This is a genomic window from Polymorphum gilvum SL003B-26A1, from assembly GCF_000192745.1.
In the GTDB taxonomy this organism is placed as follows: domain Bacteria; phylum Pseudomonadota; class Alphaproteobacteria; order Rhizobiales; family Stappiaceae; genus Polymorphum; species Polymorphum gilvum.
In genome coordinates this window covers 3,458,065-3,571,406 of record NC_015259.1, presented here as the reverse complement: position 1 = coordinate 3,571,406, position 113,342 = coordinate 3,458,065, and the positions used below count along the sequence as shown (strand labels likewise).

Genomic DNA, 113,342 nt, shown 5'->3' with positions numbered 1-113,342 from the left:
CAGCAGCCGTCCGCCCGGCTTCAGCACCCGCGCGATCTCGGTCGCCGCCGTCTTGCGGATCTTCGGCGGCAGTTCGTGGAACAGGTAGATGCAGCTGACCACGTCGAGACTGGCATCGGCGAACGGCAGCGACTCGGCGAGGCCGGCGGCGAAGCGCGCCCGCGCGCTTGCCATGCGCTCGCGCGCGACCCGCAGATACGGCTCCGAAAGGTCGAGCCCGACGCCGGTCAGCCGAGGGAAGGCGGCGAGCGCGGGCCGGAGCAGGCCGCCGGTGCCGCAGGCGAGGTCCAGATAGGCGAGCCGGCGCTGGTCCTTCCGGCGCACGATCTCGGCGAAGGGCACCAGCGCGCGCCGGCGCATGGCCGCCGTCGCCCCGGAAAACAGCACCTCGACCTGGAAGTCGTAGAGCCGGGCGCTGTCCTCCGACAGCCAGCCGTCGGTCTGGAAATGGAAGTTCTGGCGATAGTAGCGCGGCAGCGCGGCGGCGAAGCCGCCTTCCTGCGCCACCTCCTGGTGCGTGCCTTGCGCTCGTCGCCGGGCGACCGCCGGCACGTCGGAAAAGAAGCGGCGGCTCAGGCCGATGAGCTCCAGCGGCGACAGGTAGCCGTCGCGCGGCATCGGATAGACCCCGGCCTCGATCGCGGCAAGGTCCCTGGCGAACAGTTGCGCGATGTCGGCCAGCATGCGCCGCTGGCCCGGCACCGGCCCGTCCGCCTTCGGCGGCGCCGGCGGCGCGGGCAGATCCTTCTGCAGGCGCCGGTTGATCCGCCGCAGCGCCTCGGCATGGGCGGTGTAGAGCGCCACCCGGCTGCCCTGGCGCAGGACATAGTCGACCCGGCGGGCGAGGGTGCCGATACCGCCTATGCCGCCGCTGGATGCCATCTCCGCCCTGGCCATGCGCGCGTCTCCTTGGGTTCGCTGGGGATCTTTCCACTTTAACATGGCGCGGCCCCGGTCGTCCGCAAGCCCCGGTCGTCCGCAAGCCCCGCTCGTCCGCAAGCCCCGCTCGGCCCCAGACCGGCCGGTCTTCCCTTCGGGCCTCATCACGAGGAGGCGCGCAGCGCCGCTTCGGACCGGGGCGGCAGGCTCCCGCGACGGAGGCCGGCCGCGACGGCAAGGCTGCCTGTGGAGCGGCTGCTGCGCCGCCTCCCCACCGCGGTCATCCCCGCCTCCGCGCGGGGGGATCCATCCGGCCATGCGGCTTGCGCAGGCGCCTGCGCGCCCAGCCTCGCCGAAGTCTTGCCCGAAACGCTGACAAAGATTCATGGTTGCTCTTCTTGGTGCTTCCGCCAATTATGGGAGGGATCAGGATGACAAAATGGAGGGATAGGCATGTCCGCAGAAGCAATCGCGGGTATCGTTTCAATACTTGGAAGATATGGACCTCCTCTTATGGATGGTTATAGGGTGCTTAAAGAGCTAGGTCTATTTTCAGGAGGTAGAAGAAATACGGAAGCGGCAATCGAAAATCTGAATCAGCAGGTGGAGGAAATCCGGAGTGAACTCAAAATTCTTGGAGAGAGGATCAAAGAGGTCAGGGACGAACTCGAGCGCGAAATACGGCAGTCGGAATATCGCCTGATCGCAAATTCGGTGATCGCCGGCAACGAGACGTTCCTGCAGTTTATCCGGACCGGCAACCGGACGCTGGTGGCTTCGCTTGCGCTCAATTCGAACACCAACGAGCGGAACCTGGATGCGATGTTGTCCAGCGAGGAGGTTAGGCTCAGCAGCCAGTTCTACGTCGCCTATTTCAATCTCTATCTCATTCACATGCGGTCGCGCTTCGTCATCCAGAGCTGCCTTGACGGGGTCGGCACCGATGAAAAGGTTGCCTTTGTCGCGCGCAACGCGGACAGGATCGCGGCCTATGGGGCCGCCTGTCTGAACCACCTGAGACGGGCGATCCGCGACCAGTACGAGATCCGCTATCTCGGTTTCGATCAGGACAGGATCCTCTTGGACGACAACGGGCGGCGGATGCCGGGTGCTAGGGCTTACGAACTCTGGGGCTTCAGCAAGGGTGGCGGTCCCGAGGTCGTGGTGTCGCGCGCCGAATTCCGCTCGGGCCTGCTCGATCACGTCGGTCCGGGCAATCAGTCGCGGCGTCGGGCGGCGAAGGCTGCCGTCCATGCGCATATCGAGGGACTGGTCGAGGACGAGTTCGAGATCGAGAGTCGCCCCTACGGCGGCATCCTGACGATGCTGCCCGACAGCCTGGCGGAGACGGTCGGCCGGTGAGACCCGGCGCTAACTAAGGCGCAGGCTGGACGCGGCGATCCTCTTCCTTGTGGGGAGGGTCAGGGGTTGGGTGTGGCCGACGAGCGCCTCGGCTCTCGCCGGCAGCGCCAGGCCTACCGCTCCAGCGCCGCCACCGCCTCGACATGGGTCGAGAACAGGAACTGGTCGACCGGCGTCACCGATAGGAGCCGGTAGCCGCCGTCGATCAGGATCCTCAGGTCGCGGGCGAGCGTCGCCGGGTTGCAGGACACGGCGGCGATCCGCGCCACCCGCGACTGCGCCAGCTGCTCGGCCTGCGCCTGCGCGCCGGCGCGCGGCGGATCGAAGACGACCGCGTCGAAGGGCGCGAGTTCTGCGGCCATCAGCGGCCGGCGGAACAGGTCGCGCCGCTCCAGCGTCACCTGCTTCAGCCCGCGCGGCACGCGGATCGCCCGGTCGAGCGCGGCGAGGGCGGCCGCCTCGGCCTCGACTGCGTGCACCGAGGCCGTTTCGGCCATCCGGAGCGTGAAGGTGCCGATGCCGGCGAACAGGTCGGCGGCCCGTTTGGCCGGGCCGAGCGCCTGCGCGACCAGCCCGGCAAGGGCGGTCTCCGCCTCGGCGGTGGCCTGGGTGAAGGCGCCGGGCGGCGGCACCACGCTCGCCCGCCCCATGGTCAGCACCGGCGCGCGCCGCTCGACGATCGTCTCGCCGTCGACGGACAGCCGGGCGAGGTCGAGGTCGGCGGCGAGTGCGGTCAGCGCCACCAGCTTCTTCTCGGTTCCCGGCGCGGCGTTGCCGACCGCGACGTCGAGCCCGGCCTCGCTTGCCAGCACGGCGATCCGCACCTCGCCCCGGCGCGGCATCAGCGCCGCGGCCAGCGTCTTCAGACCTGGCAGCGCGGCGGTGATCGCCGGCACCAGCACCGGGCATTCCGTGACGTCGACCAGCCGGTGGCTGGCCTTCTCGTGGTAGCCGAGCAGGATCTTGTGCCCGGCGCGCACTGCCGTCAGCGCCGCTCGCCGGCGCGTCGCCGGCCGCGCGGCGACGGTGGCGCCGACCTCGGCGGCAATGCCCCGGTCGGCCAGCGCTTCGATCACCAGGTCGCGCTTCCAGGCGAGATAAGGGTCGGGCGCCAGGTGCTGCACGTTGCAGCCGCCGCAGCGCTCGACATGCCGGCAGACGGGAGTGATCCGCTCCGGGCTCGGCTGCAGGAGGTCGACCATCGTCGCCCGCTGGCCGGCGACCCGCGCCCGCACCCGTTCGCCGGGCAGGGCACCGGCCACGAACAGAGGGCCGTCCGGCCCGTCGGCGAGGCCGTCGCCGCGGTGGCCGAGGCCGGTGATGGTCAGTTCGAGGGTCGCGTCCGTCATCGCGCAGCGATAGCCTCCGCAACGCCGTCCCGCAAGCGGCGTTCGGACGCGCCTGTCGGTGCGACGGGCGTCGGCGGGTCTCCGGCAGGTCTCCGGAACCCCGCCGCAACATGCCCCAGAAAACAAAATAAAGCCTTGAAGCTAAATGCTTTTGCGGCCGTGAAGCAGCCATTCGCGATTGCCGTCGCCACCCGTCACCGGAGACGGCGTCAGGCCGAGCGCGGTCCAGCCTGGCTGGGCGTTCAGCCAGTCGGCGAGGTTTTTCGCACAGGCTTCGGCTGTGTCCGGGTCGACCAGCCCGCCCTTGCCGATGCCGTCGCGGCCGACCTCGAACTGAGGCTTGACGAGGACAACCGCCTCCGCGCCCGGCGCGGCCAGCGCCAGCGCGGGCGGCAGCGCCAGCCGCAGCGAGATGAAACTGACATCCGAAACAATGAGTTGCGGCGCGTCGCCGTCGAGGTCTGCGGCGCTCAGCGCGCGCGCGTTGAGCCCGTCGCGCCGCCGGACCCGGGGATTGCCGGCGACCGCCTCGTCCATCTGGCCGTGGCCGACGTCGATCGCATGCACGCGCTCGGCGCCGCGCTCCAGCAGCACCTGGGTGAAGCCGCCGGTCGAGGCGCCGATGTCGAGGCAGACCCTGTCCGCCGGGTCGACCCCGAATTGGTCAAGTCCAGCAAGCAGTTTCAGCGCCGCCCGCGAGACATATCCCCGGGCCGGGTCGTCGATGGCGATCGCAGCACTGGGGCCGACGGCAAGGCCGGGCTTGTCGGCGATCCGACCGTCGACGGTTACCGTGCCGCGCAGAATGGCGTCGCGCGCGCGCGCCCGGCTCGGCGCCAGGCCGAGCTCGACAAGGCGTTGGTCGAGGCGCTTCTTGTCGGACATTCCTGATTTATATCAAAAGTTTAGAAGCATCCGGCGATGGCCGAGGCCATCCTGTCGAAATAGACTCGCTCGCCGAAGCGCAGCCACAGCACGACGGCGGCGAGCAGCACGGCGCCGCCTGCGATCCCCGCTCCCGCCGTCCAGCCGATGCGCATGCCGTCCGCTCCTCCCGCGCCTCAGGATCCTGTTTCCGCCGTCTCGATCAGCCGGCGCAGCTTGGCCAGGGCGGTCTCCTCGGCCTCGCCGTAAGCGATTGTTCCGACAAAGCGATTGTCCTTGTTCATGAGGAACACCGCCGCCGAATGGTCCATCGTGTAGCCGCCGTCGTCGAGCGGCACCTTCTTGGCGTAGACCCGATAGGTGCGGATCATATCGGCAATCTGCGCCTCTGTCCCGCTCAGCGGCACGATGCGCGGATCGAAGGCGGCGACATAGTCGCGGATGACCTCCGGCGTATCGCGCTCCGGATCGACGGTGACGAAGGCGTAGTTCAGCTTGTCTGCATCCGCACCGAGCGCCGTGATCCAGCCCTGCATGTCCGACAGCGTCGTCGGGCAGACGTCGGGACAGAAGGTGAAGCCGAAATAATACAGCGTCGGCTTGCCCTTGAACTCCGCGTCGGTGACGGTCCGGCCGTCGCCGGCGACCAGCGTGAACGGCCCGCCGATTGCCGACACCGGTTCGATCAGCGCCTGGCCGCCCTTGCCGCCGGTGATCTGCTGGTAGCTGACCACCCCGGCGGCGACGGCCAGGGCGACAACTGCCGCCCAGGCCCCGTAGCGTATGGCTTTCAAACCAGACATGACGTCCTCAGTTCGGGCTCTTCATCGGCATGTGGCCATGGCCGTGGCCGCCCTGGTCCATGCCCTTGGCGCCGATCTTGGCGATCGGCATCTCGATGTCGACGCTGCCGGCCTTCTCGAAGGTCAGCGTGACCGCAGCCATGCCGCCCTCCGTGAGGGGCTCCTTCAGGTCCATGAACATGACATGGAGCCCGCCCGGCTCCAGGGCAACCGTCTGGCCGGCCGGAACCGGGATGCCGCCCTGCATCTCGCGCATCTTCATCACGCCGTCGACGACCGCCATCTCGTGCAGCTCGACGCGGCCGGCGACCGGGGAGGCGGCGGACACCAGCGTGTCGTCGGCGCCGCCGGTGTTGGTGATGGTCAGGAAGCCGCCGCCGGCCATGGCGTTGGGCGGCGTCGCGCGGGTCCAGGGATCCTTGATCACCAGGTCGCCGAGCGTGGTCTCGCCGGCAAGGGCGAGGGCGGAGGTCAGGCTGAGGATGGCGGCAGCCATCAGGGACTTGAAGTTGGTCATTGTCTCTTGATCCGATCTGAATATGCGAAAACCGAGCTCCGCAGGCGGATCCACGATCCGCAGGAGCGCGCTGGCGACGGAAAGGATCAGGAGAGCGGGGGCGCCCGGATCGGACCGGGACCGTGGGGGAAACGGCCGTAGGAGGGCTCATCGCCCGGCATCGGATCGGCACGGCCGGCCGCATCGGCCAGCGCGCGGCCGCCGACGGGCCGGTCGTCTGCAACCGCGACTAGGCCGTGATGCAGGCAGGCGGGGCCGCAGGGGCAGTCGTCGGGGTCGTGCCCGCCGAGGGGGCGCGGCGTTCCGTCGACGCCCTGCGTCTGGCATAGCACGCCGAAGCCGGCATCGGCGGCCTGCGGCACGACGGCGGCGCTGATTACCAGCAGCGCCAGCCGCACGGCGATCGCCAGCGCCGCCAGCACGGCGACGGGATGGCGCTCGGAGCGCAGGCACTGCAGCAGGGAGCGTGACCGGTTCATGGCGGCACTATGGGCAAACCGTCCCGGCCGGTCGAGTGTTTTCTTGCCGCAGCCGCTCACAGGGTGCTGTCGGTCCGCGTGTCTCCCGGGCCGGCGGATCCTTCCCCGTCCGCCGCCTCGCCGCCGACCGGCAGCGTCTCTTCGGTGACCTCCGGGCTGTAGCCGGCGTCCTCGTAGGCGGGGAACTCTTCCGGGGGGATGACGTCCGGATCGGCGACGTCCAGCGGCTCCGGACTGATGACGGTGCCGACCTGGGCAGTGGCGGCATATTCGAAGTCGAGCTTCTCCTCCGGCGTCATGGCCTGGCGCGCGAACAGGCGGGTCGCGATATAGGCGACCGTCACCACCTGTACGGCGGCGACCTGGTAGTAGAGGCCGCTCGGACCCAGGTCCTGCATCAGCAGCGAGGCGCTGATCGGCCCGATGATCGATCCGAGACCGAAGGACAGCAGCAGGCCCGAGGAGGTTTCGACATAGGCATCCGCGTCGGCGTGGTCGAACGCATGGGCCACCGCGATGGCATAGGCGGGCTGCGAGAACACGCCGATCACCAGAGCAAATAGGGTCGCGGCGACGGGAGACGCGGGCTCGATCGTCACGATGGCGAGTGAGATGACGAAGGTCGCCACCGCAAGGCCAACCAGCACGAGACGCCGGTCGATCCGGTCCGATAGGCGGCCGAACGGCCACTGGGCGACCACGCCGCCGCCGATGATGGCGGCCGTGTAGAATGCCGCCTGGTTGGTGCTCAGGCCGATCTGGGCGCCGTAGAGCGGCGCCAGCGTCCACAGCGCGCCGCTGGCCACGCCGATCAGCAGGCAGCTTACGAAGGCCGCCGGCGAGGTCCGGTACAGCCGCACCGGGCGAAAGCGGACGAGGGTGATCGGTGCCGGCTGGTTGGCGGTCGTCAGCGACACCGGGATGACGGCCAGGCTGACCATCACCGAGGCGGCGACGAAGGGCACGAACCCGGAGATGCCGAGGCCGGAGATCGACACCTGTCCGAGCATCATCGCCGCGTAGAGCACGACGATGTAGACAGACATGATTGTGCCGCGGTTCTCGTTGCTGGCCGCCTCGTTCAGCCAGCTTTCGACGATCATGTAGAAGCCGGCCAGGCAGAAGCCGGAGATGACGCGGACCAGGAACCAGGCGAGCGGGTCGACGAACACCGGATGCAGGATCGCTGCCGCCGACATCAGCGACACGAGGGCTGCGAAAGCCCGGATATGGCCGGCGCGCATGATGACATAGGGCGAGGCGAGGCAGCCGAGCACCATGCCGACGAAATAGGCCGAGGAGACCAGGCCGATCTCGAAATCGGTGAAGGACGCCTGCCGGGCGGCGAGCGGCAGCAGGGTGGTCTGCAGGCCGTGCCCGACGAGCAGCAGGCCGACCGACGCCAGCAGCGCGGAAATCGAAGCCAGGGCCTTGATCATGGATGCCACCTTGTCGTGCGGTCAGGACGACGGCGCTGTCGCCGGATGGGCGTGCGCTGCGCGATCAGCAGGTTCGGCCCCGCGCCATTCGGCTGCGAGGCATTTCAGCACTTCGCCCGCAAGTCAATTCGCGACGTCTGCCGGAGTCGGTTTTCAGCCTTAATCGTGTCGCTCAGGCCCGTCGGGCAATTGCCGCCGCGTCTCGTCCTAACGCTTCGAACACGCGCGTCAGGATCGCTGTCGCGTTCAGGCCCGCCTGGGCATAGAGCGCGTCGGGCTTGTCCTGGTCCTGGAAGCTGTCCGGCAGCGTCATGGTACGCACCCTAAGCCCCCGGTCGAGGGCGCCGGCTTCCGCCAGGGCGGCGAGGACGTGGCTGCCGAAGCCGCCGACCGAGCCCTCCTCGATGGTCACCAGAACCTCGTGCTCGCGGGCGAGCCGCAGGACGAGATCCGTGTCGAGAGGCTTGGCGAAGCGTGCGTCGGCGACCGTGGTCGACAGGCCCGCGGCGTCGAGTTCGTCGGCGGCCTTGAAGCATTCGCCGAGCCGCGCGCCGAACGACAGCAGCGCCACCTTGGTGCCCTCGCGCCGGATGATGCCCTTGCCGATGTCGAGCACGCGGCCGCGCTCGGGCAGTTCCACGCCCATGCCCTCGCCACGCGGATAGCGGAATGAGATCGGGCCGTCGTCATAGGCTGCCGCGGTCGCCACCATGTGCCGCAGTTCCGCCTCGTCGGAGGCCGCCATCACCACGAAGCCGGGCAGGCAGGCGAGGAAGGCGGTGTCGAATGCGCCCGCATGGGTCGGTCCGTCGGCACCGACGAGGCCGGCGCGGTCGATCGGAAAGCGCACCGGCAGACCCTGGATGGCGACGTCGTGCACCACCTGGTCGTAGGCGCGCTGCAGGAACGTCGAATAGATTGCCGCGAACGGCTTGTAGCCCTCGGTCGCGAGGCCGGCAGCGAAGGTCACCGCATGCTGCTCGGCGATGCCGACGTCGAAGGTGCGCTTGGGGAAGGCTTCCTGGAACAGGTCGAGCCCGGTCCCTTCCGGCATCGCTGCCGTGATGGCGACGATCTTGTCGTCCTGCTCCGCCTCCTGCACCAGCGAGCGTGCGAACACGCTCGTGTAGCTCGGTGCGTTCGCCTTGGGCTTGGCCTGCTTGCCGGTAATGACGTCGAACCTGGCAACGCCGTGGTACTTGTCCTTGGCGCCCTCGGCCGGCGCGTAGCCCTTGCCCTTCTGGGTCACCACATGGATCAGCACCGGGCCGCTGTGGGTGTCGCGCACGTTCCTCAGCACCGGCAGCAGGTGCTCCAGGTTGTGGCCGTCGACCGGTCCGACGTAATAGAAGCCGAGTTCCTCGAAAAGCGTTCCGCCGGTCCAGAAGCCGCGGGCGAATTCTTCTGCCTTTGCGGCCTTTTCCTGCAGCGGGCGGGGCAGGGCGCGGGCGATGCTCTTTGCCGCGTCGCGCAGCGACTGGTAGGTTGGTCCGGATACCAGCTTGGCCAGGTAGGCCGACATGGCGCCGACCGGCGGGGCGATCGACATGTCGTTGTCGTTCAGCACCACGATCAGGCGCGAGTGCATCGAGCCGGCATTGTTCATCGCCTCGTAGGCCATGCCGGCGGACATGGCGCCGTCGCCGATCACCGCGATCACGTTGTTGGCGCGCCCGTCGAGGTCGCGCCCGACTGCCATGCCGAGGCCCGCCGAGATCGAGGTGGAGGAATGCGCCGCGCCGAACGGGTCGTAGGGACTTTCGGCGCGCTTGGTGAAGCCGGACAGGCCGCCGCCCTGACGCAGGGTGCGAATGCGGTCGCGACGTCCGGTCAGGATCTTGTGCGGGTAGCACTGGTGGCCGACATCCCAGATCAGCCTGTCGTCGGGGGTGTTGAACACGTAGTGCAGAGCGACGGTCAGTTCGACCACGCCAAGTCCCGCGCCGAGATGGCCGCCGGTCTCCGAGACGGCATCGATCGTCTCCTTGCGCAACTCGTCGGCAAGCTGGGCGAGGTCCGCTTCGGCGAGAGCACGCAGGTTCGCGGGACTGGTGACCTTGTCGAGCAGCGGGGTATGCGGCTTGGAAGACACGCGCGTGGTCACTCCGTGGTGGGGCATCGGTAAGCCCGCAGGCTTACACCAAGCACCTGGAGGGTGCAAATCGATTGGCAAGGTCGCAAATGACCGATTCTTGAGCAGGTACGGCCAGCCTCCCGCAGGAATTGAAAAGATCGCCGATCATATCGGCAATTGTCACCCGTTTGGGTGATGCGGTTGGCAAAGAAATAATTTACACGGAGGGCGTGGTCGATGGGGCCACGTGCACAGTGATCAACTGGGACCGTGTTCTACGCGGTCCCTTTTTTCGTATGCGGCTGGGCCATGCGGCCTGGACCGGCGTGGAACGTCCTTCGCGCCGGTTCAATAGAGGCCGGACAGGCCGGCGATCATCTGGCACAGTTCGACCTGGGACCGCGTCCCGGTCTTCTCGTAGATCCGGCGCAGGTGCGTCTTGCCCGTGTTGCGCGTCACCGACAGCGTCTCCAGCGTCTCCGCCAGCGATCCGGTCGCCGCAAGGTAGTACGCCAGGCGCGCCTCGCTTCTTGACAGGCCGTAGAGGGCTCTGAGTGCGTCGCGTACGTCGCGGTGGATCGGCCGCGCGTCGCGGACCTGGATGTGCACCAGCGGTTCGCCGGCCGTCTCGACGGTGCGGAAGACCATCCGGCAGCGCCGCCGGTCTGCACCCTCGAAAACCGCTTCGCCGCGCCGCTCCGGTGGCGGGCTCTTTCGCGGTCCGGCAAGGCCGCTGTCCGGGGCCGCGATCGCCGCCAGCACTTCGGCCAGCACGTCGTCGACCTCCTTGGGCTGCGCGACCAGCCGTCCGCTCTTGGTGTCGAACAGGTCGCTCGCCGCCATCGCCTGGTGGCCCGCGGGCGTGGCGGCGACGACCCGCCGCTGCCGGTCGATCAGGATCGCCCGTTCCTCCAGGTTGCGCACCAGCAGGTGCAGCGCCTCGCTCGCTGCCCTGGCCTGCTCGGCGTGGTCGCTCAGCCGCAGGCCGTTGGCGATGTGCCGGATGATCCGGCGCGCGAAGGCGGTCTCGGCGAGGCCGAACGGACCGCCCTCGGGGCGCAGGATCGCCAGCAGCGCCTTGCGCCGCTCACTGCGCAGCACCGATGCCAGCAGCCCGTCCGCGCGGCGGGCAGGCTCGCCGTCGCTGTCCTGGCCGTCCGGAAAGGCCAGCTCTCGCAGTGTCAGCGTGCGCTCCAGCGGTGCGTCGCGCAGCAGGTGCGCGAGCACCGACTTGCCCGACGGCGCCAGCGCCCGCGACAGGCAGACCAGCAGCGGCTCGGCCTGCGCGCGCGGACAGTAGCGGGCGCTGTGCCGTCCGTCGGGGCCGAAATCGAGCAGCAGCACCTCGGCGGCGAGCGCCGCTTCGAGCGCTTCGGCCGCCGCGCTCCAGTCCGCCTGGGCACCGAGCGCCGCGTAGAGCGAATCGATCAGCCTGTCCTGAGTCTGGGCGGAAATGCGCAGCGTCATTCGGCGTCGTGCTCCCAGCCTGCCGTCGCAGGAAGACCGCGGCGCGTCGGTCTCAGCTTTCCGGATCGAGCGCGGTCGTGCCGCGCGCGCCGCCGTCGGCGCCGAGCTGGATCTTCTCCACCTTCTCCTCGGCTGCCTTCAGCAGCCGGTCGCAGTGGCTGCGCAGCGCCGCGCCGCGCTCGTACATCTCGATGCTCTTCTCCAGCGGCACGTTGCCCTGCTCCAGGGCTTGGACGATTCGCTCCAACTGGCCGAGGGCCTCTTCGAAGGACAGGGCGGAAAGCTCGGGCGCGGGCGTGTCGGTGGTCATGGCGGTCTCGATCGGCTGGAACCTCGTTTCGATGGAGACCCTTGCCGGATCCGCGCCGAGCGTCAAGGGAGGCCGCCCGCCGGTCAACCGGTCATCAGCGTCATGACATGCGCCGCGACCGACCGCGCCAGACCCTCCAGGTCGTAGCCGCCTTCCAGAATCGACACCACGCGGCCGTCGCTGTGGCGGTCGGCGACGTCCATCAGCGCCTTGGTCGCCCAGCCGAAATCGGCCTCGACCAGGTTCAGCCCGCCGAGCGGGTCGCGGACATGGGCGTCGAAGCCGGCGGAGATCACGACGAGGTCCGGTGCGAAGGCGTCGAGCCGCGGCAGGATGACGGTCTGGAACGCCTCGCGGAACACCGCGCCGTCGTCGCCGGCCGCCAGCGGGACGTTGACGATGGTGTTGGCCTCGCCGGTCTCGTCGGCGGCCCCCGAGCCCGGATAGAGCGGCATCTGGTGGGTCGAGCAGTACATCACGCTCGGATCCGCCCAGAAGATATCCTGGGTGCCGTTGCCGTGATGGACGTCGAAGTCGACGATCGCGACCCGTTCAAGGCCATGCGCCGACTGGGCGTGGCGGGCCGCGATGGCGGCGTTGTTGAACAGGCAGAAGCCCATGGCGCGGGCTTTTTCGGCATGGTGTCCCGGCGGCCGGGAGGCGGAGAAGGCGTTGGAGACCTTTTTCGCCACGACCTCGTCGACCGCCTGGCAGGCGGCGCCGACTCCCCTCAGCGCGGCTTCCCAGCTGCCCGGCGACATGGTCGTGTCGGCGTCGATGCGCACCAGGCCTTCGGTCGGCGCGGCCTTGTAGAGGCTGTCGACATAGGCCATCGGATGCACGCGCGCGATCGCCTCGACCGTTCCCATCGGGGCGTTCTCCCGTTCCAGGCTGTGGAAGCGTTCGTGCTCCAGAATCCGGTCGATAGCCCGCAGGCGATCGGGTCGTTCGGGGTGGCCGATGGGCGTCAGGTGGTCGAGGAAGCAGGGATGCGACAGGAGGAGGGTGGACAAGACGGGTCTCGGAAGCGGTGGTGGCGAATGCGCCAAGTGAGCGCCATCGCTTCGCCGGCTGTCAATGCGCAAGGTCAAATTGAGCCGGGAGGCGTCCGCAAAAAGAGAGGACCCGACCGTGCCGGCCAGGTCCTTGCTAGGTGCGAGCATCGCAATGCTCGAGGGGAGGTCCGCTGCATCACCAGAATTTATGATTAACAGATTAATAGATTTCTGGACAGCATTGTGAGCTGCTTGCCGCAGCGTCTGGGCAGAAAAACTGTGAATAAGGTCGTCGGGGATCTAGGTAGTTCCTGCAGGCAACTACGACCTTGGTGGCAAGGTCTTACGGGGCGGTCAGATCCGCTCGATCCCGTGCGACGGGTCGCAGCCGGTCCGCTCAGCAGCCGTGGCGCGGGGCGGCGGCGCGGCGCAGCCGGTCGTTGATCGCCTCGCCGAGCCCGCCGTCGGGGATCGGCTGCACGCAGATCGTCGCCGCGCCGCTGGCGTCGAGCCGGCGCAGGGCGGAGAACAGGGTGGCGGCCGCTTCCGCGAGGTCGCCGGTCGGGCTTAGGTTGACCGTCGCGACCGCCCGCTCGACGCCGGCCGGTGGCGTCGGTCCGAAGGCCAGCAGCGCCTCGCCGGACGCGACCTCGGTGGCGGCAAGACGGACGGTCGCGTTGGGCGCGTAGTGCGAGGTCAGCATCCCCGGCGCCTGTGGCGCGTCCGCCTGCTCCGTCTGGGCGGCGGCGAGCGGCCGTCCGAGCACCCGTTCGATCGCCTCGCGCGCGATCCCGCCCGGCCGCAGCAGCACCGGCTCCGCGCCGGCGAGGCCGACGATGGTGGACTCGATGCCGATCGGGCAGGGACCGGCATCGATCACGAAGGCCACCGCGTCGCCGAGATCGCGGATGACGTCGTCCGCCGTCGTCGCGCTGATCCTGCCCGACAGATTGGCGCTCGGCGCGGCCAGCGGCCGCCCGGTGCGTTCCGCCAGGAAGCGCATCACCGGGGCGGCCGGAACGCGCAGCGCGACCGTGTCGAGGCCTGCGGTGACCAGGTCGCAGATCGGCGAGCCGGCCGCCTTCGGCACCACCAGCGTCAGCGGTCCGGGCCAGAACGCCTGCGCCAGCGCGTGCGCGCGTGCGTCGAAGACGCCATGCCGCCGCGCCGCGTCTAGGCTTTCCAGGTGCGAGATGAGCGGGTTGAACCGCGGCCGGCCCTTGGCGGCGTAGATCGCGGCGCAGGCGCGGCCGTTGGTCGCGTCGGCGGCCAGGCCGTAGACGGTTTCCGTCGGCACGCCGACGAGGTTCCCGGCAAGCAGCGCCTCGCAGACCGCCGCCGCGACCGGCGACTGCCGCCAGTTCGGATCGTTCGGATCGATGCTCCAGCGCTGCATGCGTCGGGTCTTTCCAGCAGGGGGTGGCGTTTCGCGGCGGCCCGAAGCCGGACCTGCCGCAGGGTAACGTATTGACGTTTACGTAAACGACGATAGGGTCGCCGCACAAGCGGGTCTTCGCGCGGCGTTTTGGAGGGACGGTCCGGTTCCGTCAAGCCGCAAGAACCGAACTCGTCACGGAGGAAACCATGTATCGTGCGCCGCTGGCCGAAATCGCCTTCACCCTGAAACACGTCGCCGGGCTCGGCGATCTGCAGGCCATGCCGGGCCACGAGGACCTGACCGACGATCTGGTAGACGCGATCCTTGCCGAGGCGGCCCGCTTCGCGGCCGAGGAGATCGCGCCGCTCAACGCCGTGTCCGACCGCGCCGGCGCCACCTTCAGCGACGGCTCGGTGACGACGACTCCAGGCTGGCGCGACTGCTATCACCGCTGGATCGAGGGCGGCTGGAACGCCCTGCCGTCGAGCCCGGACCACGGTGGCCAGGGCCTGCCGCTGATGCTCTATGCGGCGACGCTGGAGATGTGGAACTCCGCCTCGATGGCCTTCGCCCTTGGTCCGACCCTGACCGTCGGCGCGGTGGAGGCGCTCGACAAGCACGCCTCCGCCGAGCTCAAGTCGAGGTATCTCGACAAGCTCGTCTCCGGCGAATGGATGGGGACGATGAATCTCACCGAGCCGCAGGCCGGTTCCGACCTCAACGCCCTCAAGGCGCGCGCCGAACGGCGGCCGGACGGCACTTACCGCATCTTCGGCCAGAAGATCTTCATCACCTACGGCGAGCACGACATCACCGACAACATTGTGCATCTCGTGCTCGCGCGCCTGCCCGACGCTCCGGCCGGCACGCGCGGCATCTCGCTCTTTCTCGTGCCGAAATTCCTGGTCAACGAAGACGGCTCGCTGGGCGCGCGCAACGACGTGCGCTGCGCCGGTGTCGAGCACAAGCTCGGCATCCACGGCTCGCCCACCTGCACCATGATCTACGGCGACGGCGAGGGCGCCATCGGCTGGCTGGTCGGCGAGGAGAATCGCGGTCTCGCCTGCATGTTCACGATGATGAACAACGCCCGCCTCGCCGTCGGCATCCAGGGTCTCGGCATTGCCGAAAGGGCCTTCCAGCAGGCGCTTGCCTATGCCCTCGACCGCCGGCAGGGGCGGGCTCCCGGCGACGCCGGCGAGGGCATGAGCGCGATCGCAGGCCATCCGGACATCAAGCGCTCGCTGCTGTTCATGCAGGCGCGCACGCAGGTCGCGCGCGCCATCTGCTTTGCCTGCGCCCATGCCATCGACATGGCAAGCCTGGCCACCGACCCGGAGGCGAAGGCGCACTGGTCCGACCGCGCCGGCCTGCTCACGCCGATCGCCAAGGCCCTGTCCACCGACATCGGCGTCGAGGTCGCCTCCACCGGCGTCCAGATCCACGGCGGCATGGGCTACATCGAGGAGACCGGCGCCGCCCAGCACCTGCGCGACGCGCGCATCGCGCCGATCTACGAGGGCACCAACGGTATCCAGGCGATCGACCTCGTCCAACGCAAGCTGCCGCTGGCCGGCGGCGCGCATGTGCGCGGCTTCATCGCGAACCTGGCGGCGCTTGCGAAAGAGGCTGCCGGCTCCAACCAGCCCGATCTCGGCGCCGTTGCCCCGGTGCTCGAGGAGGCGGTCGCCGATCTTGCGGTCGCCACCGAATGGCTGCTGCAGGCGCAGGCGGACGGCCGGACGGCGGAAGCCCTGTCCGGCGCGACGCCCTATCTGCGGCTCGCCGGCCTCACGCTCGGCGCCGCGCTGCTGGTCAAGGGCGCGCTGCGCAGCGACCCGGCCGACGCCGTGGCTGCGGCCCGGCGCCGCCTACTGGCCCGCTTCTTCGCCGATACGGCGCTGCGCGAAACGGCTGCGCTCAAGGCCGACGTCGTCGGCTCGGCGCAGGCGATCCTGGCATTCGACCCGCAGGCGCTGGCGTCCTGAGCGGGGCCGGCAGGAAAGGAAGGTCGCGATGATCCGCAGGCAGATCGCAGACGGCGTCAACCTCCTCCGGTTCGACCGTCCGGACAAGAAGAACGCCATCACCGGCGAGATGTATCTCGCCCTGGCACAGGCTCTCACAGAGGGCGATGCCGATGCCCAGGTGCGCTGCCATCTGCTGTGCGGCACGCCCGGCGCCTTCACGGCCGGCAATGACATCGCCGACTTCCTGCACTACGCGGGCACCGGCGCGCTCTCCGAACAGCCGGTGTCGCGGTTCCTCGAGGCTCTGTCGACCGTGGCAAAGCCCATGGTCGCGGCCGTCGACGGCCTGGCCATCGGCGTCGGCACAACCCTGCTGCTCCATTGCGACATGGTTTTCGCCAGCCCGCGCTCGCTGTTCCGGTCGCCCTTCGTCGATCTCGGTCTCGTGCCGGAGGCCGGCTCCAGCCTGCTTGCGCCGCGCGTGATGGGCTATCAGCGCGCCTTCGAACTGCTCTGCCTCGGGGACGGCTTCGATGCCGAGGCGGCGCGCGCGGCCGGCTTCGTCAATCACGTGGTGGCGGAAGCCGAGGTGGAGGCGCGGGCCCTCGACTGCGCGCGCCGGATCGCCGCCAAGCCGGTCGAGGCGATGCGTCTCGCGCGCGGGCTGCTGCGCGCCGACTGGGATCAGGTGCTGCGCCGGCTCGCCGAGGAATCGGCCCTGTTCTCCGAACGCCTCGGTTCGCCGGAAGCCAGGGCCGCCTTCACGGCCTTCATGACCAAGGGCAAGGCATAGCGCCGACCTGTCCGACGACGAGGCAGGAGACGCAAACCGGCCGCCGCGCCCGTCACTCCAGGCGCGCAGCCCCCGCCCTTGCTTGTCATCCCAGCGCAGGCTGGGATCCAGTAGACGAGCCGGCCGCCGCCGGCAACGAGGTTCCCGCAGCGGGACAACAACGGCGCGGAAACCGACGCCAGACCTTCGGGTCAGGGTTGGCGACGCCAGCCGTCGCGTCTGTCCTGTCGGTCAGTCGAACTCTGGGCCCCGGGCCGGATAGGGCGTGATCTCCTTCCACGCCTTCATCAGGGTTTCCAGTTCCTCGTCGCGGTTCGGCGGCAGCACGATCTGCAGCCGGACCAGCAGGTCGCCGTGGCCGCCGCTCTTGGTCGGCAGGCCCTTGCCCTTCAGGCGCATCACCTTGCCGCCGCTCGATCCCGGCGGCACCGTCAGGTGCACCGCGCCGTCCAGCGTCGGCGTGCGGATCTTGGCGCCGAGCACGGCCTCGTAGAGGGTGATCGGCAGGTCGAGATGGAGGTCCGCTCCGCGCGGTTCGAACAGCTTGTGCGGACGCAGCCGGATCTCGACCACCGCGTCTCCCGGCGCGCCGCCGGCCTCGCCCGGATAGCCCTGGCCGCGCAGGCGGATCTTATCGCCCTCGACCGTTCCGACCGGGATCTTCATGTCGACGGTTTTACCGCTCGGCAGCGTCACGCGCGTCTTGCCGTCGCGCGCCAGTTCCTCGAGGCTGACCTGCGCCAGCAGCTCGGCGTTCCGGCCGCGCGTCGGGGTGGCCGTGCGGCCGGCCTTCGCCCTCCGGCCGCCGCCGAAGCCGCCGAGAATGTCGCTCAGGATGTCGTCGAAGGCGCCGCCGCCCGGCTGCTGCGCACGGAAGCCGCGCGCCGCGCCTGCCTCGCGGAAGGCGTCGAAATCGGAAAAGCCCTCGAAGCCGTGCGCCTGGAAGCGCGGCTTGCCCTCGGCGTCGATCTCGCCACGGTCGAACTTCTGGCGCTTGTCCTTGTCCCCGACGATCTCGTAGGCCTGGTTGATCTCGGCAAAGCGCTGCTGCGCCTTCGGATCGTTGGCGTTCTGGTCCGGGTGGTACTGCTTGGCGAGCTTGCGGAAGGCCCGCTTGATGTCGGTTTCGCTCGCCGTCTTGTCGACACCGAGCACGGAATAGGGGTCGCGCATGGTTGAACCGTCTTGTTTCGAGGCGGTCGGCGGGGCCGGCCGCGTTGAACCATAACTCGCTCCCTATATGGGAGGCGATAGGAAAAAATGCCAGCGGTTGTGCGAGGCACTCCGGCCGGCGCGCTTCCCGGCGAGGCGGTTGCCGGTCCGCCTTCCGCAATCGCGGTACATCGAGACGCGAGAGCCGTTGGGCGCGTCAGGCAAAAGCGAGATGACTCTAGGATCTGGTGCGGGCGAGCGTGATCACCGACAGCGCGGAAAAGGCGTCCCGGCAAGCCGTGCCGTCATAGGCGCGCACTCCGTGAATGGTGTTCGCAGTCGTCCGGAAGGCCAGGCAGCCGGACACGCCGCCGTCAGCGTTGATCGTGGTGACCGTGCCGGTGTTGCCGCTCAAGGGATTGGCCCAGGCGATCGCCGCCGGCCCGTCGGCGGTCGGCTTGGCGGCCTCGATCGCTGCCGCGATGGCGCGCCGGTCTTCCTTGTCGATGTCGGTGTCGGCGCCGTTGCCGAGGCCGTCGATCGAGCCGGTCAGGTCGAGCGGTGTGTCCAGGTCGTTGCTGGCGAGGGGCGAGGACATCCGCGTGCATCCGCCGGCAGTCAGCAGCCCGGCCAGCAGCACGGCCGGCAGGAGGTGGCGCTTGCGAAGGGTCCTGGTGTATGAAGGGCTGCCCGGGCGGTCCCCGACCTCACCGCGCCGCCCCTCGTCTCCAGGGTACTGCGGATACTCATGACTCATACACAAGACACTTCCTCAAAAGCCTTAACAAACGATGACTTCACCCAGGCGGAGGAGCCATTTCGGCTGTTCGGCGAATGGCTTGAGGAGGCAACGGCAAAGGAGCCGAACGATCCCAACGCGCTTGCCCTGGCGACCGTCGATCCGGATGGCCTGCCCAACGTGCGCATGGTGCTGCTGAAGGGCTTCGACGCCGACGGCTTCGTCTTCTTCACCAACTACGAGAGCGCCAAGGGCCGCGAGATCCTCGCCTCCGGCAAGGCGGCCATGTGCTTCCACTGGAAGTCGCTGCGCCGCCAGGTACGCGTGCGCGGCCCCGTCACGCCGGTCTCGGCCGAGGAGGCCGACGCCTATTATGAGACGCGTGCGCGCGGCAGCCGCATCGGTGCCTGGGCGTCCAGGCAGTCGCGACCGCTGGAAAGCCGCTTCGCGCTGGAAAAGGAGGTCGCCCGCTACACGGCGAAATTCGCCATCGGTCACATCCCGCGCCCGGACCACTGGTCCGGCTTCCGACTGGCGCCGGTGTCGATCGAGTTCTGGCACGACCGGCCGTTCCGCCTGCACGACCGCGTGCTGTTCACGCGCGAGGCGGCGGGCTCGCCCTGGAGCAAGACCCGGCTCTACCCCTAGGGCGGCGCTACAGCAGCTTCTTCCAGCGGAAGTACAGGAAGGTCACCGCCACCGACAGCACCATCAGCAGGATGGAGAACGGGTAGCCGTAGACCCATTGCAGCTCCGGCATGAGCTCGAAGTTCATGCCGTAGATCGAGGCGATCAGCGTCGGCGGCAGGAACACGACCGCCAGAACCGAGAAGATCTTGATGATCTGGTTCTGCTCCAGGTTGACCAGGCCGACGGTGGCGTCGAGCAGGAACGACAGCTTGTTGTCCATCGCGTCGGCATGTTCCTTGATCGAGTGGATGTCGCGGCCGAGCGTCTTGCACGCGTCCTTCTGCTCGTCGGTCAGCCCGACGCGCTTGGCCCGGGACGACAGGAACAGCAGCAGCCGTGCCAGGCTCGCGCAGACGTCGTGCATGCGTGCCACCTGCAGGCCGATGCGTCCCTGGACGCGGATGGCCGAGCGGTAGGTCTCGCTGTTGCGCGAGTTCAGCCCCTCCTCGAACACCTTCAGCGACATCCGGTCGAAGCTCTCGGAAGCCTCCTCCATGACGTCGGCGCAACGGTCGATGATGATGTCGAGCATCACGAACAGCACCCCCGGCCCGGTGCGCGGAATGGTGCCGTCGGTCTGCACGCGGCGGGCGCAATGGCTGATCGACTGGGGCTCGCCGTAGCGCACGGTGACCAGCCGCTTGGCGCTGAGCACGAAGGTCACCGACGACAGCTTCGGGTCGGGCATGCGCGCCGCCATCGGCAGGATGGCGGTCATCACGATCGCGCCTGGCTCGTCGTAGAGTCGTTCCGAGGTCTCGATCGAGGCGATCTCCTCGCGCGTTGGGATCTCGGCGCCCATCAGCCTTTCGGCCGCCTGCCGTTCCTGATGGGTGGGATTGAACAGGTCGAGCCAGACGGCCGTGGCCGGGATCGCGCCGCCCTCGGGAACCTCGGTGCGGGCGAGGGCGGTGGCCGCGGGCGTATAGGCGATGATCATGGGCGGACGATTCCGTTGCGACGTCGGACCGCCGGACCTTGCCATGGCAGCGCCGATTTGGCCATGTGCAAGCCGGGCGAGGCTCCCGCCGCCGGCGGGCCGGCCCGGGCAGGCGCAGAATCTGGAAGGACGAGACAGGGGTGCCGACGGGGCGGACCGGGGCCCGCCCCGCCTGCGGGGGAGGATTACTTGCCGGACTTGGAGCCGGTCGCGGACTTGCTGCAAAGGGCGGCGGCAGTGATCGCCTGGATGCCGACCGGCTTGTACAGTTGGTCCAGATTCGGCTTCTCGGCGGCGGGAGCGCTCTTTGCGATGGGGGTAGACATTGTTTTGATCCGGGTTATCGCTATGCAATGGCTCCCTGTGCCTCTGGATTGCGGCAACGATGTGGCTCGTCGGACGCGACTTTCGGTGCACAGGCGCCGGGTTTTCTTGTTGGAACCGAAGAACAGCGTCCCTCCGTCCGGTTAACGCAAGCATAACCATGAGCCTTGCCGCTGCGGCAGGCCAGTCAATTCCGATGTCGTGCTGTAACGCTTCGCGAGCGCAGGCTAGCGGTCCGCCCGCCCGCGCCCCGTCCGCCCGTGTCCCTCAGTCGCGCAGCGTGTCGCGCACGACCAGGGCCTCGGTGTCGTCGAGCGCCCGTTCCAGCCGGTCGAACAGCGCGTCGAGTTCCTCCGCCGCGATGATCATCGGTGGGCAGATCGCGATCGTGTCGCCGAGCGCGCGCAGGATCAGCCCGTGCGCCTCGCAGGCCCTGGCGCAGGCCGCGCCGACACCTTTGCCCGGATCGAAGGCGCGCCGCGTCGCCTTGTCGGCGACCAGTTCGACGCCGCCGACCAGTCCCTTCGCGCGGGTGTTGCCGACCAGCGGATGGTCGTCGAGCCGCGCCAGGCGGGCAGCGAACTGCGGCGCCAGCGCGCGCACCCGGCCGACGATGTCGCGTTTCTGGTAGATGTCGATCGCCTTGACGCCGATGGCGCAGCCGAGCGGATGGCCGCCGTAGGTGAAGCCGTGGCCGAAGGTGCCGATCTTGCGGCTCTGCTCGACGAAGGCGTCGTAGACGGCGTCCGGGATCAGCACCGCGCCGAGCGGCGCATAGGCGGCGGTCAGCTGCTTGGCGCAGGACAGCGTGTCGGGCGTGAAGCCCATGGTCTGGCAGCCCCACCAGTTGCCGGTGCGCCCGAAGCCGTTGATCACCTCGTCGTCGATGAACAGGATGTCGTTGGCGGCCAGGATCTCCTGCACCCGCTCGTAATAGCCCGCCGGCGGCACGATGACGCCGCCCGCGCCCATCACCGGCTCGGCGATGAAGGCCGCGATCGTGTCCGCGCCCTCGCGCGCGATCAGCGCTTCCAGCGAGGCGGTGATGCGCGCGACGAACTCCGCCTCGCTCTCGCCCGGCTCGGCGAAGCGGTAGTGCTGCGGACAGTCGGTGTGCAGCACGCCCGCCAGCGGCAGGTCGAAGTCGCGGTGGTTGGCCGGCAGGCCGGTCAGCGACGCGGTCATCAGCGTCACGCCGTGATAGGCCTTGATGCGGCTGATGATCTTCTTCTTCTGGGGCTTGCCGCGGGCGTTGTTGTAGTACCAGGCGAGCTTCACCTGGGTGTCGTTCGCCTCCGAGCCGGACGAGGTGTAGAACACCTTGGAGACCGGCATCGGCGCGATCTCCTTCAGCTTCTCCGCCAGTTCGATCGCTGGCTCCATGCCCTTGCCGCCGAACAGGTGGTAATAGGGCAGCCGCGACAGCTGCTCCTTGGCCGCCTCGATCAGTTCCTCGTCGCCGAAGCCGAGGCCAGCGCACCACAAGCCCGACATGCCCTCGATGTATTCGCGCCCCTGGGTGTCGTAGACGCACACGCCCTTGCCGTGGTCGAGCACCAGCGGCCCCGTCTCGGCCAGCCTGTGCAGGGGGGTGTAGGGATGCAGCAGAGCCTCCACGTCGCGGGCTTGCACATTGGTCAGGGGCATGGCTTGTCTCCTGTCGCGCTGGGCGACTCTGGCAAAGGGTGGCATCATGTTATCGCGGGCGCCCGCCTCGGACACAAGGGGCGCGCAGGCGGACGGGCAAGGGAGCAGGGCGGTTGATGGACGGTCGACACGACAGGGCGATACGGGCGGTGTTGTTCGACAAGGACGGCACGCTGATCGACTTCCAGAAGACCTGGTCGCCCGCCTTCGTGCGGCTGGTCGACACCTTCTCCGCCGGCGACGCGGATCTGCGCCTGCGCCTTGCCGAGGTCTGCGCCTTCGACCTTGAGGCCGGCCTGTTCGCGCCCGAATCGCCCTTCGTCGCCGGCTCGAACGACATTCTGGTCGCCGACTGGGCGGCGATTCTCGGCGTGCCCGATCCGGTCGCCCTGATGGGCGAGATCAACCGCCACCTGGTCGCCTTCGGCCTCGCCAGCCTGTCGCCGTTTCCGGGCCTGGCCGACGCCGTCGGCCGCCTGCGCGCCGGCGGTTATGTGCTCGGCGTCGCCACCAACGACACCGAGATCTCCGCCCGCGCCCAGATCGACGCCCTCGGCTTGGCCCCGTCCTTTCCGCACGTCTTCGGCTACGACAGCGGCTTCGGCGCCAAGCCCGGTCCCGGCATGGTGCACGCCTTCGCCGAGGCCGCCGGCATCCCCGTCTCCGCCGTCGCCATGGTCGGCGACAGCCTGCACGACCTGCACGCCGGCCGCGCCGCCGGGGCCCGCGCGCTTGCCGTGACCACCGGCACCGTCGGCGCCGAGGTGCTTGCCCCGCATGCCGACGCGGTCTTCTCCGGCCTGCACGACCTGGTCGCATGGCTTTCGGCAAGCGCCGCCGCCGCCGCCGAGGCGGAGACGTAGGCCCCCGGCGGCAGACGCTCCGTCCGTCCGCGCCGTCGCCGTCCTTCCGCCCACTGGACAGCCTGCGGACATCCTCTCCACAATGCGCCAAACGATCCGCCGGGACGACGAGCCTGCGGACGCAGACAGGGAGGAATGCCCATGCTTGGCCTGATGCAGGATTGGCCTTTGACGTGCACCCGCATTCTCGATCATGCGGCGCGCAACCACGGCAGGACCGAAATCGTCTCGCGCACGGTCGAGGGGCCGATCCACCGCACCGACTACGCGAGCCTGCGCCAGCGCGCCCTTCAACTGGCCAAGCGGCTCGATTCTTATGGCATAACCCACGGCGACCGGGTCGCCACGCTGGCCTGGAATACCGTTCGCCACATGGAGGTGTGGTACGGCCTGCTCGGCCTCGGCGCCATCTATCACACGGTCAATCCACGCCTGTTCCCGGACCAGATCGCCTGGATCGTCAACCACGCCGAGGACCGGCTGCTGTTCGTCGACCTGACCTTCCTGCCCATCGTCGAGAAGATCTGGCCGCAGCTGCGCACGATCGAGCGCGTCGTGGTGCTGACCGACGCCGCCCACATGCCCGAGACCAGTCTGCCGAAGGTTGCGGTCTACGAGGACTGGTTGGCGGAGGCCGATGCCGACTTCGCCTGGAAGGACATCGGCGAGAACGCAGCCGCCGGCATGTGCTACACCTCCGGCACCACCGGCGATCCCAAGGGCGTCGTCTATTCCCATCGCTCCAACGTGCTCCATGCCATGACTGCAGCGGTGCCCGACATGCTCGGCCTGCGCAGCCGCGACCGCGTCATGCCGGTGGTGCCGCTATTCCACGCCAACGGCTGGTCGCTCGCCTTCTCGGCGCCGCTCGCCGGCGCGGCACTGGTCCTGCCGGGGCCGCGCATGGACGGCGAATCGATCTGGGGCCTGCTCGACGCGGAACGCGTGACGCTGACCGCGGCCGTGCCGACGGTCTGGCTGATGCTGCTGCAGTATCTGAAGAAGACCGGCAAGGCGCTGCCCTGGCTGGAGCGCGTCGTCATCGGCGGCTCGGCCTGCCCGCGCGCCATGACCAAGGCCTTCGAGGAGGATTACGACGTGCGCGTCATGCACGCCTGGGGCATGACCGAGATGAGCCCGCTCGGCACCGTCTGCTCGATCAAGGCCGACTATGCCGGCCTCGCCGGCGAACGCCTGCTCGACATCCAGGAAAAGCAGGGCTTCGCGCCCTTCGGCGTCGAGATGAAGATCACCGACGACGTCGGCCGGGAACTGCCCTGGGACGGCCGGACCTTCGGCCGGCTCAAGGTCCGCGGCCCGGCGATCGCCAGCGGCTATTTCCGCAACGACGACCGCAGCGCCTTCGACGACGACGGCTTCTTCGACACCGGCGACGTCGCTCACATCGATCCGGCCGGCTACATGCAGATCACCGACCGCTCCAAGGACGTCATCAAGTCCGGCGGCGAATGGATCTCCTCCATCGAGCTGGAGAACGTCGCCGTCGGCCATCCCGACGTCGCCGAGGCGGCGGTGATCGGCGTCGCCCATCCCAGGTGGGACGAACGCCCGCTGCTGATCGTCGTGCCGAAGGAAGGCGCCCGGCCGACGCGCGACAGCCTGCTCGCCTTCATGGACGGCAAGGTCGCCAAGTGGTGGCTGCCCGACGACGTCGTCGTGGTCGACGAGATCCCCCACACGGCGACCGGCAAGATCCGCAAGACTGCCCTGCGCGAAGCCTTCTCCGGCTACCGCCTGCCGACCGCGGAGTAGGGGGGGACCGCCCCCCCTCCGCGGTCACCCCGGGCGAGCCTTGCGAGACCCGGGGCCCACTCGCTCGCAGAGGGGCTGTTGGGTGCCTGAAACCGCGCCGCCGCGTCCCTCTGCCCTGCGACCAGCGGCTCCGCGAGTAGGCTCCGGAACGCCCGCTCCTTCCGGCGCCCCAGCGGATGTGCTATGTGCCGAAGCCTTGGGGAGCGTCACGCCGGTGAAGAAGCGATTGCCAGTCAGACGGTCGGGCCTGGCCCGCTGGAGCCGCAGGGTCGGAGCCGTCGGCGTGCCGCTGATCCTGGTCGCCGTCGGCGCCCACCGCATCGGCGCGATCGACCCCGAAGCCATGGGCTGGTCGCTTCTGCTCGCCGTCGTCCTCGGCGCGCTGGCCGTGCTATTTGCGTTCGTCGCCTCGGTCATGCTGTGGCGGCGCGGTGGCGCCGGCGCCTCCGATGCCTTGCGCGGTTTCGTTTACGGCACGCTGGCGCTGGGTCCTGCCATCGCCGCCGCCGTCGCCCTGGTCCTCTATCCGCCGCTCAACGACGTCAGCACCGACCTCGACGACCCGCCGGCGCTCTCCGGTCCGGTCCGGCCGGCTGCGGCTGCCGCAGGCGATCGCCGGGCTCTGCAGGCGGAAGCCTATCCCGACATCGTGCCCCGCCGCTTCAGGATGGAGCCGGGCCAGTTGCACGCCGCCGTCCGCAAGGTCGTCGACAAGCGGGGTTGGGCGGTTGCCTTCGAGCTTCCCCCCGACATGCCGGACGCCGGCACCCGCCTGCAGGTCGTGGTCCGCACCCCCGTCCTCGCCCTGACCGACGACGTGGCGATCCGTATTCGCCCCGACCGGTTCGGTGCCCTGCTCGACATCCGCTCCGCCTCGCGCCTCGGTAGCCACGATCTCGGCGCCAACGCCACGCGCATCCGTACCTTCTTTCGCGATCTGGACGAGGCGCTGCTCGAATCCTACGGCGACCTCGCCCGCCTGACCGTCACGGAGGAGGAAGTCGCCGAGGCGGCGGCGCGGCCGGTCGAGGAATTGCCGCTGCTGACCGAGCGGCCGCTGGGTTCGGACGACGGCCGCGTCCCCCTGCCGACGGTCAAGCCGTTCCTCGGCGGCGAATTCGGTGACGACATGCCGGCCGAGCTCGAGGAGATCTTCCAGGACGACGCGCCGGATCTCGAGGGTTAGGTAAGGCGGTATTCGCTGTTCAGCGTCGGCGTTCCGGCGCAGGCGACGAGGCCTCGGTCGACCAGATTCTCGATCTGGGCGAACACCGACAGCGCGGCGGCCGGCTTCAGCGCCGGGTCGAGGCCCTTGTAGATCGTGTCGACCAGGGCGCGGATCGCGCCGGGTCCGCGGCCGAGGGCGTCGAGGATCGCGCGCTCCCGGTCGTGCCGGTGCACCTTCAGCGCCGTCACGTAGTCCGCCGCCGCCCGCACCGGACCGCCGTGGCCGGGGAAATACAGATCTTCCGAACGCGCCAGCAGCTTGTCGAGCGAGTCCATGTAGGCCTGCATCGAGCCGTCGGGGGGCGCGACGATCGAGGTCGACCACACCATGACGTGGTCGGCCGAAAACAGGATGCCTTCGTCGGGCAGCGCGAAGGCGAGATGGTTGGCGGTGTGTCCCGGGGTCTCGACCGCCTCGAAGACGGCGCCGCCGAGCGTGATCCGCTCGCCGTCGACGAGCACCCGGTCGGGGCGGTAGTCGAGGTCGCAGCTGGCGTCGAGCGGGTTGATCTCGCCGAGCGCGAGGCCGCGCGCCGCCCGGTGCGGCCCGCAGCCGTAGACCGGCGCACCGGTGCGTGCGCGCAGATCGGCGGCCGCCGGAGAATGGTCCTTGTGCGTGTGGCTGACCAGGATCGCGGCGATCCGCGCGCCGGCGGTCGCGCGCAGGATCGCGTCCAGGTGCGGCGCGTCCTGAGGCCCCGGATCGATCACCACCACGTCGCGCTCGCCGACCAGGTAGGTGTTGGTGCCGTGAAAGGTGAACGGGCCGGGGTTGGCCACGGTCAGCCGCCGGACGCCGTCCGCCACCTCCACCGCCTCGCCGTGGCGCGGATCGAAGCTGCGGTCGTGAATGAGTTTGGCCAACCCGGCCTCCTCGCCGTTTCGCCTGATGTCGATGCTGGCGCCCGTTCTGTCAAGAACCGGCGGCGCGCGCAACCGTGGCCGTGCCGGCCGGCACGATTCGGTAACGCACGCGCTCTAGAGTGGAGGTCCGATTCGGTCCCGCACCCGGTGAGGAGACATGTCCGGTTCCGACCAGCCCATCGCCCTTGAAGTCGTGCTGCCGCTGCCGCGCGCAGCGGCCTTTTCCTTGGTCGTCGACGGCATCGGCGTCTGGTGGCCGCCGCAGTTCCGCCTGACCGGCGACCCGGACGCCGAGATCGCCATCGAGCCGCACCTGGGCGGCGCCTGCACCGAGCAGGACGGTCGCGGTCGCCGCCTGGTCTGGGGCACCGTGCTGTCGATCGAGCCGCCGCTCTATCTGCGCCTCGCCTGGCAGATCGCGCCGGGCCGGCGCGCCATCGCCGATCCGGCGGCGGCCAGCCGCGTCATGCTGTCGTTCCGTGATGCCGGCGAGACGACCCGGCTGGAGCTCGTCCATAGCGAATTCGTCCGCCACGGCGAGGACGCCGCCGCCTGGCGCGCGGAGCTGGCGTCCGCCGGCGGCTGGCCCGACGGCCTTGCCCGCCTCGCCGCCGCCGCCGGGCGCTAGGGACCGCCGGCGCGCGCGGTGTCGCACGACTGACATCCGTGCCATGCTATGTCCGCCGTTCCGCCGATTCCGTGCCCGACGCCCCGATGACCCAGCAGGATCCAGATACCGAAACCGATCCCGACTCCGGTCCGGATCCTGACGCCGGCTCCGGCGTCGAGCAGTCCCGGGACGCCGCCCGTGACCCGGGCGGCCCGCTCGCCCGTCTGGCCGAGGCGCGCTGGCTGCTCGCGCTGCTGGCGCTCCTCGCCACCGCCGCCGTCGGCGTCTACGGCGTGCCCTGGCCGGTGGCCGCCGGCGCCGCCGTCCTCGCTGCCACCGCCGCCGGCGCGTTCGGCCCGCGCCGCTCGGGCCGCCGCCTGCGCCTGGAGGCGCGCCGCGAGCAGCGCCGGCTGTGGCCCGACACCGGCATGAAGGCGATCGTCGACGCCCTGCCGATGCCCTGTTTCGTCGCCGACGGGCGCGGCGTCACCCGCTACGTCAACGCCGTCGCGCGCGAGCGCTACGGCGCCGTGCGTCCCGGCGACCCGATCTCCTTCGGCCTGCGCGCGCCGGCCCTGCTCGAGGCGCTCGACCGGGTGCGCGCCAGCGGCCGCCCGGAGCGCATCGAATGGGCCGAGAAGGTGCCGACCGAATCCTGGTTCGAGGCCAGCATCGCGCCGATCGCACTGCCCGCGCCGACCTCCGCCTCCGCCGCTCGCCCCGCATCCGCCCGCCCGGCGCCGGATTTCCTGCTCGTCGCCCTGCGCGACCTGACCGAGCAGCGCCGGCTGGAGCGCATGCGCACCGATTTCGTCGCCAACGCCAGCCACGAGCTGCGCACCCCGCTCGCCTCGCTGACCGGCTTCATCGAGACCCTGCAGGGCCCGGCGCGCGACGACGAGGCCGCGCGCGAGCGCTTCCTCGCCATCATGCTCGACCAGGCCAACCGCATGCGCCGGCTGATCGACGACATCCTGTCGCTGTCGCGCATCGAGCTGAAGGCCCACGTGCGGCCCGACACCGTCGTCGATCTCGCCGCCATCGTCCGCCACACCGCCGACGCGCTGGCGCCGCTCGCCGCCGACCTCGGCATGGCCGTCGAGCTCGACCTGCCCGACGCCGCCGTGCCGGTGCGCGGCGACCGCGACGAGCTGATCCAGGTCGCCGAGAACCTGATCGAGAACGCGCTCAAGTACGGCAGCACCGGCAGGCGCGTCGAGGTCGCCCTCCGCCCCGAGGGCGACGGCGCCAGTGTCTTCTCGGTGCGCGATTTCGGCGAGGGCATCGCGCCCGAGCACCTGCCGCGCCTGACCGAGCGCTTCTACCGCGTCGACGTCGCCTCCAGCCGCACCATGAAGGGCACCGGCCTCGGCCTCGCCATCGTCAAGCACATCCTGACGCGCCACCGCGCGCGCCTGGAGATCGACAGCAGGCCCGGCGCCGGCGCCTGCTTCTCGGTCCGCTTCCAATCCCCCGGAAAACTGTCAAGAAACGGCAACATGACGGAAATAGACAATAATAAACAAGATGTTGAACTGTCACAAAAGTGATAGGAAACCGTCATAGAACTCACATGAGAGACGCCTAGGGTCCGCCCATCGCTGGAGCGGCAGCTCCCGGGCGATCCTCAGAAACCTTGACATTCAAAGGGAGTGGTCAAGTGAAGTTCAAAACCCTCGTCAGCACGGTTGCCCTTGCGGTCGCCGCCACCGCCGTCGCCGGCGCCGCCCAGGCCCGCGACCAGATCAAGGTCGTCGGCTCGTCGACCGTATTCCCCTACACCCAGGGCGTTGCCGAAGAATACGCCAACAAGACCGGCTCGGCGGCTCCGGTGCTGGAGTCGACCGGCACGGGCGGTGGCTTCAAGGTCTTCTGCGGCGGCGTCGGTCCGGATCATCCGGACATGACCGGTGCTTCGCGCGCCATCAAGGACGGCGAGAAGGAGCTCTGCAAGACCAACGGCGTGACCGACGTGACCGAGGTCCTGATCGGTTATGACGGTCTGTCGATCGCGCACTCCGTCTCCGGCCCCGAGCTCTCGCTGACCAACGAGCAGATCTTCAAGGCGCTTGCCGCCGAACTGCCGGACGGCAAGGGCGGCTTCGTCGCCAACCCGAACAAGAGCTGGTCGGACATCGACGCGTCGCTGCCGAACGTCGCCATCACCGTGTTCGGTCCTCCCCCGACCTCCGGCACCCGCGATGCCTTCGTCGAACTGGCGATGCACGACGGCTGCAAGGGCCTCCCGGGCATGGCCGACCTGCAGAAGGCCGACGCCAAGAAGTGGAACGAAGTCTGCTCGCGCATGCGTCAGGACGGCGCCTTCATCGAAGCCGGTGAAAACGACAACCTGATCGTCCAGCGCCTGCAGGCCGACGCCAACGCGCTCGGCATCTTCGGCTACTCGTTCCTCTACGAGAACCAGGACACCCTGAAGGGCGTCGCCATCAACGGCGTGCTGCCGTCGCTCGAGGCGATCGGTTCGGGCGACTACGTCCTGTCCCGCCCGCTCTTCAACTACGTGAAGAACGCCCACCGCGGCGTCATCCCGGGTCTGAACGAGTTCCTCGCCGAATACGTGTCGGAAGACGCGATCGGCGACGGCGGCTACCTCTCCGAGCGTGGTCTGGTTCCGCTGCCGGCCGACCTGCGCGAGAAGACCCGCGAGACCGTGACGAACGCGGTCGGCATTTCCTTCTGATCTGACACGTCAGGACACCCGCGCGGGCGATCCGCGCGGGTGTTTCATTGGTTGAGGCGGTCGGGGGCCGGCATGGCAAGCACAGTTTTCTTCATTCTGCTGATCTTGGCCGTCCTCGGCTATGTCGCGGGCCTGTTCCGGGCCAAGGTGGTTCGTGGAACCGCCTATCGCGAGTTCCACTCTCTGCCGATCTATCATGGCCTGAACATCGCCATCTGGACGGGCGTGCCCGCTCTCATCATCGTGCTGATGTGGCTGCTATTCCAGGGGGCCGCGGTCGACCGGATCATCCTGAACAGTCTCGGCACCGAGGTGACGTCGCTTGATGCGGCGCAGCAGGCGTTGCTGCTCAGCGAGATCAAGCAGGTCGCTGCCGGCCGCATCTTCCGCGAACCGACCGGCGAGATCCGGGCTGCTGCCGATTTCTACAATGCCGTGGTCGCCAATGCGCAATGGGCGATGTTGGTCGTTGCTATTTCCATCGCTCTGATCGGCTTCGGCGTTGGCTACCGGATGGTCGCCGTGCGCTTCCGGGCGCGGCACAGCGTCGAACGCTCGCTGAACTATTTCATGATCTTCTGCTCCGTCGTCGCCATCGCAACGACGGCAGGCATCATTGTCTCGCTGCTCTACGAGGCCCTGCAGTTCTTTGCCCGCGTGCCGGTCGCAGAATTCTTCTTCGGGCTGAACTGGGAGCCGCAAATCCCGATGCGCGAGGACCAGGTCGCCGGTGCCGGAGCCTTCGGTGCGGTGCCGGTGTTTCTCGGGACTCTCGTGATCGCTGTGATCGCAATGGCTGTGGCCACGCCGATCGGCCTGTTCTCCGCCGTTTACCTGACCGAATTCGCCTCCAATTCGGCCCGGGCGATCATCAAGCCGCTGCTTGAAATCCTCGCCGGCATTCCGACCGTTGTCTATGGCTTCTTCGCCGTGCTCACCGTGGCGCCGGCTTTGCGTGGTCTGGGAGACTGGATGGGGATCGGTGTCAGCCCGAATGCCGCTCTTGTCGCGGGCGGCGTCATGGGCATCATGCTCATTCCGTTCATATCCTCCCTCTCCGATGACGCATTGACGGCGGTACCGCGCGCCGTCCGGGATGGGTCGCTGGCCCTGGGAGCGACCAAGGGCGAAACCATTCGCAAGGTGCTGCTTCCCGCGGCCCTGCCGGGCATTGTCGGCGGCATTCTGCTGGCCCTGTCGCGCGCCATTGGTGAGACCATGATCGTGGTGATGGCTGCCGGCCTGATCGCGAGCCTCAACGTCAACCCGTTGCAGTCGGTCACGACGGTTACCGTCCAGATCGTTACCCTTCTCATCGGCGACACGTCGTTCGACAATCCGAAGACGCTTGCCGCGTTCGCCCTCGGCCTTGTGTTGTTCGTCATCACGCTCGCGCTCAACGTGGTTGCGCTGCGGATCGTCCGGAAATATCGGGAGCAGTATTGATGACCATTGCCCTTGATGACAGCGCGGGGCTGCGTGCCCCGGTCGACTGGGCGTCTGCCGAGATGAAGGCGCGCCGCAAGTCTCGCTATGCTGCAGATACCCGGCTCAAGTTCTATGGCTTGACGGCGATCTCTATGGCGATCGGGTTTTTGCTGATCCTGTTCTCGTCGCTCGTGCTGACCGGTTACAAGGCCTTCGTCCAGACCATGGTCACGGTCGAGATTCGATTGGATCCCGAACAGGTCAACCGGGACGACATCTTCAACGCTCCGTGGCGCACCATCGTCCAGTCCGCGCTTGCGGATCTGGAGCCCGGCCTCGACCAGGCGGATCGGCGCCAGTTCCTGCAGATCTTCACACCGAATGCGCAGTTTCTCGTCCGCGACCGGGTGATCGCCAATCCGGACATGATCGGCAGGACCGTCTCCTTCACGTTTCCTCTCGCCGATCCGCTCGACCAACTCGCGAAAGGGGAAGTCGACCGGTCTTTGCCTGAAGACCGCCGTCGCGTGAACGACAAGCAGATCGGCTGGTACGACGGCCTCAACGAACGCGGACTGATCAGCCAGCCGTTCAATACGGGTCTTTTCTTGAACGCCGACAGCCGGTTCCCTGAACTGGCGGGCTTGGCCGGCGCGATCTCCGGCTCTTTCTGGGCTTTGTTGGTCTGCTTCCTTCTGTCTTTCCCGGCCGGTATCGCGGCGGCGATCTACCTGGAGGAATTCGCTCCCAAGAACCGGATCACCGACCTGATCGAAGTCAACATCAACAATTTGGCGGCGGTTCCCTCCGTGGTTTTCGGTCTGCTGGGTCTGGCCGTTTTCCTCGGTCTCTTCGGATTGCCGCGATCGGCGCCCTTGGTAGGCGGCATGGTTCTCGCCCTCATGACCCTGCCGACGATCATCATCGTGACCCGCGCGTCGTTGAAATCGGTGCCGTCGTCCATTCGGGAGGCAGCCCTCGGCATCGGCGCTTCAAAGCACGAGACCATCATTCACCACATCCTGCCGCTGTCGATGCCGACCATCCTCACCGGGACCATCATCGGCCTGGCTCAGGCGCTGGGTGAAACCGCGCCGCTGCTGTTGATCGGGATGAATGCCTTCATTACCTCGCCGACGACCGGCGTGCTCGAGGCCTCCACTGCCCTGCCGACGCAGATCTTCATCTGGGCCGACAGTCCCGAGCGCGGTTTCGTGGCGCGGACTTCAGCCGCGATCTTGGTGCTGCTTGGCTTCCTGCTGGCCATGAACGCGATCGCGATTTTCCTCCGCCAGCGTTTCGAGCGTCGGTGGTAGGCGACGAATTGGAGATTTCACGATGATTGCGACCGTAGCTTCGACCCAATTGGGCAATGTTGCCCGCTCCGTCACGCCGGACGGTGCCCCGATCAAGATGAAGGGCGACAAGGTCTGCGTCTTTTATGGTCAGAAACAGGCCCTTTTCGATGTCGATCTCGACATCCGCGAGCGGAATGTGACTGCGCTGATCGGCCCGTCCGGCTGTGGCAAGTCGACCTTCCTGCGCTGCCTCAATCGCATGAACGACACCATCGACATCTGCCGGGTGACGGGTGAGATCACCCTGGACGCCAAGGACATTTATGATCCGAGCATCGACGTTGTCGAACTTCGCGCGCGTGTTGGCATGGTGTTCCAGAAACCGAACCCGTTTCCGAAATCGATCTACGAGAACATCGCCTACGGTCCGCGTATTCACGGCCTGGCCAGGAACAAGGCCGAGCTCGACGAGATCGTCGCCTCCAGCCTGCAGAAGGCCGGCCTGTGGAACGAGGTCAAGGACCGCCTCGCCGAGCCGGGTACCGGCCTGTCCGGCGGTCAGCAGCAGCGCCTGTGCATCGCCCGTGCCATCGCCGTCAGCCCCGAGGTGATCCTGATGGACGAGCCCTGTTCGGCGCTCGACCCGATCGCGACCGCCAAGGTCGAGGAACTGATCGACGAGTTGCGCGAGAACTTCACGATCGTGATCGTCACCCATTCCATGCAGCAGGCGGCCCGTGTCTCGCAGCGCACGGCCTTCTTCCACTTGGGCTATCTGGTGGAAGAGGGGGCAACCACGGATATCTTCACGAATCCTCAGGACAAGCGGACCCAGGACTATATCACGGGTCGTTTCGGCTGATCCGCCGGGCTCCGTCGCAAGGCGAAAGGAACGAGATATGACCGAACACACAGTCACGGCCTATGACGAGGAACTGAGGGCCCTCGCCGGCCGCGTCGCCGAAATGGGCGGTCTGGCCGAGACGCTGGTCAACGACGCGGTGACGGCGCTGCTGACCCAGGACCTCGACAGGGCGCACCGGACCATCCTGGCCGATTCCCGCCTCGACGAACTGCAGCAGGACGTCGAGATGCGGCTGATCCGCGTCATCGCGCGCCGCCAGCCGATGGGCCAGGACCTGCGCGAGATCATGGCTGCGGGCCGCATCGCCAACGACCTGGAGCGGGTCGGAGATCTCGCCAAGAACATCGCCAAGCGCGTCATCGCCATCGACGGCGACTTCAACGCCTCCAAGGCGGCGTTCGGCGTCGAGCACATGGCAGAACTCGCCATGGCGCAGCTCAAGGCGGTGATCGATTCCTATACCGGCCACGATGCCGAGGCCGCCAGGTCCGTGCGCGAGCGCGACGACGAGGTCGACGCCCTCTACACGTCCCTGTTCCGCGAACTGCTGACCTACATGATGGAGGATCCGCGCAAGATTACCCAGTGCGCGCATCTCCTGTTCTGCGCCAAGAACCTGGAGCGCATCGGCGACCATGCCACCAACATCGCCGAGAACGTCTATTTCATGGTGACCGGCGAGCAGCTTCTCGAGGAGCGGCGCAAGATCGACGAGACCGGCGTCACCGATCAGGAAAACGCCTGATCCGCATATCGTGCCGGTAGGGAATCCAGGAGCGGAAGGGAATGCCGAAGGTTCTGATCGTTGAGGACGAGGAGCCGCTGAGCCTGTTGCTGCGGTACAATCTGGAGGCCGAGGGCTATGCGGTCGAGGCCTGCGAGCGCGGCGACGAGGCCGAGATCCGCCTGCGCGAGAGCCAGCCGGACCTGCTGCTTCTCGACTGGATGCTGCCTGGCCTGTCGGGCATCGAGCTGTGCCGGCGTCTGCGCGCGCGCGCCGAGACCGAGCGCCTGCCGGTGATCATGCTGACCGCCCGCGGCGAGGAGGCCGAGCGCATCCGCGGCCTGGCCACCGGCGCCGACGACTATGTGGTCAAGCCGTTCTCGGTGCCCGAACTGATGGCGCGCGTGCGCGCGATCCTGCGCCGTGCCCGGCCCGAGGTCGTCTCGACCATGCTGCGCTCGGGCGACATCGAGCTCGACCGCGAGACCCATCGCGTGCGGCGCGGCGGCAAGGAGATCCATCTCGGCCCGACCGAGTTCCGCCTGCTCGAGTTCCTGATGACCTCGCCCGGCCGCGTGTTCTCGCGCGAGCAGCTGCTCGACGGCGTCTGGGGCCACGACGTCTATGTCGACGAGCGCACCGTCGACGTCCATGTCGGTCGGCTCAGGAAGGCGATCAACCGCGGCAAGGTGAAGGACCCGATCCGCACCGTTCGCGGCGCCGGCTACGCCTTCAACGACCAGTTCGCCGCCGCCTGACGCCCAGGGATGCGCAGGGATGCGCAGGGGGCACACGGAGTCACAGGCGGCCGGCTCCTCGCCGGCAGGACTCCGGCGTGTTTCCGGCCACAAGTGAGTGTCATGTAGGACCCTCGTGAGACCATGAAAAAACCCGCTGCGGACAGCGGGTTTTTGGGCGTCTATCCTCCGGTCGCGATCAGCCGCGGGCGCTCTTGCGGTCGCGGCGGCGGTCGTTAACCGGTTGATAGGCAATGCGGCAATGGTACGGGCAGTAGGGCACGCCCGGTTCCGAATGGCGGCCGCAGAAGTAGAAATCCTCGCTGCCGGGATCGCCGATCGGCCATTTGCAGGTGCGTTCGGTGAGCGTCAGGATGGTCGCCCGCTCGGCCATCGGAACCAGTTCCGCGACCGGCTCAACCTCTTGTTTTGCCTGGGGAATTGCCTCGACGTCGAGCTTCAGCGCGGTCGCCCCGCGGCTCTGCGGCTGGCTCTGCACCGGCCGGCTCCCCGCCCCCTGTCCGCCCCCGTTTTTCCGCCGCGGCTTGCTCGCCGGCGCCTGCGTCTTGGCCCGGCCGGACAGACCGAGGCGGTGCACTTTTCCGATCACGGCGTTGCGCGTGATGCCGCCGAGCTCGGCGGCGATCTGGCTGGCGCTCAGACCTTCGCCCCACAGCTTCTTCAAAAGGTCCACGCGTTCAGTCGTCCAACTCATTCGTCGCACCCCGTCGATTGGTGGCCGCAGGCCGTCGGGCAGTAACCAATCCTTAAGGCACGTAGGGAACGTGCCAGCAATTGGCATATTTAGTTACGGTTGATGATCTACAGCACGAGATGTCGTATCCGACAGTCCGGACACTACAATACCGGCGAAACGCGAGGCAAGGTTGGCAGGGGCATGAGGTGGGGACGAACGGACTTTTCCCCAGAAATGCCGCCTCGCCCGGACACCCGCGCCAAGTGGCGGAAATGCGCCATTTGCATTGACATCGAAGGGGCGGGCGGGTGTATAACGCTGCTATCGAAGCGTGCCGCCTTTCGGGGCGGCACGCTGCGTTTTGGATGCCGGTTCGAAGCCTCGGGCCGGATGACCCGCAGGAGCAGCGTGACATGACGGCGTCGGCACTTTTCGGCACCTATGCACGGTCGGATCTGGATTTCGACCGCGGAGAAGGGGTTTGGCTGGAGACGACCGACGGCCGCCGATTCCTCGATTGCGGCTCCGGCATCGCCGTCAACTCGCTCGGCCACACCCACCCCCATCTCGTCGCCGCGCTCAAGGCGCAGGCCGAGAAGCTGTGGCACGTGTCGAACCTCTATCACATGTCCGGCCAGGAAAGGCTGGGGCGCAGGCTGACGGAGGCGACCTTCGCCGACCGTGTCTTCTTCACCAATTCCGGCGCCGAGGCGATGGAAGCGGCGATCAAGACCGCACGCCGCTACCACTATGCGAACGGCAATCCGGACCGCTACGGCATCATCACGTTCGAAGGCGCGTTCCACGGCCGCACGATCGCGACCATCGCGGCCGGCGGACAGGCGAAGTATCTCGAGGGCTTCGGCCCGAAGGCGCCGGGCTTCGACCAGGTTCCGGCGATGGATCTCGACGCGCTGCGCGCCGCGATCGACCCGAACACGGCCGCGATTGCCATCGAGCCGATCCAGGGCGAGGGCGGCATCCGTGAGATCCCGGCCGACTTCCTGCGCCAGTTGCGCAGCATCTGCGACGCGGAAGGGCTGCTGCTGATCTTCGACGAGATCCAGACCGGTGTCGGCAGGACCGGAAAGCTGTTCGCGCACGAATGGGCGGGTGTGACCCCCGACCTGATGGCGATCGCCAAGGGCATCGGCGGCGGCTTCCCAATGGGCGCCTGCCTGGCGACGGAAGCGGCGGCGGCGGGAATGGTGCCCGGCACGCACGGCACGACCTTCGGCGGCAATCCGCTCGCCATGGCCGTCGGCAATGCGGTCCTGGACGTCGTCCTGGAGCCGGGCTTCCTCGAGGCAGTCCAGCGCAAGGGCCTGCTGCTCAAGCAGAAGCTCGCCGCTGTCGTCGATGCGCATCCAGCGGTGTTCCAGGAGGTGAGGGGCCGTGGACTGATGCTCGGCCTGAAATGCACCCCGCCGGCGGGCGAGGTACTGGCGAAGGCACGTGCCAACGGACTGCTGATGGTTCCCGCGGGCGACAATGTCCTGCGCGTCATGCCGCCGCTTATCATCAGCGACGAGGAGATCGCCGAAGCCGTGGCCCGCATCGATGCCGCCGCGTCGGCACTCGAGCAGCAGATGTCGAAGGAAGGAGCCGTGGCGTGAGTAGGAACGGGAGTGCGCGTCATTTCCTCGATCTGACGGAGTTCGACGGCGACCAGTTGCGCGCGATTCTGGAGCGCGGCAAGCAGTTGAAGGCGGTCCGCAACGGCGTGCGCAGGGGCGAGGGTCCGCTTGCCGGCAAGGTTCTCGCGATGATCTTCGAGCAGCCGTCGACGCGCACACGGATTTCCTTCGATGTCGGCATGCGCGAACTGGGCGGCGAGACGCTGATGCTGACGGGCGCGGAGATGCAACTCGGCCGCGGAGAGACGATCGCCGACACGGCGCGGGTGCTGTCCCGGTTCGTCGATGCCATCATGATCAGGATCCTCGATGACAACGATCTGCGCGAACTGGCAGCCAACGCGACGGTTCCGGTGATCAACGGACTGACCAAAAAGTCCCATCCTTGCCAGATCATGGCCGATCTGATGACCTTCGAGGAGCATCGCGGTCCGATCAAGGGGCGCAGTGTCGCCTGGACCGGCGACAGCAACAACGTGCTGGCCTCGTGGGTGCATGCGGCACCGAGGATGGATTTCGAGTTGCGCATCGCCACTCCGCCCGAGCTTTCGCCGCCTGCCGATCTCATCGACAGGGCGCGTGCCGAAGGCGCATCGATCATGGTTACCGATGATCCGTTCGAGGCGGTGAAGGGCAGCGACTGCGTCGTGACCGACTGCTGGGTTTCGATGGGGGACGACGACACGCAATCTCGCCACAACCTGCTCAGTCCGTACCAGGTCAACGCGCGGCTGATGGCGCACGCCCACAAGGATGCCCTTTTCATGCATTGCCTGCCCGCGCACCGCGGCGAGGAGGTTACCTCCGAGGTCATGGATGGTCCCAATTCCGTGGTGTTCGACGAAGCGGAAAACCGTCTGCATGCGCAGAAGGGCATTCTCGCTTGGTGCCTGGGCGGCATTTGAGAGGCAGACAGGTGGCATTCGATCCTGCGGCTTACGGCATTGCGCCAGCCGGTGCTGATGCGGTTCGGCCTTTCGCGGTCGAGGGACTGGATGTGCGCGGCCGAGCGGTTGCGCTCGGCCCCGTCCTCGACCAGATCCTCGGTCGGCATGCCTATCCCGAGCCCGTTGCGCGCCTGCTCGCCGAGGCCGTGGTGTTGACCTCTCTCCTCGGCACGTCGCTGAAGTTCGAGGGACGCTTCACGCTGCAGACGCAGACCGATGGCCCCGTGTCGATGCTGGTGGTCGATTTTTCCTCGCCTGACGCGATCCGCGCCTATGCTCGGTTCGACCAGGCAGCCTTCGAGAGCGGTTCCGGTCAGGACATGGACACGGCCGCGCTTCTCGGCCGCGGGCATTTGGCCATGACGGTCGACCAGGGGCGCCACATGCAGCGCTACCAGGGGCTGGTCGAACTCGACGGCATTTCCCTGGAAGAGGTGGCCCGCCGCTATTTCGCTCGATCCGAACAGATCCCGACCGAGATCCGCCTGGCCGTCGGCCAGTTGTTCACCCGCCGCGAGGGGGCGGGGCCGGTGCGAAGCTGGACTGCCGGAGGCGTCCTGGTGCAATTCCTTCCGGAAGCGCCGGAACGCATGCGCTCGCCGGACCTTCACCCAGGAGACGCGCCGGAGGGGGCAGCGGCACACGAGGTGGAGGAAGACGATGCGTGGGTCGAGGCGCGCAGTCTGGTCGCGACCGTGCGCGACGACGAACTCACCGACCCCGAGGTTACCGTCGAACGCCTCCTGTTCCGTCTCTTCCACGAACGCGGAATCCGGATTTTCGATCCGCAGCCGATCGTGGACCGGTGCCGATGCTCGCGCGAGAAGGTCGAGGGGATCCTGGATAGTTTCGATCCTCACGAGTTGTCGGAGATGGTGGTCGACGACAAGATCGTCGTGACCTGTGAGTTCTGCAGCACGAAGTACGAGTTCGATCCCGAACGCTAGGCGTCCGCGGTTCTGCAGCTGCAGGGTCTACTTGCGACATTCCGAGACAATTGAATCGTTGCCGCGGCGGGTGGACCTATGGTTAGCCTTTCCCGTGCCGTTGAAATCGATGCGGACGTCCGTGTCGGCGGTTGCTTGCTGTCCGGCGACAGGCATCGACATGGAGAAGCTTTCCCGTGCTGCAATCGGTCGAGGTTTCAAAAAGCGATCAGGTTAGCCCACTCGTTGCAACAGACACCGACGGACGCAGGCCCTTGGTCCTTGTACTCAAGGCGTTGGTGCAGGCCCTCGTTGCTCTGGCCGTCCTGTTCGGTGCCGTGCAAGGCATGCGCCATCTCGTCGCAACCAAGCCCGAAGTCAAGAAGCGCCCGGTCCAGGAGAAATCCTACGTCGTTGAAACGGTGCCGGTCATCATCGCGGATCACGCTCCGACCATCAACCTCTACGGCGAGGTGGCCGCAGGGCGCCAAGTCGATCTGCGCGTCCTGGTGGCGGGCGAGGTCACCTCCGTGAATCCGGATCTCAAGGCCGGAGGAACGATCTTGAGGGGTGAGGACCTCATAGCGGTCGACCGGTTCGACTACGAAGGCGCCGTCACCGAAGCGAAGGCGAACCTGCTTGAGGCGAGGGCGCGGCAGGTCGAACTTCAGGGCCGGGTCGCTCTCCAGCGGGACAATCTGGATCGAGCCAGCGAGCAACTGGAACTCGCGAAACGCGATCTGGAACGAGCCGAACAACTCCGTGCCGGCGGATCCGTTACCGAACGGACCCTAGACGAGCGACGGCTGCTGGTGTCGCAGCGCCAGCAAGGCCTGGAGCAGGCCCGCAATACCCTGGCGGTGGAAGAGGCGGGCGTACGGCAGCAGGAAGCCGCGATCGAGAGACTCGAATGGAGGCTGCGCCAGGCGGAGCGAAACCTGGAGAATACGGTTCTGCGCGCTCCCTTCGACGCTGTCGTTCGCACCGAGGCTGCCCAGGTCGGGCGTCTGGTGAATGTCAACGACGTCGTCGCGTCGGTCTATAGCCGGGACGAACTCGAGGTTCGCTTCACCCTGTCGGACGATCAATATGGCAGGCTGATCGCCGAAAGCGGCACGATCGCCGGACGGATGGTGGAGGTCTTCTGGTTTCTCGGCGGCGAGACCATGACTTACACGGCGACAGTGGATCGCATCGGCGCCGACGTTGCGCGCAGTCGCGGTGGCGTCGACATCTATGCGCGGATCGAAGCCATTCCCGATACGAGCCCGCTCCGGCCCGGTGCGTTCGTCGCGATCAGCATACCGGACAGGGTCTACAAGGGCACGGGGCGAATACCCGAAAGCGCATACCATGCCGATGGCCGGGTCTTTGTCGTGGACGGACAGCGCATGGCGACCCGCCGTGTCGAAGCGGTGGCATTCGACGACGGTTACGTTCTGGTTCGCGGAGACCTCGTGGACGGCGACAAGGTCATCAGCACGCGCATACCGGAAGCCGGCGACGGCATTCTGGTCGAAGAGGTCAGCGCGTCGCCGGGCCAGCCCGGCGCAGAAGCGGCCGAGCCGCCGGCCGCGGCGGCAATGAACGGCTCGGAGAACTGACATGAAAGCCGAGGCTTCCGGGTTTCTGGCCTATCTGGTGCGTCATCCGAACGCAGCGAACCTGATCATGGCGGTGATGGTTCTGTTCGGAGCCTTCGGGCTGTCGAAGCTGAACACCCAGTTCTTTCCCACGATCAAGACGGATCGGATCACCATCATCATCAACTGGCCGGGAGCATCGGCGGACGATGTCGCCAACAACGTCCTCGCCGTGATCGAACCTGAACTGCGGTTCATCGATTCCCTCGACGAGATCGTCTCCTATGGCCGGGAGGGCTCGGGCACAGTCATGCTCGAATTCGTCGAGGGTGCCGACATGCAGAAGGCCCTGTCGGATGTCGAGCAGGCAGTCTCCGGAATCACGACATTGCCGGAAGATGCCGAGACGCCAGTAATCTCCGCATCGACCTTCACCGATTCCGTCGCCACGCTCGCCATTCGCGGTCCGTTCACCGAGGACGCGCTCAAGGTGTTCGCCAAGAAGATCCGGGACGATCTACTGGATCGGGGCATCGACAAGGTCGAGTTCACGGCCTTTCGCTCGCCCGAGTATCTGGTCGAGATTCCGGAACGGGAACTGCGCCGCCTGGAACTGACCGTCACGGATGTGGCGGGGAGGATTTCCGAGAACACGATCGACATTCCGGCCGGCAGTCTCCAGGGCGGCGTCGAACGCCAGATCCGCGCCGTTGCCGATGCGAGATCTCCGGCCACGATCGGGCAGATCGAGGTGAAGTCCTTCGTGTCCGGTGAGAAGACGCGCATTGCTGACATAGGCACCGTCAGCCGGTCGTTCAACGAGAGCGAGAACCAGGGCTTCTCGAAAGGCATGCGTGCCATCGAGATCAAGGTCCTGCGGATGGAGAACACCGATACGCTGAAGGCGGCCAAGATCCTCGACGACTATCTAGAGGATGTCCGCCCGACCCTGCCGGAGACGCTGGAGATCCTGAAATACGACGTTCGGGCCGACGCCGTCGAAGGGCGCATCATGCTGCTCGTCAAGAACGGACTTGGCGGTCTCGTCCTAGTTGTCGCGATCCTCTACGTGTTCCTCAACGTCCGCATCGCCCTCTGGGTGGCTGCTGGCATTCCCGTCGCGATGATGGCGACCCTCGGAATCATGTGGCTGCTGGGCGAAAGCATCAACATGATCTCGATGTTCGCGCTGATCATGATGCTCGGGGTCATCGTCGACGATGCGATCGTCGTCGGCGAACACACAGCCACCCGCCATCAGGTCGGCGACAGCGCCGAAGACGCTGCAATCAACGGCGCTGGCACCATGCTTGCGCCGATCATCGCGGCCGGGGCGACGACCATAGCCGCGTTCCTGCCGATCCTCCTGATCGGCGACATCATGGGCCAGATCATGGCGACGCTGCCGGTCGTGGTCGTTGCTGTCGTGATCGCCTCGCTGATCGAATGCTTTTTCATTCTGCCCGGGCATCTGGCCCATTCGCTCGGCGCGCGCGGCGGCTGGAGCTGGTGGCGCGTGATCCTGCTTGCCGGTGCTCCTGCCTTTTTCCTGATCGGTCTCGCGTCTCGACCCGACGTGTCCGTTCCGCCCTATCTCGATGCCATCGCGGGGCCGATGCGGAGCGTGAGCGAGCAGACCGGCCTCCTGGTGTTCGATGCCCTCGTCGCCCTGGCCTGTTTTGTCATCGCCCTGGCCGTGGAAGCGCTTCTTCTTGCGCTGCGCCGACGCCGTTCCGCCTCCGATGCCCCCAATCGCCCGGGACGGTTTCGCAGGGGGGTCGATGCCAGCTTCGACTGGTTTCGCGACCGCCCCTTCAGGGGCTTGGTCGCAATCGCCGTCAACTGGCGTTATCTGGTGCTTGCCCTTGCCCTTGCCAGCGTCGTTCTGACCGCCGGGCTTCTGCGCGGCGGCAGGATCGGGTTCACGTTCTTCCCCTCGCCGGAAGCCGAGAACATCAAGGCGTCGATCTTCTTCCATGCCGGCATACCGGAGCAGGCCGCCATCGCCGGCCTGGCTGCGATCGAGGAAGCGCTTTGGCAGGCCGAACGGGAGCTGACCCGGGAAAACGGCGAGACTCTCGTCGTCGCCTCCTATGCGGTGCTCGGGAAGGCGGATAACAACCGCGGCGACAACGTCGCCTCCATTTCCGTCCAGCTGTCGCTGTCGGAGGACCGCAGCATCCGGACGCCGGAAATCGTCCAGGCCTGGCGTCGGGCCCTGCCGAAGCTGCCCGGCGTCTCGCGCATCGCGATCGCGGAAACGCGCGGCGGTCCTCCGGGACGCGACCTGGACATCCGCCTGTCCGGCGCGCCGCTCGCCCGGCTGAAGGCGGCCGCTCTCGAGATCCAGGAGGCCTTGTCAGGATTTCCGGGAACCAGCGGCGTTACCGACGACCTGCCGTTCGGGAAGCCGGAACTGTTTGTCGAACTGACGCCGCGCGGACGTGCGCTGGGCTTCACGGTCGAATCCGCCGCGCGCCAGATCCGCAACGCGGTCGAGGGCGCCATCGCGCGCCGCTTCGCGGAGGGCGACGAGGAAGTCGCCATCCGGGTGCGCCAGGATCTTGGCCCGGAAGGCGCGAGCGCGTTGCGCGACCTTGCGCTACGGGCGCCGGGCGGGGAGTTCGTGCCGCTCACCGAAGTGGTCTCTCTGAAGGACGTGCAGGGCTTCTCCGTCATCCAGCGGCGCGACGGGCGCACCATCGTGACGGTCGTCTCCGACGTCGACAGCACGGTGACCTCGAACACCGCGATCATCGCGGATCTGAACCGCGAGATCCTGCCGCAGATCGCCGAGCGCTACGGCCTGACCTACAGTTTCGGCGGCAAGGCGGAGGAACAGGCCAACGCCTTTGCCGACCTGGCCATCGGCACGCTGCTGGCCGTCGCGGCCATCTACATCATCCTGGCCGCGATCTTCGGCAGCTACCTGAGACCGTTCGTCGTCATGTCGATCATTCCCTTCGGCATCGTCGGCGCGGTCGTCGGCCATTATGTCATGGGCTATCACCTGACCATGATGAGCCTGATCGGGCTGCTGGGCCTGTCCGGCATCCTGGTCAACAACTCGATCATCCTCGTCGCCCGCTTCGAGGAGCGCCGGGCGCTGGGAGAAGGGCTGAAGACGGCGGCCGTCCTGTCGAGTTGCGACCGTCTGCGCGCTGTGTTCCTGACCTCGTTCACGACCATCGCAGGGCTGCTGCCACTGCTGTTCGAAACCAACCTCCAGGCGCGCTTCCTGCTGCCGATGACGATCACCATCGTCTTCGGGCTCGCCTCTGCGACCGTGCTCGTTCTCGTTCTTGTGCCGGCCCTGCTGGCGATCGGAGACGACATCGGCAGGCTCGTGCTGTTCGACCGGCGCGCACGCGGCGGCGCGGGCAGGGACCTCGTGCCCGCCGAGTAGCGCCTGAACCTGCGCTCAGGCGCTCGTCCGTGATCCGAGACGCCGCGCGAAATCGGCAATCGAGCGGGCGGCGGCGCCGATGTTGCCGTCCCAGGTTGCCGGCGATTGTCCGCGCGGTCCGAGGTCGTGATTGCCGTCCTCCAGGAAGACGATCTCGACGTTGGCCGGCAGGGACACGGCCTCCAGTTCGGCCCGCGATCCGAAGGGATCCCGCTCGCCCTGGGCAATCAGCACGGGTCTGGACGCCTGCTGCAGCGGTTCGAGGCGCCAGTGCTCGGGCTTGGCGGTCGGATGGAACGGGTAGCCGACACAGACGACGCCGAGCACCCGGCCCGGCAGGGAAGCGCCGCCGGCCAGCATTGCAGCGACCCGGCCGCCCATCGACTTGCCGCCGATCAGCAAGGGGCCGTCGACCTCGTGCAGGACGGTCTGGACGGCGGTCTGGAAAGCCCCGATTAGCTTTTCTGCTCGCGGCGGGGGTAGTTTCCTGCCGTCGGACCGGCGTGCCGCCATATAGGGGAACTCGAACCGCGCCACGGCGACGCCTTCCGAGGTAAGCGCCTCGGCAAGACGGGTCATGAATGCCGAATCCATCGGCGCACCTGCGCCATGGGCGAGGAGCAGCGTCGCCGATGGCATCGAGGAAGGTCGGGTCCAGAGGAAGTCGGTCATGCGGTGGCGTTTCGTCTCGCGGGAGGGAGCGGAGGGTCCTTCGGAACTCAGCCGTTTCGCCTATAGCAATTCGGGGTCGCCTGCAAATGCGCAAGTCCTCGTCATGGCGGCGCCGGATAACCGGTCAAAGCGAACGTCGACAGGCCCTCACGTCCGAAGGAGCATCGCCAAGCCGTGCGACCGGGGTCGTCCGCCGGCACAGAGGTCTCAATAAAAACTCAGCGGAAAGTAGCGCAGGTAGAGTTCGCCATAGATGCCGCGCTCCTGAAGGCGCCTGAGCGCATAGTTCAGGGCATCCAGCAGCGCGGCATCCTGCTTGCGGACTGCAATCATCAGACCCTGGTCGAAATAGCCCGGCTCCAGCCAGGGGCCGCCGGCGAAGGTGCAGCAATCGTCGGATGCTTCGCCCGAAATCCAGAAGGACAGCGATAGCGCATCCCCGAAATGCGCGTCGACCGTTCCGTCGGCAAGCGCTTTGCGCGCTTCGACAAGGCTGGCGTAGGCACGTAACCGCAGTTGAGGCAGAAAGTCGGCAAGAAAAGCCGCATGTCGGCTGCCTTCAACCACGGACACTGTCATCGTGGAAAAAGAGTCGGTCTCGAAAGCGGCTTCCCTGCCTTTCCGCACCGCGAACCGCGCAGGTAGGCGCAGGTAGGCATCCGAGAAGGCGAATTTGCCCACGAGATCCGCAGTCTTTGCGAGGCCCGCAATGACCGCGTCACCTTCCTTTTCCTCGAGCGCCGGGATCAAGGCGTCGAAGGCCTTGATACGCAGGCTGCAGGAGCTGCCGAGTTCCTCGCACAGTGCCCGCGCAAGATCGACGTTGAAGCCCGTCAGCCGCTCATCCGCATCGCGAAACGAGAAGGGCGGGAAGTCGTCCGTGGCCAGGAACTCGATCTTGTCCGGCGGGAACGGTGGCCGATCCGCCATGCTGCGCGGGTCCCAGAAGTTGGGCACCACAGGCGCGGCCGTCTCAGGCGACGACGATGGTTGCGCGCGGCTCTCGAAGCCTAAACCAGAGATCGCAACAATTAATAATAAAACCATTGCGAGAAATGCGCGTTCCGTCATTATCATGACGCTGCGTCCGTTTTGTAGGAATTCGGGATGATGGGCGCTTGTTCGGTCATGGGATGGAAACTGAAGCCGATTCCTATGTGCCGGATGGGGGCAGCGGCCGTTGGCCGGGGGAACTGGACATCCTGATATCGAGAGGGTTGCCCGTTTCAACCGTCGAGTCAGCGTGCCGGCTGGCATCCTATCACGGCTGCTCTCCAGCGGACTATATGATCCGCCAGTCGATCGTGACTGCCGAAGCCTATTACAGTGCGGTTGCTGAATACTGCGGAGTCCCCTTTCTGCCGGAAAGAAGTTTCAGGCCGCTCGTGATCAATGACGTCGTGCTGCATTGCGGCCCCGGCGACGCTGGTCCCTTGATGATCGGTCTTCGCAACCGCGGGCCGATCTTCGTCATCGCTCCGCCCCTGGACCGGATCGCGCTGGTCCGGGCCCATCTTCTCCGGCATGTCGACTGGGCACAAAACATTCGCATTGCGGCGCCGGAAAGCGTCCGCCAAGCACTGACGATGCTGAAGGCGCCGACCGGTGAGATCGAGACTCGGTTTCCGGAATTCTCGGCCCGACGCCGCATTTCGCGTGGGCAGAAACTCGGCTTGATCGCGATCGCAATGGGGGCGGCGCTCGGCGCCCTGCTGCCCGCCACGGTCTTCCTGGTCCTGGGCAGTTTCGTTGTCGGATTGAGTTGCGTGTTGACCGGCATTGCCAGGCTGGCCGGCGCGCAGGCGACGCGGGACGCGGTGGACAGTGACCCGTGCGATATCTCCGCCGTGGACGAGGACTCGGCTCTCCCGACCTATACCGTTCTGGTCCCGCTCTACAAGGAAGCCCAGATCGTTCGCGGGTTGCTGGCCGCTCTGGAGCGAATCGACTATCCCCGCGAAAGATTGGAGATCAAGTTTCTTGTCGAGCAGGAGGACGTCGAAACCCGGCTGGCGTTTGCGGGGCTGGTACAGCCGCACATGGAGGTGCTCGTCGTGCCTCTCGGAGAACCGCGGACCAAGCCGCGTGCACTGAGCTATGGCCTGTTCACCGCGCGCGGGGAGTTCCTGACCATCTACGATGCCGAGGATCGACCCGAACCGCTGCAACTGAGGAAGGCCGTCGCCGCATTTTCGAATGCGCCTGAAAACCTTGCCTGCCTCCAGGCCAGCCTGTGCATCGACAACGCCGGGGACAGCTTCTTTACGCGCCAGTTTGCGATCGAATATGCGGCTCTGTTCGATCAGATCATCCCCTGGTTCTCGATGGAAGCCTGGCCATTCCCGCTTGGCGGCAGTTCCAACCACTTTCGCCGCTCGGCCCTGATCGCAGTCGGCGGCTGGGACCCGTACAACGTGACCGAAGATGCGGACCTCGGCCTCCGGCTGGCTCGCTTCGGCTTCACGTCGGCCGCGCTTGCCAGCACGACCTTCGAGGAAGCGCCGGTCACCTGGCGGGCCTGGTATGCGCAACGGGCCCGCTGGTACAAGGGGTGGCTGCAGACCTGCTTTGTCCACCTGCGCGAACCGTCGCGGCTCTGGCGGGATCTCGGCCCCCGCCGGGCGATTCCGATCGGGGCGATGATTGCCGGCAGCCTGCTGACCCTGGCCATCCACCCGTTCTTCTTCGTCATGCTTTACGGCTACGCGCTGGGCCTCTGGTCGGTGCCGCTGCCGGGCGGTTTGCTTGCCGACATGATCGTCAGCCTGAGCGCGCTCGCGGTTCTGGCGGGATACGGCGGAACGGCGATCTCAAGCTGGTCCGCCGCGCACCGACGCGGCTTCCGGCCGCGCTTGCTGGATCTCGCCGGCATTCCGCTCTACTGGCTGTGTGCAAGCGCCGCCTTCTATAGGGCAGTCTGGGATTTCGCCGTGCGGCCTCATCACTGGCACAAGACCGAGCACGGTACGGCCCGCCGCCGCCAAAACATCGAGGAAAGCGGCACGGACGACCTCGACACTGTCTGACGATGAACAGGTCTGCGAACCGGTCGGCCCGGCCGCTCTGCCCGGCAACGGCACGAAGGACCGGCACCACCGGTCGAACTGGTCTGCCGTCGTCGCCGGTTTCCGGAGGCCGCTCAATGGTGCGAGAAACTGGAGCGGGTGAAGGGAATCGAACCCTCGTCGTAAGCTTGGGAAGCTTCTGCTCTACCATTGAGCTACACCCGCGCTCCCTATCTTCATCACCGTCGACGGTGCGCCTGTCAAGCCGGATTTGTTGTCCGCGCAGCCCGCCGTACGGAAAATCGGTGGGATGGCAATTGCGCGCCGTGATACGGCTTGCAGCCGGCATCGCGACGCGCCAACGTGCGGGGGAATCACGGACCAAACGGATAGTTCGCATGCGCGACAGGTTGAAGGAACTGATTGCATCCCGCCGGTGGGAAATGACCATCGTGGGGGTCATCGTCTTGAATGCCGTCACTCTGGGCCTCGAGACGAGCCCGGCCGTCATGGGCCGGATCGGCGGCCTGCTGACAACGCTCGATACCTTGATCCTGGCCGTATTCGTCGTCGAACTCACGTTGCGGATCTTCGCCTTTCGGTTCGCGTTCTTCCGCGACCCCTGGAGCCTGTTCGATTTCACCATCGTCGCCATCGCGCTTCTGCCGGCCAGCGGACCTTTTGCCGTACTGCGTGCCCTGCGCATCCTGCGTGTCCTCAGGTTGATTTCCGTCGTGCCGTCCCTGCGCAGGGTCATCGGCGGCCTGATTGCGGCGTTGCCGGGGCTCGGTTCGATCATCGTCCTGATGGCGCTGGTCTTCTATGTGTTCGCCGTGATGGCGACCAAGCTCTATGGCGAGACGTTCCCGGACTGGTTCGGCGATCTCGGCCGGTCGACCTATACCCTGTTCCAGGTGATGACGCTGGAAAGCTGGTCGATGGGCATCGTGCGTCCGGTCATGGAGGTCCACCCGTACGCCTGGCTGTTCTTCGTGCCGTTCATCCTGTGCACGGCCTTCACGGTCCTCAACCTCTTCATCGGCATCATCGTTTCCGCGATGCAGGAGGAGCATGAACACATCGCCGAAGCGGACCGTCAGGCCATTCACGACGAGACGGGGATCATCCTGGAGGAGGTACGCGCGCTCCGCCGGGAGGTCGAGGCGTTGCGACGGTCTCAGGCCTGACCGGATGCAGGACGGGCGCATGACGCTGGCCAGGATCGGGCGGACGTGTGCTTTGAAGGAGCGCCGGTCGGGAAAGGCGCATCGATGACGGCCAGCTCAGAGCGCGCCTTCGCGGTCACCCATCGCAGCGTGCTCGCCATCGCCGTACCGATGACACTCGCCTATCTGTCGACGCCGATACTCGGCATCGTCGACACGGCGGTCATCGGCCAACTGGGCGATGCCGCCCTGGTCGGCGGCATTGCCGTGGCAAGTGTGCTGTTCGACCTGGTCTTCACGACCTTCAACTTCCTGCGCTCCGGCACCACAGGCTTGACCGCACAGGCGCTCGGCTCCGGCAACCAGCAGGAGATGCGGGCAACGGTCCTGCGGGCGCTTGCGATCGCAGTGGTATCCGGGCTCGCCGTCGTCGCCCTCCAGCGTCCTTTGCTCGGCATTGGCCTCTCGTTCCTTGGCGGCAGCGCTGCGGTCCAGTCCGCCGCGTCGAGCTATTTCGAGATCCGCGTCTACAGCGCCCCGTTCCTCCTGGCCAACTACGCCATCCTCGGCTGGTTCCTAGGTCTCGGTCGCGCCGGCACCGGGCTGATGCTGCAGACCGTGCTGAACGGGCTCAACATCGCGTTGAGCGTCTGGTTCGTCATCGGCCAGGGCTGGGGCATCCCGGGCGTCGCTTTGGCAACGGTCATCAGCGAGATCGCCGCCTGTCTGCTCGGAGGGCTGCTGGTGATGCGCGCGACCCGTGGCGGGACATGGCCGAGCCGGGCGGTCCTGCTTGATCGAGCCGAGGTCATGCGGGTCGTGGCAGTGAACCGGGACATCATGATCCGCTCGTTCTCGCTCCTGTTCGCCTTCGCGTTCTTCACCGCACGGTCCGCCGATCAGGGCGATGTCATATTGGCAGCCAATGCGATCCTGGAGAAGTTCTTCCTGGTCGGAGGCTATTTCCTCGACGGGTTCGCGACGGCTGCGGAGCAGCTTGCTGGGCGGGCCGTCGGGGCCCGTCATCGACCGGCCTTCGACCGGGCCCTCAGACTGACCATGGTCTGGGGTTTCGTCATGGCAGGTGTTCTCGCCGCCTTCTATGCCTTGGCAGGGCCGTTGATGATCGATCTGATGACCACCGCGCCCCAGGTCAGGGACGCTGCCCGGATCTACCTTGTCTGGGCGGCGCTGACCCCTGTTGCGGGGGTCCTGGCATTCCAGATGGACGGGGTCTTCATCGGTGCGACCTGGTCGCGGGACATGCGCAACATGATGCTGCTGTCCCTTGCGCTCTTCCTTTGCGCCTTCTGGCTGCTGTTTCCCGTCCTGGGCAACCACGGGCTCTGGCTCGCCCTTGAGATCTTTCTTCTGATGCGCGGCTTCAGCCTCTACTTCGTCTGCCGTAGACGGGCCGCGCAGACCTTTGCAGCCGCGGCCCGACCGGCCGCCTAGGTAATGTCCTGGCCGCTCCAGGCCTCCAGATCAGCGCCGCAGGCGTCGGCGAGGCTGTCCAGTCCGTTGCGCTCCAGTTCCGTCGAAAGATGCGCAAGGATCCGGCCGACCAGGCCCGGCCCTTCATAGACAAGGGCGGAGTACAGTTGCAGCAGCGTCGCGCCGGCAGTGATCTTCGTCCAGGCGGCTTGCGGGCTGTCGATGCCGCCGACGCCGATGATCGGCAGGCTTGGCCCGACCAGCTTGCGCATCCTGGCAAGCACGATCGTCGACTTGCGGAACAAGGGCCGCCCGGACAGGCCCCCCGCTTCCTGCGCGTGGTGTCGCTCGGTCAGTCCGGCGCGCGACACCGTCGTGTTGGAGACGATCAGTCCGTCCACGGCGGTTGCCGTCACCTCCTCGGCGATGTCCTCCAGGGCCTGCTGGTCGACGTCGGGCGAGATCTTGAGCAGGACCGGCACGGCCCGGCCGATGCGACGTGCCTCCTCGTCGCGTGCCGTGATCACGCGGACCAGCAGTTCGTGAAGACTGGACCGGGCCTGCAGGTCCCGCAGGCCCGGGGTGTTCGGCGAGGACACGTTGACGGTGAAATAGGATGCGAGGTCGGCGAAGCGGCGGATGCCGGCGACATAGTCGGCGACCCGGTCCGCGCTGTCCTTGTTGGCGCCGACATTGACGCCGACGATGCCGCCGCGCGCCGCCCGCGCCTCGAGGCGGCGGCGCAGCGCGTCGTGGCCTTCGTTGTTGAAGCCGAAACGGTTGATCACTGCGCGGTCGGCGGCGAGGCGGAACAGGCGCGGACGCGGGTTCCCGGGTTGTGGTCGCGGAGTAACCGTGCCGACTTCGGCGAAGCCGAAGCCCATGCCAAGAACCGCGTCGGGAACCTCGCCGTTCTTGTCGAACCCGGCCGCCATGCCCAGCGGATTGGGAAACGCCAGATCGAACAGCCGCATCGTCAGCCGTGGATCGGCCCGCCGGCCGCCGCGTGGATAGAGGCCAGCCCTGAGGGCGGCGAGCGTCACGCCGTGGGCGGTCTCCGCGTCAAGGCAGTGAAGAGGGCGCAGAAGGAGGGGGCCGGCAAGGGGGCCGATCATCGGTCGAGGTCCGCAAAGAGGTGGCTGCCATCCGGTGCGATCGGGAGGTCGCGCACCCACAGCGCATCGGACGGTACGAGCGGAGCGTAGAGGTGGGGAAACAGGTCTCCGCCCCGCGACGGCTCCCATTTCAGCTCTGCGCCGAACCGCTCGGCATCGAAAGCGACGAGCAGCAGGCCGGTCTGGCCGGCAAAATGCCTAGTGGCGGTTTCGCGCACTTGCGCAGCCGTGGAGAAATGGATGAAACCGTCCTTCTGGTCGACCGGGGCGCCGTGGAAAACGCCCTCTTGTTCGGCCTGTTGCCAAAGTTGGCGGGGGACGATCTTGAAGATCCTGGGCATGCCTGAAGGCCCCTTCTGTCCCGCTTCGCCGCGTCTTGCGCGCCGCCGGGAAGGCCGCGGGAATGATTGCGGCGCGGACCCTAGCCGGTCGTCACCGGATCGACAACCGGGCGGACAAAATATCTGGACTCGCATTAACAGCGGTTCAGGAATATATACCAAGGATAGAAACGATCGAAGGGATATATTCCTTGATTGTCAACCGAAACGGAGGTTGATCCGATGCTTTCCCACGAGCGCGTTTGGGCGGCGATAGACGCCTTGGCAACCCGTAAGGGTTTGTCGCCTTCGGGTCTGGCGCGGCGGGCCGGCCTCGACCCGACGACGTTCAATCCGTCGAAGCGCATTGCGGGCGATGGCCGACCCCGCTGGCCGTCGACGGAATCGCTCGCCAAGGTGCTGGAGGCCACCGGAGCGCCGCTCGCCGAATTCGTGGCCCTTGCCGCGCCTCTGGAAACGGACAGCGCGCCGCCGGCGACGTCGCCCATGACCGTTCCCTTTGCCGGGCTCGACCGCGTCGCATGCGAGGGATACTTCGATCCGACGGGCAACCCGATCGGCCGCAACTGGGACGAGATCCCGTTTCCCGACCTGCGCGGCGAAATCCTCTATGCGCTGGAGGTCAGCGGCAACGCCCTGTTGCCAGTCTATCGCGACGGCGACATCCTCGTCGTGGCACCCGACGTGCCGGTGCGCCGGGGAGACCGGGTGATCGTCAAGGTCAAAAGCGGCGAAGTGATCATCCGCCTGCTGCACAGGAGAACCGCCAGGACCGTCGAGTTGCATTCGCTTGCGCCCTCAGGCACGGTTCACCAATGCGAACTGGACTCGATCGAATGGATCGCACGGATCGTCTGGGCAAGCCAGTGAACCGGCTGGCCGCAGGACGCGCATCATGACGGCAGGCCGGGCCATCGTTGCGGCGCTGGCAGCCGCCCTTCTGGGCGCGCTCCTCTATGCAACGCCTTTCGGAAAAAGTCTCGAGACGCCTGTCGAGGTGACCGCATCCGGCGATGATCCGGTCCCAAACAACGTGACTGATGCCCTGTCGCAGGCCGCGGTCCAACCGGAGATCGGCATCGCCGAGGCTCCGCCCGACGATCCCGCGCCCCTGCCTCAGCAGATCCGCAACGTCTCGCCCGAGGGGGCATCGCCTCCGCCCGTGACGGGGACGCTGAAACGGATCGCACCCGACGAAAGACTGCTCTCGCCGTCGCAGTTTGCGAAGATGCCGGACACGACCGTCACCCTGAAGCGCCCGGTCGTCCGGGACGCTGGCGTCCTCGTGGCGGGGTCCCTGGTCGTGCATCTGGCCCATATCGTTGCCCCGGCCGTCGAAACACAGTGTACCTCGACGCAGGGAGATCCATGGCCCTGCGGAGCGCGTGCGCGCACGGAACTGCAACGCGTCATCCGCTTACTGGCCGTGGAGTGCGAAAAGACGGCAGATCTCGGTGACGGCGAGATTGTCGCAGTCTGCCGCCGCAACAGGATCGACCTCGGCGCCTGGTTGCTTCGTAACGGCTGGGCGACCCCGGCGCCGGATGCTCCCGCCGGCTACCGCGACCTGGAGACGGGAGCCAGACAGGCCAGGGCAGGAATGTGGCGGTCGGAAGAGGCGGCCGACCTGGCGCCTGCCGTCGAATTCGCCATACCCAACCTGGACCTGGATGGCCTGCTGGCATCCGACGTCGCCGCCGACCCGTTCAGGGTCGGGGACGACTTCGATGGCGCGACGGGCGTCCCCGATCCGGCGAGCGGTCTCCCCGGATCGGACCTTTAGGTCGCCGCCCGAAAACTTCGCCCGACCTTGAACGTCTCTGTATGCGTCAGGCGGCCAGGGCGCCGGACAGGGCCTGGGCAATCAGGGCGCGGGTTTCGGCAAGTCCGTACAGTGCGACGAAGGAGCCGAAGCGGGGCCCCTGCTCAAGTCCGAGCAGCACCTGGTACAACGCCTGGAACCAGGCCACCGAAACACCGGGACCGCCGTCCGGGCTCTTCTTGTTGTGGTCCTGATAGCGCTCGATGCCCCTTGCGACATCCAGGGCCGCGTCCTGGATTGCGGCGCCATCGGCATCGGCAGGCAGGGCAGCCAGTGCGGCATCCAGCGCTTCCAGGGCCCGACGCTCGACCTCGTCCGGCGTCCGGTATTTCTTCGCCGGTTTGACGAAGTCGTCGAAATAGCGGATCGCGTAGCCGACCAGGTCGTCGAGCCTGGGATGCGTTTCGGCCGTCACCCCGGGTGCGTAGCGCGAGATAAAGGCCCAGAGCACGTCCTTGTTCTCCGCATTGGAGGCCGACACGAGGTTGAGCAGCATGGAGAACGGCACCGGCATGTCGATCACCGGGACGTTGCCGGAATGGATATGCCAGGCCGGATTGGCGAGTTGCTGTTCGACCGGCATCGACGGGAACTTCGATGCGAAGGTGTAGTACTCGTCGACCGTCCTCGGGATGACGTCGAAATAGAGCTTCTTCGCGGTGCGTGGCTTCTGGAACATGTAGAGAGAAAGGCTCTCCGTAGGGGCATAGGTCAGCCACTCGTCGATGGTCAGGCCATTGCCCTTGGATTTCGAGATCTTTTCGCCGTTCTCGTCCAGGAACAGTTCGTAGACGTAGTGCTCCGGCGGCGTGCCGCCGAGCGCTGTGCAGATGTTGTCGTAGATCGGCATGTTCGGGCCATGGTCTTTGCCGAACATCTCGAAGTCGACGTCAAGAGCCGCCCACCGTGCACCGAAATCGGGCTTCCACTGCAGCTTGACCTGTCCGCCGAATATGCTCTGGGTGATTTCTTCGCCATCCTCGTCGACAAAGGTGATGCTGCCGGCCTTTGCGTCGACGGCCTTCATCGGCACATAGAGAACGCGACCGGTCTTGGCGGAGATCGGCAGGAACGGCGAATAGGTCGCGCGGCGCTCCTCGCCAAGTGTCGGCAGCATGATGTCCATGATGGCGTCGAAGCGCTCGGCAACGCGCTGGAGGATCGCGTCGAACCTGCCGGACTTGTAGTATTCGGTCGCGCTGGCGAACTCGTAATCGAAGCCGAACGTATCCAGGAAGCGGCGCAGCATGGCGTTGTTGTGATCGGCGAAGCTCGAGTAGTCGCCGCCGAACGGGTTCGGCACCGAGGTCAACGGCTTGTGCAGGTGCGGCTCCAGAAACGCCCTGTCAGGCACGTTGTCCGGGATCTTGCGCATGCCGTCCATGTCGTCGGAGAAGCACAAGAGCCGGGTCGGGATGCTGTCTTCGGTCAGCAGGCGGAATGCCGTACGCACCATGGTGGTGCGTGCGACTTCGCCGAAGGTGCCGATGTGCGGCAGGCCGGACGGACCGTAACCGGTCTCGAACAGCACCGGACGAGACGGGTCCCGTTTCTCGATCCGCTTCACCAGTTTCCGGGCTTCCTCGAACGGCCAGGCCTTGGAGATCCTGGCCGCCGCGACGAACTCGGGCGACAGGTCAAGCGGCGGGAGAGGGCGTGCGGTCATGGTCTCGCGTTCCGATGCATTTTCCGGGGGGAGAAGCCAGCGGGTTTCGGGGTCGCGCTGGCCGACAAGCGCGGGGACACTAGAAAAGCCGATGCCCCGCGTCAATCACGAGGGGGTGATGCAATCGCTTGAATACGCTGCCGCGACCCTATACCTGTGGCCGATGCGCCTTGGCGCGGCTTGGATAAGGTTTTTGGAAACGATGCGCGAGACCGTCAGCATTCAGGAAGCCCTCGTCTATGTCATGGTCACCATGTCCGCTGCTGACAGCAGCATGACCGACGCAGAGCTAGCCTCCATAGGCGAAATCGTGAAGATTCTTCCGATCTTCCGCGGATTTGACACGGAACGTATTGTCAAAGTTGCGCAGGATTGCGGCGAGCGCCTGCAGAACCAGGACGGTCTGGACGAGATCCTCGATCTGGTTGCCGACAGCCTTCCCGCCAAGCTTTACGACACCGCTTATGCCCTGGCGGTCGACGTCGCAGCGGCAGATCTCAGCGTCGAACAGGAGGAACTGCGCCTCCTCCAGATGCTGAGGGATCGACTGTCTCTCGACAAGCTGACGGTTGCGGCGATCGAGCGTGCGGCCCAGGCACGGCACAAGGTGGCCTGAAACCGTCAGTTGAGATTGCGGGAAGCCTGCGGCGTGTCGAGGGAAAAGGCGGGGATCTCGACTTCGAGCGTCTCCCCGTCGGCTTTCTGCATGAGATAGCTGCCGACCATGATTCCGGACGGCGTGGAGAGGGGACAGCCGGAGGTGTAGTGGAACATCTCGCCGGGCCGGATCACCGGCTCCTCGCCGACCACGCCCGCGCCGCGCACTTCCTGCACCCGGCCTTGCCCGTCCGTGATCCTCCAGTACCGCGACCGCAACTGAACGGGCTCAAGACTGAGATTGCGGATCTCGACGGTATAGGCCCAGAAATAGCGCCCCACCTCCGGCTCGGATTGCTCGGGCAGGAAATGGGGTTCGACGGTTACCTCGATCCGATGCGTGACGGCTCGGTACATGCGGGTGGTACCTCTTGTTCGACTGTCTTGCGCGTTGATGATCGGCGCTCAGGTCTGACGTTCATATAGGTCATGTCGTTGGACGCGGACAGCATCTGGCGTTGTCCGGTGACGCGCCCGTGATTGCTGCCCGGCTTGCCGAGGCGCGTGGATTTGGCCATGACGGGCGAAGCACCGACCGGAGCCCTGCAGATGTTTGATGCCCGCCTGCGTCCCTTGATCGACCCGCCATTGAACGCGCTCGGGCGTCGCCTGGCGGAACGGGGGGTTTCAGCGAATGCCGTCACGATCGCGGGCGGGGGCCTTGGTGCGGCTGCGGCCGTGGCGATCGCGCTTGGCGCTCCGGTCCTGGCCGCGATCCTGATCGTGACGAACCGACTCGCGGACGGCCTCGACGGCGCCGTCGCCCGATCGACACGCAAGACAGATCTCGGCGGCTATCTCGATATCGTGCTCGATTTCTTCTTCTACGGCTCCGTCCCCTTCGCCTTTGCGATCCTCGATCCGGATACCAACGCGCTGGCAGCCGCGGCGCTGCTCTTCAGTTTCTATGCCAATGGCGCGGCCTTCCTCGCCTTTGCCATCATGGCCGAAAAGAACGGATTGGCGACCACCCGCCAGGGATCGAAATCCCTTTACTATCTGGGCGGGCTCGCCGAAGGAGCGGAGACCATCGGCGTGTTTCTGGCCATGTGCCTGTGGCCGGCCGGCTTCGCGGTCCTGGCCTGGTCGTTTGCAGCCGTCTGCTTCCTGTCGGCGGCCGCCCGCTTCGTCATGTCGGTGCAGATGCTGAAGCGTTGACCGTCGGTCGTCAGAGTGCCGCCGCCGCAGACAGGGCACCTGCGAGATCTTCCAGAAGATCTTCGGGGTCTTCCAGCCCGACGGAGAGCCGGAGCAGGCCATCGGTGATGCCGAGTTCGGCTCGGGCGGTTTCTTCGACGCTGCGATGGGTCGTCGTAGCCGGATGCGTGATCAGGCTCTTTGCGTCGCCCAGGTTGTTCGAGAGCTTGATGATCTCCAAAGCGTTGGTGAAGGCGAAGGCAGCCGGCTTGCCGCCCTTGAGCTCGAAGGCGAGCATGGTCGAGCCGCCCCGCATCTGCCGCGCAATGAGCGCCGCCTGCGGGTGATCGGGGCGGCCCGGATAGATCAGGCGCGAGATCTCCGGCTGCCCCGCGAGGAAGTCGGCGAGACGGGCGGCGCTCGACGACTGGCGCTCGACGCGGATGGTCAGGGTTTCCAGGCCCTTCAGCAACACCCAGGCGTTGAACGGGCTCATTGCCGGGCCGGTATGCTTGACGAAGGGCATCACCTGGTCGTCGATCCACTCCCTGGTCGACAGCACCACGCCGCCGAGGCAGCGGCCCTGGCCGTCGATGTGCTTGGTCGCGGAATAGACGACGACGTCTGCGCCGAGCGTCAACGGCGACTGGAACATCGGTGTCGCGAAGACGTTGTCGACGATGACGCGCGCGCCGACGGCGTGGGCGATCTCGGCGACCGCGGCGATATCGATGACCTCGAGGGTCGGATTGGTCGGGCTTTCGAGGAAGACCGCACGGGTGTTCGGTCGGACCGCGGTGCGCCACTGCTCCAGGTCGGTGCCGTCGACGAGCGTGCTGTCGACCCCGAACCGGGGCAGCAGCGTTTCGACGATGTAGCGGCAGGAACCGAACAGCGCCTTGGCGGCGACGACGTGGTCGCCGGCCTTGACGCTGGCCATGATCGCGAGGTTGACCGCGGCCATGCCGCTGGCGGTGCCGATCGCCGCCTCGGCGCCTTCGAGGGCGCACATGCGGTTCTCGAACATGGCGACGGTCGGGTTGGCGTAGCGCGAATAGACGAAGCCCGGATCCTCGCCGTTGAAGCGGGCTTCGGCGGCCTCTGCCGTCTGATAGACGAAGCCCTGGGTCAGGAAGATCGCTTCCGACGTCTCGCCGTATTGGGAGCGAACGGTTCCGCCATGAACCAGTTCGGTCGCCGGGCGCAGCGGCCTGCGGGAAGTCGTCTTGTCGTCGGATGCGGCCATGATCGCGTGCTCCAGAATGCAAAAGCCCCGGCCGAACGGGCCGGGGCTTTTTGCCTCCCGACCTTTTTAGCGACTTGTTTAACGTGGCTGCAAGCCGGCCGGCCCAAATCACCACGGAGACGAGCCCTGATAAGCCATTCGCCGGCTGGCGTCAATCGGCTCCAAAAGCCGGTTGGAACTGGCCGGCGCTTGGGCTAATCAGCACGATGCAGGATTTGGCCGCAAACACGCTGCCGGGGGACGACGCACATGACCGAGACGACCGAGATGCGGCCGGAGGGCATCCTGCCCGCGCACATGATCGAGGACATGTTCCGCAACGGCGCGATCCGCAGCGAGACGCCCCTGGTGGACGGTCAGATTCAGCCGGCGAGCCTGGATCTTCGCCTGGGAACAAAGGCTTACCGGGTTCGCGCGAGCTTTCTGCCTGGCCCTGGCGTCACGGTCGCCGACCGGTTGGACGCGCTCAGGCTGCATACGGTCGACCTGGCCCACGGCGCGGTGCTGGAGACCGGCTGCGTCTATATCGTCCCGCTCCAGGAAGTCCTTGATCTTCCTGCCATAATTTCGGCGACGGCGAACCCGAAGAGCTCTACCGGCCGGCTCGATGTGTTCACCCGGGTGATCACCGACGATGCGAGGGCCTTCGACACGGTCGGCGCCGGCTACAGCGGACCGCTCTACGCGGAGATCTCTCCGCTGACGTTTCCGATCCTCGTGCGCACCGGCTCGCGCCTGTCGCAGATCCGGTTCCGGATCGGCAACCCCTTGATTTCGGACGAGGATCTTCAGGAGATCCATGCCGCGCAGCGTCTGGTCGACGGCGGCGACGAGCGCATCGGGGGAGGTGTGCAGCTGTCGATCGACCTCAAGGGCAGCGGCGAGGGGAGCCTGGTCGGCTACCGTGCCAAGCACCACACCGCAGTGATCGACGTCGACCTGCGCGCCGTCCACCATCCGTTGGATTTCTGGGAACCGATCCACCGCCGCGACGAGGCCTCGCTGATCCTCGATCCGAACGAATTCTATATACTTGTCAGTCGCGAAGCGGTGCACGTGCCGCCCGATTTCGCCGCCGAGATGGTTCCCTTCGATCCGCTGGTCGGGGAGTTTCGCGTCCACTACGCCGGCTTCTTCGACCCCGGTTTCGGCCACGGCCAGGCCGGCGGGACGGGGTCGCGGGCGGTTCTGGAGGTCCGCTCGCACGATGTGCCCTTCCTTGTCGAGCACGGGCAGACCGTCGGCCGGCTGGTCTACGAGCACATGGCCGAGCGGCCGCGCCGCCTCTACGGCGAGGGCATCGGCTCCAACTACCAAGGCCAGGCGCTGAAACTTTCTAAGCATTTCAAGGTGTTATAGGCCGTCCGGCGGTGGGGGTTCGGCGCTGGAAGCCGGTAGTCCTGAGGACGTGCCGGAAACCTGCCGGAGGACCGCTGGAGACCTGCCGGTCTCCTGTCGCAGGCCGGCAGGGGCTAGTTCCGCCGCATGCTGAGCAGGCGCGTGAGCGCCCAGACGGGAACCACGATCACCGCGCCGAGGACGAAATAGCGCCCGATGCGCTCGATCGCCTCGAAGCCCATCTCCCACAGCCGCTGGAAGAAGCGCAGGACCAGATCGATGAGTTCCAGCGGGTCGAGGTCGATGGCCGACAGGATCACGCCGACGACGAAGGAGAGGAAGACGAGGCGCACGATCACCCGTGCGGGGGTGTCGCCGAGAAAGCGTCTCAATGCGTCGCCGGCCATGCGGGAATCCTTTCGAAGCGGAAGAGCAGCTGCGCGCAAGATAGGGACTGTCGGCGCCGGCCGCATCCCCCTTCCTTCGTCGCTCGGGCAGAGGGGGAACGCGAACCGTCAGCCGTCCTGGCGCGTCGGACCGCCGATGCCGAACAGGCGGATCGACTTCGGCGGAACGCCGTACCAGGTCTTGACGGCGCGGGAGAAGGCGCTGAGTTCGGAAAAACCGAGCAGGAAGGCGATCTCCTTCATCGGCAGCCTGGTGTCGCGCAGGTAGCGCGCCGCCATGGAACGGCGGATGGATTCGGTCAGCTTGCGGAAAGAGGTGCCCTCCGTCTCCAGCAGGCGCTGGAGGCTGCGCGGCGACATCCCCAGCGTCGAGGCGACCGTCTCCAGGCTGACGGTCCCCGCCTTCAGGCTTTCGTTGATCGTCTCCGCCACCTTGGCGAGCGGTTCTGCCTCGCCGGTCCGGCTGCCCAGTTCGTGGATCGCCGCCTGTTCGATGATGGAATAGAGGTTTGGCTCGTTCTGGCGCGGACGCAGTGACAGGTGGCGGGCCGGGATGAGGATTCTGTCGACCGGCTGCTGGAAGGCGATCCGCTCGCCCATGCGCTTCTGGAACTGCGACCACTTCTTCGGCCGCGCCGCACTGAACTCGATCCGCAGGCCGATGTCCTGATCGCCGGCGGCATGAAGGATCCGGCTCGCCGCCCAGGCGACGCGGGCGAAGGTGTTCTGGGTCCGCGGACCGAACCGGTCCGCCACGTCCCATTCGAGGATCCCAAAGTCGCCGTCCTCGCGAAACAGCATGCGGTAGCAGTTGGTCCGCAGCGGCAGGAACCTTTCCCAGTTAGCGAGCGCAACGCGCAGACTGGGTGCGCACAGGGCGAGATAGTCGAAGGTCGATACCAGGCCGACCGGCATGTCGGCGCCGATGTCGAGCATGTCCGCATCGTCGCCGGTAACCGCCGCGACATATTCGAACACCGACAGGAAGGTCGCGAAGGCGATGGTCGAGCCTTCCTCCCGCGCGATCGTCGGTGCGAAGCCGAACCGAGCGGCAACCGCCTCCCAGTCCATGCCGTGCCGTTTCGCGAAGACCTCGACGAGTTGCAGGGTGTCGGCCCGGCACCACTCGTTCGGGTTCGCCTCGGGAGTGATCGTGTCCATCCGTCCGTCGCCGCCTCATCCGATCGAACGTTCCTGTCTGACGCTAGGTAAAATGGCGTTTGAGGTCAATTTGCCGTCAGAGATTGTCAAACATCACAGGGGGAGGAAATCCGGAGGCAGGTTCGCCGGTGCAGGAACGGCGAAAGCATTCAAATCCGGACCGCTCCAGCGTCACGGACGGGCGCGGCAGCGCGTTTCCGGGGTTTCGATCGCGACGCTAAGGTCGTGGCGGCATTCGTTTTCCCGGGCGCGCCCGGCGCGTTCGGGTTGCCGCTCTCCTGCCCGCCATTCGACCGGACCGTCCGCGCTCGGGTCGGACGGTCCGCGTGTCGCTGTCCTTCAATCGGAATTTCGGATCGCGAAAATGTGAACGGGTCTGGACCGGCGAACCGGCGGGGCGAGCCGGATCGCGCGTCGCGATATCCCGAGACAGGCATTCGCTCAGTTCAGGATATCGGCGAGAAACGCGATGAACCTCGGATCGGTCGCATAGGCGACGTTGACGCGCATGGCGGCAGTCTGCCTGCTCTTGCGGTTGGGATGGAAGACCGAGCCGGGCGAGATGAAGATGCTGCGTTCGGCGGCGGCGCGGCATAGTTCCAGTTCGATGACGCGGTCGGGAAACTCGGTCCAGAGATAGAAGCCGGGGATCGAGCTGTCCATGACGGAGAGCCCCAGCCCCTCCATCTGAACCCGGGCGGCCTTGTAGGCGTCCTCGACCCGGCCCTTGAGGCGCCGCAGGTGCCTCAGGTAGTGCCCGGCCTGGATCAGGTTGAAGACGAACCGCTCGACATGGTCCGACGAGTTCACCAGCGTGACCATCTTGATATCCGCCAGGCGGCGGACGATGGCCGGGTTGCCGGCGATGTAGCCGCAACGCAGGCTGGCCGACAGCGTCTTGGAGAAGGTGCCGAGATAGAGCACCCGGTTCAACTGGTCGAGGGCGGCCAGACGCGGCAACGTCGCCGGGAGGATGTCGGCCAGGGCGTCGTTCTCCACCAGCAGGAACCCCCAGCGCTCGGCGAGCTGCATCAGGCCGAAGGCGCGTGCGGGCGACAGCGAACTGCCGGTCGGATTGTGGCCGTGGGACTGGGTGACGAACATCTTCGGCTTGTGAACGGCGAGCTTCGACGCCAGGTCGTCGAGGTCGGGCCCGTCGCGCTCGCGCCGAATACCGACGATCTCCGCCTTGGCGAAGGTCAGCTTGGCGAACAGCGGATAATATCCGGGCTCGTCGACGAAGACCGTGTCGCCGGGCTCGATCAGGTGTCGGATGATCAGGTCCAGGCCGTGATTGACGCCGTGGATCAGCAGCAGGCCTTCGGGCTGGGCCGAAATCGACCGCTCCAGCAACTGAACCCTGAGCCTGTCGCGCAAGGGACCGTAGCCCCACGAACTGCCGTAGCCGAAATCGATGGCGTCCGGATAGGGCGCCTTGGCATGGGCGAAATGTCGCCGCAGTTCAGAGCCTTCCATCCACAGGGGCGGTGGTCGACCGTCCCCGGGGCGGACCTCATAATGCTTTTCCAGCTGTTCACGCAGCAGGGAGACGCCGTCGATCGCCGCGGCGACATGCGGAGCAGGCGCCATCGGCGCGGCGATCCGGACCTGCGCCATGTAGTAACCCGATCCGGGACGCGCCTCGAGCAGCCCCCTGGCGACGAGCCGATCGTAGGCTTCGGCCATGGTGTTCTTCGAAACGCCGTACTCGCGGGCGGCCTGACGGATCGAGGGCAGGCGCTCGAACGGCTTGTACGCCCCGGCTTCGAACATCAAGGCGACGTTCTCGACGATCTGGTCGACGCGAGACAGGCGCGGCTTGCCGCCATCCATCGGGATTGTCCCTCGAATTTTTCTGGGACAGTGTCTGTGTTATTGGTGCAAACCGTCCCTTGATTGTCCCAGCCGTTTTTATGACAGTTTCGACTATCGAACAATAAGACTCTGATTTCTCCTGGGAGGATGTCATGACGGAAATAAGCAGGCGTGGTCTTCTGGCCGGTTCGGTGTTCGGCGGGGTCGCTCTGGCGGCGCCAACGGTTGCCAGGGCGCAGGAGGCCGTGGAATGGCGTATGCAGGCCCTTTGGGACGCAGGCACGACGCCCTTCGAGTTCGAGAAGAAATTCGTGGAACGGGTCGGCGAATTGACCGAAGGCCGGTTCAAGATCACGCTCTACTCCGCCGGACAGATCGTGCCGGCGAACCAGGCCTTCGACGCGGTGCGGTCGGGCGCCTTCGAGATGATGAAGACCTTCGACGGCTACGAGGCCGGCAAGATCCCAGCCTTCGCCTTCACCTCGACGATCCCGTTCGGCTTCCCGCAGTCAGACCAGTATGAAGCCTGGTTCTACGAGCTGGGCGGCCTGGACCTCGCCCGCGAAGCTTATGCCAAGGGCGGCCTGTTCTACATCGCGCCGACCGTCTACGGCGAGGAGCCGATGCACTCCACGGTGAAGATCGAGAGCATCGCCGACATGGCGGGCAAGAAGGGCCGTTTCGTCGGCCTGGCATCGGCGGTGATGGCCGATCTCGGCGTCGCGGTGTCGCCGCTGGCGACTGCCGAAGTCTACACGGCGCTGGAAAAGGGCCTGATCGACTTCGCCGACCGCGGCGACCTGACGGCGAACTACGAGGCAGGTCTCGGCGAGGTCGCCAAGTTCATCATCCTACCGGGCGTCCACCAGCCGACGACCGCGACCAGCTACGTCGCCAACCAGGCGGCCTATCAGAAGCTTCCCGACGGCTTCAAGGCGGCGCTGGCCGTCGCCGCACGGGAGATTTCCGGGTCGCTGCGCCAGCACATCCTGGTCCAGGACATGGAAGTCTTGACGAAATACAAGGACCAGGGCGTGGAGGTCGTCCGGCTCGACGCGGCCGACATCGCGGCCGCCCGGGCGAAGGCCGTGGAGTCCTGGGAAAAGGCCACCAAGGGCGACGAGCTGGCGACCCGGGTGCTGAAGGGGCAGGTCGATTTCATGACCTCCCTCGGCCTGCTGTAAGATCAGCTTCCTTCCGACCGGCAGGCGGCGTCCGCAAGGTGTCGCCTGCCGGTCGCGCGACGATCCAACAGTGCACGGCAGCCCCATGAAATCGATCTGCGGCCCGATCTGCGCCCTCATCACCCGTGTCAATCGCGGGCTGTTCCTCTTCGCGGCGGCGACGATCTTCGCGGTCGTGCCGATGCTGCTCTACGAGGTCGTCGCCCGCTATGCCTTCAATGCTCCGACCGTCTGGGCGATGGAGGCGAGCACGCTGGTGTTCGGGCCGCATTTCATGCTCGCCGGTCCCTACCTGCTTCACCTGAAGGGACACGTCGCGGTCGACATCTTCAGCGAGAAGCTGAAGGGCGTGCCGCGGCTGGTCTCCGAGATCTTCACGCAGGCGGTGATCGCCGTCTTCGCGGCGGTGTTGGCCGTCGTCAGCTGGCCGCTGGCGATGAATTCCTACGGCATGGCCGAAACCACCTTTTCCGCCTGGAACCCGCCGATCTGGTGGCTGAAGTTCGTCGTGCCCTTCGCCTTCGCCATGCTGTGTGCCCAGGCGCTGGTCGAGGCCGTCCTGGCCGTCCTGGCGCCGCGGAAGGATGCCGGGGTGACCGCATGAGTTCCCAGTTCGTCCTCGTCGTCATGTTCGCGAGCCTCGTCGGCTTGCTGCTGACGGGCGTGCCGCTGGCCTTCACGCTCGGCGCCCTGGCGCTGGTGTTCACGGTGACCCTGTGGGGACCGGCGGCGCTGTCGGTCACGGTGCTCAATCTCTATTCCACCATGCTGTCGGAATCGCTGTTGGCGATCCCGCTCTACGTCATGATGGCCAGCACGCTGCAGCGGTCCGGGGTCATCGAGAGCCTGTACAACGCGATGGAGCTCTGGTCGCGGCGCCTGCCGGGCGGCCTGGCGGTCGGGACGATTGCGATCTGCACCATCATCGCGGCGATGACGGGCATCGTCGGGGCCGCGGTCGCCGCCATGGGCATGCTGGCGCTGCCCTCGATGCTGAAGCGCCGGTACGACCCGGGGCTGGCGATCGGCACCATCTGTGCCGGCGGAACCCTCGGCATCCTCATCCCGCCGTCGGTCATCACCATCGTCTATGCGGTCACCGCGCAGGCCTCCATCGGCCAGATGTTCATTGCCGGCGTGGTGCCGGGCCTGCTGTTGGCCGGCCTCTACATCGGCTACATCGTCCTGCGCGCCGCCCTCGATCCCTCCGTCGCGCCGCGCCCGGAGGACGACGTCGAGGTGTCCTGGGCGGCGCGGATCGCCTCGCTCCGCTCGCTGGTGCTGCCGCTGGCGATCATCGTCGGCGTGCTCGGCACCATCTACAGGGGCGTCGCGACGCCGACCGAGGCGGCCGCCGTCGGCGTCGCCCTGGCATTCCTTTCGGCGGTGCTGGAGCGCCGGTTCGGCTGGGAGCTCGTCTCCGGCGTCGCCCTGGACGTGGTCAAGGTGACCACCATGATCCTGTGGATCACCATCGGCGCCCGCGCCTTCGTCGCCATCTTCACCGGCACGGGCGGTGCCGACTTCCTGCTGTCGTTCATCCAGACCCTCGACGCCAACCGCTGGGCGATCCTGGTCGTGATGCTGGCGATCCTGTTCTTCCTCGGCATGTTCCTGGACGAAATGGGGATCATCCTGCTCTGCGTTCCGGTGTTCCTGCCGGTGATCGACTTCCTCGGGTTCGACCGTCTGTGGTTCGGCATCCTGTTCCTGGTGTCGGCGCAGATGGCCTACATCTCCCCGCCCTTCGGCTACACGCTGTTCTACATGAAGGGCGTGCTGCCGGCGGGGATCGGCATGGGCACGGTCTACAAGGCGATCGTGCCGTTCCTCCTCCTTCAGGCGCTCGGCATCCTGCTGTGCGCCCTGTTCCCGGGGCTCGTGCTCTGGCTGCCCAAGTCCATGATCAACTAACCAGCAGGACATCCGATGAGCGATGTGAAATCGTCCCGTATCGAGGGACTCCACAAGATGACGCCGGACGCGCGGCTGCAGGCCGTAGCGCGTCAGGCGGGTCTGGACCGCGATGCGGTCGACAGTCTGGCGGCGGCCGCCGGCGGACAGATCGACCTCGCTGACCGCCTGGTCGAGAATGCCATCGCCAGCATGGCCATTCCGCTCGGCGTGGCGACCAACATGATCGTCGACGGCCGCGAGGTGCTGGTGCCGATGGCGACGGAGGAATCCTCGGTGATCGCCGCCGTGTGCAATTCCGCTAAGCGCTGCCGTTCCACCGGCGGCTTCCGGACGTCGACCAGCGGACCGGTCATGGCCGCCCAGATCCAGTTGCTCGGCGCCAGCGACCCGGAGAACGTGCGCCTGAAGGTGCTGGAGCGCTTCGACGCCATCAAGGCGGTGTGCGACGAGACGGATCCCCTGTTGCTCAAGGTCGGCGGCGGCTTCCGCGATCTCGACGTGCGCGTCGTCGACAGCGCCGAGGGGCCGATGACGATCGTCCACATCATCGTCGACACGCGCGACGCCATGGGCGCCAACGCGGTCAACAGCATGGCTGAAGCGCTGGCGCCCAGGCTGGAGCAGTGGACCGGCGCGCGCAGCCTGCTGCGCATCCTGACCAATCTCGCCGACCGCCGCGTCGCGCGCGTGCGCGCCGTCTGGCCGGTCGAGGAGATCGGCGGCGCGCAGGTGCGCGACAACATGCTGTCGGCCTATCATTTCGCCGACGCCGATCCCTATCGGGCCGCCACCCACAACAAGGGCATCATGAACGGCGTCAGCGCGGTCGTGCTCGCCACCGGAAACGACACCCGCGCCATCGAGGCCGGCGCGCATGCCTATGCGGCCAGGGACGGCTGGTACCGCTCGATGAGCCGCTGGGAGGCGGATGCGGACGGCAATCTGGTCGGCATCCTGGAGATGCCGATGGCGGTCGGCCTGGTCGGCGGCGCCACCAAGATCCATCCGACCGCGCAGGCCAACCTGAAGATCCTCGGCGTCCGGACCGCCGACGAGCTGGCGCGGATCATCGTGTCCGTCGGCCTGGCGCAGAACTTCGGCGCCCTGCGCGCGCTGGCGACCACCGGCATCCAGAAGGGCCACATGGCGCTGCACGCCCAGAACGTCGCCCTGATGGTCGGCGCCGTCGGCGACGAGATCGACCGCGTTGCCGACGAACTGAAGGCGCTCGGCAAGGTGCGCCAGGATATTGCCGAGGAGATCCTGGCGCGGCTGCGCGCCGGCACCTGAGACGGGTGCCGCCATCCGCTGCGAGTGGAAGGGGGGCGCAGGTCCGGCCGAAGTTTGGCGCTATCGGTGAATTTTTCCCGATGGCCTGCCAATTACACGCGGGAGCTTTGACGATATCCAGAGATCAAGGGTCTGGCCGAATCGCCTGCCGGCAGTGCCTCGCGGCACCGGGGCTGGCGGCCTCCGCCCGTCAAGGTCCCGGCCGAGGCCGGGCGCCGGTTGCCGTTCCGGTTCCCCAGCGTTCAATGCCGCGTGGCCCCATCGCCCGCAAAGACGGCAGCAACGGGTCGGGGGAACGGAGACAGGAAGGACCGGCAGGGCCGGACGGTGCGGGGCGGGACAAGCGGCAGGACCTTTGCTCCGGGGCGAACCGCCGCCTCCGGCAGATGCGAAAGCGGTGCCGCAGACGCCGCCAGGCGGCTTCCCTCCCAGGTTGCCGGGCGGGCGTGGCACACTTTGAGGGGCCGGAGCGGGGTCATGCCCGGTCCGGCCCCGCATTGCTTCCCGCCGGCCTATCCGCCCTGTCTGATCCGCTTGGGGGAAAGCCCGAACCAGCTCTTGGCGGCACGCGAAAACACGCTGACTTCCGAAAAGCCGAGCAGATAGGTGATCTCCTTGATCGGCAGCCGCGTTTCCTTGAGATAGCGCTCGGCGAGCGACCGGCGGGTGTCCTCGGTGAGCTTGCGGAAGGTCGTGCCCTCGTCCTGGAGCAGCCGCTGCAGCGTCCGCTCCGACATGTTGAGGTCGCCGGCAACGCTGCCGACCGACAGGGTGCCGGCCTTCAGGTGCTGGTTGATGCTTTCCGTGATCCGGGCGAGCGGGCTTTCTTCCCGCTGCAGGTCGGCGAGTTTGGCGAGCGCCGCGGTTTCCACGATCCGGTAGAGGTTTTCCTCGGCAGCTACCGGAACGTCGTCGAGGACGGCTTCAGGGATGACGATCCGGATGCGGTCGTGGCCGAAGCTGAACAGGTGGCCGTGGCGGGCGAGGAAGGCACAGGCATGCTGGGGTGCCGGCGCATCGACCTCGACCCGGATGGCGTCCCGCAGCCGCTCGGACCAGGCGAAAAGACGCGCCGAAACCGAGGCCGCGATGCCGTAGGACAGCTGGACATGCGTGCCCAGAGGGGCGAGGGAGGCATATTCCAGGACGCCGGTCCCGGCGCCCACGCGGAACTCGATGTCGATGCCCCTGGCGAACACGGCGTGGAAGCGGACCCAGTTCTGGAGACCGGCGCGGATGGTCGGGGCGCAGGCGGACACGTAGTCGAGGATCGAGAAGGAGCCGACCCCGAGCTGGCTCATCTCGTCGATGATATGGGCATCGTTGCCGGTCAGCTCCGCGACATGTTCGAGGACGGCGGCCAGCTGCATGGCCGATATCGTCGCCTCGTGCTGCCGCGCCACCTCGGGGTCGAAGCCGAACCGCTCGGCGATCCGGGGCCAGTCCAGGCAGTACAGGCGCGCCCGCGCCTCCAGCGCCCCGAGGGGCGCTGCTGCGACACGGCCATTCTCGCGTCCGACAGCCATCTCCCTAACCGCCCGTCATGATCTTCCCTTGCGTAGGCTAGGCGTCGGCGCGAAAAATATCAACGAAATGTCGGGAAAGATCAAAACCTGCGCGTCGCTGGCGACCCAGCGCAAAGCCGAGTCGCCAGCGGACGTCAGGCCGCGAACGTCAGCCAGCGGACGTCAGGCCGCGTCGCGCGCCTTGACCTCTCCGGCCGGCGGGAAGCGGCCGTAGAAGCTTTCGTTCGCCTTGGCCATCTCGCGCAGCAGTCGGTTCGGCTTGAAGCGCGGTCCCCATTTCCTGGTGAATTTCCGGCACAGGTCGACGAAAGCGGCGGTGCCCATGCGATCGATGTAGCTGAGCGTGCCGCCGGTGTAGGGGGCGAAGCCGAAGCCGAGGATCGAGCCGACATCCGCCTCGCGCACGTCGGTCAGGCAGTTCTCCTCGAAGATGCGGGCGGTTTCCAGCGCCTGCATCACGAGCAGTCGCTGCTTGATCTCCTCGACGTTGAAGGCATCCGCCGGCTTGGGTTTGCCGACCACCTCGACGATGCCCGGCCAGAGCGCCTTGTCGCGCCCGGCGTAGTCGTAGAAGCCTTTGCCGTTCTTGCGGCCGAAGCGCTCGCGCTTGACCACCATCTCTTCCAGGATGTTGTCGAGCGGGCCTTCGACGTAGGCAACGCCGAGATCCTTGCGGGTTGCCGAGACGATCTTCCAGGCAAGGTCCAACGCCACCTCGTCGCCGAGCGACAGCGGGCCGACCGGCATGCCGGCCATCTTGCCGGCGTTCTCGATCATCGCCGCCGGCACGCCGTCGGCGAGCATCATCAGCCCCTCGCGGATGTAGGTCATGACCACGCGCGAGGTGTAGAAGCCCCGGCTGTCGTTGACGACGATCGGCGTCTTGCGGATCGCCTTGATATAGTCGAGCGCCATGGCCAGCGCGCGGTCGGAGGTCTTCCTGCCCACGATCACCTCGACCAGCATCATCTTGTCGACCGGCGAGAAGAAATGGATGCCGATGAAGTTCTTCGGCCGCTTCGAGGCTTCCGCCAGCGAGGTGATCGGCAGCGTCGAGGTGTTGGACGCGTAGATGGCGCGCGGCTTCATGACCGCCTCGGCCTTTTCGGTGACCACGCGCTTGACCTCGCGGTCCTCGAACACCGCCTCGATGACCAGGTCGCAGTCGGCGAGCCGGTCGTAGTCGGCGGTGGCGTCGATCCTGGCCAGCAGCTTCTCCTTCTCGGCCTCGGTCGCCCGGCCGCGCTGGATTGCCTTGGCCATCAACTGGTCGGAATGGGCCTTGCCCTTGTCGGCAGCCTCCTGGTCGCGGTCGATCAGCACCACGTTGATGCCGGCCTGGGCGGTGACATAGGCGATGCCGGCACCCATGAAGCCGGCACCGAGGATGCCGATCTTCCGGATCTTGTTGGGCCGCTGGTCCGCCGGCCGGCGCGCGAGCTTGTTCAACTCCTGCATGGAGACGAACAGAGAGCGGATCATCGCGGCCGCTTCCGGCGTCTGCAGCACGTGGGCGAAGTAGCGGCTCTCGACCTGCAGCGCCAGGTCCATCGGCAGCTGCAGCCCCTCGTAGACCGACTGCAGCAGGTAGCGCGCGCCCGGATAGTTGTCACAGGTCTCGCGCCGGTAGATGGCGTTGGCCGCCGGCCAGAATTGGAAGCCGGCGGGTGAATAGATCGGCCCGTTCGGCAGCTTGAAGCCCTTCTTGTCCCAAGGCTTGACCGGATCGACGCCGGTCTTGATGAGCTTCTTGGCCGTGTCGACCAGCTTCTTCGCCGGCGCGGTCTCGTCGATGAGCTTCATCGCCTTGGCCTTGGCAGCGCGCAGGGTCTGGCCCTGCAGCAGGAACTGCATGCCGGCCTGGCCGTCGGTCATGCGCATGACGCGCTGTGTGCCGCCGGCACCCGGGAACAGGCCGACCTTCACTTCCGGCAGGCCCATCTTGAAGCTGTCGTCCTCGACGCCGACGCGCGCGTGGCAGGCCAGCGCCAACTCGGTGCCGCCGCCCATACAGGTGCCGTTGATCGCGGCGACGAACGGCTTTCCGCAGGTCTCAAGCTTGCGGTAGATCAGCGACAGCCGGCGCGAGCCGTCGAGCAGGGCCCGCGCCGCGCCCTCCGGATCCTTCGTCCTGTCCTTGTGGTAGCCCTTGAGCAGGCCCCCCAGCATGGTCAGGTCGGCGCCGCCGGTGAAGGCCGGCTTGCCGGAGGTGATCACGGCGCCCTTGATCGCCGCATCGGCGACGACGGCGTCGACCAGCGCGTCGAGCTCGTCCATGACGCTCATGTCGATGACGTTCATCGACTTGCCCGGCATGTCCCAGGTGATCAGGGCGATGCCGTCGGCATCGGTTTCCAGGGTGAAATTCTTGTAGGTCATCGGGTCTTCCTCCTGGCCTGGGTCACACGCGTTCGATGATCGTCGCCGTGCCCATGCCGGCGCCGATGCACAGGGTGACCAGGGCGGTGTTGAGGTCGCGGCGCTCCAGTTCGTCGAGCACGGTTCCGAGGATCATCGCCCCGGTGGCGCCGAGCGGGTGGCCGAGTGCGATAGCGCCGCCGTTGACGTTGACCACGTCCGGGTCGAGGTCGAAGGCCTGGCGGTAGCGCAGCACCACCGAGGCGAAGGCCTCGTTGATCTCGTAGAGGTCGATGTCCTTCAGCGTCATGCCGGCGCGCTTCAGCAGCTTGTCGGTGACGTCGACCGGACCGGTCAGCATCAGCGCGGGCTCCGAGCCGATGTTGGCGAAGGCCTTGATGCGCGCGCGCGGCTTGAGGCCGGCCGACTTGCCGGCCTTGCGCGAGCCGATCAGCACGGCGGCGGCACCGTCGACGATCCCCGAGGAATTGCCGGCATGATGGACGTGGCGGACGCGCTCGACTTCCGGGTGAGCCTGGATAGCGACGGCGTCGAAGCCGCCCATCGCGCCCATCAGCTCGAACGACGGATTGAGGCCGGCGAGCGACTGCATGTCGGTCTCGGGACGCATGTGCTCGTCGCGGTCGAGGATGGTGACGCCGTTGATGTCCCTGACCGGCACCACGGACTTCGCGAAGCGACCCTCTTTCCAGGACCGTGCGGCGCGCTTCTGGCTTTCGACCGCATAGGCGTCGACGTCGTCGCGGGAGAAGCCGTATTTGGTGGCGATGAGATCGGCGGACACGCCCTGGGGCATGAAGTAGGACGGCAGGGCGACCTGGGGGTCGACCGGCCAGGCGCCGCCGGAGGCGCCGATGCCGATGCGGCTCATGCTTTCCACGCCGCCGGCGACCACCATCCGATGCTGGCCGGCCATGACCTGGGCCGCGGCGGTGTTGACCGCGTCCAGGCCCGAGGCGCAGAAGCGGTTGATCTGCATGCCGGGCACCGAGGTGGCGTAGCCGGCGGCAAACACGGCGGCGCGGGCGATGTCGCCGCCGGCTTCGCCGATCGGATCGACGCAGCCGAGGATGACGTCGTCGATCGCCGCGGTGTCCAGTTCGTTGCGGTCGCGGATCGCCTCCAGCACGCCGGCGGCCAGCCGGACGGCCGGCACCTCGTGCAGGGCGCCGTCCTTCTTGCCCCGGCCGCGCGGGGTGCGCACGTGATCGTAGACATAGGCTTCGGGCATTGTGTCCTCCTTGGGCGGGGTCCGTCAGGCCTTCTTGGGCAACGGATGGCCGGGCATCAGGTCGTAGGGCGCCTGCCAGCGCGGCAGCGAGCGGATCGCGTCCAGCCAGCGGGCGATGTTGGCGTAGGGGGAAAAGTCGATGCCGATCTCGTCCGGCCAGAACAGGTAGCCGCACAGCGACAGGTCGGCGATCGTCGGCCGGTCGCCGACGACGAAGCGCCGGCCGTCGAGATGCCGGTCGAGCACCCCGTAGGCGGACTTTGCGCGGGCCTCGAAGAAGGCCGTCACGGGCGTCTCGCCGGTCCTGGCGAACTGGCGCAGGAAGCGCAGCGTCGCCGTGTAGCTGGTCAGCTTGTGGTTGTCGAACAGGATCCAGCGCAGGATCTCGCGGCGCTCGTCGTCGTCCCGCCAGCCGAAGCTGTCGAGCTTCTCGGCCAGGTAGTCGAGGATCACGCCGGACTGGGTCAGCAGCTTGCCGCCGTGCTCGAGCACCGGCACCTCGCCCATCTCGTTGAGGCTTTCGCGGAACTCCGGTGAGCGCGAGGCGCCGTTGAAGAAGTCCACCCACTTCGCCTCCCAGTCCGCGCCGGACAGTTCCAGCATCAGCGCCGGCTTGTAGGCGTTGCCGGACTGGGCGAAGCAGTGTAGGGCGTATTCGGCCATGGATCGTCCTCCGTTCAGGGTCACAGGCTGCGCGCGATCAGCACCTTCATGATCTCGTTGGTGCCGGCGTAGATGCGCTGGACGCGGGCGTCGGCGTAAAGGCGCGCGATCGGGTATTCGTTCATGTAGCCGTAGCCGCCGTGCAGCTGCAGGCACTCGTCCATCACCTTGCACTGCAGGTCGGTGGTCCAGTACTTGGCCATGGAGGCGGTGACGCTGTCGAGGCCGCCGGCGATGTGGCGGGCGATGCAGTCGTTGACGAACACCCGGCCGATGGTCGCCTCGGTCTTGAGTTCGGCGAGCTTGAACTGGGTGTTCTGGAAATCGAGGATCGCCTTGCCGAAGGCCTTGCGCTCCTTGACGTAGTCGAGGGTAACCGTGAGCGCGCGCTCGATCGCGGCCATGGCCTGGCAGGCGACCAGCAGGCGCTCCTGCGGCAGCTGTTCCATGAGCTGGTAGAAGCCGCGGCCTTCCTCGGCGCCGAGCAGGGCGTCGGCCGGCACGCGTACGTCCTCGAAGAACAGTTCAGAGGTGTCGTTGCCCTTCAGGCCGATCTTGTCGAGGTTGCGGCCGCGCCGGAAGCCCTCGACCTTGTCGGTCTCCACGACCAGCAGCGACACGCCCTTGGCGCCGAGCGACGGATCGGTCTTGGCGACGACGATGATCAGGTTGGCGAGCTGGCCGTTGGTGATGAAGGTCTTGCTGCCGTTGATGACGTAGTGGTTGCCGTCCTTGCGGGCGGTGGTCTTGATGCCCTGCAGGTCGGAGCCCGCGCCCGGCTCGGTCATGGCGATGGCGCCGATCGAGGTGCCGGCGACGAGGCCGGGCAGCCAGCGCTGCTTCTGCTCCTGCGATCCGTAGTGCTGGATGTAGGGCGCGACGATGGCCGAATGCAGCGCGATGCCGAAATGGTCGAAGCCGTCGACGCCCAGACGGTGGATGATCACCGAGTCGTGGGCGAAGCTGCCGCCGGCGCCGCCGTATTCCTCCGGCACCGCCGGGCACAGGAAGCCGGCCTCGCCGGTCTTGCGCCACAGCTCCGGCGTCACCTTGCCGTTCTCGACATAGCTTTCGTAGTCCGGCGCGACCTCCTGTGCGAGGAAGCGCGCGAAGGCGTCGTCGAGCAGGCTGCAATCCTCGTCGAGCCAGGCCGGAGCCGCGACATCCAGTACCGACATTGTGCTTTTCACTCCCGTTGTTATCAGATTGTCCGACGCCTGCGACCGGGCGGCCGGGGGCCGCCCGAAGCGGTCGGCCCTAGAAGGCGTCCGCAGGCAGGGCCATCATGGTGTCGGCGCCGGACGAGATGCGGGCGAGATGGGCCGCAGTCTCCGGCATCAAGCGTTCCATGAAATAGGTGCCGACGGTCAGCTTCGCCTTGAGCCAGTCCTCCTGATCGCCGGTGCCGGCTGCGAGCCGGTCGGTGACGGTCCGGGCGATCTTCGCCCACATGAAGCCGAGGCCGACGAGGCCGAACAGGTGCATGTAGTCGGTCGAGCCTGCGCCGGCGTTGTCGGGCTTGGCGAGCGCGTTGTTCATGAACCACATGGTCGCCTGCTGGAGATGCTCGAGGCCGGTCTTCAGCGGGCCGGTGAAGGCGGCGAGCGCCTCGTCCGAGCCGTTTTCCTGCAGGAAACCGCCGACCTCGTTGAAGAAGGTCATCACCGCGCGCCCGCCGTTGGCTGGCAGCTTGCGGCCGACGAGGTCGAGCGCCTGGATGCCGTTGGCGCCCTCGTAGATCATGGCGATGCGGGCGTCTCGGACGAACTGTTCCATGCCCCATTCGGCGATGTAGCCGTGGCCGCCGAACACCTGCTGGGCGTTGACCGCGTTGGCGAAGCCGGTGTCGGTCAGCACGCCCTTCAGCACCGGGGTCATCAGACCCATCATGTCCTCGGCCTGCGCGCGCGTCTTGGCGTCGTCCGAGCGGCGGGCGACGTCGCCGTGCAGCGCGGTCCACAGCACCAGGGCGCGCGCCGCCTCGTTGAAGGCGCGGATCTGCATCAGGATGCGGCGGATGTCGGGATGCACGATGATCGGATCGGCCGCCTTGTCCGGCGCCTTCGGCCCGCTGAGGGCGCGGCCCTGCAGGCGATCGCGGGCATAGGCGACGGCGTTCTGGTAGGCGACTTCCGACTGCGCGAGGCCCTGCACGGCAACGCCGAGACGCGCTTCGTTCATCATGGTGAACATGGCGCGCAGGCCCTTGTTCTCCTCGCCGACCAGCCATCCGGTCGCGCCGTCGTAGTTCATCACGCAGGTTGCGTTGCCGTGGATGCCCATCTTGTGCTCGATGGAGCCGCAGGAAACGCCGTTGGCGGCGCCGAGCGAGCCGTCGTCGCCGACCAGCCGCTTCGGCACGACGAACAGGGAGATGCCCTTGGTTCCCTCCGGCGCACCCTCGATGCGGGCCAGCACCAGGTGGATGATGTTCTCCGACAGGTCGTGGTCGCCGGCGGAGATGAAGATCTTCGTGCCTGTGATCCGATAGCTGCCGTCAGCCTGCGACACCGCCCTGGTGCGGATCAGGCCGAGGTCCGTGCCGCAGTGGGGCTCGGTCAGGTTCATGGTGCCGGTCCAGGTGCCGGCGATCATGTTGGGCAGATACTTCGCCTTCAGCGCATCCGTGCCGTGCAGGGTCAGGGCGGCGACGGCGCCGGCGGTCAGGCCGGGGTACATGGCGAAGGCCATGTTGGCGGAGGACACGTATTCGTTGAAGATCGTCGCCAGCGTGTGCGGCAGGCCCTGGCCGCCGTGGTCGGGATCGGCCGACAGGCCGCCCCAGCCGCCCTGGCAGAAGGCCTCGTAGGCGGCCTTGAAGCCCGTTGGCGTCGTTACCCGGCCGTCGTCATGGCGCGTGCAGCCCTCCCGGTCGCCGCCCTGGTTCAGCGGCTGCACCACCTCTTCGCAGAATTTCGCACCCTCGCGCAGGATCGCCTCGACGACATCGGGGCTGGCATCGGCGAAACCCGGCAGATCGCTGTAGCGATCGAAGCCGAGGACGTCCCTGAGCAGGAAGAGCGTGTCCTCGACGGGCGCACTGTAGGTCGGCATGTATTCCTCCCGGAGCGTTTTCCCATACGCACGACGTGACGTTTGCGTAAACGTCAACTTCCGCCGCTTTATACGAGCGTTCAGGAGGGCGGACAAGTCGTGCCCTATGGGAAGCTACGCCTGATTCCTTACGAAATGAATCGTAATCGTGCGCCGGGTCGCTGAAATCGGCGGGAAAGGACGGGTTTTGCGCTGAAATCGTGTCGCCGGTCGTCGTCGCAGATGAAAAACCTGCGCGATCGCGTCGGCGCGGGCGTAAGGGCGCCGCGGACCGCGTGCGGGGTGCGCCCGCGGTTCGCGGCGGGTCCGAACAAGGCCGGGGGCTTACTCGCCGCCTTCGGCTTCCTTGTGCTTGAGCATGCCTGAAACGATCTCGACCGTGCGCGACAGTTCCTCGATCGCCTGTTCGATGTCCTTGCGCTGGGTCTCCAGCACGGCGATCTGCTCGCTGAAGCGCGACAGGGCGACCCGCAACTGGGTGACCTGGCCGTCGCGCAGGTCGTAGAGATCCAGCATGTCGCGGATTTCAGTCAGCGAGAAGCCGACCCGCTTGCCCATCACGACCAGCTTGAGGCGGGCGCGGTCGCGCCGGTTGTAGACCCGGTTCATGCCGTCGCGCTTGGGATTGAGCAGGCCGCGGTCCTCGTAGAAGCGCAGGGTGCGCAGGGTCACGCCGAATTCCTTGGCGAGGTCGCCGATCGTGAACTGGGTCTTCTTGGTGCTGTCGTCGGCGGCGGCGACCACGTCGACCAGCTCGCTGTCGTTTCGAAGGGAAAGGGCTTCGCTCATCGGCTTTCCTTGCTCGGGTTGCCGGCCGCCGGTGCGGGCGGCCTCGCTGCTTCGCGGACGCTCGAACGACCGGCCCGCCGACTGTCCGCAAGGGGCAGGCAGGGGGCACGCGGGCCGGCCGAGCGTCATTCTGCCCGTGCTGTACCTTACGTTTACGTTATCGTCCAGTGTGGTACGATGTCATTCCGACCTTTTGGCAATCGAGCTGCCCCTTGCATCCTGCGATGCGCATTAACGCGCTGTTTACCCTGACAAGACAAAGATTCAGCCGTTGCCTCGTCGCCTTTCCGTATCTCGTTTTCCGGCCGTGCAGCAGTTGGTGTTTTTCGAGGTCAGAACGACCGCAGGGCCAGGGCCTGTCCATGTCATCTTGGAATTTCCGCAAAGCAGGACGCGGCGGCGGTGACGGAACGCGAAGCTCCGGCTATCGCCGGGAAGAGGCCTGGGACGACGTGGACGAGGGCCATGCGCCGCGCCGCAGCAGTCGGCGCGAGGCGCCGCGCGACCGTGTGGAGCGGCTGACGCGAACGGCGACCGCCGTCGGTGGCTACCGGGACGAACCGGCATGGGACCTCGAAACCGAAGACGAACTCGAAGCGGTTGCCGACGAACTCGACCGCCTGATGGGCGAGCGCCAGCAGCGCTCGCGCCGCTATCCGGATAGGGCAGGCCCGGCGCCGGATCGCAGCGGCGCGCGCCGCCCGCACGCCGATCGCGATCCCGACACCCGTTCGGGCCGTCGGGATGACGACGTCCTCTACGCGCTTGAGCGGCTGGACCAGCAGGTCGAGGATCTGGTCGGCATCAACGCCGACGATGCGCCGGGATCCGTCCGCTCTACAGGGCGCCGGTCCGGGCGACGCGAACCCTCCCGCCGCGAGTCCGACTGGCACGACCAGCGCGACGACGGCGATCGTGGCGCTGCCGACGACATTCGGGCAAGGCGCGACGCGCTCGACCGCCTGTACGAGCCCGACCTTGATGCGCTGGACGAGATGCCCGAACCGCCGCGGCGCAGCCGCGGCGGGCCGGCGCGCGACGAGGCGTCGCGGCACTATTACCGCGATCTGAGCCGCCGCATAGATGCCCTGCGTCGGCCGCAGGAGGAAGCGCTCGACGTCGTACGCCGCGAGATCGGCGCCCTGCGCGAGACGCTGGGAGAGATCCCCCCGCGCCGCGAAGACCGCGACCGCAAGGAACTGCGCCGGCTCGCCGATATGGTCGAACGCCTGCGGGCCGACCGCGGCGACGAACGGCTCGCGCGCGAGGTGCGCGCCGAGATCGCCGAACTCAAGGCACTGGTCGGTCACTCCAACGTCGACGGCACGCTGAAATCGCTCGAGCACGGCTATGCCCACATTGTCCAGAGGCTCGACGAGCTTTCGCGGGCATCGGTCGATCCGCGCGTGGTCAAGACCCTCGGGGTGCGCCTCGTCGAAATCGAGGAATCGCTGTCGGTCCTGCCGCGGTCCGAGCACCTGCTGGTGCTGGAGGACAGGGTCGCGGATATCGCCGAACGCATGGAGACGCTTCTGCGCGGCCAGGGGCGGGAAGAGATCGAGCCGCTGCGCCAGGAACTGCGCGATGTGCGCCGCATCGTGGAGCAGGTCGACGTCGCCGGGCTGATCGGCGGCATCGACGAGCGCATTCGGTTCGTCGCCGACCGGCTCGACGAAGTCGAGCAACTGGCGCGCGAGCAGCGCGGCCTCGATTCCCGCCTGACGGCGATGGAGGACCGTCTGCCGGATGCGGAGGCGCTCGACCGGCTCAACGGCCGGCTGGAGCAGATTTTCGGAATGCTTTCGGACGAACGCGGGCGGGGCGGCCTGGACGATGCCCGCCTCGGCCAGGTCGACAGCCGTCTCGACGCGATCATGGGCCGACTGGACGACATGGAGCGCGTCCAGGCCGTGCAGCCGAGCTACGATGCGGCCTTTGCCGTCCTGGAACGTCGTCTCGACGGCATATCGACCAAGATCGACACGATCGAGGAAAAGGCATCGGCACCTGCCCCTGTGATGCTGTCGGGCGAAGGCGGCATCGAGTCGGAACTGCTGGTCCACCTCGAACGGCAGATCGCCGATCTCGGTAAGCGTCTTGCCGCGCCGGCCGCAAGCGTGAGCGCTGCAGACCTGGAGGCGCTGCGCCGCGAGATCGGCGAGATGCGCGAGGCCGTGCGAGCGCCTGCGCCGGCCATGTCCGATCTGGAAAATCGCATCAAGGATCTCGCCGAGGCCGTCTCGCGCGGCGGCGATGGGTTCGACGACGGCCGGCTGGAACAGCTCGGCGCCAAGATCGGCGCGCTGGCCAGCCAGATCGAGGCGGCAGAGGAGCGGCTCGCTGGGGTTGCCGGCATCGAGAAGGCGCTGGCGCGCATCGAGGACGGCCTGCGCGCAACGCGCGAGGATGTCGTCGGCGTCGCCGAGAAGGCTGCACGGCGGGCGGTCATGGAGCACGCGCCGGACGGGCACGACTACGACACGGCGATCCACAGCCTGCGCGACGACCTCAAGCGGCTGCTCGACGCCGCCAACGGGTCGGAAAAGCGGACTCGCAACACCTTCGAAGGCGTGCAGTCGATCCTCGGCTCGATCACCGACCGGCTCGACACGCTTGAGCGCGGCGACCTGCTGCGCGGCGGCGGCCGTGCCGAGATACAGAGAACCGAGACGGAGGCCGGCACGGCACTGCGCCTGCGGCCGGGACCCGGCGAGACGGATGCCCGTCCGCGCGAGCGTGTGCGTGACCGCAAGGCCGATTTCATCGCCGCCGCCCGCCGCGCCGCCCAGGCCGCCTCCGCCGAGGTGCGCCAGAGCCGCGAGGACGCGCCTGCGGAGGAGGACGTGACGACCTCCAGGACGCGCACCGGTTGGCTGCGCAAGGCGCTGCGCCGCGACAAGGCGGACGCTGCCGTTGCCGACGAGACGCTGGATCTCGCCGACGCGCAGGTGCTGTCCGAGGGACCGGAGCCCACCCGCGACGAGGTCGCCGACATCGCGCCGGAAGACCGTCCCGCACCCGAACAGGCAGGCCGCGGCTGGCTGCGCGGCGGGCGCAGGCGCGCCCTGCTCCTCGCTGCCGCAGCGGTCGTTCTGGCGATCGGCACACTGCAGGTGTTCAAGCTGGCGACTACCGGCGACGATCTCGCGGCGCTCGACGGCACCGGAGAGCCGGCCACCGTCGCCGACACGCCGGTTGCCGACACGGCGCCGGCCGAAGCCGACATCGCTGCGGCGCCGCAGGCTGGTGGCAGGCAGAACGGGGCCGAGACGCAGGCTGTCGCTGAGACCCCGCCATTCCCTCCTGCTGCGGGTGCCGGGACGCTGTCGCAGGAGGGCGGCGAAGCGCCGCCCGCCGTCGCCTTTGCGCCGCCTGCCGGCGTTGCCGGGAATTTCGCCGGCGGTTTCGGCGAGCGGTCGGCCACGGCCGGCAGCGGCGACCTCGCAGGGGCGGATGACGGCGTGCCCAGGCCCGCCTCGGCCCGTGCGCCGCTGGATCCCCCAGCTGCGGGACCTGCGGGCGGCGACGTCATAGCCGGCCTGCCGCCCGAGGAGATCGGCCCGATGGCGCTGCGCAGCGCCGCCGCCAGCGGCAATCCGGCGGCCGAGTTCCAGGTCGCGGTCAATTATACGGAAGGGCGCGGTGTCGCTGCCGATCTGTCGGAAGCGGCCAAATGGTACGAGCGCGCCGCGCTGCAGGGCCTCGCCCCGGCGCAGTACCGGCTCGCCAGCCTCTACGAGAAGGGGCGCGGGGTGACCAAGGACCTGGCGAAGGCGCGCGAGTGGTACACACGTGCGGCGCAGGCCGGCAACGCCAAGGCCATGCACAACCTGGCGGTGCTCCATGCCGAGGGCGCCGACGGCCAGCCCGATTTCGAGCAGGCCGCCCGCTGGTTCACCGCCGCCGCCGACTACGGCATTCCGGACAGCCTTTTCAACCTCGGCATCCTGCATGCGCGCGGGCTGGGGGTGACCAAGGATCTCGGCGAGAGCTACAAGTGGTTCGCCGTCGCCGCCCGCCAGGGCGACCGCGACGCGGCCAAGAAGCGCGACGAGGTCGCCAACATGCTCGACAAGGATCAGCTTGCCGCCGCCCGTCTCGCCGTCGACAGCTTCAAGCTGAAGGATCCGGACCCGAAGGCCAATACGGTCGCTCTCGACCCGTCCTGGGAAAGTGCGGGAACGGCGGCGACCAGGGCCTCGGCGGTGTCCGAGGTCGACATGATCCTGCAGGCGCAGCATCTGCTGAAGACGCTGGGCTTCGATCCGGGGACCGCGGATGGCCGCATGGGCCCCAAGACCCGGACCGCGATCGAGGAGTTCCAGCGCAGCATCGACATGCCGGCAACGGGCGTCGTCGACGCCGACCTCATCAAGGCTCTGCTGGGCCGGTCGATCTGATACGGCCCGGCGGGAAAGCCTCGTCCGAAGGTTGACGGGCGGCGCAAGCCGTCCTTTAACCACATGAGATCCCTGACTGCCGCGCCAGAGCGGCAACGAACCGGCCGGTGAAAGCCCGTGCAAATCTACCTGCCCATCGCCGAATTGCCGGTGAACATGTTCATGATCTTCGGCATGGGCGGCGCCGTCGGGTTCCTGTCGGGCCTGTTCGGCATCGGCGGCGGCTTCCTGCTCACGCCGCTGCTGATCTTCTCCGGCATCCCCCCCGCCGTGTCGGTCGCCACCGTGACCAGCCAGGTCGTCGCATCCTCGGCTTCAGGCGTGCTTGCCTACTGGCGGCGCGGCGCGATCGACATGAAGCTCGCCTTCGTGCTGATGCTCGCGGGCATCGCCGGCTCCGCCCTCGGCGTCTGGCTGTTCGAGCTGCTGCAGCGCCTCGGCCAGCTCGACCTGGTCATTTCGCTCTCCTATGTCACCTTCCTCGGCACCATCGGTGGCCTGATGCTGGTCGAGTCCCTGCGCGCCATCCAGCGGCGGCGCGGCGGCGCGGTGCCGGCGGCACGCAGGCCCGGCCAGCACAACTGGATCCACGGCCTGCCGTTCAAGATGCGCTTCCGCCGGTCGAAGCTCTATGTCAGCGTCATCCCGATCGTCCTCCTCGGCGGCGCCATCGGCTTCCTCGGCACCGTGCTCGGCATCGGCGGCGGCTTCATGATGGTGCCGGCGCTGATCTATCTGCTGCGCGTGCCGACCAGCGTCGTCATCGGCACCTCGCTGATGCAGATCCTGTTCACCATGGCCGCGGCGACCATCCTGCACGCAATCGGAACCCAGACCGTCGACATCGTGCTCGCCCTGATCCTGATGGTCGGCGGCGTGATCGGCGCCCAGTTCGGCGCCCGCATGGGCCAGAAGCTGCGCGGCGACCAGTTGCGCCTGCTGCTGGCGCTGCTGGTGCTCGCCGTCGGGATCCGCTTTGCCGTCGACCTCCTGGTGGTGCCGGACGACCTCTATTCGCTGGCCGTGGTGCGGGGGGCGGGCTCATGACCGTTCGCCTGCCTCTCGCCGCCTTGGCCCTGGCCGGCTGTCTCGGCACTGCCCTTGCCGTCCCGGCGAGCCGGGCGGAGGAGCTGGTCACTTCGCTGTCGTCGGCCGAGGTCAGCATCGCCTCCAATTTCACCGGCACCAAGATCGTCGTCTTCGGCCAGATCGGCCGCGACGCGCGCACCATCGCTCGCCCCGGCCCCTACGACCTCGCGATCGTCGTGGAAGGCCCGCCGCAGACCGTGACTGCCCGCCGCAAGGGCCGCTTCCTAGGCCTGTGGGTCAATCGCGACTCCGAGACTTTCTTCGCCGTGCCATCCTTCTACGCGCTCGCCACCACGCGCCCGATCGGCGAGATCGGCGCACGGCCGATGCTTGAGCGCCACGGCATCGGGCTCAACTACCTGAACCTGCCCGTCACACCCGACACGACCGTGGCACCGTCCGAGCGGGACGATTTCCGCGCCGCCTTCCTGCGCCTGCGCCGCCAACAGGGGCACTATGTCGAGCGGATCGGCGCGGTCGACTTCCTTACCGACACCATGTTCCGCACCGACGTGTCCCTGCCGGCGACGGTGCCGATCGGCGTCTACACGGTGAAGACCTACCTGCTGCACGAGGGCGCCGTGCTGAGTATGAAGGAAGAGGCCCTGGTCGTCGCCAAGACCGGCTTCGAGCAACTGACCTATGCGCTCGCCCATGTCTATTCCGCTGCCTACGGTATCATCGCCGTGCTGCTCGCGCTGTTCACCGGCTGGCTCGCCGGGGTCGTCTTCCGCAGGGACTGAGCGGCAGGGCAGCTTGGGTGCGGGGTGGCCTTGGCAGCGGCGAAAAATCGGCTACCTTGCGCGGCGCACCAGCGAGGGGAGCCGGACATGGATCAACGAACACTCGGCACGGCCGGACCGACAGTCGGTGCCATCGGCCTCGGCTGCATGAGCTTTTCCGGCTTCTATGGCGCCACCGACGAGGCGGCCTCGCACCGCACCCTGGCCGCCGCCCACGACCTCGGCGTCACCCATCTCGACACCGCGCTGATCTACGGCCAGGGCCAGTCGGAGGAGATCATCGGCCGGTTCCTCAAGGCCCATCCGGGCCGCCGCTTCTCGATCGCCACCAAGGGCGGCATCGTGCTCCAGCCGGCACGCCATTTCGACAATTCCGAGAACCGCCTGCGCGAACAGCTCGAAGGCTCGCTGCGCCGACTCGGCGTGGAGCATATCGACCTCTATTACGTCCACCGGCGCGAGCAGGAGCGGCCGATCGAGGAGGTCGCCGGGACGCTGGCGAAGTTCGTCGAGGAGGGCAAGATCGGCGGCATCGGCTTTTCGGAGATCGCGCCGGCCTCGCTCGTCCGGGCCGCCGCCGTCCATCCCGTCGCCGCCGTGCAGAGCGAATACTCGCTGTGGACGCGCCTGCCGGAACTCGGGCTGATCGACGCCTGCGCCAGGGTCGGCGCGGCCTTCGTCGCCTTCTCACCGCTCGCCCGTGGCATGTTCGCCGACCGCATGCCGACGCGCGACGACTTCGGTCCGCAGGATTTCCGCTACAACACGCCGCGCTTCGTCGAGCCGAACTTCTCCTTCAACCGTGCCATTGTGCAGCGCTTCAACGCCTATGCCGCAAGCCAGGGCGTCGCGCCAGCGTCGATGGCGCTCGCCTGGGTGCTGGCGCAGGCGCCGCACATCCTCGCCATTCCCGGCACCCGCTCGGCGGAGCACCTCGTCCAGAACGCCGCCAGCGGCACGCTGGCGCTGAGCGCGGACCAACTGTCCGAAATCGACCGCCTGCTGCCGCGCGGCTTCGCCCATGGCGACCGCTATTCCGACCAGCAGATCGTCGGCATCGAGCGTTATTGCTGACGGGGTCAATCCCCGATCAGGCGCGCCGCGGTGAAGGGGTAGAGCCGGTCGTTGCCGAGCAGGAAGGCGGAGAAGCGCTTGGGCGCGAAGACCCTGGCGAAAGCGCCGTCCATGACGTTGAGGCCGCCGGTGAGGGCGCCGAAGGCGGGCAGGATGAGGCGGTTGCCGTCGGTGACGAAGCAGGGCCTGCGGATCGAGCGGCCGTAGCGGCGCACGCGCGCGGCCGGATGTAGATGGCCGCAGATCTCGCCGGCGCCGGCCGCCTCCGAGGGTTCATGGCGGAAGGTCAGCGGGCCGATGGCGATCTCGCGCACCGTCTCGCCGCACAGGCGTACGGGCGCGACCGGATCGTGGTTGCCGGTCACCCAGATCCACTCTCGATTGAGCTGCATGGTGGTCAGGAATGCCCGGTAGGTGGCGGGCAGGCGATCCGAGCCGTCGGCGTCATGGAAGCTGTCGCCGAGGGCAACGACACGCGCTGGATCGAAGGCGTCGATGACGGTGGCGAGGCGCTCCAGCGTGGCGGCGGTGTCGTAGGGTGGCAGCATCACGCCGCGGCGAGCGTAGGACGAGCCCTTTTCCAGGTGCAGGTCGGCGACCACAAGGGTCGATTCCTCCGGCCACCATAGCACGCCGCTCTCGTGCAGGCCGACCAGCCGGCCGGCCACCGCTATGTCGTGACAGACGGGCGCTCCGCGCTGGTGAACGCCTGCCGATCTCAGCGCCGTCATCCGAGGGCCTCCTGAATCAGGTCATCCGCGGCTTCCGCGAGAATACTTTCGTTGGCCTCGCCATGAACCGGTTCCCGGCCGATTTCGAGCAGGATGGGAACGGCGAGCGGCGATACCCGGCCAAGGCGAGTATGCGTGATTCGTCCCCGGATCCGGGCGAGAAGTTCCCCCAGCCGCGAGATATCCAGAAGTCCTTCCGCAGCGTCGTTCCAGGTCGCCTCGAGCAGGATGTGGTCGGGCTCATGGGCGCGCAGGACGTCGTAGATGAGGTCCGAGGAGACGGTGAGCTGCCGGCCGGACTTCTCCCGGCCCGGATGACGACGCTCGATCAGTCCGGCGATGACCGCGCAGGTGCGGAACGTGCGCTTCATCAGGCTCGATTCCGCCAGCCAGGCGTCGAGGTCGTCGCCGAGGATGTCTTCCTCGAACAGCGTTTCGAGCGGGATCCGGCCCGACGAGAACAGCATCGACAGGTCGCCGAGGCTCCACACCGCGAGCGCATAGTCGTTGGCGACAAAGCCGAGCGGGCGAGCGCCGAGACGCTCGAGGCGGCGGGTCAGCAGCATGCCGAGCGTCTGGTGGGCGAGCCGGCCCTCGAACGGGTAGCAGACCATGTAGTGCCTGCTGTTGCGGGGGAAGGTTTCGACCAGCAGCCCGTCGCGGCGCGGCAGATGTGATTTTTCCTGCTGCAGGGCGAGCCACTCGCGCACCTGCTCCGGCAGCCCGCCCCAGGCGGCGGGATCGGCCAGCATGGCGCGCACGCCGGCGGCCAGATAGGTCGACAGCGGAAACTTGCCGCCCATGTAGGACGGGATCATCGGACTGTCGGAACGCGCCCGCGAGACATGGGCCTCGTTCTCGCGCATCGCCTCGAAGCGCAGGATCTCGCCGGCGAACAGGAAGGTGTCGCCGGGGGCCAGTTGCTCGACGAACCATTCCTCGATCTCGCCGAGCACGCGCCCGCCGCGCCCGATCGGCGTGCGCCGGCCCTCCGCCTTCGAGCGCGACAGGCGTACCTTGAGCATCGGCGCCTCGACGATGGTGCCGACGTTGAGCCGGTACTGCTGGGCGATGCGCGGATGGGCGATGCGCAGCAGCCCGTCCGGCCCCCGCCTCAGCCTGGCGTAGCGCTCGTAACTCTTCAGCGCGTAGCCGCCGGTGGCGACGAAGTCGACCACCCTGTCGAAACGGGCGCGGTCGAGATGGCGGTAGGTTTCGCAAGCGCGGATCTCGGCATAGAGCGCGTCCGGCGAAAAGGGCGCGGCGCAGGCGGTGCCGAGCACGTGCTGGGCGAGCACGTCGAGCGCACCCTTCCGCAGCGGCGGGGTGTCCTGGGCACCGTCGAGCGAGGCCTGCAACGCGGCCCGGCACTCCAGCACCTCGAAACGGTTGGCCGGCACCAGCACCGCCCTGGACGGCTCGTCCATGCGATGGTTTGCGCGGCCTATGCGCTGGGCGAGACGGCTCGCGCCCTTTGGCGCGCCGACATTGACGACCAGATCGACGTCGCCCCAGTCGATGCCGAGGTCGAGCGAGGAGGTGGCGACGACCGCGCGCAGGCGTCCGGCGATCATCGCCGCCTCGACCTTGCGCCGCTGGCCGACGTCGAGCGAGCCGTGGTGGAGCGCGATCGCTAGCGTGTCGTCGTTGATCTTCCACAGGTCCTGGAACAGCGCCTCGGCCTGCGCGCGCGTGTTGACGAACAGCAGCGTCACCTTGTGCGCCTTGATCAGCCGGTACATGTCGGCAAGGGCGTAGCGGGCGGAATGGCCCGACCACGGCACGCGCTCGCCGGAAGCGAGGATCGAGACGTCGGGCTTCGCGCCGCCGGTGACCTCGATCAGGTCCGCCAGCGCGCGGCGCTCCGGATCCGGCTGTTCGACCAGATAGGCCCGCAGGTCCTCGGGCGCGGCCACGGTGGCGGACAGGCCGACGGTCCTCAGCCCCGGCGCCAGCCGCCGCAGCCGCGCCAGCCCGAGGGCGAGCAGGTCGCCGCGCTTGGAGGTGACCAGCGCGTGCAACTCGTCGAGGATGACGGTCCGCAGCGTCGAGAACAACCGTTTGCCGGCCGGGTCCGACAGCAGCAGGGCGATCTGTTCCGGAGTCGTCAGCAGCATGTCGGGGGGCGCGAGCTTCTGGCGCTGGCGCTTGTGCGCCGGCGTGTCGCCGGTGCGCGTCTCGACCCGGATCGGCAGGCCCATTTCGGCGATCGGCGCCTCGAGGTTGCGGGCGATGTCGACGGCGAGCGCCTTCAGCGGCGAGATGTAGAGCGTGTGCAGGCCCTGCGTGCCGCTTGGCCTCCGGTTGCGGTTGGTCAGGTCGACCAGACTCGGCAGGAAGCCGGCCAGCGTCTTGCCCGCGCCGGTCGGCGCGATCAGCAGCGTCGAGTGGCCGGCCGCCAGGCGATCGAGCAGGGCGATCTGGTGCGGCCGGGCCGACCAGCCGCGCGCGGCGAACCAGGACTGGAAACGGGGAGGCAGCAGGCCGGCATCCATGCCGCCCTATGTAAGGGCCGGCTCCGGCGATGGCGAGAGGCAAGTGCCGCTGGCGGTTTTGCCGCAAGCGCCTATGTTGGCGCCATGAGCGCGCATCTGACCCTCACTGCCGCCGGTCTCTACTGCCCGCAGGCCGGGATCCACATCGATCCGGTCCGCCCGGTCGCCCGCGCGGTGATCACCCACGGCCATGCCGACCATGCCCGCGCCGGCCACGGCGCCGTGCTGGCGACTGCCGAGACGCTGGCGATCATGGCAGCGCGCTACGGCGCCGGCTTCTGCGGCACGGCCCAGGCGCTCGGCTACGGCGAGACGCTGACCCTCGGCGTCGTGCGCCTGTCGCTGCATCCGGCCGGTCACGTGCTCGGCTCCGCACAGGTGCTCTTGGAGTCCGCCGGCCGGCGCACGGTGGTCTCCGGCGACTACAAGCGCCAGCCGGATCCGACCTGCGCGCCCTTCGAGCCTGTCGCCTGCGACACCTTCGTCACGGAGGCGACCTTCGGCCTGCCCGTGTTCCGCCATCCGCCGGCCAGCGAGGAAATCGCCAGATTGCTCGCCTCGCAGGCGCTGTTTTCCGACCGCACCCACCTCGTTGGCGCCTATGCCCTCGGCAAGGCGCAACGGCTGCTCGCGGAGCTGCGCGCCGCCGGCTACGACCGGACGGTCTACCTGCACGGTGCGCTGGAGGCGCTGACCGCCCTCTACGAGGCGCACGGCATTGCGCTTGGTCCGGTTGCGCCCGTCGGCGCCCGCGGTCGGGAACTTGCCGGCGAAATCGTGCTGTGCCCGCCCGGCCAGCTGACCGACCGCTGGGCGCGTCGCTTCGCCGATCCGGTGACGGCGATGGCCTCGGGCTGGATGCGCGCGCGCGCGCGCGCGCGCCAGCGCGGCGCGGAACTGCCGCTGATCGTCTCCGACCATGCCGACTGGGACGGCCTGTGTCGCACCGTGCTGGAGACGGGCGCGGAGGAGATCTGGGTCACTCACGGCGCGGAGGAGGCCCTCGTGCACTGGTGCGAAAGCGTTGGACGAAAGGCCCGCCCCCTCAATATGATCGCCTACGGCGAGGAGGACGACGCCGATTCCGCGCGCATCGAGGCGCCGTGAGCGGATCCCGGCAGCAACGCAGGACAGGACGATGGCTGACGACAGGACGCCCGACGGGTCGGGCAATGGCGTGAACGGGGCTGGCGCCGAAGCGGGCGAGGAGGCGATCGCCGCCCTGTTCGAGGAGTATCTGGCCGGCTTCAACGATGCCGATTCCGATGCCATTGTCGATTGCTTCGCCCTGCCGGCGACCATCTGGCAGATGGACAAGGGCTACGTCTTCGACGACGAGGAAGACCTGCTGGAGAACATCGACGCCCTGCTCGAGGCCCTCGAGAAGGAGGATATCTCCTTCTCCGAATTCGAGGTCGTGTCCAGCCACATCTCCGGTACCACCGCTCTTGTCACCCTCGACTGGCGCCAGGAGAGCGCCGACGGCGAGAGCGTGTTCGAGTTCACCTGCCACTATCATCTGATCTTCGACGGCGAGGACTGGCGCATCGCCATGATCGTCAACGAGCAGTAGGCGGCCCGCACCGGCTCTCGCTCCACCGCCCGGCGTTCAGCGCCAGCCGAGCGTGCGGATCGCCGTTGCCGCGATCATCAGCCAGACCGCGGTTCGCAGGAAGAGTGCAGCGACGGTGCGCGGCTCGAAGGCGCCGCCGCCGGCGACATGCAGGCCGAATGCGGCGAAGACGGCGATCGTGGCGACGGCAATCGCCACGCTCAGCCACGCCGACCAGCGCCGGCGCCGGAAGAGCCCGATGCCTGCGGCGACATAGGCGAAGCCCGCGAGAAAGTTGAACCACAGCACGAAGGCAACGGTGTCGCCGAAGCGCGCCCGGGCGGCCGGCGCACCGAACAGCGCCGTTCCGCCGGAGACGAGCGTCAGGATGCCGAAGAGGATGGCGACCGAGGCCGCGATGCGCAGAGCGCTCCGGGATGAAGCCGCGCGCGCCATGATCCAGCCCTTCCTTGCGAAATGCGGTCCGACAAGCATCTAACCGCATATTCGCGGGACGCGACTTGACTTCGGTCAGGCGGTGCCGACTGCGCGGTGTCCGCCGTCAGGACTTCGCCTTGGTCGCCTTGCGCTCGGCGCGGGATGGCCCCTTCTTCCGGGCGGCCTTCTTGCCGGCAGCACCCTTGGCGGCCTTGGCCGCCGGCTTCTTGCGCTCCGGTGACGCACCGCCGTCACCGTCGCCGGGCTGCGGCTGTCGCTCGGCCTTGCTTGGCCTGGCGCGGCGCTCGCCGGTGTCGAGCGGGGCTTCCGACAGCGGCGCGAAGGCGGGATGGGTCGGTGCCGGTTCGTCGTCGAAGCGGCGCCGGCGGGCCGGCTTGCGCGGCGCTTCGAAGCCGCGTTCGGGCGCCCGGGCGCGGGCGCGCTCGTAGCGGCTCGGCCGGTCCTCGTCGTCATGCTCCGTGCGCAAGGCCGGCGCGCGTCCGCCGCGTACGTCCACCGGCTCGATCACGACGCCGCGCTCGCCGGAGCCCTCGCGGCGGATGATGTCGGCATATTTGTGCGCATGCGATCCGGCGATCTCGAACAGCGTTTCGGTGCCGCCGATCTTGATCGCGCCGACCTCGCGCTTGGTGACGTGGCCGGCGCGGCAGATCATCGGCAGCAGCCAGCGCGGGTCGGCCTTGTGCTTGTGGCCGAGCGACAGGCGGAACCAGATGCCGTCCTCGAACTTGTTGCGGACCTCGAAGGCCCTGGACGGACCGCTCTCGAAAGGCGCGCGCTCGCCCCGGCTGCGGCCGCGAATGTCGTCCGCGCCGCCCTCGGTCAGGTCCTCGGGAGCCGGCAGGCCGGACTGGTGCAGGCGCACGAAGGCAGCCGCGATGCGCTCGGGGCCGTGTTCGGACAGAAGCTCGCGGGCGAGCGCCAGGTCCTCCTCCTCGGCCGGCTCCGTCAGCACGGGGTCGGCGAGCAGGCGGGCCTTGTCCTTGTCCCGGATCGCCGCCGCCGCCGGCGCGTCGCTCCAGGCCGCCTTGACGTCGGCGCTCAGCAGCAGCCGTTCGGCCGCCCGCCGGCGCGGGAAGGGCACGATCAGCACGCTGGAGCCCTTGCGGCCGGCGCGGCCGGTGCGCCCCGAGCGGTGCAGCAGCCCGGCCTTGCCGGTCGGCAGGTCGGCGTGGATGACAAGGTCCAGGTTTGGCAGATCGATGCCGCGCGCGGCGACGTCGGTTGCCACACAGACGCGGGCCCGGCCGTCGCGCATCGCCTGCAGCGCATGGGTGCGCTCGTTCTGGCTGAGTTCGCCGGACAGCGCCGCGACGGAGAAGCCGCGGTTGGCCAGCCTGCTGGTCAGCCGGCGCACTGCCTCGCGTGTCGAGCAGAACACGATGGCCTTGTCAGCCTCGTAGAACCGCAGCACGTTGATGATCGCGTTTTCGCGTTCGTTCGGTGCGACCGGATGGGCGAAATAGTCGATGTCGCCATGCTGCTCGCGCGCGCTGATCGTCGACAGGCGCACGGCGTCCTTCTGGAACCGGCGGGCGAGATCGGCGATCGGCTTGGGCACGGTGGCGGAGAACATCAGCGTGCGCCGGTCCTCGGGCGCCGCGTCGAGGATGAACTCCAGGTCCTCGCGGAAGCCGAGATCGAGCATCTCGTCGGCTTCGTCCAGGACGACGGCGCGGAGCTGCGACAGGTCCAGGGCGCCGCGCTCGATGTGGTCGCGCAACCGGCCAGGCGTGCCGACGACGATATGGGTGCCGCGTTCGAGCGCGCGTCGCTCCGAGCGCGGATCCATGCCGCCGACGCAGGACGCGGTCTGCGCGCCGGCTTCCTCGTAGAGCCAGGTCAGTTCGGCCTTGACCTGCAGCGCGAGCTCGCGCGTCGGGGCGATGGCGAGCGCCAGCGGCGCGCCGGCCGCGCCGAGCCGGTCCGCGTCGCCGAGCAGCGTGGGCGCCAAGGCGAGGCCGAAGGCGACGGTCTTGCCGGATCCCGTCTGCGCCGAAACGAGCAGGTCGGCCTCCGCAGGGGCCTGCGCCAGGATGGTCTCCTGGACCGGGGTCAGGCTGGTGTAGCCGCGTTTCGCCAATGCGGCGGCGAGCGCCGGGGCGACGGCGTGCTGTTCGATCATGCGTGTCTTTCAGTGAGGGTAGCCGTGGCGGACGCCATCTTGCGTCAGGGGCCCGGCTCGTTCAAGCTTGGTTGGCCTATACGGCAAACGGCGTCTGTCGTCCACCTGTTACCGCCGGAGCACCGCCGAAAACGGCACAAGGCCGCGCATCGGCCCCTTGTCGGTTCGCTCACCGGGGCTCATCTAGGCAGGGGGCCTTGTGAATGGCTCCGTTCCGATCGTCCGGGAGCCCATGCACGCCTTTGCCAGATTGCTGGATCGCCTGTCCTTCGAGCCGCGCCGCACGGCGAAGGAAGCGCTGCTCGTCGACTATTTCCGCACGACTCCCGATCCCGACCGCGGCTATGCCCTGGCCGCGCTGGCCGGCAGTCTCGATTTCCCCCATGCCAAGCCGGCGCTGCTCAAGGGGCTGGTGACCGAACGGGTCGATCCGGTGCTGTTCGGCCTGTCCTACGATTTCGTCGGCGACCTGTCGGAGACCATCGCCCTCATGTGGACTGCCCCGGCGGGGCGCCCGGATGACGGGGCCGAGCCACTGGCGCTGCGCGATGTCGTTTCCGGCCTGCGGGGAGCCGGCAGGACGCAGGCGCCGGCGCTTTTGTCGACCTGGCTCGACCGGCTCGACGAGATCGGGCGCTGGGCGCTGCTGAAACTGATCACCGGCGGCCTGCGCGTCGGCGTCTCGGCGCGCCTCGCCAAGACAGCGGTCGCCCGCCTCGGCCGGCTCGAGCCCGACGACATCGAGGAGATCTGGAACGGGCTTGCGACGCCCTATGCGGAACTGTTCGCCTGGGCCGAAGGGCGCGCGGACCGGCCGCGAAATGTCGATCCGGCTCCGTTCCGACCGCCCATGCTGGCCCATCCCGTGAACGAGGAGAAGGATTTTGCCGCGCTCGATGCCGCCGATTTTGCCGCTGAATGGAAATGGGACGGCATCCGCGTCCAGGCGGCGGCGGGCCGGGAGCCTGGAGGCATGCACGGCCGGCGCCTTTATTCGCGCAGCGGCGAGGACATTTCGGCCGCCTTCCCGGACCTGCTCGACCATCTCGGCTTCGATGCGGCGATCGACGGCGAACTGCTCGTCGTGCGCGACGGCGCGGTGCAGCCTTTCTCCGACCTGCAGAAGCGGTTGAACCGCAAGAGCGCGGGAGCACGCATCATCGCCGATTATCCGGTCGCCATCCGCGCCTACGATCTGTTGGCGGTTGACGGCGAGGACCTGCGCTCCCTGCCGTTCCATGCGCGGCGGACGCGGCTCGAACGCTTCGTCGCCGAGCTTGCCTCGCCGCGCATCGACCTGTCGCCGCTGGTGCCGTTCGACGGCTGGGCGGAGCTTGCAACCGCCCGCCACGAACCCGGCCGCCTGCTTGGCGAGGCCGATGCCGCCGCCGTCGAGGGGGTCATGCTGAAGCGGCGCGCAGCGCCCTACCTTCCCGGCCGGCCGAAGGGCGAATGGTTCAAATGGAAGCGCGACCCGTTCCTGATCGACGCGGTGCTGATGTATGCGCAGCGCGGCCACGGCAAACGCTCGTCATTCTACTCCGACTATACCTTCGGGGTCTGGCGCGGCGCGCCTGACGCGCGCGAACTCGTGCCGGTCGGCAAGGCCTATTTCGGCTTCACCGACGAGGAACTGCGCGAGATCGACCGCTTCGTGCGCGCCAACACGCAAAACCGCTTCGGCCCGGTCCGGGAGGTTGTCCACACGCCAGAACGCGGGCTTGTCGTCGAAGTCGCCTTCGAGGGGCTGAACCGGTCCGGGCGGCATAAGTCGGGTCTCGCCATGCGCTTTCCGCGCATTTCGCGCCTGCGCTGGGACAAGATCCCGGCCGAGGCGGACCGTATCGACACGCTGGAGGCCCTGCTGTCGGCGACGCGCGCCTGAACGGCGGCCCGAGCGGCGCTTGATCTGGTCGCGGCCCCGGCGCAAGGTGGCGACACGAAGCGACGAGCCAAGAGGCAGGAGGGCCGCGGTGTCCGTCACCATCGACTATTTCTATACCCATGTCTCGCCCTGGGCCTATCTGGGCCACAGGGCCTTTCTCGACCTTGCGGCGCGGCACGGCGCGCGGGTCATCCCGCGGCCGGTCAATCTGGCCGGCGTGTTCGATGCCTCGGGCGGTCTGCCGCTGGCCAGGCGTCATCCGGTGCGCCAGGCCTACCGCGTCATCGAGCTGCAGCGCTGGCGCGACAAGCGCGGCCAGCCGCTGACGCTGAAGCCGAAGTTCTTTCCCGTCGATCCGACCCTGTGCGACGGCTGTGCCATCGCGCTGGCGGAAGCCGGCGGACCGACGAGCGATTTCAGCATTCGGGCCTTCCGGGCGATCTGGGTCGAGGACCGGGACATTTCCGACGCGGCCACCCTGGACGCCCTGCTCGGCGAGGTCGGAGCCGACGCGCGGGCGATCCTGGCCGAGGCGTCGGGGCCGGCGGTGCAGGCCCGCTATGCCCAGAACCAGAAGCTGGCGGTCGATATCGGCGTCATCGGCTCGCCCTGCTACGTGCTCAACGGCGAGCCGTTCTGGGGCCAGGACCGGCTCGACCTCCTCGAGGATGCGCTGATCAGCGCCCGTCCGCCCTATGTGCCGGTCTGACCGGAGCAGGACGCGGAGCGCCGCTCTTTCGTCACAAGGACGCGATAGCAAGGACTTGCCGGCGCATCGGCCGCTGGCGGCACGGACAAGGGAAGCAACGGCGATGACAGGAGCATGGATGCGGCGGTCGGGACTTCTCGGAGCCCTTTGTGCGGCCGTGCTGGTGGCGGGTCTTTCCGCTGGGGCGCAGGCGCAGGCCCCGGACGCGACGCCGGCGCCGGCCGACCAGGGAGTGGGCGCGCCCGCGGTCGACCGCAACCGCTACAGCCTGATCGCCGTCGACGGCGAATACCTGCGCCTCGACCGCAGCACCGGTGCGGTCGCCTTCTGCCGGCGCGTCAATGCGCTGTGGCGCTGCATGCCGGCGCCCGATGCCGAGGCCGCATACCAGGCCGAGATCGAGCGCCTGACGCAGGAGATCGAGCGCCTGACGCAGGAGATCGAGCGCCTGGCGGCCCGCGTCGAGGACCTGGAAGGCCAGCGCACCGAGCCCGCGCCGCCGATGCCCTCGCAACGGGAGGTTCCTGACGCAGCGGAATCGGAGTTGTCGCAGAAGGACGAGCAGCAGCTCGACGAGATTCTCGACTTCACCGAGAAGGCGATGCGCCGCTTCTTCGGCCTGATGAAGGACCTGCAGCAGGGCTTCGAGGGCGAGGGAGCCCGTTAGCTGGGATCCGGCGTCCGCAGCGACGCCGGCGGTTCAGTCCATCTTGATCCGGCTGATCGCCTCGCGGGCGCCGGCCGGCAGGTCGACCGCCTTGCGCGCGCTCAGGTCCATCACCAGCCCGACCACGTCGCAGACTGCGACCGGACGCGCGGTGCGGCTCTCGTACATGTGGTGGCGGAACGAGAAGGTGCGGTTCTGGCAGCCGGTAAGGCCGGTTGCGACGACCACCGGCTCGCCGACCTTCACCGGGCTGAGCCAGGTCAGCTTCATTTCCACAGCGACGCGACCGCAGCCGTGCTGGCTCAGCCAGGCGTGGGTCATCGGCGTGCGTTCCCACAGGTGCGGTGCGCTGTCGGTGAAGCACGACAGGGCGAAGGCGTCGTCGGCGCGCCCGTCGGGTCCGAGGTGGCGCGGCAGAACGGTGGCGCGATAGACGATACCGGCGCCGGCGGCGAGCACGCCGTCTAGGGTCGCCCTCCCGGTTGCCGGCGAAGCGGACAGGCCCCTGGGTGTCGCCTCGTCGCTCATCGGCTGCTGCACGTCCTTGAAGCGGCTGCGCAACGCCTTGGCCGAGTCCGCGCCGGGCGTGTAGCCGTCGATCGCGGTCGCGGCCAGGACGCCGCGGCTGGCGTCGTGCATCTCGTGCACGACGGTGATGACATGCGGCCCGTCGAACGCGATCGACGAGCGCACCGTGACCAGGGTGCCGAGGGTCAGCTCCCGGTGGTAGCGTACGTGACGCACCCGCCGTGGGCCGACGAGAGAATCGCTGAAACCGGTCATTAGCCGGAACTGCCGGTCAGCCTCGTCAAATCTGGAGAAATAAAACTGCACGTTGAGATGGTAGTTCTCGTCACATTCCCAGTTGTTAACAAAAGAGAAAAGCGTATCCTGAATTGTCATTAAAATTCGTCTCCGAGGTAATATTTTCGTTCGGACGCTTCGTGGCGAATCTGTGCATCTATGTTTCTACTGGGTACTTTCGATCAGGAATTTATCAATCAGATTGTTGCTTTCTGCCGCAATCCGTAGCGGAAAATTCTGGAAAACGTGACACCCGCCGGGGAACAGCTTCAACTCGGCGGCGTTGCCTGCCGCCAGCCAGCGCATCGCCATGAACAGCGTGTCGTCGACCAGCGGATCGCGGGTACCGACGACGAAATGCGCTGCCGGCAGGCCGCGCAGGTCGGCGGCGAGCGGCGAGATGTCCGGCGTCCATGGATCCTGACCATGGGCGAGATAGTGACGCACGAACATATCCATGTCGCGTGTGTTGAGTACCAGCTTGTCCATGCCCCAGGAGCGCGCGCTCGGCGTCAGCCGCAGGTCGTAGCAGCCGGCGATCAGTACGGCGGCGCAGAACGGGGTCAGCCCGTGCCGGTCGCGCAGGCGAAGCATCGTCGCCACGGCCAGGTTGGCGCCGGCGCTGTCGCCGCCGAGCGCGAACTGCGACACGGAGAACTCGATCGCGCCGGCCCGCACCAGCCACAGCGCCGCGGCCTCGCAATCGTCGGGACCTTGTGGATAGGGGTGCTCGGGGGCGAGCCGATAGTCGACCGAGACGACCAGCAGGCCGGTCCGGTCGGCCATTTCCACCAGTCGCGGATCCTGCGCGTCGGCCGAGCCGAGCGTCCAGCCGCCGCCATGGATATGCAGGAAGGCACCGGTTGCCGACTTGCCCTGGGGCCGGAACAGGCGAAGCGGCACCGGTCCGTGCGGCCCCTCGATCACCCGCGTCTCGGCGCGCGGGCTGCGCACCGGCGCGGGGAACGGGCCGAGGCCCTGTTCTCGGCGCTCGCGCACCACCTGCGGCGGGAAGATCCACTGGTCGGGAAGCGCGTTCAGGCGCGCGGATAGGTCGCGGTTGAATGCCAATGTCTCGTCGCTGGCGGCCTCGTCGCGAAACAGCGCGGGATTGATCAAGGTCATGGGCTGTGGTTCTTTTTCCGGTGCCTCGGTCGGGCGGTCAAGCTAGCCCCTGGCAGGTCTGCTGCCAAGGGCGGACGGCCGCGCCTGCGTGTGGGCCGGAGATACCGGAGGAGGTCGGATGAACGGTCGTGCCGCGGAAGTCTGGACCCTTGATGCGGAGGCGCGCAGCCTGCGTCAGGCGCTCGGACGGCTGGTGGTCGCGACGCGACCGCGCCGGTTTCACGACATCACCGCGCCGGTGAACGCCTGGCTGGCCGAGATCGCCGCCGCCGACGGGCTGCTGACCCTGTTCCTGCGTCATACCTCGGCGTCGCTGGCGGTGCAGGAGAACGCCGATCCGGACGTGCAGGCAGACCTCGTCGATGCCCTCGGCCGTCTGGCGCCGGAAACTGCGCCCTATCGCCATGCGAGCGAGGGCGCGGATGACATGCCGGCCCACGTCAAGGCGGTCCTCACCGGCGTCAGCCTGCCGATACCTGTCGTCGCAGGACGCATGGACCTCGGCACCTGGCAGGCGGTCTATGTGGTCGAGCACCGCGCGCAGGCGCACCAGCGGTCCCTGACCCTGCACTACCTTGGCGCCTGAGCGGCGACACAAGCCGGCGCTTGCGTATTGATTGTGGCGCAAACATAATTCGTCAAGACTGCATCCTGATGTATGGAAGACGGTGGTTCGGCCCGTCTCCGGCCGGGGAGGACAGGAACCGCCGTATGGCGGGAGGAAGCGGCGGGGGCAAGGGCAGGGGCCGGATGCACTCCGTCGTTGCATCCCGTCGCTGCATCCCGTCGTCACGCGCAATCACGGCGGTTGCACCGGGACGATCCGGAGCGGAACCAAGGGGAGGGCCAAGGGCGTGCCGGAAACCGCATACCGTTTCATTATTGCTGACGATCATCCCTTGTTCCGCGGCGCCTTGCGCCAGACCCTGGAGCTCCAATACCCCGGTTCGGTCATCGAGGAGGCCGGGACGCTGGAGGATGTCACCGCGCGGCTCGAGTCGGACGGCGAGGTCGATCTGGTTCTGCTGGACCTGACCATGCCCGGCATGCGCGGATTTTCCGGCCTGATGTACCTGCGCGCGCAGTTCCCCGCCGTGCCGGTGGTCATTGTGTCCGCCAACGAGGAGCCGCAGGCGATCCGGCGCTGTGTCGAATTCGGCGCCTCCGGTTTCATTCCCAAGTCCCACGGCATCGAGGTGATCCGCGAGGCGATCGCCGCAGTGATGAACGGCGGCGTCTGGACACCCCCGGAAGTCAACCTGGCCGCAGACGACGGCAGCGCCGAACTGGTGCAGCGGCTTGCGACGCTGACGCCGCAGCAGGTCCGCGTTCTGATGATGCTGTCCGAGGGCCTGCTGAACAAGCAGATCGCCTACGAGCTGTCGGTGTCCGAGGCGACTGTGAAGGCGCATGTCTCGGCGATCCTGCAGAAGCTCGGCGTCGAGAGCCGGACCCAGGCAGTGATCGCCGCCTCCCGCATCGAGGCCGGCCAGTGGCAGGTCTCGGTCGACGTCGAGTAGCGTCCGCGCCTATTCGGCTGGGGTCATCTCGGCCCGGCAGCGCGCCAGATGCGCGCGCAATGCCGCCGGCTTGACCGGCTTGTTGAGCATGTCGATGTCCTTGTCTTTGGCTTCGGCACGCACGGCCCGGCTGCGGTCGGCCGTGATGAGCAGCGCGGGAATGTCCGAGCCGAACTTCCATCGCAAGCGGACCACGCAGTCGATGCCGTTGCCCTGGTCGAGGTGATAGTCGACCAGCAGGATGTCCGGTCGTCGGCCGGCCTGGCCGATCTTGACGGCCGCCTCCATGTCGTCGCGGGCCGTGATCGCCTCGCAGCGCCAGCTTTCCAGCAGCCGGCGCATGCCGTCGAGGATGCCTGGTTCGTTATCGATGGCGAGCACCAGCAATCCATCCAGTTGCCCCGGCGGCGGCGGCGCTTCGGGCGGCTGGAATTCCACCGGCACGGCTGCGGCGACCGGCAACTCGACGGCGAAGCACGAGCCCTTGCCGACCTTCGAGCGCAACCGTACCGGATGGTCGAGCACCCGGCTGATCCGCTCCACGATCGACAGGCCGAGACCCAGCCCCTTGGCGGCCCGGATGCCGTCGTCGAGCCGGTGGAACTCCAGGAAGATCACCTTCTGCTTGGACGGCGGGATGCCGATGCCGGTATCGTGGATCTCGACCAGCACCTTTCCCATGTGGCGCCTGCAGCCGATCACGACGCGGCCGCTGCCGGTGTACTTGAGCGCGTTGGAAACCAGGTTCTGCAGCAAGCGGCGCAACAAGCGGCGATCCGAGCGTACCGACAGCGACGTCGACACGAAGGTCAGGGTGAGGCCTTTTTCCCGCGCAACCGGTTCGAACTCGAGATGCAAGGCGCGGAAGATCTCGTTGAGGCGGAAGACCGTGCATTCCGGCTTGAGCGCGCCGGTGTCGAGCCGCGAGATGTCGAGCACCGCGCCGATGATGTCCTCGACCGATTCCAGCGCGGCCTCGACGTTGCGCACCAGTTCGCCGGTCTCCCCGTCGCGGAAGCGGTCGACCAGCACGGAGGCATAGAGCCGGGCCGCATTCAGCGGCTGCAGGATGTCGTGGCCGGCGGCGGCCAGGAAGCGGGTCTTGCCGATATTGGCTTCCTCGGCGGCATTGGTCGCCTGTACGAGCTGCTGGTTGACACGGGTTAGTTCCTCGGTGCGTTCGCGCACCCGCCGCTCGAGGGTCTCGTTTGCCCGCGCTAGGGCGTCCTCGGCCATCACCCGTTCGGTGATGTCGGTGAAGGTGGTCACGATGCCGCCGCCGGGCATCGGGCTGATGCGGATCTCGAGCACGGTATCGGACAGGGCGAGCCGCTCCTGGAACGTGTCCTGGCGGACGACGAGGCGTTCGATACGGTCGGCGACGATGGCCTCGACGGGACCGCCGCCCAGTTCGCCGCGTTTGGCGTTGAAGCGGATGATCGCGTCGAGGGACGTGCCCACCTGGCCGTATTCCGGCGGCAGGCCGAGCAGGTCGCGGAACTGCCGGTTCCAGCAGATCAGCCGGAGGTCCCGGTCGAACACGCCGATGCCTTGGCGTACCTGGTCGAGCGCGGTCTGCAGCAGGTCGCGGTTGTACTGGATCGCCTCGGAGGCGTCGTCCAGCAGCTTCATGGCGCCTTTGACGGTCGTGTCCCGGCGCTTGATCATCAGTGACAGCACGAGGCGCGACGAGGCCGCGCCGATCGCCGACGCCAACAATTGTTCGGCGTAGCGCAGCATGGCAGCGTCGGTGGGCGCGGCAGGGTCCAGCGACAGGCCTCGCTCGTTGGCGAAGCGCGCGAAGGAGCGTTCGGTGCGTTCCTCGCCGAGATAGCGGGCGATCGTCGCCTTCAGGTCGCCGACCGTAACGGTGCTGCGCCACAGCCGAAGAGACGGGGTCGGGGCCAGGTCGGCGGGCACGAAGATGTTGGCCTGCAGCCGCTCCGCCGGCTCCGGCGGACGCGTCAGCGAGAAGCCGATGAAGAACACAAGATTGCCGAGAAGGCTCCAAAGCACGCCGTGAATGAACGGGTCGATCGAGATGTACAGCAGCGCCTGCGGCTTTAGAAACGTCAGGCCGAACGGGCCGGTGTCCAGGATGGTTCGCGGGATGAGGCCGGATTCCGCGAAGGTGGGCAGCAGCAGCGTATAGGCCCAGGTGGCGAAGCCGAACGCCATTCCGGCAATCGCCCCGCGCGCGGTCGCCCGCCGCCACACGAGCGCGCCGACGAAGGCCGGCGCGAACTGCGCGACGGCGGCGAAGGACAGCAGTCCGATGGCCGACAGCGCCGCCGTGTCGCCGGCTGCGCGATAGTAGGCATAGGCCAGCAGCAGGATCGCGAAGATCGCCATGCGCCGCGTGTTGAGCAGAAGCCGGCTCATGTCCCGGCCTGAGGCGGCGACGATCTCGTCTTCGCTACGCCGGCGCAGGATCAGCGGCACGACGATGTCGTTGGAGATCATGATCGCCAGCGCCACGGTGGCGACGATCACCATCGCGGTGGCCGCCGACAGGCCGCCGATGAAGGCGAACAGCGCCAGCCAGCCGTGGCCGGCGGCGATCGGCAGCGCGAGAACGTAGGTGTCGGGGTTTATGCCGTCACCGATCTGCAGCATGCCGGCGGCCGCGATCGGCACCACGAACAGGTTGATCAGAACCAGGTAGAGCGGAAACAGCCAGGTCGCCCGGCGCAGCTCGGCCTCCGAGTTGTTCTCCGTCACGGTGACGTGGAACTGGCGCGGCAGCAGCAGGACGGCGATGGTCGACAGGGTCGTCATCACCAGCCAGTGGTCGGTCCTCAGCGGCTGGGAGAACACCGCTGCGACCTCGGCATTGTGCGACATCGTCGAGATCAGGTCGACCGGTCCGTCATAGAGCGAATAGGTCACCCACACGCCGACGGCGAGGAAGGCGAACAGCTTGACGATCGCCTCGGCGGCGATCGCCAGCATCAGGCCCTCCTGGTGCTCGGTGGCGTCGATGTGGCGCGTGCCGAACAGCCAGGTGAACACCGCCATGCCGACCGCGATCAGCAGCGTGATGTCGCCGAACGAGGACAGCAGCCAGGCGTCGGCCGGCGGACCGATCGGGCCGATCATCGTCGTCACCGACAGCGACACCGCCTTGAGCTGCAGGGCGATGTAGGGAATGACGCCGATCACCGCGATGATGGTGGCGACGGCGGCGACCGACTGGCTCTTGCCGTAGCGCGCGCCGATGAAGTCGGCGATGGAGGTGATCCGTTCGGTCTTGGACAGCCGGATGATCCGGCGCAGGAGCGGATAGCCGAGCAGGAACAGCGCGATCGGGCCGAGGTAGATGGTCAGGAACTCGAAGCCGTTGCGCGTGGCGGCGCCGACCGAGCCGTAGAAGGTCCAGGACGTGCAGTAGACCGACAGCGATAGGGCGTAGATCAGCGGCCGGCCCTGGCCGGGCACGAGGCGGCGCGCCGTCCGGTCGCCGTAGCTGGCGATCGCGAACAGCAGCAGGATGTAGCCGAGCGCCGCGAGAATGACGATCCAGCCGTCCAGCATGCCCCTGTCGTTTCGCCTCCCTGGCCGCGCCGGCGCGCCGGCTGGCCCTCTTGCCGACGCCGCCCTGTCCGGGCGGCACCTTTTGCAGGAGATCGGATCACAAGCGCTGCCCCCTGTCCATTGGCCTTGCGGACGAACCCGCCACGGTGGTCCGCGAAGGCGAATTGCGCTGCAGCGTAAACAATGAGTTAATCCGCAGGCTGAACGGCGTTTCCGTCCGCCGCCGTCGCCGGACGGGTGCGCCGGCTCACTTAAGGGGGTTCTAATGTTCAAGGAATTCAAGGAATTCGCCATCAAGGGCAACATGCTGGACATGGCGATCGGCATCGTCATCGGCGCGGCCTTCAGCGCCATCGTGTCGTCGATGGTGGACGACGTGATCATGCCGCCGATCGGCCTCGTGCTCGGCAACGTCGACTTTTCCGAACTCTTCGTCATTCTCAAGCAGGGCACGCCCGAGGGGCCCTATGCCACCGTCGACGCGGCCAAGGCGGCCGGCGCGGTGACTTGGAACCTCGGCCTGTTCATCAACGCCGTGGTCAAGTTCCTGATTGTCGCCTTCGCCCTGTTCGTCGTCGTCAAGGGCGTCAACCGGTTGCGCCGTCAGCAGGAGCAAGCACCCGAGGCGCCGCCGGTGCCGCCGCGCCAGGAAGTCCTGCTCGAGGAAATCCGCGACCTGCTGAAGAAGTGACGGCAGCCGGAGCAGCGCCGGCCCCCGAGTCCGGCTCCGGCATCCATCAATTCCCGTGAACTGCGTTTCACGCAGTTTGACGTGTCTTTCGCCGCGAGGCTTTGTAAGGTCCCGCCCTTCTGGACCTCCTGCCCGAGACGGAGACACGCGTGACCACATCCCTGCTCGCCGCCCTGCGCGCGCCGGCGCGCCTTGCACCCGAGAGCGGCATCGTCGAAGTCGTCAACGCGGCCCGCGAGCGGGCCGACCTGGTGCCGCTGTGGGTCGGCGAGGGTGACCTGCCGACACCGGAGTTCATCTGCGCGGCGGCGGAGCGGTCGCTGCGCGACGGCGAGACCTTCTACACCTACCAGCGCGGACTTCCGACGCTGCGCGAGGCGTTGGCCCGCTACCATGAGCGCCTGTACGACAGGCCGTTCTCGCCTGACCGGTTTTTCGTCACCGGCTCCGGCATGCAGGCGATCCAGATCGCCCTGCAGATGGTCGCCGGCGACGGCGACGAGGTGCTCGTGCCGAGCCCGGCCTGGCCCAACTTCGCCGCCGCTGCGGAGGTGCTCGGCGCCCGGGCGGTTCCGGTCGAGATGGCCTTCTCGCCCGATGGCTGGACCCTCGACCTAGAGCGCCTGACCGCCGCGATCACGCCGCGGACCAGGGTCTTGTTCGTCAACTCGCCCTGCAACCCGACCGGCTGGGTCGCCGGACGCGAGATCCTCGCCGGCATGCTCGACGTCGCCCGCCGCCACGGCCTGTGGATTGTCGCCGACGAGGTCTACGGCCGCTTCTACTACGGCGAGGGCGGCCGGGCGCCGTCCTTCTACGACATCTGCGAGCCGGACGACCGGATCCTGTTCGTCAATACCTTCTCCAAGAACTGGGCGATGACCGGCTGGCGCATCGGCTGGCTGTCGGCGCCCGCGGAGCTCGGCCAGGTTGTGGAAAACCTGATCCAGTATTCGACCTCGGGGGTGGCTGCCTTCATGCAGCGCGCGGCGACCGTGGCGCTGGACGAGGGCGAGGCGTTCGTCGCCGAGCAGATCGCCCGCGCGGTGCGCGGCCGCGACCTCGTCTGCAGCGCCCTCGACGCCCTGGGGCAGGCCCGCTACGCCCCGCCGGCCGGCGCTTTCTATCTGTTTTTCGCGCTCGACGGCCATCCGGATTCGCGCCGGCTTGCCCTCGACCTGGCGACCGGCACGGGTCTCGGGCTGGCGCCCGGGTCGGCCTTCGGTGCCGGCGGCGGAGCCTTCTTGCGGCTGTGTTTCGCCCGCCGGGTCGATCACCTGGAAGAAGGGGCGCGACGAATTGCCGGCTGGCTGGCGCGTTGACGTGCAGCCTCGCAATGCGCTACGGGTTTTTGCGTAACAACTGAATCCGCAAGGATTTCTGGCGGTTCGGCGCGAAACCGGCGGCAGGGCGCGATGCGTGAGGGGCAAGTCAGGGAGGGGGAGCAGGCCTGGACGGTTTCCGGCGCGCGTCTTGCCAGCGTGCTGGACACGGCGGTCGACGGCATCGTCGTGATCGACGAGACGATGCACATCCTTGCCTACAACAAGGCCTGCGAGGCGCTGTTCGGCTATAGCCTCGGCGAAGCGCTTGGGCAGAACGTCTCGCTGATCATGCCGGCGCACTATGCCGTCGCGCACGACGGCTATGTCGAGAACTATCTCAGGACGGGCGAAAAGCGCATCATCGGCATAGGCCGTGAGGTCGCCGCCCGCCACAAGGACGGAACGGAATTCCCGGTCGAACTGTCGGTCGGCGAGGCGCCGACGCCCGACGGCCGCCAGTTCATCGGCATCCTGCGCGACCTCAGGCCGCGCAAGGCGGTGGAAAAGAGCCTCGCCCAGGCCCAGGCCCAGCTCATCCACATGACCCGCATCAGCGCCATTGACGAGATGGGCGCGGCGATCGCCCACGAACTCAACCAGCCCCTGACCGCGATCCTGCTCTATTTGCAGGCCGTGGCGCGCAAGACCAGACGCACCGGCGAGATCGACGACCAGACGCATGGAGTGATCGAGAAGGCGGTGCGCGAGGCGGAACGTGCCGGCGAGATCATCCAGCGCATGCGCCAGTTCGTCGAAAAGCGCGAGCCCGACCGCAGCGAGACCGATCTGCCCGCCTTCGCCCGCTCCTGCGTGGAACTGGTGGAACTCGGTTCGGCCGGCAGCGGCGTGCGGTTCTCGATCGCGCTGGACGACACCCTGCCGGCGCTGGCGATCGATCAGGTCCAGATTCGCCAGGTCCTGGTCAACCTGCTGCGCAACGCCAAGGAAGCGGTCGCGGACAGCCCGGTCAAGTCCGTGCGGCTGACCGTGACCCGCGCCGACGACTTCGTCGAGTTCCGGATCTCGGACAGCGGCCCCGGCGTGCCCAAGGAAGTGGTCCCGGAACTGTTCCGTGCTTTTTCGAGCCACAAGCGCAAGGGTCTCGGTCTCGGACTCGCCATTTCACGGACCATTGCACAAAATCATGGCGGCGACCTGCTACTGAAGCCGCCGTTGTCCGGCGAAGGGGCGACATTCATTCTCAGGTTGCCGATAGAATGCAACGCCGCTGAGGGTTCGAACGGATGAGCGGGCGTGTCGCGGTTCGGCCAAGAAAGGAAAAGCAATGACCACTGGCGCACAGGCAATCTACATCGTTGACGACGATCCTGCCGTGAGGGATGCCTTGGCCGTGGTCTTCGAAATGGAAGGCTTTGCCGTCGAAACCTTCGAGGACGGGGACACCTTCGTCGAGGCGGCCAGGCTCAAGGCGCCGGCCAGCGTTATCCTCGACGTGCACATGCCGGGTCGCTCCGGCATCGACGTCCTCAAGGCGCTCAGCGCCGACCACTATGACGCACCGATCTTCATCATCTCCGGTCAGGGCGACATTCCGATGGCGGTTGAGGCGATCCGCAACGGCGCCTTCGATTTCATCGAGAAGCCGTTCAACGCAGTCACCGTGGTGGACCGGGTGCGCGAAGGCATAGCCGCCACCAGGGCCCGCAGCCAGACCCAGTCCGACCTTCCTGGCGACTTTGCGGGTGCCGAACAACTGACCCGTCGCGAACGCGAGGTGCTGTCCGAGATCACGTCGGGCGCGTCCAACAAGGAAGCCGGCCGCTCTCTGGGCATCAGCCCCCGGACCGTCGAGGTACATCGCGCCAGGATCATGGAGAAGCTCGGTGCAAGGAATGCGGCCGACCTCGTGCGCATCGTTCTTGGACGCTGATGGCCCGGCCCAGGTGCGACCTGAGCGCGGGGCGCCGTGTGACCCACTCGCATCAAGCAAAATAATTGGAAACTTGCCGAAAATCCGGAAGGCAGTAGTAGTGCGTAGTTCGGAATGCGCCAAAAGGGCCTATATGGGGAGACTTGGTATCGGGTCTGCTTGCCGGGAGCTTCTGGTCGGTGACGGTTCACATCATAGAAGACGATTTCGCGGTGGCGGATGCGCTTGCGGTCCTTCTGTCGGGCGTGGGCCACGAAACCGTTTGCTATCCCGATGCGGAATCCTTTTTCGAAGCTCGGCCGCCAAATCCCGATGATTCGGTCATCGTCGACCTCGGTCTGCCGGGACTGAGCGGCGTCCAGGTCGTGCGCTGGCTCGAGCAGATGCGCCAGCCACCTCGGATCATCGTGATCTCCGGCCAGTCGAACAATCAGATCCGCAGGATCTTCGACGAGATCCGGCCTGTCGTCTTCCTGCGCAAGCCGCTGACCGAAGAAGCGCTCGTCCCCTACCTTTGACTCGCCCGGTGGCTCGCTTCCGCCTGTCTGGCGCGTACGTGCTGGCCGTTCGCGGTCTCCCTTCTGTCGGCGCCGACAAGCTGCAAGTGCCTTTTGGACGCTGCGGAATTTGCTGATCCTCTTCCGGTCGATCCAGCTAGGTAGAAGGCCTTACGCGTTCGACCGGATTTTGCATGGTCGAGGGTCGGTCTACGGTTTCGGTGTCGGCGAACAAGTCACTTCTGTCGGACGGGGCAGAAGCGACACTTTGACCAGCCAGGACGGTCTTCCACTCGGTGTAGGATCGCAACCTCTGGACCGGTGCGTCGGCTGCCAATGGAGGGAAGAATGGCTTACCTTGACCGAAACCCGGGGATCGATATCGCTCAGCGAACCGCCGTCTTTGGTACTGCCGTTGCAGACGAGGTGCCCAGTCTGGCCGCTTTCGGAGCCAAGACATCGCATTTCAAGCCGCACGAAGTCGTCTATTACGAAGGCGACCCGGCAGACCGGATCTTCGAGCTGGCCAAGGGGAGCGTCATGCTCTTCAAGCTCCTGCCCGACGGGCGGCGCCAGGTGGTCGAGGTTCTGCGACCCGGCGACATCTTCGGCATTCCGGCCGGCAAGGAACAGAATTGCACCGCCGAAACGCTGACCGACGCCAAGGTGAACGTAGTGGACATGAACCACATCGCCGGCTCGCCGGACTTCCAGCGTCAGATCACCCGCTGCCTCGCGGCCCAGATGCAGGTGTTGCATGAGCACGCCGTTCTGTTGGGCCGCAAATCGGCGATGGAGCGTGTCGCCAGTTTCCTGATGCATCTCGTTCCCGACCGCGGCGGCACGGAATGCGCCGGTCCGTCCGAGACGGGAGGCGATACGCGTCAGTTGAAACTGTTCATGACTCGTCAGGAAATCGCTGACTATCTCGGTCTGACCATTGAGACCGTCAGCCGGGTCATCTCGGAGATGAAGCGCCGCGGTCTGATCACTGTCGAGCGCAACGACGAGATCCGCCTGAACAAGGTCTGTGCCATGTGTCAGTTGACCGGCAAGCACTGACGCGGTTTCCACGGCATAAATCCTTACGTTACGTTATGGGTCGGCCTCAAGCCGGCCCTTTGTTTTCCCGGCCTTCGCTTGTCATGGTCTGCTCGGGCGCGGCCTTCGGCCAGGCAGCCTGCGTTCGTCGCGACAACGACCGTTTTCTAAACGGCCATCGAATGGCGCGGCACGACGGCGGTCGGTGCGGCCTTGCCCAGATAGGCGTCGAACGCCGCGGCGGCGATGCGCACATAGGTGCGGCCCGCATCCGTCAGCCGGACCCTGTAGCCGTCGACGAGCGCAAGTCCGTCGACGACCAAATCGTCCAGCTTCGCGATGCTCTCGTCGAAGGCGGAGACTTGCATTCCGTGAGCAGTCGCGATCGCGGCGACGTCGGCCTCGTAGTCGGTCATCAGCCGTTCGATGATGTCGGCCCGCGCGCGGTCGTCGTCGTCCATGGCGATGCCGCGCACGATCGGCAGGCGACCGGCCTCGATCGCCCTCTCCCAGGCACCGACGTCCGACGCATTCTGGACGTAGCCTTGGTGCAGCAGGCCGATCGAGGAGACGCCGAGGCCGATCAGGGCGGTTGCGGTATCCGTGGTGTAGCCCTGGAAATTGCGGCGCAGCCTGCCCTCGCGCTGAGCGATTGCCATGGAATCGTCCGAAAGCGCGAAATGGTCGAGACCGATCGCTTCGTAACCGGCCTCCAGCAGCGCGGAGCGCGCGATCTCGGCGAGTTCCAGGCGGAGTTGCGGGCTCGGCAGCGCCGCCTCGTCGATGAGGCGCTGGTGTTTCTTCATCCAGGGCACATGGGCGTAACCGAACAGCGCGATCCGCGACGGCGCCAGTTCGAGCGTGCGCGCCACCGTATCGAGGATCGTTGCACTGGTCTGATGCGGCAAGCCGTACATCAGGTCGAAGTTGAGGGCGGTGATGCCGGCGTTGCGCAGGGCGTCGGTGGCCCTGACCACGTCATCGTAAGGCTGGACGCGGCCGATCGCCCGCTGCACGACGGGATCCATGTCCTGGACACCCAGGCTCGCCCGATTCACGCCGATGGCGGCCAGCGTCGCGGCTAGGCCCGGTGACACCAGCCGCGGGTCGAGCTCTATGGCATGTTCCAGGTCGGGCGACAGCGCGAAGGAGACCCGCAGCAGGCCGGCGAGTTCCAGCAAGCTTTCCTGCGGCAGCAGGCTCGGCGTTCCGCCGCCCCAGTGGATGTGGCTGACCGGCCGCGCGGAACCGAGTTTCTCCGCGACGAGTTCGATTTCCCGGCCGAGCGTCTTCGCATAGGCGATCAGCGGCGCGTCCTTGCGCGTCGCCTTTGTGTGACAGCCGCAATAGTGACAGATCTCGCGGCAGAACGGCACGTGCAGATAGAGCGAAAGCTCCGTTTCCGGCGGGCAGGCCCTGAGCCAGTCGGCATAGAGGGCGCCGTCGATTCCGCCGTGGAAATGCGGCGCCGTCGGATAGCTCGTGTAGCGGGGAACGTTCCGCGACGCGTAGGTGAGGGCGTTCTTGGTCATGATCTGTTCATGCCACGGTTGCCGGCAGAGGCGCCTTGATCTTGCTCAAGACCCTGCACCGATTGCAGTCCGCGGTTGCGGAGCGAGGAAAAACGCAAACAGGACTGGCCGGAACGGCATGTGGATGTATAAACGGAAGGCTCACTGCCGCACCGATCCTCCCTCGGCCTTCTCGTGACCATGCCCCGTTTCGATTCCACCCTGCTGAAGGCGCTCGCCGCGACCCTGTTCGTCGGCGCGGTGGGGGGCTTTGTGTTCGACCGGATCGACGTGCCGGCGGCCTGGCTGTCGGGCTCGATGGTCGCGGTCGCCCTGGCGTCCCTCGCGGGCATGCCGTCGGCCTTCCCCAACCGCCTGCGCGACGGCATGTTCATCCTGCTCGGCATGATGATGGGGGCCGGCGTGACGCCCGAGACGGTCGAGCGCATCGGCGATTGGCCGGCGTCCATGGCGATGTTGGCGCTGGTCGTCGTCGCGGTAACCGGCGCGACCTATGCCTTCCTGCACGGCGTCGCGAAATGGCCGCGCGAGACCGCCTATTTCAGCGCCATTCCCGGTGCGCTGTCGTTCGTCATCGCGCTCGCGTCCGAACGCTCCGCCGACCTGCCGAAGATCGCGGCCTCGCAGACCGTGCGGCTGTTCTTTCTGGTTGCCATCCTGCCGGCGCTGATCGTCGGAACCGAGCCCATGCCGAGCCTGGCGACAGCGCCCGCCACACTGCCGCCGTGGTACGAACTCGGTGCCGCCTTCCTCGCCTGCTTCGCCGGCAGCATCGTCGCGATTCGTCTGAACGTCCCCGGCGGCTGGCTGACTGGCGCCTTCTTCGTCAGCGCGGCGCTCAATGCCTCCGGCCTCACTCATACCATGCCCCCGGAAACCGTCCTGATCGCTTGTTATATCGGCCTGGGCTCGATGATCGGCACTCGCTTCAGCGGCACGACCGTGGCCATGTTCGTCCGTCTCGTGCTCGCCTCGATCGGCGCCTTCGTCGTCGGCATCCTGGTCTCCGTTGCAGGCGCCTGGCTCATCGCCGTCTGGCTGAACCTGCCGTTCGGTCAGGTGCTGCTCGCCTATGCGCCGGGCGGGCTGGAGGTCATGACGCTGCTCGCCTTCATGCTCGACCTCGACCCGGCCTTCGTCGCGGCGCACCAGCTTGCCCGCTACGTCGTGCTCGTCCTGATCCTGCCGGCTGCGACCCTTGCAATCATCGGTCGGGCTCCGCGCCGGTGATCCCGACCGGCGCGGTGGCGAATCGGCCGGCGTTCCCACGTAAGGGGGTGGGTCGGAACACGAAGTTTCCGCTGCGTCCGAAAGCTGCTGCGCTGCGTCAATCGCGCGCATCGGGGCCTGGTAGCGGGCATGTCGATCCTTTTATTTTCAATCTTCGAAGTATTAAAATTAATTTTGAAAACAAAGATATAAGTGAGGTTTTCCGTGTCGCGGGCCCCGTCGGGAGGGGGATGCGCGTTTCTGTGGACGACTGCCTGCGGCCATCCGTCCGACTGCGCCGCACAACGGCGCGCGGCACAAGTTGATCTGAATCAACGCGTTTCGGGCCCACCCGTGCGCAAGGTCAATCCGGCTCGCTGGCACAGTGCAGCGACGAACAAGACTGGGGCGGAAGAATGGCACATTCAAAAGCCAGACTCATCTCGCTCGAGGAGGGGCTGTTCGCGGCCTTCCTCGTGCTTTTGGCATTTGCCTGCCTGATCGTGGCGGGCAAGACCTACGACCAAGTGATGGCGTTTCACGCGTCCGTCGGCGCGCTCTTTGCGGCGGTGGGCGTCTTCGTCATTTTCAAGAGCTATTTCAACGACGGCGGCATTGCGATCCCCCAGGAGATCGACGGCAAGCCCAACTACAACCTGGGTCCGATCAAGTTCGGCGCCATTGCCGCCATGTTCTGGGGCATCGCGGGCTTCACGGTGGGGCTCATCATCGCCCTGCAACTCGCCTATCCGGTGCTCAACTTCGACCTGCCCTGGACCAATTTCGGCCGTCTGCGGCCGCTGCACACCTCCGCGGTGATCTTCGCCTTCGGCGGCAACGTGCTGATCGCCACCTCCATGTACGTGGTGCAGCGCACCAGCCGCGCGCGCATGCCCGGCAAGGTGCTGCCCTGGTTCGTCATCCTCGGCTACAACGCCTTCATCGTGATCGCGGGTACGGGCTATCTGCTCGGCGCCACCCAGTCGAAGGAATATGCCGAGCCGGAATGGTACGCCGACCTCTGGCTGACCATCGTCTGGGTCGCCTACCTGTTCCTGTTCCTCGGCACGCTGTGGAAGCGCAAGGAGCCGCATATCTATGTGGCGAACTGGTTCTACCTGGCCTTCATCGTCACCATCGCAATGCTGCACCTGGTCAACAACGCCACCGTTCCGGTGTCGGTGTTCGGCACCAAGTCATACATCGTCTGGTCGGGCGTGCAGGATGCCATGGTGCAGTGGTGGTACGGCCATAACGCGGTTGGCTTCTTCCTGACCGCCGGCTTCCTCGCCATCATGTACTACTTCGTGCCCAAGCGCGCCGAGCGGCCGGTCTATTCCTACCGCCTGTCGATCGTGCACTTCTGGGCGCTGATCTTCATCTACATCTGGGCCGGCCCGCATCACCTCCACTACACGGCGCTGCCGCAGTGGGCGTCGACGCTGGGCGCCACCTTCTCGATCATCCTGTGGATGCCCTCCTGGGGCGGCATGATCAACGGCCTGATGACGCTGTCGGGTGCCTGGGACAAGCTCAGGACAGACCCGGTGCTGCGCATGATGGTGGTGTCGGTCGCCTTCTACGGCATGTCGACCTTCGAAGGCCCGCTGATGAGCCTGCGTGCGGTCAACTCGCTGTCGCACTACACCGACTGGACCATCGGTCACGTCCATTCCGGCGCGCTGGGCTGGGTCGGCTACATCTCCTTCGGCGCGCTCTACTGCCTGGTGCCCTGGCTGTGGCAGAAGAAGGGCCTGTACTCGCTCAAACTGGTCAACTGGCACTTCTGGCTGTCGACCATCGGCATCGTGCTCTACATCACCGCGATGTGGGTGTCCGGCATCATGCAGGGCCTGATGTGGCGGGCGTATGACTCGCTCGGCTTCCTGGAGTACTCGTTCATCGAGACCGTCGATGCGATGTATCCCTTCTATGTCATCCGTGCTCTCGGCGGTGCGCTCTTCGTGCTCGGCGCCCTGATCATGGCCTACAATTTGTGGATGACCGTCCGTCATGGCGAGGCCGAGCAGGCCGAAGCCAAGGCAGGCGGCGCCCTGGCCCCGGCTGAATAAGGGGGAGGCGCGAACATGTCTGTTTGGAACAAGCACCAAGTCTTCGAGAAGAACTCGCTGGTTCTGCTGGTCGGCATTCTCGTCATGGTCGCCATCGGCGGCCTGGTCGAGATCGTCCCGCTGTTCTACCTGAAGAGCACGATCGAGAAGGTGCAGGGCATGCGTCCCTACACACCCCTCGAACTCGCCGGCCGCAACATCTACATCCGCGAGGGCTGCTACCTGTGCCACTCGCAGATGATCCGCCCGATGCGCGACGAGCTTGAGCGCTACGGCCACTTCTCGCTGGCGGCGGAGTCGATGTACGACCATCCGTTCCAGTGGGGCTCCAAGCGCACCGGTCCGGACCTCGCCCGCGTCGGCGGCAAGTACTCCGACGAGTGGCACCGCGACCATCTGGTCGATCCGCGCTCGGTCGTGCCGGAATCGATCATGCCCGGCTATCCGTTCCTGCTGAACGCGACCCTGGGCACGCGCGATATCGCCGACCACCTGAAGACCAACGCGATCATCGGCGTCCCCTACACCGAGACGATGATCGAGAACGCAGCGGCAGACCTTCTGGCTCAGGCCAACCCGGATGCCGATGGCGTCGATGCCTTCCTGGAGCGCTATCCGAATGCGATCGTGCGCGACTTCGACGGCAACCCGCAGAAGGTTACGGAGATGGACGCGCTCG

97 protein-coding genes, 1 tRNA gene and 1 riboswitch (2 of these 99 only partly in view) are annotated in these 113,342 nt (G+C 67.2%); of the genes, 52 read left to right on the top strand and 46 right to left on the bottom strand.

Annotated features, from left to right (window positions below; genetic code table 11):
* Positions 1-897, bottom strand: partial view of a class I SAM-dependent methyltransferase gene (locus SL003B_RS16685; RefSeq protein ID WP_013654038.1) — the 5' portion only. 198 nt of this gene lie to the left of the window's left edge; the window shows 897 of its 1,095 coding nt (coding positions 1-897); the start codon lies at positions 895-897; its stop codon lies beyond the left edge, outside the window.
* 435 nt (positions 898-1,332) lie between these two features.
* On the opposite strand from SL003B_RS16685, the gene SL003B_RS16680 reads away from it, so the two are divergent.
* Positions 1,333-2,241 carry a hypothetical protein gene (locus SL003B_RS16680; protein WP_148259335.1) on the top strand — a complete coding sequence of 303 codons (909 nt, stop codon included), beginning with the start codon at positions 1,333-1,335 and terminating at the stop codon, positions 2,239-2,241.
* A gap of 113 nt (positions 2,242-2,354) precedes the next feature.
* On the opposite strand, the gene SL003B_RS16675 is transcribed toward SL003B_RS16680, so the two are convergent.
* The 12 genes from SL003B_RS16675 to SL003B_RS16625 all read right to left on the bottom strand — a co-directional run bounded on the left by SL003B_RS16675 (position 2,355) and on the right by SL003B_RS16625 (position 13,955).
* The gene (locus tag SL003B_RS16675; RefSeq protein WP_013654036.1) at positions 2,355-3,590 is read right to left on the bottom strand and encodes a class I SAM-dependent RNA methyltransferase; all 1,236 of its coding nucleotides are present in this window, start codon (positions 3,588-3,590) and stop codon (positions 2,355-2,357) included.
* A 141-nt stretch (positions 3,591-3,731) separates the two neighbouring features.
* A complete protein-coding gene (locus tag SL003B_RS16670) occupies positions 3,732-4,475 on the bottom strand; it encodes a TlyA family RNA methyltransferase (protein ID WP_013654035.1) in 744 nt (247 codons plus the stop codon).
* A gap of 20 nt (positions 4,476-4,495) precedes the next feature.
* Entirely contained in the window at positions 4,496-4,630 is a 135-nt protein-coding gene (locus tag SL003B_RS24010; protein WP_277914607.1) for a hypothetical protein, read from the bottom strand.
* 21 nt (positions 4,631-4,651) lie between these two features.
* Complete coding sequence (locus SL003B_RS16665; RefSeq protein ID WP_013654034.1) at positions 4,652-5,278, bottom strand: SCO family protein; 627 nt, start codon at positions 5,276-5,278, stop codon at positions 4,652-4,654.
* 7 nt (positions 5,279-5,285) lie between these two features.
* Positions 5,286-5,795 (bottom strand): copper chaperone PCu(A)C, encoded by a 510-nt coding sequence (locus SL003B_RS16660; protein ID WP_013654033.1) that lies wholly within the window; start codon positions 5,793-5,795, stop codon positions 5,286-5,288.
* 86 nt (positions 5,796-5,881) lie between these two features.
* A complete protein-coding gene (locus SL003B_RS16655) occupies positions 5,882-6,274 on the bottom strand; it encodes a hypothetical protein (protein WP_041375599.1) in 393 nt (130 codons plus the stop codon).
* Positions 6,275-6,330: 56 nt separating this feature from the next.
* Positions 6,331-7,713, bottom strand: coding sequence for an MFS transporter (locus SL003B_RS16650; protein ID WP_013654031.1), 1,383 nt, complete (start codon positions 7,711-7,713; stop codon positions 6,331-6,333).
* A gap of 172 nt (positions 7,714-7,885) precedes the next feature.
* The gene (gene dxs / locus SL003B_RS16645) at positions 7,886-9,832 is read right to left on the bottom strand and encodes a 1-deoxy-D-xylulose-5-phosphate synthase (RefSeq protein WP_041375598.1); all 1,947 of its coding nucleotides are present in this window, start codon (positions 9,830-9,832) and stop codon (positions 7,886-7,888) included.
* A gap of 303 nt (positions 9,833-10,135) precedes the next feature.
* The gene (locus SL003B_RS16640) at positions 10,136-11,254 is read right to left on the bottom strand and encodes a helix-turn-helix transcriptional regulator (RefSeq protein WP_013654029.1); all 1,119 of its coding nucleotides are present in this window, start codon (positions 11,252-11,254) and stop codon (positions 10,136-10,138) included.
* Between the two features lie 52 nt (positions 11,255-11,306).
* The gene (locus SL003B_RS16635; protein WP_013654028.1) at positions 11,307-11,630 is read right to left on the bottom strand and encodes an exodeoxyribonuclease VII small subunit; all 324 of its coding nucleotides are present in this window, start codon (positions 11,628-11,630) and stop codon (positions 11,307-11,309) included.
* Between the two features lie 17 nt (positions 11,631-11,647).
* The gene (locus SL003B_RS16630) at positions 11,648-12,577 is read right to left on the bottom strand and encodes a histone deacetylase family protein (protein WP_013654027.1); all 930 of its coding nucleotides are present in this window, start codon (positions 12,575-12,577) and stop codon (positions 11,648-11,650) included.
* A 379-nt stretch (positions 12,578-12,956) separates the two neighbouring features.
* Positions 12,957-13,955, bottom strand: a complete 999-nt coding sequence (locus SL003B_RS16625) for an L-threonylcarbamoyladenylate synthase (RefSeq protein ID WP_013654025.1) — start codon at positions 13,953-13,955, stop codon at positions 12,957-12,959.
* Between the two features lie 188 nt (positions 13,956-14,143).
* Here SL003B_RS16625 and SL003B_RS16620 point away from each other — a divergent pair, with 188 nt between their 5' ends.
* Positions 14,144-15,925 carry an acyl-CoA dehydrogenase family protein gene (locus SL003B_RS16620; RefSeq protein ID WP_013654024.1) on the top strand — a complete coding sequence of 594 codons (1,782 nt, stop codon included), beginning with the start codon at positions 14,144-14,146 and terminating at the stop codon, positions 15,923-15,925.
* 28 nt (positions 15,926-15,953) lie between these two features.
* On the top strand, positions 15,954-16,700 hold the full coding sequence (locus SL003B_RS16615; RefSeq protein WP_013654023.1) for a crotonase/enoyl-CoA hydratase family protein: 747 nt from the start codon (positions 15,954-15,956) through the stop codon (positions 16,698-16,700).
* Between the two features lie 231 nt (positions 16,701-16,931).
* On the opposite strand, the gene SL003B_RS16610 is transcribed toward SL003B_RS16615, so the two are convergent.
* Both SL003B_RS16610 and SL003B_RS16605 read right to left on the bottom strand, forming a co-directional pair.
* Entirely contained in the window at positions 16,932-17,873 is a 942-nt protein-coding gene (locus SL003B_RS16610; RefSeq protein ID WP_013654022.1) for a DnaJ C-terminal domain-containing protein, read from the bottom strand.
* Positions 17,874-18,090: 217 nt separating this feature from the next.
* The gene (locus tag SL003B_RS16605; protein ID WP_013654021.1) at positions 18,091-18,450 is read right to left on the bottom strand and encodes an RT0821/Lpp0805 family surface protein; all 360 of its coding nucleotides are present in this window, start codon (positions 18,448-18,450) and stop codon (positions 18,091-18,093) included.
* A gap of 150 nt (positions 18,451-18,600) precedes the next feature.
* Here SL003B_RS16605 and pdxH point away from each other — a divergent pair, with 150 nt between their 5' ends.
* On the top strand, positions 18,601-19,239 hold the full coding sequence (pdxH, locus tag SL003B_RS16600) for a pyridoxamine 5'-phosphate oxidase (protein WP_013654020.1): 639 nt from the start codon (positions 18,601-18,603) through the stop codon (positions 19,237-19,239).
* A gap of 7 nt (positions 19,240-19,246) precedes the next feature.
* On the opposite strand, the gene SL003B_RS16595 is transcribed toward pdxH, so the two are convergent.
* From SL003B_RS16595 to SL003B_RS16590, 3 genes are all read right to left on the bottom strand, one after another.
* A complete protein-coding gene (locus tag SL003B_RS16595) occupies positions 19,247-20,221 on the bottom strand; it encodes a magnesium transporter CorA family protein (protein WP_013654019.1) in 975 nt (324 codons plus the stop codon).
* A gap of 185 nt (positions 20,222-20,406) precedes the next feature.
* Entirely contained in the window at positions 20,407-20,547 is a 141-nt protein-coding gene (locus SL003B_RS23635; RefSeq protein ID WP_169313683.1) for a hypothetical protein, read from the bottom strand.
* A gap of 265 nt (positions 20,548-20,812) precedes the next feature.
* Entirely contained in the window at positions 20,813-22,192 is a 1,380-nt protein-coding gene (locus tag SL003B_RS16590) for an aminotransferase (RefSeq protein ID WP_013654018.1), read from the bottom strand.
* A gap of 116 nt (positions 22,193-22,308) precedes the next feature.
* Here SL003B_RS16590 and SL003B_RS16585 point away from each other — a divergent pair, with 116 nt between their 5' ends.
* The 3 genes from SL003B_RS16585 to SL003B_RS16575 all read left to right on the top strand — a co-directional run bounded on the left by SL003B_RS16585 (position 22,309) and on the right by SL003B_RS16575 (position 26,014).
* On the top strand, positions 22,309-23,055 hold the full coding sequence (locus SL003B_RS16585) for an HAD family hydrolase (protein ID WP_013654017.1): 747 nt from the start codon (positions 22,309-22,311) through the stop codon (positions 23,053-23,055).
* A gap of 141 nt (positions 23,056-23,196) precedes the next feature.
* Complete coding sequence (locus tag SL003B_RS16580) at positions 23,197-24,828, top strand: long-chain-fatty-acid--CoA ligase (protein ID WP_013654016.1); 1,632 nt, start codon at positions 23,197-23,199, stop codon at positions 24,826-24,828.
* A gap of 214 nt (positions 24,829-25,042) precedes the next feature.
* Positions 25,043-26,014, top strand: coding sequence for a DUF1499 domain-containing protein (locus SL003B_RS16575; RefSeq protein WP_013654015.1), 972 nt, complete (start codon positions 25,043-25,045; stop codon positions 26,012-26,014).
* Here the strand turns inward: SL003B_RS16575 and SL003B_RS16570 are convergent.
* Positions 26,011-26,919, bottom strand: coding sequence for an MBL fold metallo-hydrolase (locus SL003B_RS16570; protein ID WP_013654014.1), 909 nt, complete (start codon positions 26,917-26,919; stop codon positions 26,011-26,013). The genes SL003B_RS16575 and SL003B_RS16570 overlap by 4 nt on opposite strands.
* A gap of 157 nt (positions 26,920-27,076) precedes the next feature.
* Between SL003B_RS16570 and SL003B_RS16565 the strand changes: the two genes are divergently transcribed.
* The 8 genes from SL003B_RS16565 (at position 27,077) to phoB (ending at position 35,303) form a co-directional block, all read left to right on the top strand.
* Complete coding sequence (locus SL003B_RS16565) at positions 27,077-27,547, top strand: SRPBCC family protein (RefSeq protein ID WP_013654013.1); 471 nt, start codon at positions 27,077-27,079, stop codon at positions 27,545-27,547.
* Positions 27,548-27,633: 86 nt separating this feature from the next.
* Positions 27,634-29,079 (top strand): ATP-binding protein, encoded by a 1,446-nt coding sequence (locus tag SL003B_RS16560; RefSeq protein WP_013654012.1) that lies wholly within the window; start codon positions 27,634-27,636, stop codon positions 29,077-29,079.
* A gap of 110 nt (positions 29,080-29,189) precedes the next feature.
* Positions 29,190-30,230: a substrate-binding domain-containing protein gene (locus SL003B_RS16555; RefSeq protein WP_013654011.1), complete on the top strand. Its 1,041-nt coding sequence runs from the start codon at positions 29,190-29,192 to the stop codon at positions 30,228-30,230.
* 72 nt (positions 30,231-30,302) lie between these two features.
* Positions 30,303-31,676, top strand: a complete 1,374-nt coding sequence (pstC, locus tag SL003B_RS16550) for a phosphate ABC transporter permease subunit PstC (protein ID WP_013654010.1) — start codon at positions 30,303-30,305, stop codon at positions 31,674-31,676.
* On the top strand, positions 31,676-32,974 hold the full coding sequence (pstA, locus tag SL003B_RS16545; RefSeq protein ID WP_013654009.1) for a phosphate ABC transporter permease PstA: 1,299 nt from the start codon (positions 31,676-31,678) through the stop codon (positions 32,972-32,974). Before pstC ends, pstA begins: the two co-directional genes overlap by 1 nt.
* A gap of 97 nt (positions 32,975-33,071) precedes the next feature.
* On the top strand, positions 33,072-33,818 hold the full coding sequence (pstB, locus tag SL003B_RS16540; protein ID WP_277914631.1) for a phosphate ABC transporter ATP-binding protein PstB: 747 nt from the start codon (positions 33,072-33,074) through the stop codon (positions 33,816-33,818).
* Between the two features lie 37 nt (positions 33,819-33,855).
* The gene (gene phoU, locus SL003B_RS16535; RefSeq protein ID WP_013654007.1) at positions 33,856-34,566 is read left to right on the top strand and encodes a phosphate signaling complex protein PhoU; all 711 of its coding nucleotides are present in this window, start codon (positions 33,856-33,858) and stop codon (positions 34,564-34,566) included.
* 41 nt (positions 34,567-34,607) lie between these two features.
* On the top strand, positions 34,608-35,303 hold the full coding sequence (gene phoB / locus SL003B_RS16530) for a phosphate regulon transcriptional regulator PhoB (protein WP_013654006.1): 696 nt from the start codon (positions 34,608-34,610) through the stop codon (positions 35,301-35,303).
* A gap of 178 nt (positions 35,304-35,481) precedes the next feature.
* Here phoB and SL003B_RS16525 read toward each other — a convergent pair whose 3' ends face one another.
* On the bottom strand, positions 35,482-35,997 hold the full coding sequence (locus SL003B_RS16525; protein WP_041375597.1) for a GcrA family cell cycle regulator: 516 nt from the start codon (positions 35,995-35,997) through the stop codon (positions 35,482-35,484).
* Between the two features lie 395 nt (positions 35,998-36,392).
* Here SL003B_RS16525 and SL003B_RS16520 point away from each other — a divergent pair, with 395 nt between their 5' ends.
* The 5 genes from SL003B_RS16520 to SL003B_RS16500 all read left to right on the top strand — a co-directional run bounded on the left by SL003B_RS16520 (position 36,393) and on the right by SL003B_RS16500 (position 44,478).
* Complete coding sequence (locus SL003B_RS16520; protein ID WP_013654004.1) at positions 36,393-37,595, top strand: aspartate aminotransferase family protein; 1,203 nt, start codon at positions 36,393-36,395, stop codon at positions 37,593-37,595.
* Positions 37,592-38,521 (top strand): ornithine carbamoyltransferase, encoded by a 930-nt coding sequence (gene argF, locus SL003B_RS16515; protein WP_013654003.1) that lies wholly within the window; start codon positions 37,592-37,594, stop codon positions 38,519-38,521. Before SL003B_RS16520 ends, argF begins: the two co-directional genes overlap by 4 nt.
* An 11-nt stretch (positions 38,522-38,532) precedes the next feature.
* Complete coding sequence (locus tag SL003B_RS16510) at positions 38,533-39,510, top strand: Hsp33 family molecular chaperone (protein ID WP_013654002.1); 978 nt, start codon at positions 38,533-38,535, stop codon at positions 39,508-39,510.
* Between the two features lie 176 nt (positions 39,511-39,686).
* Positions 39,687-41,093, top strand: coding sequence for an efflux RND transporter periplasmic adaptor subunit (locus SL003B_RS16505; RefSeq protein WP_013654001.1), 1,407 nt, complete (start codon positions 39,687-39,689; stop codon positions 41,091-41,093).
* 1 nt (position 41,094) lies between these two features.
* Positions 41,095-44,478, top strand: a complete 3,384-nt coding sequence (locus tag SL003B_RS16500) for an efflux RND transporter permease subunit (protein ID WP_013654000.1) — start codon at positions 41,095-41,097, stop codon at positions 44,476-44,478.
* Positions 44,479-44,493: 15 nt separating this feature from the next.
* Here the strand turns inward: SL003B_RS16500 and SL003B_RS16495 are convergent, their stop codons facing one another.
* Both SL003B_RS16495 and SL003B_RS16490 read right to left on the bottom strand, forming a co-directional pair.
* On the bottom strand, positions 44,494-45,150 hold the full coding sequence (locus tag SL003B_RS16495) for an alpha/beta family hydrolase (protein ID WP_013653999.1): 657 nt from the start codon (positions 45,148-45,150) through the stop codon (positions 44,494-44,496).
* 207 nt (positions 45,151-45,357) lie between these two features.
* Positions 45,358-46,227, bottom strand: a complete 870-nt coding sequence (locus SL003B_RS16490; RefSeq protein ID WP_242390266.1) for a transporter substrate-binding domain-containing protein — start codon at positions 46,225-46,227, stop codon at positions 45,358-45,360.
* A 209-nt stretch (positions 46,228-46,436) separates the two neighbouring features.
* On the opposite strand from SL003B_RS16490, the gene SL003B_RS16485 reads away from it, so the two are divergent.
* The gene (locus tag SL003B_RS16485; protein WP_242390265.1) at positions 46,437-48,176 is read left to right on the top strand and encodes a glycosyltransferase family 2 protein; all 1,740 of its coding nucleotides are present in this window, start codon (positions 46,437-46,439) and stop codon (positions 48,174-48,176) included.
* Positions 48,177-48,306: 130 nt separating this feature from the next.
* On the opposite strand, the gene SL003B_RS16480 is transcribed toward SL003B_RS16485, so the two are convergent.
* Positions 48,307-48,380, bottom strand: a tRNA-Gly gene (locus SL003B_RS16480).
* A gap of 173 nt (positions 48,381-48,553) precedes the next feature.
* On the opposite strand from SL003B_RS16480, the gene SL003B_RS16475 reads away from it, so the two are divergent.
* Both SL003B_RS16475 and SL003B_RS16470 read left to right on the top strand, forming a co-directional pair.
* On the top strand, positions 48,554-49,342 hold the full coding sequence (locus SL003B_RS16475) for an ion transporter (protein ID WP_013653996.1): 789 nt from the start codon (positions 48,554-48,556) through the stop codon (positions 49,340-49,342).
* An 84-nt stretch (positions 49,343-49,426) separates the two neighbouring features.
* Positions 49,427-50,776, top strand: coding sequence for an MATE family efflux transporter (locus tag SL003B_RS16470; RefSeq protein WP_013653995.1), 1,350 nt, complete (start codon positions 49,427-49,429; stop codon positions 50,774-50,776).
* Here SL003B_RS16470 and SL003B_RS16465 read toward each other — a convergent pair.
* Positions 50,773-51,870, bottom strand: coding sequence for a quinone-dependent dihydroorotate dehydrogenase (locus SL003B_RS16465; protein ID WP_041375596.1), 1,098 nt, complete (start codon positions 51,868-51,870; stop codon positions 50,773-50,775). The genes SL003B_RS16470 and SL003B_RS16465 overlap by 4 nt on opposite strands.
* Complete coding sequence (locus tag SL003B_RS16460) at positions 51,867-52,211, bottom strand: DUF952 domain-containing protein (RefSeq protein ID WP_013653993.1); 345 nt, start codon at positions 52,209-52,211, stop codon at positions 51,867-51,869. The genes SL003B_RS16465 and SL003B_RS16460 overlap by 4 nt, the downstream gene beginning before the upstream one ends.
* A 261-nt stretch (positions 52,212-52,472) precedes the next feature.
* On the opposite strand from SL003B_RS16460, the gene SL003B_RS16455 reads away from it, so the two are divergent.
* Together SL003B_RS16455 and SL003B_RS16450 are read left to right on the top strand one after the other, a co-directional pair.
* Positions 52,473-53,081 carry a S24 family peptidase gene (locus tag SL003B_RS16455; protein ID WP_242390264.1) on the top strand — a complete coding sequence of 203 codons (609 nt, stop codon included), beginning with the start codon at positions 52,473-52,475 and terminating at the stop codon, positions 53,079-53,081.
* Between the two features lie 25 nt (positions 53,082-53,106).
* Positions 53,107-53,994, top strand: coding sequence for a thermonuclease family protein (locus SL003B_RS16450; protein ID WP_013653991.1), 888 nt, complete (start codon positions 53,107-53,109; stop codon positions 53,992-53,994).
* Positions 53,995-54,040: 46 nt separating this feature from the next.
* Here the strand turns inward: SL003B_RS16450 and SL003B_RS16445 are convergent, their stop codons facing one another.
* Positions 54,041-55,699 carry a lysine--tRNA ligase gene (locus SL003B_RS16445; protein WP_013653990.1) on the bottom strand — a complete coding sequence of 553 codons (1,659 nt, stop codon included), beginning with the start codon at positions 55,697-55,699 and terminating at the stop codon, positions 54,041-54,043.
* Positions 55,700-55,817: 118 nt separating this feature from the next.
* On the opposite strand from SL003B_RS16445, the gene SL003B_RS16440 reads away from it, so the two are divergent.
* A complete protein-coding gene (locus SL003B_RS16440) occupies positions 55,818-56,315 on the top strand; it encodes a tellurite resistance TerB family protein (protein WP_242390263.1) in 498 nt (165 codons plus the stop codon).
* A 5-nt stretch (positions 56,316-56,320) separates the two neighbouring features.
* Here SL003B_RS16440 and apaG read toward each other — a convergent pair whose 3' ends face one another.
* Positions 56,321-56,713: a Co2+/Mg2+ efflux protein ApaG gene (gene apaG, locus SL003B_RS16435; RefSeq protein ID WP_013653988.1), complete on the bottom strand. Its 393-nt coding sequence runs from the start codon at positions 56,711-56,713 to the stop codon at positions 56,321-56,323.
* Between the two features lie 192 nt (positions 56,714-56,905).
* Here apaG and SL003B_RS16430 point away from each other — a divergent pair, with 192 nt between their 5' ends.
* On the top strand, positions 56,906-57,514 hold the full coding sequence (locus tag SL003B_RS16430) for a CDP-alcohol phosphatidyltransferase family protein (protein WP_013653987.1): 609 nt from the start codon (positions 56,906-56,908) through the stop codon (positions 57,512-57,514).
* 10 nt (positions 57,515-57,524) lie between these two features.
* Here the strand turns inward: SL003B_RS16430 and SL003B_RS16425 are convergent, their stop codons facing one another.
* Entirely contained in the window at positions 57,525-58,739 is a 1,215-nt protein-coding gene (locus tag SL003B_RS16425) for an O-succinylhomoserine sulfhydrylase (protein WP_013653986.1), read from the bottom strand.
* Positions 58,740-58,784: 45 nt separating this feature from the next.
* Positions 58,785-58,864: riboswitch (SAM riboswitch) on the bottom strand.
* A 124-nt stretch (positions 58,865-58,988) separates the two neighbouring features.
* On the opposite strand from SL003B_RS16425, the gene SL003B_RS16420 reads away from it, so the two are divergent.
* A complete protein-coding gene (locus SL003B_RS16420; protein ID WP_013653985.1) occupies positions 58,989-60,098 on the top strand; it encodes a 2'-deoxycytidine 5'-triphosphate deaminase in 1,110 nt (369 codons plus the stop codon).
* Positions 60,099-60,211: 113 nt separating this feature from the next.
* On the opposite strand, the gene SL003B_RS16415 is transcribed toward SL003B_RS16420, so the two are convergent.
* The 3 genes from SL003B_RS16415 to SL003B_RS16405 all read right to left on the bottom strand — a co-directional run bounded on the left by SL003B_RS16415 (position 60,212) and on the right by SL003B_RS16405 (position 63,478).
* Complete coding sequence (locus SL003B_RS16415) at positions 60,212-60,484, bottom strand: DUF6460 domain-containing protein (RefSeq protein WP_013653984.1); 273 nt, start codon at positions 60,482-60,484, stop codon at positions 60,212-60,214.
* 108 nt (positions 60,485-60,592) lie between these two features.
* Positions 60,593-61,645: a helix-turn-helix transcriptional regulator gene (locus SL003B_RS16410; RefSeq protein WP_013653983.1), complete on the bottom strand. Its 1,053-nt coding sequence runs from the start codon at positions 61,643-61,645 to the stop codon at positions 60,593-60,595.
* A 441-nt stretch (positions 61,646-62,086) separates the two neighbouring features.
* Positions 62,087-63,478, bottom strand: coding sequence for an aminotransferase-like domain-containing protein (locus SL003B_RS16405; protein ID WP_013653982.1), 1,392 nt, complete (start codon positions 63,476-63,478; stop codon positions 62,087-62,089).
* A 134-nt stretch (positions 63,479-63,612) separates the two neighbouring features.
* Between SL003B_RS16405 and dctP the strand changes: the two genes are divergently transcribed.
* From dctP to SL003B_RS16385, 4 genes are all read left to right on the top strand, one after another.
* A complete protein-coding gene (gene dctP / locus SL003B_RS16400) occupies positions 63,613-64,644 on the top strand; it encodes a TRAP transporter substrate-binding protein DctP (protein WP_013653981.1) in 1,032 nt (343 codons plus the stop codon).
* Between the two features lie 85 nt (positions 64,645-64,729).
* Complete coding sequence (locus SL003B_RS16395; protein WP_041375595.1) at positions 64,730-65,248, top strand: TRAP transporter small permease subunit; 519 nt, start codon at positions 64,730-64,732, stop codon at positions 65,246-65,248.
* Positions 65,245-66,558: a TRAP transporter large permease gene (locus tag SL003B_RS16390; protein ID WP_013653979.1), complete on the top strand. Its 1,314-nt coding sequence runs from the start codon at positions 65,245-65,247 to the stop codon at positions 66,556-66,558. Before SL003B_RS16395 ends, SL003B_RS16390 begins: the two co-directional genes overlap by 4 nt.
* A gap of 15 nt (positions 66,559-66,573) precedes the next feature.
* On the top strand, positions 66,574-67,851 hold the full coding sequence (locus SL003B_RS16385; RefSeq protein ID WP_013653978.1) for a hydroxymethylglutaryl-CoA reductase, degradative: 1,278 nt from the start codon (positions 66,574-66,576) through the stop codon (positions 67,849-67,851).
* Positions 67,852-68,363: 512 nt separating this feature from the next.
* Here SL003B_RS16385 and SL003B_RS16380 read toward each other — a convergent pair.
* From SL003B_RS16380 to SL003B_RS16350, 7 genes are all read right to left on the bottom strand, one after another.
* On the bottom strand, positions 68,364-69,377 hold the full coding sequence (locus tag SL003B_RS16380; protein WP_013653977.1) for a helix-turn-helix transcriptional regulator: 1,014 nt from the start codon (positions 69,375-69,377) through the stop codon (positions 68,364-68,366).
* 162 nt (positions 69,378-69,539) lie between these two features.
* The gene (locus tag SL003B_RS16375) at positions 69,540-71,756 is read right to left on the bottom strand and encodes a 3-hydroxyacyl-CoA dehydrogenase NAD-binding domain-containing protein (RefSeq protein ID WP_013653976.1); all 2,217 of its coding nucleotides are present in this window, start codon (positions 71,754-71,756) and stop codon (positions 69,540-69,542) included.
* 22 nt (positions 71,757-71,778) lie between these two features.
* Positions 71,779-72,987: an acetyl-CoA C-acetyltransferase gene (locus SL003B_RS16370; protein ID WP_013653975.1), complete on the bottom strand. Its 1,209-nt coding sequence runs from the start codon at positions 72,985-72,987 to the stop codon at positions 71,779-71,781.
* 24 nt (positions 72,988-73,011) lie between these two features.
* On the bottom strand, positions 73,012-73,650 hold the full coding sequence (locus tag SL003B_RS16365) for a glutathione S-transferase family protein (RefSeq protein WP_013653974.1): 639 nt from the start codon (positions 73,648-73,650) through the stop codon (positions 73,012-73,014).
* Between the two features lie 20 nt (positions 73,651-73,670).
* Entirely contained in the window at positions 73,671-74,828 is a 1,158-nt protein-coding gene (locus tag SL003B_RS16360; RefSeq protein ID WP_013653973.1) for an acyl-CoA dehydrogenase family protein, read from the bottom strand.
* A gap of 79 nt (positions 74,829-74,907) precedes the next feature.
* Positions 74,908-76,704 (bottom strand): acyl-CoA dehydrogenase C-terminal domain-containing protein, encoded by a 1,797-nt coding sequence (locus tag SL003B_RS16355; protein ID WP_013653972.1) that lies wholly within the window; start codon positions 76,702-76,704, stop codon positions 74,908-74,910.
* A gap of 324 nt (positions 76,705-77,028) precedes the next feature.
* Positions 77,029-77,493 carry a MerR family transcriptional regulator gene (locus SL003B_RS16350; RefSeq protein ID WP_013653971.1) on the bottom strand — a complete coding sequence of 155 codons (465 nt, stop codon included), beginning with the start codon at positions 77,491-77,493 and terminating at the stop codon, positions 77,029-77,031.
* A 362-nt stretch (positions 77,494-77,855) separates the two neighbouring features.
* On the opposite strand from SL003B_RS16350, the gene SL003B_RS16345 reads away from it, so the two are divergent.
* From SL003B_RS16345 to SL003B_RS16330, 4 genes are all read left to right on the top strand, one after another.
* Entirely contained in the window at positions 77,856-81,893 is a 4,038-nt protein-coding gene (locus SL003B_RS16345) for a peptidoglycan-binding protein (protein WP_013653970.1), read from the top strand.
* 117 nt (positions 81,894-82,010) lie between these two features.
* Positions 82,011-82,940, top strand: a complete 930-nt coding sequence (locus tag SL003B_RS16340; protein WP_013653969.1) for a sulfite exporter TauE/SafE family protein — start codon at positions 82,011-82,013, stop codon at positions 82,938-82,940.
* Complete coding sequence (locus SL003B_RS16335; RefSeq protein WP_013653968.1) at positions 82,937-83,725, top strand: TIGR02186 family protein; 789 nt, start codon at positions 82,937-82,939, stop codon at positions 83,723-83,725. Before SL003B_RS16340 ends, SL003B_RS16335 begins: the two co-directional genes overlap by 4 nt.
* 87 nt (positions 83,726-83,812) lie before the next feature.
* Positions 83,813-84,799: an aldo/keto reductase gene (locus SL003B_RS16330; RefSeq protein WP_013653967.1), complete on the top strand. Its 987-nt coding sequence runs from the start codon at positions 83,813-83,815 to the stop codon at positions 84,797-84,799.
* A 5-nt stretch (positions 84,800-84,804) separates the two neighbouring features.
* Here SL003B_RS16330 and pdeM read toward each other — a convergent pair whose 3' ends face one another.
* Together pdeM and SL003B_RS16320 are read right to left on the bottom strand one after the other, a co-directional pair.
* On the bottom strand, positions 84,805-85,530 hold the full coding sequence (gene pdeM / locus SL003B_RS16325) for a ligase-associated DNA damage response endonuclease PdeM (RefSeq protein WP_041375594.1): 726 nt from the start codon (positions 85,528-85,530) through the stop codon (positions 84,805-84,807).
* Positions 85,527-88,025 (bottom strand): ligase-associated DNA damage response DEXH box helicase, encoded by a 2,499-nt coding sequence (locus SL003B_RS16320; RefSeq protein ID WP_013653965.1) that lies wholly within the window; start codon positions 88,023-88,025, stop codon positions 85,527-85,529. The genes pdeM and SL003B_RS16320 overlap by 4 nt, the downstream gene beginning before the upstream one ends.
* Before the next feature lie 84 nt (positions 88,026-88,109).
* On the opposite strand from SL003B_RS16320, the gene SL003B_RS16315 reads away from it, so the two are divergent.
* Positions 88,110-89,132: a ligase-associated DNA damage response exonuclease gene (locus SL003B_RS16315; RefSeq protein ID WP_013653964.1), complete on the top strand. Its 1,023-nt coding sequence runs from the start codon at positions 88,110-88,112 to the stop codon at positions 89,130-89,132.
* 31 nt (positions 89,133-89,163) lie between these two features.
* Positions 89,164-89,598: a DUF4440 domain-containing protein gene (locus SL003B_RS16310; RefSeq protein ID WP_013653963.1), complete on the top strand. Its 435-nt coding sequence runs from the start codon at positions 89,164-89,166 to the stop codon at positions 89,596-89,598.
* 36 nt (positions 89,599-89,634) lie between these two features.
* Here SL003B_RS16310 and SL003B_RS16305 read toward each other — a convergent pair whose 3' ends face one another.
* Positions 89,635-90,072 (bottom strand): hypothetical protein, encoded by a 438-nt coding sequence (locus SL003B_RS16305; protein WP_013653962.1) that lies wholly within the window; start codon positions 90,070-90,072, stop codon positions 89,635-89,637.
* Positions 90,073-90,139: 67 nt separating this feature from the next.
* Entirely contained in the window at positions 90,140-92,161 is a 2,022-nt protein-coding gene (locus SL003B_RS16300; protein ID WP_013653961.1) for a DEAD/DEAH box helicase, read from the bottom strand.
* Positions 92,162-92,393: 232 nt separating this feature from the next.
* On the opposite strand from SL003B_RS16300, the gene SL003B_RS16295 reads away from it, so the two are divergent.
* From SL003B_RS16295 to SL003B_RS16285, 3 genes are all read left to right on the top strand, one after another.
* A complete protein-coding gene (locus SL003B_RS16295; RefSeq protein WP_013653960.1) occupies positions 92,394-94,046 on the top strand; it encodes a cisplatin damage response ATP-dependent DNA ligase in 1,653 nt (550 codons plus the stop codon).
* Positions 94,047-94,134: 88 nt separating this feature from the next.
* The gene (locus tag SL003B_RS16290) at positions 94,135-94,755 is read left to right on the top strand and encodes a 2-hydroxychromene-2-carboxylate isomerase (protein WP_013653959.1); all 621 of its coding nucleotides are present in this window, start codon (positions 94,135-94,137) and stop codon (positions 94,753-94,755) included.
* Between the two features lie 118 nt (positions 94,756-94,873).
* Positions 94,874-95,422 (top strand): hypothetical protein, encoded by a 549-nt coding sequence (locus SL003B_RS16285; protein WP_013653958.1) that lies wholly within the window; start codon positions 94,874-94,876, stop codon positions 95,420-95,422.
* Positions 95,423-95,455: 33 nt separating this feature from the next.
* Here the strand turns inward: SL003B_RS16285 and SL003B_RS16280 are convergent, their stop codons facing one another.
* Both SL003B_RS16280 and SL003B_RS16275 read right to left on the bottom strand, forming a co-directional pair.
* Positions 95,456-96,205, bottom strand: coding sequence for an acyl-CoA thioesterase (locus SL003B_RS16280; protein WP_242390261.1), 750 nt, complete (start codon positions 96,203-96,205; stop codon positions 95,456-95,458).
* Between the two features lie 186 nt (positions 96,206-96,391).
* Positions 96,392-97,351 (bottom strand): alpha/beta hydrolase, encoded by a 960-nt coding sequence (locus SL003B_RS16275; RefSeq protein ID WP_013653956.1) that lies wholly within the window; start codon positions 97,349-97,351, stop codon positions 96,392-96,394.
* A gap of 118 nt (positions 97,352-97,469) precedes the next feature.
* Here SL003B_RS16275 and SL003B_RS16270 point away from each other — a divergent pair, with 118 nt between their 5' ends.
* The gene (locus SL003B_RS16270; RefSeq protein WP_013653955.1) at positions 97,470-97,937 is read left to right on the top strand and encodes a secondary thiamine-phosphate synthase enzyme YjbQ; all 468 of its coding nucleotides are present in this window, start codon (positions 97,470-97,472) and stop codon (positions 97,935-97,937) included.
* Positions 97,938-98,205: 268 nt separating this feature from the next.
* Positions 98,206-98,871 carry a response regulator transcription factor gene (locus SL003B_RS16265; protein ID WP_013653954.1) on the top strand — a complete coding sequence of 222 codons (666 nt, stop codon included), beginning with the start codon at positions 98,206-98,208 and terminating at the stop codon, positions 98,869-98,871.
* Positions 98,872-98,880: 9 nt separating this feature from the next.
* Here the strand turns inward: SL003B_RS16265 and SL003B_RS16260 are convergent, their stop codons facing one another.
* Positions 98,881-102,405, bottom strand: a complete 3,525-nt coding sequence (locus SL003B_RS16260) for a hybrid sensor histidine kinase/response regulator (RefSeq protein ID WP_013653953.1) — start codon at positions 102,403-102,405, stop codon at positions 98,881-98,883.
* A 265-nt stretch (positions 102,406-102,670) separates the two neighbouring features.
* Between SL003B_RS16260 and mscL the strand changes: the two genes are divergently transcribed.
* The 6 genes from mscL to SL003B_RS16230 all read left to right on the top strand — a co-directional run bounded on the left by mscL (position 102,671) and on the right by SL003B_RS16230 (position 107,871).
* The gene (gene mscL, locus SL003B_RS16255) at positions 102,671-103,096 is read left to right on the top strand and encodes a large conductance mechanosensitive channel protein MscL (RefSeq protein WP_013653952.1); all 426 of its coding nucleotides are present in this window, start codon (positions 102,671-102,673) and stop codon (positions 103,094-103,096) included.
* Between the two features lie 149 nt (positions 103,097-103,245).
* The gene (locus SL003B_RS16250; protein ID WP_013653951.1) at positions 103,246-104,418 is read left to right on the top strand and encodes a pyridoxal phosphate-dependent aminotransferase; all 1,173 of its coding nucleotides are present in this window, start codon (positions 103,246-103,248) and stop codon (positions 104,416-104,418) included.
* Positions 104,419-104,511: 93 nt separating this feature from the next.
* Positions 104,512-105,669: a two-component system sensor histidine kinase NtrB gene (locus SL003B_RS16245; protein WP_013653950.1), complete on the top strand. Its 1,158-nt coding sequence runs from the start codon at positions 104,512-104,514 to the stop codon at positions 105,667-105,669.
* Between the two features lie 37 nt (positions 105,670-105,706).
* On the top strand, positions 105,707-106,312 hold the full coding sequence (locus tag SL003B_RS16240) for a response regulator transcription factor (RefSeq protein ID WP_013653949.1): 606 nt from the start codon (positions 105,707-105,709) through the stop codon (positions 106,310-106,312).
* Between the two features lie 179 nt (positions 106,313-106,491).
* Complete coding sequence (locus tag SL003B_RS16235) at positions 106,492-106,830, top strand: response regulator (protein ID WP_013653948.1); 339 nt, start codon at positions 106,492-106,494, stop codon at positions 106,828-106,830.
* 327 nt (positions 106,831-107,157) lie between these two features.
* Positions 107,158-107,871 (top strand): Crp/Fnr family transcriptional regulator, encoded by a 714-nt coding sequence (locus SL003B_RS16230; RefSeq protein WP_049792602.1) that lies wholly within the window; start codon positions 107,158-107,160, stop codon positions 107,869-107,871.
* A 146-nt stretch (positions 107,872-108,017) separates the two neighbouring features.
* On the opposite strand, the gene hemN is transcribed toward SL003B_RS16230, so the two are convergent.
* Positions 108,018-109,382: an oxygen-independent coproporphyrinogen III oxidase gene (gene hemN / locus SL003B_RS16225; protein ID WP_013653946.1), complete on the bottom strand. Its 1,365-nt coding sequence runs from the start codon at positions 109,380-109,382 to the stop codon at positions 108,018-108,020.
* 180 nt (positions 109,383-109,562) lie between these two features.
* Here hemN and SL003B_RS16220 point away from each other — a divergent pair, with 180 nt between their 5' ends.
* The 3 genes from SL003B_RS16220 to ccoO form a co-directional block, all read left to right on the top strand.
* Positions 109,563-110,612: an AbrB family transcriptional regulator gene (locus SL003B_RS16220; RefSeq protein WP_013653945.1), complete on the top strand. Its 1,050-nt coding sequence runs from the start codon at positions 109,563-109,565 to the stop codon at positions 110,610-110,612.
* 395 nt (positions 110,613-111,007) lie between these two features.
* The gene (ccoN, locus tag SL003B_RS16215) at positions 111,008-112,663 is read left to right on the top strand and encodes a cytochrome-c oxidase, cbb3-type subunit I (RefSeq protein ID WP_013653943.1); all 1,656 of its coding nucleotides are present in this window, start codon (positions 111,008-111,010) and stop codon (positions 112,661-112,663) included.
* Between the two features lie 15 nt (positions 112,664-112,678).
* A protein-coding gene (ccoO, locus tag SL003B_RS16210) for a cytochrome-c oxidase, cbb3-type subunit II (RefSeq protein ID WP_013653942.1) crosses the window boundary here: on the top strand, positions 112,679-113,342 show its 5' portion. The gene runs 71 nt beyond the window's last position; the window shows 664 of its 735 coding nt (coding positions 1-664); its start codon is at positions 112,679-112,681; its stop codon lies off the right edge, out of view.

Excerpts from the sequence above, each read along its gene's own strand:
- SL003B_RS16375 (WP_013653976.1), bottom strand. The coding sequence starts at position 71,756 with ATGACCTACAAGAATTTCACCCTGGAAACCGATGCCGACGGCATCGCC.
- SL003B_RS16590 (WP_013654018.1), bottom strand. The coding sequence starts at position 22,192 with ATGCCCCTGACCAATGTGCAAGCCCGCGACGTGGAGGCTCTGCTGCAT.
- dctP (WP_013653981.1), top strand. The coding sequence starts at position 63,613 with ATGACGGAAATAAGCAGGCGTGGTCTTCTGGCCGGTTCGGTGTTCGGC.
- phoB (WP_013654006.1), top strand. The coding sequence starts at position 34,608 with ATGCCGAAGGTTCTGATCGTTGAGGACGAGGAGCCGCTGAGCCTGTTG.
- SL003B_RS16390 (WP_013653979.1), top strand. The coding sequence starts at position 65,245 with ATGAGTTCCCAGTTCGTCCTCGTCGTCATGTTCGCGAGCCTCGTCGGC.
- SL003B_RS16395 (WP_041375595.1), top strand. The coding sequence starts at position 64,730 with ATGAAATCGATCTGCGGCCCGATCTGCGCCCTCATCACCCGTGTCAAT.
- SL003B_RS16440 (WP_242390263.1), top strand. The coding sequence starts at position 55,818 with ATGCAATCGCTTGAATACGCTGCCGCGACCCTATACCTGTGGCCGATG.
- SL003B_RS16660 (WP_013654033.1), bottom strand. The coding sequence starts at position 5,795 with ATGACCAACTTCAAGTCCCTGATGGCTGCCGCCATCCTCAGCCTGACC.
- SL003B_RS16450 (WP_013653991.1), top strand. The coding sequence starts at position 53,107 with ATGACGGCAGGCCGGGCCATCGTTGCGGCGCTGGCAGCCGCCCTTCTG.
- SL003B_RS16495 (WP_013653999.1), bottom strand. The coding sequence starts at position 45,150 with ATGACCGACTTCCTCTGGACCCGACCTTCCTCGATGCCATCGGCGACG.
- SL003B_RS16620 (WP_013654024.1), top strand. The coding sequence starts at position 14,144 with ATGTATCGTGCGCCGCTGGCCGAAATCGCCTTCACCCTGAAACACGTC.
- SL003B_RS16380 (WP_013653977.1), bottom strand. The coding sequence starts at position 69,377 with ATGGCTGTCGGACGCGAGAATGGCCGTGTCGCAGCAGCGCCCCTCGGG.
- SL003B_RS16605 (WP_013654021.1), bottom strand. The coding sequence starts at position 18,450 with ATGTCCTCGCCCCTCGCCAGCAACGACCTGGACACACCGCTCGACCTG.
- phoU (WP_013654007.1), top strand. The coding sequence starts at position 33,856 with ATGACCGAACACACAGTCACGGCCTATGACGAGGAACTGAGGGCCCTC.
- SL003B_RS16610 (WP_013654022.1), bottom strand. The coding sequence starts at position 17,873 with ATGCGCGACCCCTATTCCGTGCTCGGTGTCGACAAGACGGCGAGCGAA.
- SL003B_RS16485 (WP_242390265.1), top strand. The coding sequence starts at position 46,437 with ATGATCCGCCAGTCGATCGTGACTGCCGAAGCCTATTACAGTGCGGTT.
- SL003B_RS16475 (WP_013653996.1), top strand. The coding sequence starts at position 48,554 with ATGCGCGACAGGTTGAAGGAACTGATTGCATCCCGCCGGTGGGAAATG.
- SL003B_RS16385 (WP_013653978.1), top strand. The coding sequence starts at position 66,574 with ATGAGCGATGTGAAATCGTCCCGTATCGAGGGACTCCACAAGATGACG.
- SL003B_RS16295 (WP_013653960.1), top strand. The coding sequence starts at position 92,394 with ATGCACGCCTTTGCCAGATTGCTGGATCGCCTGTCCTTCGAGCCGCGC.
- pdeM (WP_041375594.1), bottom strand. The coding sequence starts at position 85,530 with ATGACGGCGCTGAGATCGGCAGGCGTTCACCAGCGCGGAGCGCCCGTC.
- pstC (WP_013654010.1), top strand. The coding sequence starts at position 30,303 with ATGGCAAGCACAGTTTTCTTCATTCTGCTGATCTTGGCCGTCCTCGGC.
- SL003B_RS16310 (WP_013653963.1), top strand. The coding sequence starts at position 89,164 with ATGGCTGACGACAGGACGCCCGACGGGTCGGGCAATGGCGTGAACGGG.
- SL003B_RS16665 (WP_013654034.1), bottom strand. The coding sequence starts at position 5,278 with ATGTCTGGTTTGAAAGCCATACGCTACGGGGCCTGGGCGGCAGTTGTC.
- SL003B_RS16525 (WP_041375597.1), bottom strand. The coding sequence starts at position 35,997 with ATGAGTTGGACGACTGAACGCGTGGACCTTTTGAAGAAGCTGTGGGGC.
- SL003B_RS16305 (WP_013653962.1), bottom strand. The coding sequence starts at position 90,072 with ATGCTTGTCGGACCGCATTTCGCAAGGAAGGGCTGGATCATGGCGCGC.
- SL003B_RS16490 (WP_242390266.1), bottom strand. The coding sequence starts at position 46,227 with ATGATAATGACGGAACGCGCATTTCTCGCAATGGTTTTATTATTAATT.
- SL003B_RS16445 (WP_013653990.1), bottom strand. The coding sequence starts at position 55,699 with ATGACCGCACGCCCTCTCCCGCCGCTTGACCTGTCGCCCGAGTTCGTC.
- SL003B_RS16460 (WP_013653993.1), bottom strand. The coding sequence starts at position 52,211 with ATGCCCAGGATCTTCAAGATCGTCCCCCGCCAACTTTGGCAACAGGCC.
- pdxH (WP_013654020.1), top strand. The coding sequence starts at position 18,601 with ATGACTCATACACAAGACACTTCCTCAAAAGCCTTAACAAACGATGAC.
- SL003B_RS16405 (WP_013653982.1), bottom strand. The coding sequence starts at position 63,478 with ATGGATGGCGGCAAGCCGCGCCTGTCTCGCGTCGACCAGATCGTCGAG.
- SL003B_RS16230 (WP_049792602.1), top strand. The coding sequence starts at position 107,158 with ATGGCTTACCTTGACCGAAACCCGGGGATCGATATCGCTCAGCGAACC.
- SL003B_RS16275 (WP_013653956.1), bottom strand. The coding sequence starts at position 97,351 with ATGACCTTGATCAATCCCGCGCTGTTTCGCGACGAGGCCGCCAGCGAC.
- SL003B_RS16430 (WP_013653987.1), top strand. The coding sequence starts at position 56,906 with ATGTTTGATGCCCGCCTGCGTCCCTTGATCGACCCGCCATTGAACGCG.
- mscL (WP_013653952.1), top strand. The coding sequence starts at position 102,671 with ATGTTCAAGGAATTCAAGGAATTCGCCATCAAGGGCAACATGCTGGAC.
- SL003B_RS16520 (WP_013654004.1), top strand. The coding sequence starts at position 36,393 with ATGACGGCGTCGGCACTTTTCGGCACCTATGCACGGTCGGATCTGGAT.
- SL003B_RS16370 (WP_013653975.1), bottom strand. The coding sequence starts at position 72,987 with ATGCCCGAAGCCTATGTCTACGATCACGTGCGCACCCCGCGCGGCCGG.
- SL003B_RS16420 (WP_013653985.1), top strand. The coding sequence starts at position 58,989 with ATGACCGAGACGACCGAGATGCGGCCGGAGGGCATCCTGCCCGCGCAC.
- SL003B_RS16465 (WP_041375596.1), bottom strand. The coding sequence starts at position 51,870 with ATGATCGGCCCCCTTGCCGGCCCCCTCCTTCTGCGCCCTCTTCACTGC.
- SL003B_RS24010 (WP_277914607.1), bottom strand. The coding sequence starts at position 4,630 with ATGCGCATCGGCTGGACGGCGGGAGCGGGGATCGCAGGCGGCGCCGTG.
- SL003B_RS16330 (WP_013653967.1), top strand. The coding sequence starts at position 83,813 with ATGGATCAACGAACACTCGGCACGGCCGGACCGACAGTCGGTGCCATC.
- SL003B_RS16220 (WP_013653945.1), top strand. The coding sequence starts at position 109,563 with ATGCCCCGTTTCGATTCCACCCTGCTGAAGGCGCTCGCCGCGACCCTG.
- SL003B_RS16680 (WP_148259335.1), top strand. The coding sequence starts at position 1,333 with ATGTCCGCAGAAGCAATCGCGGGTATCGTTTCAATACTTGGAAGATAT.
- hemN (WP_013653946.1), bottom strand. The coding sequence starts at position 109,382 with ATGACCAAGAACGCCCTCACCTACGCGTCGCGGAACGTTCCCCGCTAC.
- SL003B_RS16615 (WP_013654023.1), top strand. The coding sequence starts at position 15,954 with ATGATCCGCAGGCAGATCGCAGACGGCGTCAACCTCCTCCGGTTCGAC.
- pstB (WP_277914631.1), top strand. The coding sequence starts at position 33,072 with ATGAAGGGCGACAAGGTCTGCGTCTTTTATGGTCAGAAACAGGCCCTT.
- SL003B_RS16360 (WP_013653973.1), bottom strand. The coding sequence starts at position 74,828 with ATGTCGGTACTGGATGTCGCGGCTCCGGCCTGGCTCGACGAGGATTGC.
- SL003B_RS16350 (WP_013653971.1), bottom strand. The coding sequence starts at position 77,493 with ATGAGCGAAGCCCTTTCCCTTCGAAACGACAGCGAGCTGGTCGACGTG.
- SL003B_RS16280 (WP_242390261.1), bottom strand. The coding sequence starts at position 96,205 with ATGACCGGTTTCAGCGATTCTCTCGTCGGCCCACGGCGGGTGCGTCAC.
- pstA (WP_013654009.1), top strand. The coding sequence starts at position 31,676 with ATGACCATTGCCCTTGATGACAGCGCGGGGCTGCGTGCCCCGGTCGAC.
- SL003B_RS16300 (WP_013653961.1), bottom strand. The coding sequence starts at position 92,161 with ATGATCGAACAGCACGCCGTCGCCCCGGCGCTCGCCGCCGCATTGGCG.
- SL003B_RS16675 (WP_013654036.1), bottom strand. The coding sequence starts at position 3,590 with ATGACGGACGCGACCCTCGAACTGACCATCACCGGCCTCGGCCACCGC.
- SL003B_RS16670 (WP_013654035.1), bottom strand. The coding sequence starts at position 4,475 with ATGTCCGACAAGAAGCGCCTCGACCAACGCCTTGTCGAGCTCGGCCTG.
- SL003B_RS16585 (WP_013654017.1), top strand. The coding sequence starts at position 22,309 with ATGGACGGTCGACACGACAGGGCGATACGGGCGGTGTTGTTCGACAAG.
- SL003B_RS16580 (WP_013654016.1), top strand. The coding sequence starts at position 23,197 with ATGCTTGGCCTGATGCAGGATTGGCCTTTGACGTGCACCCGCATTCTC.
- SL003B_RS16415 (WP_013653984.1), bottom strand. The coding sequence starts at position 60,484 with ATGGCCGGCGACGCATTGAGACGCTTTCTCGGCGACACCCCCGCACGG.
- SL003B_RS16565 (WP_013654013.1), top strand. The coding sequence starts at position 27,077 with ATGTCCGGTTCCGACCAGCCCATCGCCCTTGAAGTCGTGCTGCCGCTG.
- SL003B_RS16640 (WP_013654029.1), bottom strand. The coding sequence starts at position 11,254 with ATGACGCTGCGCATTTCCGCCCAGACTCAGGACAGGCTGATCGATTCG.
- SL003B_RS16560 (WP_013654012.1), top strand. The coding sequence starts at position 27,634 with ATGACCCAGCAGGATCCAGATACCGAAACCGATCCCGACTCCGGTCCG.
- SL003B_RS16355 (WP_013653972.1), bottom strand. The coding sequence starts at position 76,704 with ATGCCGACCTACAGTGCGCCCGTCGAGGACACGCTCTTCCTGCTCAGG.
- SL003B_RS16315 (WP_013653964.1), top strand. The coding sequence starts at position 88,110 with ATGAGCGCGCATCTGACCCTCACTGCCGCCGGTCTCTACTGCCCGCAG.
- SL003B_RS16285 (WP_013653958.1), top strand. The coding sequence starts at position 94,874 with ATGCGGCGGTCGGGACTTCTCGGAGCCCTTTGTGCGGCCGTGCTGGTG.
- SL003B_RS16595 (WP_013654019.1), bottom strand. The coding sequence starts at position 20,221 with ATGATCATCGCCTATACGCCCGCGGCCACCGCCCTCGCCCGCACCGAG.
- SL003B_RS16335 (WP_013653968.1), top strand. The coding sequence starts at position 82,937 with ATGACCGTTCGCCTGCCTCTCGCCGCCTTGGCCCTGGCCGGCTGTCTC.
- apaG (WP_013653988.1), bottom strand. The coding sequence starts at position 56,713 with ATGTACCGAGCCGTCACGCATCGGATCGAGGTAACCGTCGAACCCCAT.
- SL003B_RS16425 (WP_013653986.1), bottom strand. The coding sequence starts at position 58,739 with ATGGCCGCATCCGACGACAAGACGACTTCCCGCAGGCCGCTGCGCCCG.
- SL003B_RS16365 (WP_013653974.1), bottom strand. The coding sequence starts at position 73,650 with ATGGCCGAATACGCCCTACACTGCTTCGCCCAGTCCGGCAACGCCTAC.
- SL003B_RS16470 (WP_013653995.1), top strand. The coding sequence starts at position 49,427 with ATGACGGCCAGCTCAGAGCGCGCCTTCGCGGTCACCCATCGCAGCGTG.
- SL003B_RS16345 (WP_013653970.1), top strand. The coding sequence starts at position 77,856 with ATGTCATCTTGGAATTTCCGCAAAGCAGGACGCGGCGGCGGTGACGGA.
- SL003B_RS16245 (WP_013653950.1), top strand. The coding sequence starts at position 104,512 with ATGCGTGAGGGGCAAGTCAGGGAGGGGGAGCAGGCCTGGACGGTTTCC.
- SL003B_RS16240 (WP_013653949.1), top strand. The coding sequence starts at position 105,707 with ATGACCACTGGCGCACAGGCAATCTACATCGTTGACGACGATCCTGCC.
- SL003B_RS16625 (WP_013654025.1), bottom strand. The coding sequence starts at position 13,955 with ATGCAGCGCTGGAGCATCGATCCGAACGATCCGAACTGGCGGCAGTCG.
- ccoN (WP_013653943.1), top strand. The coding sequence starts at position 111,008 with ATGGCACATTCAAAAGCCAGACTCATCTCGCTCGAGGAGGGGCTGTTC.
- SL003B_RS16320 (WP_013653965.1), bottom strand. The coding sequence starts at position 88,025 with ATGGATGCCGGCCTGCTGCCTCCCCGTTTCCAGTCCTGGTTCGCCGCG.
- SL003B_RS23635 (WP_169313683.1), bottom strand. The coding sequence starts at position 20,547 with ATGTCTACCCCCATCGCAAAGAGCGCTCCCGCCGCCGAGAAGCCGAAT.
- SL003B_RS16260 (WP_013653953.1), bottom strand. The coding sequence starts at position 102,405 with ATGCTGGACGGCTGGATCGTCATTCTCGCGGCGCTCGGCTACATCCTG.
- SL003B_RS16270 (WP_013653955.1), top strand. The coding sequence starts at position 97,470 with ATGAACGGTCGTGCCGCGGAAGTCTGGACCCTTGATGCGGAGGCGCGC.
- dxs (WP_041375598.1), bottom strand. The coding sequence starts at position 9,832 with ATGCCCCACCACGGAGTGACCACGCGCGTGTCTTCCAAGCCGCATACC.
- SL003B_RS16650 (WP_013654031.1), bottom strand. The coding sequence starts at position 7,713 with ATGATCAAGGCCCTGGCTTCGATTTCCGCGCTGCTGGCGTCGGTCGGC.
- SL003B_RS16500 (WP_013654000.1), top strand. The coding sequence starts at position 41,095 with ATGAAAGCCGAGGCTTCCGGGTTTCTGGCCTATCTGGTGCGTCATCCG.
- SL003B_RS16655 (WP_041375599.1), bottom strand. The coding sequence starts at position 6,274 with ATGAACCGGTCACGCTCCCTGCTGCAGTGCCTGCGCTCCGAGCGCCAT.
- SL003B_RS16410 (WP_013653983.1), bottom strand. The coding sequence starts at position 61,645 with ATGGACACGATCACTCCCGAGGCGAACCCGAACGAGTGGTGCCGGGCC.